Genomic DNA, 98,397 nt, shown 5'->3' with positions numbered 1-98,397 from the left:
CCTCGCCCGCGCCTGGACCCGAGTGATCTACCGCTGCTGGCAGACCCGCACGCCCTACGACCCCACCCTCCACGGAGCCGCCAGAATCATGCAATCCGCGGCCTGAGGTTGACTCAGGAAGTGTCATGTCCCCATCGTGCCGCGCCCGGCTCGGTCGTGCAGGATTCCCGCGATCGCGGTGTCGACGGCGGCCTCGGCGAGCGGCCACTGTTGATCGCCCGGGAGATGGTGGAGCGGTCCGCGGAGCGCCATCTCGGCGAAGCCGTGCACCATCGACCAGCAGGACCAGGTCGCGGACCGTCGGGCCTCCGGACGGAGCAGGCCCGCGTGCACGAGCAGGTCCAGTGACTGCGAGAGGGCCACGTACGGCGGTATGGCCGAGAGGGATTCGGGATCCGGGGCCTCGTCTCCGAAGAAGCAGACCGAGAACCAGCCGGGCTCGGCCAGCGCGAAGGCGATGTAGCCGAGGCCCACTGCCCGCAGGTGATCCCTCGGCCCCTGATCGGGATGGACGGGCATCGCGTCCGCCATGCGCTGTTGGATCGCCGCGCTGACCGCCCGCAGTAGGGCGAGGCGGTCGGGGAAGTGGCGGTAGGCGGCGTTCGGGCTGACCCCCACGCGGCGGGTGACCTCGCGGATGGTCAGGGCCGACGGTCCGCCGGCGCGCGTGACCTCCAGTCCCGCGTCGACGAGCGCCTGCGCGAGGTCGCCGTGGTGGTACGCCATGCTCTTGTGCCCCCTGCCACCCAAGTGTACGGTGTGAACATAGCAGATGTGGACGCTGTGAACATGGAAGGGGTCGCCATGACCACGAGTATTGGACCCGTTCCGGTGCTGCACACCGGCTTCAGCACTCCGGGCGCCGTCGCCACGCCGTGGGCGGATGTCGAGCGGATCCTGGACGACGCCGAGATGTTCTGGCTCAGCACCGTGCGTGCCGACGGAAGCCCGCACGTGTGTCCGCTACCGGCCATGTGGTGGGACGGTGCGCTGTACTTCGTGACCGGTTCCGAGGAGCAGAAGGCCGTCAACCTGGCACGGGACCCACGCTGTGTGCTCACCACCGGGAGCAACGAGTATCTGCGTGGGCATGACGTCACGGTGGAAGGTTCCGCGGAGCGGTGCACCGACCGCGCCGTGCTGGAAACGCTCGCTCGGATGTGGGAGTCCCGGCTCGACTGGCCCTACGACGTGGACGACGCGGGCTTCCGGCATCGGACGGAGGGGCGGGCCCCGAACCCCGACGCCGCCTCGCTCCCCGTCTTCGGGGTTCGGCCCGTCAAGGTCCTGTCGTTCTCCCGCGGTGACGAGTTCGCCCAGACCCGCTACCGCCCCTGACCGTTCGAATGTCCCACCACCGGAGAGGAATCCACCATGACCGCCGTTCCGCCCGTCGTCGACCGTGAGACCTGGCAGCAGCAGATCGACGAGCTGCGCGCTCGAGAGAAGGCCGCCACTCGCGAGCTCGACGCCATCGCCGCACAACGTCGCAGGCTGCCCGCCGTGCGGTTGCCCGAGTACCGGCTGATCGCCGAGGACGGCTCCGAGGTGAGCCTCGCGGATGTCTTCGACGGCAGGAGTCAGCTCATCACCTACCACCACATGTGGACCGACGGCAGTCAGTGGCAATGCCCCGGATGCACCGGCGCGACGGCGAACCTGTCGCGGCTGGATTTCCTGGGCAGCTGGGATGCGCGGATGGTGGTGATCACCAACGGCCCGATGGACGAGGTGCTGGAATACAAGAAGCGCGTCGGGAACACCATGACGTGGTACTCCACCAACGGTTCCGGCTTCGGGGCCGAGGTGGGCGCCGGCCCCGGCGGCGGCTTCGCCTACAACACCTTCGTCCGTGACGGCGACACCGTCTACCACCTGTGGCAGACCTTCGGGCGTGGTGCCGAACAGGTTTCGTACACCTTCGGCCTGCTCGACGTGCTGCCCTACGGTCGGCAGGAGGAGTGGCAGGACGTGCCCGAGGGCTGGCCGCAGGGTCCCACGTACTCGCGGTGGGCGTCGTCGAAGCAGATCGCCGAATGGTACGGCGAGAAGACCTCCTGACCTGCGTTTTCGCTCTCCGGGAAATTCCATTGCCGACGGTGTCGCGCGGGCGTAGCGTCGGAGGCGTCAATCGAAAGGAGGTGGTCCGAGAAATGGTGAATTTCAGGACTGAGGAGGTGGCCGCCGCCTGACGGCGGTCGCCCACCTGGAATGACGGAGCCCCCTCCGGCGCGTGATGTTCACGCCCGGAGGGGGCTTCCGTCTGTGCGGGCCATCAGCCCGCGAGTGGCGTGATCGCGGCCCTCGTCCGCGATCAGCGCCCGCGCCAGATCCGCGTCGTACCGCGCTTGCACGGTGATCCAGTACATCTCGGACAGTCCGAGCACACGGGTGTGGAGTTGGCACGGCGTCGAAGCATTTCGGGTGCGGATGGGCTCCCGCACCCGTTTCACCCGAGTGCACCCGGCGTGCCGGGTGCGACTGCGCGCAATGGGTGCGGATGGCTTCCCGCACCCGTTCTGCCCGCACCCGTTCTGCCCGCACCGGTCCTACCTGCGGCCGGGGTGGGTGGAGCGGCGGAGTCAGCCGGCGTAGCGGGCCAGCTTGGCGCTGAGGCGGGGGATGAGCGCACCGTCGGCATCGATGCGTTCCTCGACGTAGGCGAGGGAACCGCCCTGGTCGACCAGGCCGTACAGGCGCTTGGACGCGCCGGCCAGCGGGGAGGTCTTGGAGCGGATGACCACGTCGGCCTCGAGTTCCCATGCGGTCTGGGAGACGGGCTTGCCGTAGTACAGCTCGACGATGCCGCTGGCGTGCGTGACGACGAATTCGATCTCGTCGTCCTCGCCGATCCGCCAGAAGCCGGCCTCGCGGAGATCGGGCTCGGAGAACTCGCCCTGGTCGTCGAGCTTCCACGACCGCGACTCCCAGGAGAGGAAGTTCTGACCGTCGTGGCTGACGACGATCTGCTGGCCGAAGTGGTAGTCGCCGGACTCGTCGTGGCCCTCGCCCTCGCCGCGCCAGACACCGACGAGCGGCAGGAGGCCCAGGAGGCCCGCGTGCAGGTCGGGGCCTTGCCGCAGGTTGGCCGTGTCATCGGCGAGGGGCAGTCCCGGGAGGTTCGAGATGTTGCGCGACGAGGTGGTCTCGGACCGCTCGATCGCAGCATCCAGTGCCTCTTGGCCGGAACCGGCCGGCGCGCCGGACGTGGGCGTGGCCTCGTCGCTCACGGGCGACTACTGGCCGTCGGTGAGGACGCGGTACAGCACGAACACGGCGAACGCGAAGATCGCGACCGATGCCACCGCCATGAGGATCTCGAAGAAGATGACCATGCCGTCGATACTAGACCCCGCCCGGCGCGCGCTCACAACCGCACGAGTCGCGGTGGTGGAAGGTGGTGGGCAGCCGCTCGACGCGCCGCGGACCGTCGAACCCGTCGATCCGCTCGACGAGCAGGTCGACGGCCCGTCGACCCATCGATTCGACGTCCTGCGCGACGGCGGTGAGCCCCGGCGTGAACAGGTCCGACCACTCGAAATCGTCGTAGCAGACCAGCGCGACGTCCTGCGGGACGCGCAGTTCCAACTCCCGCAGGGCGCGCATCACGCCGACCGTCATGGCGTTGTTGAGCGCGATCAGGGCCGTGGGGCGCGGGCCGCGGCCGCGGAACATGGCGAGCGTCTGCGTGTACGCCTCGTCGACGCTCGAATCGCCGCAGCGCAGGTGCCGCGGGGCGGCGTGCAGTCCGGCGGCGGCCATCGCCGTGACGAACGCCTCGGACCGCTCGACGGAGGATTGGATGCCGCGGCGGCCCGTGATCGCGCCGATCCGCTCGTGGCCCAGCTCGATCAGGTGGGCGGTCAGGCGCGCCACCGGCTCGGAGCCCTCCGACGCCAACTGGTCGACGGGGGCCGAGGACAGGCGGTCGATGAGGACCAGGGGGGTGCCCGCGCTGCGGATCATGGGAATGGTGGCGCGCTCGGCGCGGGGCGCGGGGGCGAGGATCAGGCCGTCCGCGCGCCGATCGAGCAGCGAGCCCACGAGCGCGGCCTCGGTGGTCGGATCGTCGTGCGAGTCGCCCATCATCAAGGCGTAGCCGAGCTCGCCCGCGCGGGATTCGATCGCACGCACGAGCGGCGCGAAGTAGGGGTTTTGCCAGGCCGAGATGCTCAGTGCCAGAACGCCGGAGCGCGAGGTGGCGAGCGCTGCGGCGAGTGCGTTGCGGCGGTAGCCCGTGGTGGCGATGGCCTCGAGCACCGCCTCCCGGGTGCGCGGGTCCACCCGACGCGTCTCGTTGATCACATGGGAGACGGTGCTGATCGACACGCCCGCTTCCGCGGCGACGTCGGCCATGTTCCCCATCGCACCATCATGCCCGGGCCGTTCCGCGGTACGCAAGCGCTTGCGCAAACCCTTGCGCGTATCCCAACTGCGGGTATAGCGTTTTGCCCACCCGGAAACATGTGATTCAGCACACACTCGATCGGAGCCCCCCAATGAGCAATCGGAACACCGTGCGCATCGCCGCGATCTGCTGCGCCCTCACCGTCGGCCTCACCTCGGTGGCCGCCTGCAACCGCGACGGCGGGTCGTCCGGCGGCGTGAAGGTGGGACTCATCACCAAGACGGACACCAACCCGTTCTTCGTGAAGATCCGCGAGGCCGCCAAGAAGGAGGCCGAGGCGAAGGGGGCGAGCCTCGTCGCGCTCGCGGGCAAGTTCGACGGGGACAACGAGGGGCAGGTCGCCGCCATCGAGAACCTGGTCAGCCAGGGCGTCAAGGGCATCCTCATCACCCCCAACTCGTCGAGCGGCATCCTGGCCGCGATCAAGAAGGCGCGCGACGCGGGCGTCGTGGTGATCGCGCTGGACACCGCGACCGATCCGGAGAACGCCGTGGACGCGACCTTCGCCACCGACAACAAGGAGGCCGGGCGCCTGCAGGGCTCCTGGGTCAAGGGCGCGCTCGCCGGGCGGACCCCCAAGCTGCTCATGCTCGACGGGACGCCGGGCGGCACCGTCGACACCTTCCGGCACCAGGGCTTCCTGGAGGGCATCGGGCTCACCGAGACCAGCCCCGAGGTGGCTGGTAAGGAGAACACCAACGGCGACCAGACCAAGGCCCAGACCGCGATGGAGAACCTGCTTCAGCGCGTCCCGGATGCCAACTCGCTCTACACGATCAACGAGCCCGCGGCGGCCGGCGGCTACGAGGCGGCGAAGAAGGCGGGCAAGGCCGGTCAGCTCCTGATCGGTTCCGTCGACGGCAGCTGCACGGGCGTCCGGAACGTCAAGGCGGGCATCATCGGCGCGACGGTGCTGCAGTTCCCCGCGAAGATGGCCGAGCAGGGTGTCGACGCGGTGGTCGCCTTCGCTCAGAACGGCACCAAGCCTTCCGGATTCACCAACACCGGCTCGCAGTTGGTGACCGACAAGCCCGTCGCCGGCGTCCCGTCGAAGGACACCGCGTGGGGCGAGCAGAACTGCTGGGGCTGACGTGTCGGCCGGTGCCCTTCCCTCCGCCTTCCGAGGGCTCGCGCGCGAGCCGCTCGCAGGCCCGCTCGCCGCGCTCATCGTCGCGTGCGTCGTGTTCTTCATCCTCACACCGCAGTTCGCGACGGGCTACAACATCTCGCTGATCCTGCAGCAGACCATGGTGATCGGGATCCTCGCGGTCGCGCAGTCGCTGATCATCCTCACCGCCGGCATCGACCTGTCGATCGGCGCGACGTGCGTGCTCGGCACCGTCGTCCTGGCGAAGGTGGCGGGCACCGACCCGATCCTCGCCATGGTCGTCGCGCTCGGCGTGTGCATGCTCATCGGCGCGATCAACGGCGCCCTGGTGACGGTGCTCAAGCTGCCGCCGTTCATCGTCACGCTCGGCATGTTCACCATCGTCGCGGCGGCCACGCAGCTCTATGCCGGCTCGCAGACCTACCGCGTCGCCGACGGTCCGCTCACGGCGCTCGGTACGGGCTTCAAGTTGTTCGGATTCCCGCTCACGCTGGGCCTGCTCGTGCTGCTGATCGTGTACGCCGTGGCCTGGTACGTGCTCAACCGCACGGCCACCGGCCGGCACGTGTACGCCGTGGGTGGCAACCCCGTGTCGGCGTCGCTGGCGGGCATCAAGACCTCCAAGACGGTGTTCGGCGTGTACCTCGCGTCCGGTGTGATCGCCGCGATCGCGGCGTGGGCGGCCCTCGGGCGCATCCCGACGGCCGACCCCAATGCCTTCCAGACCGCGAACCTCGACACCATCACCGCGGTCGTGATCGGCGGCACCAGCCTCTTCGGCGGCCGCGGCTCGGTGCTGGGCACGCTGGTCGGCGCGCTGATCGTCGGGGTGCTGCGCAACGGGCTCACGCTCGTCGGGATCGACAACCTCTACCAGAACGTCGCGACGGGCGTCCTCGTGATCGCCGCCGTTGCGCTGGACCAGATCTCGCGCAGGAGGCTGCAATGAGCGCGCAGGACGCCGGGCCCGTGCTCGAGGCGAAGGGCCTGGTGAAGAAGTACGGGCAGGTCGAGGCGATCGCGGGTGCCGACTTCGAGCTCCGCGCCGGCGAGGTGCTCGCCGTGATCGGCGACAACGGGGCCGGCAAGTCCAGCCTCATCAAGGCGCTCTCGGGGGCGCTCATCCCGAGCGAGGGCGAGATCCTGCTCGACGGTGCGCCGGTCCACTTCAAGAGCACGCTCGACGCCCGCAACGCCGGGATCGAGACCGTCTACCAGGACCTCGCCGTGATCCCCGCGCTCGACATCGCCGCCAATGTCTACCTGGGCCGGGAGCTCCGCAAACCGGGGATCCTCGGCTCGGTGTTCCGGCAGCTCGACCGCAAGGCGATGCGCGATGCGGCGGCCGGCCACCTCGCGGACCTCAAGATCGGGATCAAGTCCCCGACGCAGGCCGTCGAGACGCTCTCCGGCGGGCAGCGACAGGGCGTCGCGGTGGTGCGGGCGGCCGCCTTCGGGAAGAAGGTGATCATCATGGACGAGCCGACGGCGGCCCTCGGCGTCCGGGAATCGGGCCAGGTCATCGACCTGATCCGGCAGATCCGCGACCGCGGCACGCCCGTGATCCTGATCAGTCACGACATGCCGCACGTCTTCGAGGTGGCCGACCGGATCCACGTGCACCGGCTCGGCCGGCGCGCCGCCGTCGTCGACCCGAAGCAGCGCAGCATGGCCGAGGTCGTCGCGCTCATGACCGGCGCGCTCACGCCGACCGACGAGGAGGCGGCGGGTGGACCGTAGGCCGTCGGGCCTGTTCGTGGGGCTCGCCACCGTCGACGTGATCTCCAGCGTCGAGGAGACGCCCCCGCGCAACGGCAAGGTCACCGCCGTCCGTCAGGACGTCTCCGGCGGTGGTCCCGCGCTCAACGCAGCCGCGGTGTTCGCAGCGCTGGGCGGGCGGGCGGTGCTCGCGGCCCCCGTCGGCGACGGCGCCCTCGCGCGTCTCGTCCGCGACGACCTGGCGGCGTGCGGGGTCGAGCTCCTCGACCTCGCATCGCCGGGCTTCGGGCCGCCCGTCTCCGCGGTCACGGTGCACGCCCCCACGGGGGAGCGGCAGGTCGTCTCGTTCGACGGCACCGGCTACCCCGACCTCGTGCCGCCGATCCACGCGGAGGGCTTCGACGTGCTGCTGCTCGACGGGCACGGCCCCGCCGCGGCCCGCGCGGCGATGCGGAGCGCCGTCGCGGCGTCCGTGCCGATCGTGCTCGACGCCGGCCGCTGGCGTCCCGTCTTCGCCGAGCTCCTGATGTACGCCGCGCACGTCATCCGCTCGGCGGACTTCCGGCCGCCCGACGGTGCCGCCGTCACCGGTCCGCCGGTGGTCGCCGTGACCGACGGCGCCGGGCCGATCCGGTACGAGATCGAAGGGGTCGCGGGCACCCTCGAGGTCCCGGCCGTGCCGGTCGTCGATACGCTCGGCGCGGGCGACGTGCTGCACGGCGCGTACGCGTTCGCGATCGCGCGGGGCGATGCCCCGGTGGACGCGCTGCGGTTCGCGGCGGCGCGCGCCTCCGACAAATGCCGATACCCGGGGGTGAGGGCGTGGCTGGCGACGCTGTGACGGACGAATTGCTGTCCTGCGCACGGGAACTCGTCGCGCGCCCGGGGCGCTCACTGCTCGGGATCGCCGGATCCCCCGGATCGGGGAAGTCCACGCTGGCCGAGCGGCTCGTGGCGGCGCTCGGCGACGACGCCGTGCTCGTCCCCATGGACGGCTTCCACCTCGACGACGCCGTGCTGCGCCGGCACGGCAGCTGGGAACGCAAGGGCGCCATCGACACCTTCGACGACGCGGGCTTCGCGGAACTGCTCCGCCGACTGCGTGCGGGCACGGGCACCGTCTACGCCCCGCGGTTCGACCGCGCGCTCGAGGCCTCCATCGGCGGCTCCATCGAGGTGGCGCCGGACGTTCCGCTCGTGGTCACCGAGGGCAACTACCTGCTCGCCGATGCCGGCGCGTGGCCGCAGGCGCGGGCCGCCCTCGACGAGGTGTGGTTCCTGCGCATCGACCCCGCGCTGCGCCGCGAGCGACTCATCGAGCGGCACATGCGATTCGGGCGCACGCCCGCCGAGGCCCGCGAGCGGGCCGACGGCTCCGACGAGGCGAACGCCCGCCTCATCGAGGCCACGGCGGTCCGAGCCGACCGCATCGTCGACGGGTCGTGACCCCCAGAACGCAATTGAACACCGTTATGGAGAATCCCACCTGCGGGTTCGCTCTCCATAACGGTGTTCAATTGAGGGGGGTGGCTACTTCGAGACGGTGATGTCCTGGTTGTAGACGCCGTTGGCCTCGGGGGAGACCTGGGTGTCGCCGTTGCCCACGGAGGACAGGGCGCGCAGCGTCCAGGTGCCCGGCGCCGCGAAGAAGCGGTAGTCGCCGGTACCGGAGGCCACGACCTCGGCGGTGAACTCACCCGTGCCGTCGAGCAGACGCACGAACGCGCCGGCGACGGGGTTGCCGGCCGCGTCGAGGACCTGTCCGGTCAGGACGGTCTCCTTCTCGACATCGACACCGGCGGGAAGGACCTGGCCCTGCTTGGGAGCTCCACACATGATACGAAATCCTTACTTCTCGATCGGGGCGCCGACGAGGGAGCCGTACTCGACCCACGAGCCGTCGTAGTTCTTGACGTTCTTCTTGCCCAGGATCTCCTGCAGCACGAACCAGGTGTGCGAGCTGCGCTCGCCGATGCGGCAGTACGCGATGGTCTCCTTGGTGTCGTCGAAGCCCTTCTCCGCGTACAGCGCGGCGAGGGCGTCGTCGGACTTGAAGGTGCCGTCCTCGTTGGCGGTGGTCGACCACGGGATGTTGATCGCGCCGGGGACGTGGCCGCGCTGCTGCGCCTGCTCCTGCGGCAGGTGCGCCGGCGCGGAGATCTTGCCGGAGAACTCGTCGGGCGAGCGCACGTCGATGAGGTTCTTCTTGCCGATCGAATCGATCACCTCGTCGCGGAAGGCGCGCAGCGACAGGTCGACGGGCTTGGCGACATAGGTGGTGGCCGGGCGGGTCACCGCGTCGGTCGACAGCGGGCGGCCGTCGAGCTCCCACTTCTTGCGGCCGCCGTCGAGCAGCTTGACGTCCTGGTGGCCGTACAGCTTGAAGTACCAGTAGGCGTAGGCCGCGAACCAGTTGTTGTTGCCGCCGTAGAGGACGACGGTGTCGTCGTTGCCGATGCCGCGCTCGGACAGGAGTGCGGAGAAGCCGTCCTGGTCGAGGAAGTCGCGACGGATCGGATCCTGCAGGTCCTTGCGCCAGTCGAGGCGCACGGCGCCCTTGATGTGGTTGTCGTCGTAGATCGACGTGTCCTCGTCGACCTCGACGAAGACGACACCCGGGGTGTCGAGATTCTGCTCAGCCCAGTCTGCGGAGACCAGGACATCGGAGCGAGCCATGAGGATCCCTTTCGTTGAGTCCATGACGTGCGGAATGAAGGCGCGAACGCTACTTCGAGGGGTGCGCGGAGAGCGCTGGGAGGGCGGAACGGATGCATCGCGATACGCGGTGGAGAGCACCCTGCCCGGGGAGAGAACGGGCCTAGCCCAGACAGCGACAACCGGCCATACGGCACAGGTCGACCGCCAGACGGCGGGTGAGCAGCAGCTCACAGCGGTTGCGCATGGGGCCAAGAATACCCAAGCCGCGCGCGTCCGTCACGGGAGGGTCTGCGGGAGGGGCCGGTGGAAGGCGCCGGGCGTCACGGTGACACCGTCGGCCTCGCCCAGCAGCACCACGTCGGCGTTCTCGCCCCGTGCGCCGGTGGGCCGGATGCCGAAGGGCAGGGCCATCGCGGGCAGGGTGTGCGTGAACCGGGCGAGCACCGTCGGCTCCTCGCCCGGCAGCAGGTCGGCCTTCGCGTGGTCCTCGGGGCCCGTGTAGATCCCCGTGGCCCGTACCGCGATCGCGTCGCCGACGGCCGAGAAGTCCGCCGCCACCGAGATCAGCACCGTCCGCTTCGGGTCCGCGGGGGTCGGCAACGGGACGGTGCCCGTGAGCACGATGCCCTTCGACGCCTTGACGTAGCCGTCGGCGGGGCTGCCCGCGCCGGGCCGCTTCGGGGCGGGGGTGTGCACCTGGAGGTCGACGATGTCCATGTACCGGCCGACCGTCTTCTGGTCGAGCCGGACCCGCGACTCCACGTGAGCGGCCCGGATCGGCGTGTCCGGCGTGAAGGTCGGCAGCAGGCCGCCGGGGATCGTCACATCCGCGAACTCGGCCTCGAGCCGCGCGTTGCGGCCGTCGACCTGCGCCGGCACCGCGATCGAGAGCTTCGGGTGCGTACCGCCCGAGGTCAGGTACGGGAATCCGCCGACGGTGACCTCCGGATCGTCCGCCAGGCCGGCCGCGGCCCGCAGTTCCCGGGAGAGCCGGTACTCGGCGGTCGCGGCGGTGCCGAGCTCGGCGAGGAACGCGAGTGTGAGGAGCATCGCACCGGCGACCAGAATGCGCCGAATCCACACCCGTCCCTGCCCCTGAGCCACGCCCGCTTCCTCTCGTTCGCACCGGTGCCGCTACACACGACGCTCTGACCACCGCTATTGTGGCATCCGTTCAATTCAATCCGACCGCCGCGCACCGGGGAGGGCATATGGATCTCGTCCTGTTCACCTCCGACCGGGAACCGGATACGGTGCTGCCGTCCCTGTCGCTGCTGCCGCACACGGTCCGGCCGCTGCCCGCGGACGTCGCCTCGCTGCTCGAGGTCGGCTCCGCCGATGTCGCGCTCGTCGACGCGCGCTCGGACCTGGTCACCGCCCGCGGCCTCTGCCGCCTGCTCGGCACCACGGGCGGCGGCGCCGTCGCAGTGGTCGCCGTGCTCACGGAGGGCGGGCTCGTCGCCGCCAGCGCCGACTGGGGCCTCGACGACTTCCTGTTGCCCGGCATTGGCCCGGCCGAGATCGACGCCCGGCTCCGGCTCGTCGCCGCGCGGCGCGGTGCGGACGCCGAGGACGAGGTCGCCGACAAGATCACCCTGGGTGAGTTGCTCATCGACGAGGGCACCTACACCGCCCGGCTCCGCGGCAAGCCGCTCGACCTCACCTACAAGGAGTTCGAGCTGCTGAAGTTCTTGGCGCAGAACGTCGGTCGGGTGTTCACGCGGGCGCAGCTGCTGCAGGAGGTGTGGGGCTACGACTTCTTCGGCGGCACCCGCACCGTCGACGTGCACGTCCGGCGCCTGCGCGCCAAACTCGGCGCCGAGCACGAGGGGATGATCGGCACCGTCCGTAACGTGGGGTACAAGGCGGTGCGGCCGGTCCGGGGTAAGGGCGAGCGCCCCGTCGAGGACATGGAACCGACGGACGAGGATCTCGAGGGGGCCTGAGCATGGCGGAGCGGCACGCGGTCGAGGTGGTGCGCGGACCGGTCGACGACGCGTCGGCGGTCGCGACGATCGCCGCCGCCGCGGAGGCAGCCGACGGCATCGGGCCCCTGTCGGAGCAGTTCCGTCTCGGCGTCACCGGCCCCGGCCCGCACGTGCTCGCCCGCGACGGCGAGGGCGGCACGGCCGGCTACGCCGGCGTCGTCGTCCCGCCCGCCGGAGGGCCGGGCTCGGCCGAGGCGGTCGTGGCACCGGCGCAGCGCCGACGGGGCCTGGGCCGCGCCCTGGTGACCGGGGCGCTCGAGCTGGTGGGCGAGGGCGGCACCGTCTGGGCCCACGGCGACCTGCCGCCTGCCCGCGCGCTGGCCGCAGACCTGGGGCTGACGGCCGTGCGGACGCTGCTCAACCTGCGCAGGCCGCTCGCCGGGGTGGCCGCCGCACCGTCGACCCCGCCGGGGGTGACCCTGCGCACCTACGCCGGCCCCGAGGACGACGCCGCGATCCTCGCGGTGAACAACGCGGCCTTCGCCTGGCATCCCGAGCAGGGTGGCTGGACCCAGGAGCAGATCGACGAGCGGACCGGGGCGCAGTGGTTCGACCCCGCGGGCCTGTTCCTCGCCGTGGACGCGCGGGGCGCACTGCTGGGCTTCCACTGGACCAAGGTCGCGGACCCGGCCACCGGGCTCGGGGAGGTCTACGTGGTCGCGGTCGCGCCGGAGGGGCAGGGGCGCGGTCTGGGGCGGCTGCTCACGGCCGCGGGGCTGCAGTACCTGGCCGGACGCGGGCTGTCCGAGGTCGAGCTGTACGTGGAGGGTGACAACACGGCGGCGCTGCGGACGTACGCCGGACTGGGCTTCGCGGAACACGAACGTCACGTCGCGTACGCATTACGGTAATCCACTCGACCGGCCGAGTTTGCCCATCGTTCACCCGGGACACCCGAATCGGACACCCGGCCTCTTTAAGTTGCTGGAAGACACCCGTATCCCGGTGTGCTCAGTCCTGACCCGACCCGGAGGAATCTCGGTGAACTTCAAGCGTGGATCCGTTACGGCCGTTGCCGCCGCGGCAGCCCTGTCCCTGACCCTGTCCGCGTGTGGCAGCGAAGAGGCCGGTGGCGCCGCGAACAACTCCGCAGCCGGCGGCTCGGGCGTGCAGTGCGACGGCAAGCTGCAGCTCAAGGGCAGTGGCTCGACGGCGCAGGCCAACGCCATGACCGTGTTCAAGAACGCCTTCGGCAAGGACTGCGGCGGCAGTGCGAACGTCGACTACACCGGCAGCGGCTCGGGTCAGGGCATCACCGAGTTCACCTCAGGCCTGACCAACTTCGCGGGCTCGGATTCGGCGCTCAAGCCGGAGGAGGCCAAGAAGGCGGAGGAGAAGTGCGGCGCGCCCGCGCTGAACCTGCCGATGGTCTTCGGCCCGATCGCCGTGGCCTACAAGCTGCCGGACAACACGAAGGTCAACCTCTCGGCGCCCACCATCGCCAAGATCTTCTCCGGCAAGATCACCAAGTGGAACGCGCCCGAGATCGAGGCCGAGAACGCGGGCACCAAGCTGCCCGACCTGCCGATCACCGTCGTCTTCCGCTCCGACCCGTCGGGCACCACCGAGAACTTCCAGAAGTACCTCGCCTCGGCCGCGCCCGCCGACTGGAGCGCGGACAAGACCGGCAAGGAGTTCAAGGGCGGCGTCGCCGGAGCGGGCGGCGCCAGCGGCAACTCGCAGGTCGCGGCCACGGTCAACAAGGCCGAGGGCACCGTCACCTACACCGAGTGGAGCTTCGCCAAGGCGCAGAAGCTGCAGGTCGCGAACATCATCACCTCCGCCGGCCCCGAGGCCGTCGCGCTGAGCGCCGAGTCGGTCGCCAAGACGATCGAGGCGGCGAAGTTCACGACCCCGGGCAGCAAGGACCTGGTCATCGACACCGCGGGCTTCTACAAGCCGACGGCCGCCGGCGCCTACCCGATCGTGCTCGCCACCTACGAGATCGTGTGCTCGAAGTACTCCGACGCCGAGGTCGCGAAGGGCCTCAAGAGCTTCCTGAAGGTCGCGGCCAGCAAGACGACCCAGGACCAGCTGGCGGATCAGGGCTACGCCCCGATCCCCGACTCGTTCCGCACCACGCTGAACGCGTCGATCGACTCCATCCAGTAACGACACCTGCTACACCGGAGGTCGTGCCGGAAGGGACAGCTTCGCGTGGCAGAACATCGGGGGAACATGGCGACTGAGGACTCACCCGAACGGAGCGCGCCGTCGGACGGTGTGCCGTCCGCGGTCCGCACGGATGCCGTCGCCGTCGAGAGCGCGTCCTTCGCCGGGTCCGCCGGACGGATGGAGAAGATCTTCAAGTGGGCCGCGCAGGGCGCGGGAATCCTGCTGATCGCCGTCATCGGCCTGATCTTCCTGCAACTCGTGGTGCAGGCCGTCCCGGCGCTGACGAAGAACAATGTCAACTTCCTCACCAGCTCCGAGTGGCAGACCACCCCGTCGAACATGCGGTTCGGCATCGTCGAGCTGCTGAAGATCACCGTGCTGTCGTCGGTGATGGCGCTCGTCCTCGCGGTGCCCGTCGCCGTCGGGATCGCGACCTTCCTCGCGCAGTACGTGCCCCGCCGGATCGCCCGCGCCCTGGGCGCCGTGGTGGATCTGCTGGCCGCAGTCCCGTCGATCATCTACGGCCTGTGGGGAATCCTGGTCCTGGCGCCCTTCCTGGTGCCGCTGCAGCAGTGGCTCAACAGCAATCTCGGCTGGTTCTTCCTGTTCAAGACCGGCAACATGCAGATCTCGCTGGGGTCGACGGTGTTCACCGCGGGCATCGTGCTCGCGATCATGATCCTCCCGATCATCACCTCGATCACGCGCGAGGCGCTGTGGCAGACGCCCGTCTCGCAGCAGGAGGCGGCGCTGGCGCTCGGCGCCACCAAGTGGGAGGTCGTCAGGCTGACGGTGCTCCCGTATGGCCGGTCCGGCATCGTCGCCGGCTCCATGCTGGCCCTGGGGCGCGCGCTCGGCGAGACCATCGCGGTGCTCATCATCCTGTTCGCCGCCACCAAGAACTCCATCTGGTCGCTGTTCGACAGCGGCTACACCTTCGCTTCGAAGATCGCCTCCGCCGCCGCTGAGTTCGACAACGTCGACCAGCGCGGCGCCTACATCGCCGCCGGCCTCGTGCTCTTCGTGCTCACCTTCGTGGTGAACGCGATCGCGCGCTGGATCGGCGGGGGACGGGTGAACGGATGACCGCCGCAGACCTGGACAGCGTCGCCAAGAGCGGCACCGTCTTCCATCGCACCTCGCTCCGGCGGCGGATCACCGACAAGGCCGCCGCGATCGTCTTCGGCGCCTGCTTCCTGTTGGCCGTCGTCCCGCTGGTCTCCCTGCTCTACATGGTGATCGCCAACGGGCTCCCCGCCATCATCCACGCGGATTGGTGGTCGAAGTCGATGCTCCGGGTGGCGCCGGACTCGTACGCGGGCGGCGTCAGCCACGCCATCTACGGCACCCTGGTGCAGGCCGGTATCGCCACCGTCTTCTCGGTGCCGATCGGGATCATGGTGGGCATCTACCTCGTCGAGTACGCCGAGCGCACCCGCCTGGGCAGGGTGACCACGTTCATGGTCGACGTGCTGGCCGGCATCCCGTCGATCGTCGCGACCCTGTTCGTGTTCGGCGTGTGGATCACCACCTTCGGCATGCCGCAGTCGTCGTTCGCCGTCAGCCTCGCGCTGATCCTGCTCATGGTCCCCGTCGTGGTGCGCTCCACGGAGGAGATGCTCAAGTTGGTCCCGAACGAGCTGCGGGAGGCGTCCTACGCCCTGGGCGTGCCCAAGTGGAAGACGATCCTGCGGATCGTGGTGCCGACGGCCGCGTCGGGCATGGTCTCGGGAGTGTTCCTGGCGATCGCGCGCGTGGTCGGCGAGACCGCCCCGGTGCTCCTGCTCGTCGGCATCACCGACCGCCGCAACTACGACGTGTTCAACGGCAACATGGCGTCCCTGCCGCTGTTCATCTACGACCAGTACCGCACCAACCCGGGCGCCGTCGGCGAGTACCGGGCGTGGGGCGCCGCGCTGACCCTGGTGATCCTCGTGGCCATCGCGAGCGGCCTGGCCGCCCTGATGTCCCGGCTGCTCGCCCCCAAGACGAAGTAAGACACGAGGAGGACCGTCATGGCCAAGCGGCTGGACATCAAGGACCTGAACATCTACTACGGCGCGTTCCACGCGGTGCAGGACGTCTCACTCACCGTTCCGCCGAACTCCGTGACCGCCTTCATCGGACCGTCCGGCTGCGGCAAGTCGACCGTGCTGCGGTCGATCAACCGCATGCACGAGGTCACGCCGGGTGCGCGCGTCGACGGGCACATCACCCTCGATGGGGCCGACATCTACGGCTCGGGAGTGGACCCGGTGGGCGTGCGCAAGACCATCGGCATGGTCTTCCAGCGCCCGAATCCCTTCCCCACCATGTCGATCCGCGACAATGTCGTGGCCGGCCTGAAGCTGCAGGGGGTGCGCAGCAAGGCCAAGCTCGACGACATCGCCGAGTCCTCGCTGCGCGGCGCGAATCTCTGGGACGAGGTCAAGGATCGCCTGAACAAGCCCGGCGGCGGACTGTCCGGCGGTCAGCAGCAGCGCCTGTGCATCGCCCGCGCCATCGCCGTGAGCCCCGATGTGCTGCTCATGGACGAGCCCTGCTCGGCGCTCGACCCGATCTCGACCCTCGCGATCGAGGACCTCATCGGAGAACTCAAGCGGCAGTACACGATCGTGATCGTGACGCACAACATGCAGCAGGCCGCGCGCGTGTCCGATCAGACCGCGTTCTTCAACCTCGAGGCCACCGGCAAGCCCGGCAAGCTGATCGAGATCAATCCGACCGAGAAGATGTTCTCCAACCCGGAGCAGCAGGCGACCGAGGATTACATCTCCGGCCGCTTCGGCTGACGGGTCACACACCGGCCGAGGCTTGGGACATCGACGGTATCCTCACTCTGTGACAGCGCAGACCCAGGACGCGCCCGCGGCGGGCGTGCAGTACAGCACCGTGCTCCCCGGCGACCGCGTCGTCGCCCGGGTGCGCGGTGCCGTGCTCGTGGTCGACGCGCCCGCGCTCGGCGCGACGCCCGAGGCCGCGGAGCTCGCCTCGGCGCTCGATGTCGACGGTGACCTCGCCGCGATCCTCCGGGACCGCGGCGGCCCGGCGTTCGCCGTCGTCGAGAGCAGCGCGGGATCGGTCCGCGCACTGCTGCGCGGTGTCGCCGGGGCACCGGAGGAGCGGGCGCTGACCGTCGCGATCTTCCCCTCGGCCGCGGCCGCCAGCCCCGAGCACGTGCTGCACGCCGGCGCCGAGTTCGCCGAGCGCGTGGCGCCCCTGGCTCCGGGCGCGGTGGTGACGGTCACCGTCGGGCCCCCGCCTCCGCCGGCGCCGGTGTGCGGCCCCACGGCCCTGCACCTGCTGCACGGCGCGGTCCCCGGTGCGGGTGCGGTGCTGTGGTCCGACGAATCGCTGGAGACCGCGAGCGAGGGCGACATCTCCACCGATGTCTTCCCCGCCGACGCCCCCACCAACGAGGAGCCGACCGGCGTGAGCCCGTTGTTCGCGGCCACCGAGTACGACGTGGAGGTCCAGGGCCCCGCCGAGCCCGTGGTCACCGGTCCGATGATCGAGGGGCGGCGCTGCGCGTTCGGGCACCTCAACTCCCCGACCGCCGCGTACTGCTCGCGGTGCGGGGCCCTCGTCGACCGCCGGGCGCCGATCGAGACGGGCCCGCGCCCGCCGCTCGGCCTGCTGGTCGCGGACGACGGCACGGCCTTCGTCGTGGACGGCGACATGGTGCTCGGGCGCGACCCGGCCGCCTATGTCGCGCAGCGCGCGGGCCGCTCGTTCGACGGTGCCGGGCGACTGCTGCCGATCGTTCTGCAGGACCGCACGGGGGCGCTCTCGCGGGCGCACCTCGAGATCCGGATCGACGGCTGGCAGCTGCTGGCCGTGGACGTGGGCTCGGCGAACGGCACCTGGGTGCGCCCGCCCGCGTCGCCGCAGCCGCTGCGGCTGCCCCCCGGGCAGCCCGTGCCGCTCACCGTCGGTTCCGACATCCACCTCGGCGGTCGGATCCTGCAGCTGCAGGACGGCGTCGGGGCGTAGGGGCTACTTCGAGACGTCGGCGGTGGGCTCGGGGCTGCCGGTGGCCTGGAAGATCACGCGGCGGCCGATCTCGACGGCGTGGTCGGCGAACCGCTCGTAGTAGCGGCCCAGCAGGGTCACGTCGACGGCCGCGGCCACACCGTGCTTCCACTCGCGGTCCATAAGCACGGTGAACAGGTGGCGGTGCAGATCGTCCATCGCATCGTCCTGCTCCTCGATCTCCGCGGCCCGCTTCGGGTCCTGCGTGAGCAGCACCTCGCGGGCGGAGTTCGCCAGCTCGACCGCGAGGCGGCCCATCTCGGCGAAGTAGCCGTTGACCTCCTCGGGGAGGGTCTTGTTCGGGAAGCGGCGGCGGGTGACCTTCGCGACGTGCAGGGCGAGCGCGCCCATGCGGTCGACGTCGGCGACGATCTGGAACCCCGAGACGACGATCCGCAGGTCGCCGGCGACGGGGGCCTGCAGCGCGAGCAGGGAGAAGGCCTCCTCCTCGGCGCGGCGGCTGAGCCGGACGATCTCGTCGTGCTCGGTGATGACCTCTTCGGCGAGCGCCAGGTCGGCCTGGAGGAGCGAGTTGGTGGCCTTCTCCATGGCGATACCGGACTTGTCGCAGATGTCGCCGAGGATGTCGTTGAAGGCATCCATCTGCTGGATGTACGCGTTACGCATGCGTGCAGTATATCGACGTGTTCGTACGCGACCGCAGCGTTGGGTGAACGCCGGGTGAACGACGATTAACCGCCACTGGTCTCCGCCTCCGCGCCGGGCATCGCCGCGGCGTCGGCCTCCCACGGATCGTCGAGCCAGCCCTCCGGGAGCACCACCTTGCCGGGTGTGCCCTGCCGGCCGCGCGGGCCCTCCGCGTCCTTGGGGAAGGGCACCGTCGGATCCAGGGTGTCGAGCAGCGCGCGCAGGTCGGCCAGGGTCTTGACGGTGGCCAGGCGCGTGCGCAGCTCGCCCCCGGCGGGGAAGCCGCGCAGGTACCAGGCGACGTGCTTGCGGATCTCCCGCATGCCCTTGTCCTCGCCGTGGTGCGCGCCGAGCAGCTCGCCGTGCCGGTACATGATCGCGGTGACCTCGCCGAGGTTCGGCGGCACGGGCATCTCAGTGCCGTTGATCGCGGCGGAGAGCTCGGAGAACAGCCACGGGCGGCCGAGGCAGCCGCGGCCCACGACCACCCCGTCGCAGCCGGTGCGCTCCATCATCGTCACCGCGTCCTCCGCGGCGAAGACGTCGCCGTTGCCCAGGACCGGGATCGTGTCGCCGAAGTGGTGGTGCACGTGCTCCTTGAGCCGGGTGATCTCGTCCCAGTCGGCCTGGCCCGAGTAGCGCTGCGCGGCCGTGCGCGCGTGCAGCGCGACGGCGACCGCGCCCTGCTCCGCGGCGATCCGGCCGGCGTCGAGGTGGGTGTGGTGCTCGTCGTCGATACCGACGCGGAACTTCACCGTCACGGGGATCTCGGGCCCGCCGACGGGCGAGCCGTCGGCGACGCCGCGCACGGCCGCGTCGACGATGCTCGCGAACAGGTTCCGCTTGTACGGCAGGGCCGATCCGCCACCGCGGCGGGTGACCTTGGGGACGGGGCAGCCGAAGTTCATGTCGAGGTGGTCGGCGAGGCCCTCCTCGGCGACCATCCGCGCCGCCTCGTAGGTCCACTTCGCGTCGACGGTGTACAGCTGCAGGCTGCGCGGGTCCTCGTCGGGTGCGAAGGTGGTCATGTGCATCGTCACCGGATGCCGCTCGACGAGCGCGCGAGCCGTGACCATCTCGCACACGTACAGCCCGGCGACGGTGCCGGTGCGCGCCCGCTCGAGCTCGCGGCACAGGCTGCGGAAGGCCACGTTGGTGACGCCGGCCATCGGTGCCAGCACGACGGGGGAGTCGAGCTCGAATCGCCCGATGCGCAGCTTCGGCGCGGTGGTGGCAGTGGTCATCAGAAAGTCTCCCTGGTCATCTCGTTCCATGATCGCTGGCGCCGCAGGGGTACGGCAAACCGCGGGTCCGCGGAACGAGAGGAACCCGCCGTGCCTCGGGGGAGGCGCGACGGGTTCCGGAGGGTCGGTGCTAGACGGCCAGGCCGGCCTTCTCGCGCTTGGCGGCCTCGCGGGCCAGCGAGCGGTCGCGCATCTCCTCGAACTTCACGGCGGCGGCCTCGAGCTCATCGAGGAAGGCCGCGAGCTCCTCGCGGGTGCGCTCGCCCTCGGGGCCGAAGTCCTCGCGCTCGAAGATCTTCCACTTGCGCAGGACGGGCATGACGACCTCGTCCTTGTGCTGGCGCAGATCGTAGATGCCGTGCTTGGCCATGAGCACGCCGTTGCGGCGGAAGTCGGGCATGCCGGCGCCGGGCATCTCGAAGTGCTTGATGGTGTCGGTGATCGAGCGGATCGCCTGGTCCGGGACCAGGTTCAGGCCCGCCGCCGAGATGTTGCGGTAGAAGATCATGTGCAGGTTCTCGTCGGCCGCGATACGCTGGAGCATCTTGTCGGCGATCGGGTCCTTGCAGACCTTGCCGGTGTTGCGGTGGCTGACGCGGGTGGCGAGCTCCTGGAAGGTCACGTACGCCACGGAGTGCAGCATCGTCATCTTCTGCTCGGTGTGCTGCGCCACCTTGCCCTGCGGGTCCCACCCGTTGGTCATGTGGATCATGCGGGCCTGCTCGAGCTTGACCGGGTCCACACCGCGGGTAACCACGAGGTAGTCGCGCATCGCGATGCCGTGGCGGTTCTCCTCCGAGGTCCAGCGGCCCACCCAGTGGCCCCAGGCGTCGTCCATGGAGAAGTTCGCAGCGATCTCGCGGTGGTACGTGGGGAGGTTGTCCTCCGTGAGGAGGTTCGTGATCATCGCGGCCTTGGCGACCTCGTCGAGCTGGGACTCCTCGGGGTCGTAGTCGTGACCACCGAGCGCGGCGTAGTTCTTACCGTCCGACCACGGGATGTACTCGTGCGGGCTCCAGTCCTTCGTCATCGACAGATGGCGGTTGACGTTGTCCTCGGCGACGCCAGAGAGCTCCTGCAGAAGCTCGAGCTGGGTGAGTTGGCGGGTCGACATCAATCCCTCTTTCGACGTTTGGAGCGGTTCCAGATTATCTCGACAGTCTACGCACTTCGGGCGATGGACTCAACGTCCTGCGCTGAAAGTGACGCTTTCGTACAGCGGTTTTGCGGCGCGCGGCCCACCCGTCGGTGGCCGCGCGGCGGCCGCACGCGCGGGTCCCCGCGCCCCCTTCATCGCCACGGATCGCTGCGACGTTACGGGGGGAGCGGGGTGTGAGGACAGTCACAGAATCCAGCCCAGTTCGCGGGCTCGCACCGCCGCCTCGTACCGGTTCGCGACCCCCAGCTTCGCCATCGCGGAGGAGAGGTAGTTGCGGGTCGTACCGGGGCTCAGGTGCGCGCGTCGGGCGATCTCGTCGACGGACGCACCGTCGACGGCGAACTCCAGAACGTCGGCCTCCCGCGCCGTGAGCGGCGAGTCGCCGGCGCTGATCGCGTCGGCCGCCAGCTCGGGGTCGACGTACCGCCCGCCGGCGTGGACGGTGCGGATGACCTGCGCGAGCGTCGCCGCCGGTGCGGTCTTGGGCAGGAAGCCGCGCACGCCCGTGGCGAGGGCGCGCTTGAGGTAGCCGGGGCGGCCGTGGCTCGTCACGATGAGCGTCGCGGCGCCCGGGGTGCTGCGCAGCAGTTCGGCGGCGGTGTCGATGCCGTCGGGGCCGGGCATCTGCAGGTCGATCACCGCGACGGCGGGCGGCAGGCCCTCGGCGGTGCGGCGCGCCCACAGCGCGATCAGCTCGGTGCCGGACGCCGCCTCGGCGGCGACGGTGATGTCCGGCTCCAGGTCGAGCAGCGCGGCCATCGCGGTGCGGATCAGGTGCTCGTCGTCGGCCAGCACCACGTCGATCGTCATGCTTGCTCCCAGGTCGCGGTCAGGACGAACTCCTCGCCCTCGTGTGCCCCGTCGAGGCCCGCGCCCACGGCCCGGAGCCGTCCGCGCAGGCCGTCCAGGCCCGACGGTTCGCCGTCGTCCCGTTCGGGGCGCAGCACCCCGTCGTTGCGCAGGGCCAGGCCCGACGGGCTCAGCGTGAGCACGGCCTGTGCCGCCGCGGAGTGTTTGACGATGTTGGTGGTGCCCTCGCGGACCACCCACGCGGCGGCCTCGTGCAGGTCCGCGGGGATGTCGTCCGGGGTGCCGATGAGCCGGAGCTCGCAGCCCGCGGCGGCCAGCAGTGAGCGGGCGCCCGCGACCTCGGTGCCGAGATCGATGGCGCGGTAGCTGCGGACGAGCGAGCGCGTGTCCTCCATCGACGCCACCGCGAGCGCCTTCACCTCGTCCATCTCCGCGACCGCTCGGTCGACGGCCCCCGCGCGGGCGAGCGTGGCGGCCAGCTCGCTCTTCACCGCGACCGCCGAGAAGGCCCGTCCGACCACGTCGTGCAGGTCGCGGGAGAACCGCAACCGCTCCTCGGCGACCTCCAGTTCCGCGGTCGCCCGCTTGCCCTCCTCCAGCTCGGTGAGGATCTGCAGGCTCCAGACCGTGGTGCGGGAGGTCCACATCAGCAGCACGCCGATGGCGAGCAGCAGCGCGAAGAACACCGGCGCATTCGTGGGGCGCAGGAGCAGGGTGGTGGCCGCCGCGGCGACCACCAGGAGGGCCCAGCGGTGCCGGACGAAGGGCAGCACCGCGCAGGCGGACATCGCGTACGCGACCGAGCTCACGACCCGTGCGCCGGCGGGATCGGCGCCGATGTGCGGTGCGACCTGCGCGCCGACGACGCCGGCCACCCACACCGCTCCGAGGCCGGCGAGGGCGAACCGCCACGCGATGCGACGCTGGCGGTCGGTGGCGCGGATCGACAGGTCGGGCTGCGCCTCGATCCCCGCGATGGACGCGAGGCCTGCGAGGACGATGCCGATCACCGGCCATGCCGTGGTGCCCGATGTGGCCATCACGACCACGAAGGTGATCATCACGACCTGTAGCACCGCGCGGGTGTACAGCCGGAACTTATCGGCGCTCGACTTCGCGTGCCACCAACCGAGGGCGTTCCCCAGGCGGGTGGGCATCAGCCGCGATCGTCCCAGCGGAAGTACCTTCGCGCCAGGAGCACTGCGATCACCGTCCATACCGCCAGTGTCGCAAGCGGGCGGCCGGTCTCGCCGAAGGTGGCGGCGAAGCCGAGCGGCGCGGCATCGTCGGGCATGCCGGGCGCGAGGCCCGCCTGTCCGAGCCGGATGAGGTCGGACACGGCGGCGAAGGGCGTCCAATCGGCCAGCAGCGCGAGCCGGTCGGGGAGGATCTGCCGGATGCTCGCCATGCCGATCATGGACACCACCATCACGGGCATCGAGGTGATCTGCGCCGCCTCCGCGTTCTTGGTCATCGCGCTGGTGGCCAGCGCCAGCAGCGTGAAGATCACCAGGCCGGCGACGAGCGCGAGGATCATGAGCAGCGCGTTCACCGGCGGCGGCCCGCCGGTGCCGTACACCGCGCCGCACACGACGACCGCGCCGATCAGCGTGAGCACGGCTCCCGGCACCGCGGGGGCCGCCAGGATCTGCAGGTCCGAGGACTCGCCCGTCCGCAGCCGCTTGAGCACGCCCTCCGAGCGGCGCGTGGTGACCATGGACAGCACCGAGTAGTACTGCACCATCAGCAGGGCGAGCAGCGCGAACATCTCGAGGGTGATCGCGACTCCCGCCGGCTTCGGTGCCGCGTCGCCGCGGGCGATGAAGAACAGCAGCAGCGGCATCCCGATCGGGAACACCGTGCCCATGAACAGCAGGGTCTTGTTGCGGCGGAACTGCAGGTACTCGGCGTGCGCGAGGGCGCGCAGCGGGTGCCGGCCGTAGCCGACTCCGGGGCGGGTCGGGGTGGTGGCCGTGGTCATGCTCGTGCTCCGATCGGCTCGGGGGCGGCGGTCGCGTCGTCCTCGCTCGCGATGGCGAGGAACACGGACTCGAGGGAGGGGTGACGGGCCTGGAGCCCGGACAGCGCCAGGCCGCGGTCGGCGGCCCAGTCCAGCAGGGTGCGCAGGTCGTCCTGGAGGTGATGGGTGCGCAGGGCGACGCGGCCGCCACCGTCGGGCGCCGTGGTCCAGGCACCGGACACGGCGGGCAGGGGCACGGCCGGATCGTCGATCACGATCTCCGCGGGGTGACCCTCGACGATCTCGCCGAGCGTGCCGAGCCGGGCGACGGTGCCGCGGTGCATGATCGCGATGCGGTCGGCGAGCGCCTCGGCCTCGTCGAGGTAGTGGGTCGTGAGGACCATCGTGACGCCGTCGCGCTTGAGCTCGGCGAGGAGATTCCAGGTGGCGCGGCGGCTCTCCGGGTCGAGGCCGGTGGTCGGCTCGTCGAGGAACAGCAGCCGCGGCTGCCCGATGAGGGCGCAGGCGAGGTCGACGCGCCGCTGCTCGCCGCCGGACAGTGCGCGCACCCGCACGTCCGCGCGGTCGGTGAGCCGCACACGGTCGAGGACGGCGTCGGCGGTGGTCGGGTTGCTGCAGGTGCCGCGCCACATCTCGATGCTCTCGCGGACGGTCAGCTCGCCGGGCAGCCCGCCGGCCTGCAGCATGATCCCGCACAGCGGCCGCACCCGGCGCCGGTCCGCGCGGGGATCCATGCCGAACACGGCGAGCTCGCCGCCGCTGGGTGCGGCGAGGCCCTCGAGCAGGTCCAGCGTGGAGGTCTTGCTGGCGCCGTTGGTCCCGAGGAGGGCGAACACCTCGCCCGCGCGGATGTCGAGGTCGATGCCGCGGACCGCCTCGAAGGCGGCCGCGCCGGAGCCGTAGGTCCGCCGTAGGTCCCTGGCCCGGATCACGGTGTCGACGGTGGCGGTGCTCGCCTCGGGCGCGGTCATGAGCGGCCCCGTGCTCGGGTGCGACGGTGGCCGGTGTGCTGGTCGTCGATGTTCATGACATCAACTTTCGCCCGGTCACGGCCGCGGGAGTAGTGCGCGCAGTCAGCGGTTTCGGGCTGCTCGTCATCGTTCGGCGATGACATCTGTCATGGCGCCATCGGCGCGGCGGCCCCGCGCGATCACGAACTGATCACCAGGACTTTCCGCGATTGTCGTCCGCTGGACGCGAAAATGCCGCACGCTACGGCAGTGACCGCCACGACGGAACGAGTGGAGCCATCACCCAAGAAGGGGCTGGCCGCCAACCTGGTACCCAAGGACAACCTGCTATTCCTGCTGTTCGTGGTGCCGAACCTGGTGTTGCTCGCCGTTTTCACCTATCGCCCGCTGATCGACAACGTGCGGCTGAGCTTCCAGGAGTGGTCGCTCGCCGGCACGGAGCCCGCGAAGTGGATCGGACTGGACAACTACCGCGAGTTCTTCACCAAGGCGGAGAGCTGGCAGGTCGTCACCGTCACGCTGATCTTCACCGTCAGCGCGGTGGTGTTCTCCATGGTGCTGGGCCTCGCGCTGGCGATGCTGCTCGATCAGAACCTCAAGGGTCGTAACCTCGTCCGATCGGCGGTGTTCGCGCCGTTCGTGATCTCGGGTGCCGCGATCGGCGCGGCCTTCTACTTCGTGTTCAACCCGCAGTTCGGCGCGGTGGCATCGATCCTGGGCTGGTTCGGCATCGAGAGCCCGGACTTCTACCAGAATCCCGGCTGGGCGCTGTTCCTGGTGACCTTCACCTACATCTGGAAGAACCTGGGCTACACCTTCGTCATCTACCTCGCCGCGTTGCAGGGGCTCAACAAGGACCTCGACGAGGCCGCGGCGATCGACGGGACGCCGGCCTGGCGCAAGTTCTGGCGGGTTACGCTGCCGCAGCTGCGTCCAGCCACCTATTTCCTGTCGATCACGGTGCTGCTCAACAGTCTCCAGGTGTTCGACATCATCAACATCATGTTCCCGGCGGGCGGCCCGCAGAACGGGACCACGACCATGGTGTTCGACATCTATTGGCAGACCTTCCGCAACCAGCGCGCGGGCTACGGCGCGACCATCGCCACGATCATGTTCCTCGTGCTGTTGATCGTGACCGTGGTGCAGGTGCGGATGATGGACCGGGGGGACGACAAGTGAGCAGTCTGTTGAAGTCGGGTCCCACGGGCAATCCGGGGATGAAGATCGTCGGCTACCTCGGCATGCTGGCGACGCTGCTGCTGGTGGCGGTGCCGGTGTACTTCATCGTCATCACCTCGTTCAAGGCTCGCGGCGACATCTTCGTCTCGCCCGCCACCTGGTGGCCGCCCACGTGGTACCCGAAGAACTACAGCTACGTCACGCAGGAGATCCCGTATTGGCAGTACCTGCGGAACTCCGCGATCATCACGCTGGTCACGGGAACGATCAAGTTCGTGCTGGGCGTGAGCACGGCGTACGCGCTGGTGTTCCTGCGGTTCCCGTTCAAGAAGCTCCTGTTCCTGGTGGTGATCGCGGCGCTCATGGTGCCCAACCAGATCACGGTGATCTCGAACTACGCGCTCATGGCGGACTACCGCAACACCTTCATCGGCATCATCCTGCCTCTGGCGGGCGTGGCCTTCGGCACCTTCCTCATGCGCAACCACTTCCTCTCGTTGCCGAGGGAGATCGTGGAGGCCGCGCGCATGGACGGTGCGGGCCACCTCCGGCTGCTGTTCCGGGTGATCCTGCCCATCTCGATCCCCACGATGGTCGCCTTCGCGGTGATCACGCTGGTCAACGAGTGGAACGAGTACCTCTGGCCCTTCCTCATGTCGGACAACGCGGCCGTGGCGCCGCTGCCCGTCGGCCTGACCCTGCTGCAGAACACCGAGCAGGGCGTGAACTGGGGACCGGTCATGGCCGCCACGCTGCTCACCGCGCTGCCCATGCTCGTCGTCTTCCTGATCCTGCAACGGCAGATGATCAAGGGCCTCACGTCCGGCGCCGTCAAGGGCTGACCGGGACCACCACTGAACACGAAACACCAAGGGAGAAACTCATGGCCGACTTCACCAGGCGCGGCTTCCTCGCGACCGGACTCGCCGCCACCGCCGCTGTCGCCGCGGCGTGTGCGGGGTCCGGTTCCGGGGGAGGCTCATCGGACTCCGGCGGCAGCGGCGGCGACATCACGCTGCGCTTCCTCACCAACCACCCCGGCAGCTCGAAGGCCACCGAGCAGGAGCTGATCGACGCCTTCCAGAAGGCGAATCCCGGCATCAAGGTGGAGATGCTCGACGGCGGTAAGAACTACGAGCAGGTGGCGCAGAAGTTCCAGACCTCGCTGACCGGCGGCACCAAGCCCGACGTGGTGGTGGTCTCCGACGTGACCTGGTTCAACTTCGCGCTCAACAAGCAGATCGCGCCGCTGGACGAGCTGTTCGCCGGTGCCGGCCTCAAGCCCGAGGAGTACGTCGACTCGCTGCTGGCGGACACCAAGTTCGACGGCAAGCACTACGCCGTGCCGTACTCCCGCTCGACGCCGCTGTTCTACTACAACAAGGACGTGTGGAAGAAGGCCGGCCTCGAGGACCGCGGCCCGAAGGACTGGGACGAGTTCGTGCAGTGGGCCCCGCGCATCCAGGAGGCCATCGGCGGCGACAAGAAGGCCCTCGTGCTCGCCGACTCGGAGAACTACATCGACTGGGTCTTCGAGGGGTGGAACTGGTCGAAGGGCGGCGCCTACTCCGACGGCTGGGACCTGAAGTTCACCACCCCCGAGTCGATCGCCGCGGCGAATCAGCTCAAGGAGGTCATCGGCAAGTGGGGCCGGCTGGTCACCACGCCCGAGAACGACTTCGGCGCCGGCCTGGCCGCCGCCACGATGCAGTCAACGGGCTCGCTCAAGACCATCGCCTCGACCGCCAAGTTCGAGGTCGGCACGGCCTTCCTGCCGGGCCCCGCCGGCAAGTCCTGCCCGACCGGCGGTGCCGGCGTCGCGATCACGGAGGGGATCTCGGCCCAGCGCAAGGCCGCCGCCATGAAGTTCATCGAGTTCCTGACCAACGCGGCGAACACGGCGAAGTTCACCCAGGCGACCGGCTACATGCCGGTCCGCAAGGCCGCGGTCGATGAGCCCTCGCTCAAGGAGTTCATCGAGAAGAACCCGAACTTCGGCACCGCGGTCAAGCAGCTCCCGCTGACCCGGGTCCAGGACAACGCGCGCGTGTTCGTGCCGGGCGGCGGCGAGGACATCGGTAAGGCCCTGCAGCAGATCGCGACCGGCGGCGACGCCGCGGCCGTGCTCGGCGCGCTGCAGAAGACCATCCAGGGCAAGATCGACTCGCAGATCAAGCCCAAGCTGCCGAAGTAGATCCGGCGCAGCCGGTTTCGTACGAACTAGGAGTGACAGGAACACCATGGCAACGGTGCGTTTCGACGGTGCGACCGTCCAGTACCCGGGCGCCGAGCGGCCTTCGGTCAGCTCGCTCGACCTGGACATCGCCGACGGCGAGTTCGTCGTTCTCGTCGGCCCGTCGGGCTGCGGCAAGTCCACCAGTCTGCGGGCCCTCGCGGGCCTGGAGGCGGTGACGGACGGCCACATCCTGATCGACGACGTCGACGTGACGGCGGTGTCGCCGAAGAAGCGCGACGTGGCCATGGTGTTCCAGAACTACGCCCTCTACCCGAACATGACGGTGGCGGGAAACATGGGCTTCGCGCTGCGCAACGCCGGTGTGTCCAAGGAGGACACGGCCAAGCGGGTGGCGGAGGCCGCGGCCATGCTGGAGCTGGAGCCGCTGCTCGACCGGAAGCCCGCGCGACTGTCGGGCGGGCAGCGTCAGCGGGTGGCCATGGGGCGGGCCATCGTGCGGCACCCCAAGGTGTTCGCGATGGACGAGCCGCTGTCGAACCTCGATGCGCGCCTGCGCGTCTCGACCCGGTCGCAGATCTCCGCGTTGCAGCGCCGGCTCGGCGTCACCACGCTCTACGTGACGCACGACCAGGTGGAGGCCATGACCATGGGGGATCGCGTCGCGGTGCTCAAAGACGGTCTGCTGCAGCAGGTCGCGCCGCCGCGGGAGCTCTACGACGATCCGGTCAACACCTTCGTGGCGGGTTTCCTCGGCTCGCCCGGCATGAATCTCCTGACGGTGCCCCGCTCCGCTGCCGGCGCCGAGCTCGCCGGCGCGGTCGTGCCGATCCCGCGCACCGTCGAATCGGGGGCGACGGTGACCGTCGGGCTGCGGCCCGAGGGGCTGCAGGTCGTCCCGGCGGAGATCCCCGGTGCCGCGCGCGGCACCGTCGCCCTGGTGGAGGAGCTCGGGGCCGAGGCGCTCGTGTACGTCGGCGTTGACGGTCAGGACAAGCCGGTGGTGGCACGGGTCGACCGCGCGACCACCCTGCGCGCGGGCGAGGAGACGGGGCTGCTCCCCGCCGCGGAGCAGGCGCTGTTCTTCCACGCGGAGTCGGGGGAGCGCCTGCGGTGATCACGGCGGGCGGAACGGGTGCGGATGGCTTCCCGCACCCGATTCACCCGAGCGCACCTGGCATGCCGGGTGCGCTCACGCACTCAGGGTGCGAATGGTTTCCCGCACCCGTTCCGCCCGCGCGGGCGGTCACACGGCGCGCGCGGACCTCCAGGTGCTGGTCCGCCGTACAGATGCCCGCGCGGTACGGACCCCGTCGGGACGCTCGCGCAGGAACCGCCGGCGGTCCGCCGTCGAACGGTGCAGGCTGAGCATCGTGCCGACCGCCCGGTCCCAGGTGTACTGCTCGGCGCACGCCCGCGCGGCCTCGGTGTAGTCGCCCCGCGTGAGCACGGTGCGGACGGCGGCGGCGAAGGCGGCGCCGGTGTCGGCCGCCGGTAGCCCGCAGTCGCCGCGTGCCACCTCGGCCAGTGCGCTGTTGCGGGACACCACGATCGGCGTCCCCGAGGCGAGCGCCTCCATCGCGCTGAGGCCGAAGGTCTCGTGTGGGCCGGGGCAGATCGCGACGTCCGCGCACGCCAGCAGATCCGCCAGGGCATCGCGATCCGCGAGATGCCCGGTGAAGGCGACCGGCAGTCCCCGTGCCTGCCTGCGCAGTTCGTCCGCCATCGCACCGTCGCCGGCGATGACGAGGCGGGCCCGGACACCGTCGGCCCGCAGCGCCCGGAGCACCTCGATCCCGCGCGCGGGATGCTTCTCCATCGAGAGCCGGCAGGACTGCACGAGGAGGACATCGGCACCGTCGGCCCACCTCTCGCGTGCCGAGGGGGTTGCGCGCGTGGGGCGGAAGGTGTCGAGGTCGACTCCGAGCGGCACAGTCCGGACGTTGGGCGCCTGCACCCGCGCGAACTCCTCGCCGGCGAACGCCGTCGTGCAGACGACCGTGTCGTAGCTGCGGGCGGTGCCCAGGTTCGCGATGTCGGACGCCCAGGTGGCGACGGACGACGGTGCCCCCAGCGCGATCATCCGGTCCAGCCGCTCATGGCTGATCATGATCGAGCCGATGCCGTGCGCCTTCGCCCACGGGCCCATGCCGCGCAGGGTGAGCCGGTCCGAGACCTCCAGGCTGTCGGCGCCGAGCTGGGGGAGGAGGCGGCGGATCAGGACCGGGCTCGCCGCGCGATAGCCCTCGACCCTGACGAACTTGCGTCCCGGGACCGTGATCCGACGGACACCCGAGTCGAGGACCTCGTCGGCGTGTCCGCGGCCCGCGACCACGAGGGTCACCGCGTGGCCGCGCGCGACATAGCCGGCGCCCAGCTGGTCGACGGCGGTGCGCAGCCCGCCCGAGCGGGGACCGTAGAAGTTCGCGAGCTGGACGATGTGCATGCCCGCCAGGTTGCCCCCGGGGACGGTCGTGGGGGTGAACGCGCGGAGGCTGTTCGGCGAACTGTCCGAACGTGTCGGTGGGCGGGAGCACAATCGGGGCATGACCGTACGCCTGAACCCCTACATCAGCTTCTCCGACAACGCCCGCCAAGCACTCGAGTTCTACCGCGAGGTCTTCGGTGGTGAGCTCGAGATCTCCACATTCGAGGGCATGCCGCCCGAGATGCTCGCAGACCCGGCCGACGCCACCAAGGTGATGCACGGCTACCTGTCCACGCCGGACGGCTTCTCCCTCATGTGCGCCGATACGCCGACGGGGATGCCGCGGAACGTCGGTGACGATGTGTCCGTGTCGCTGTCCGGCGATGACCTGGACAAGCTCACCGGCTGGTGGGAGAAGCTCTCCGCGAGCGGCTCCGTGACCGTCCCCTTCGTCAAGGCGCCCTGGGGTGATGTCTTCGGCATGTGCGTCGACGGGTTCGGCGTGCACTGGATGGTCAACGCCGCGGGCGCCTAGCGGTTCCGCCGCAGCCCTGCAGTCTCGTGAGGGAACGGCCATCGATCGTTCTTTCGGGAGTTGCAGGGTTTGCACGCGGGCCTGAGATTCGACAGCATGTCCGCACCTCCCCGAGCGATCGGCTTCACATGATCGACGGTTCGAGGCAGCGCCGCGGTGAACGGCTCGTGGCAGATCCAACAGCCCGACCACATCGACATCCGGGACTGCAACTGCTCGGCGCTGAACGGGATCGCAGGCGCACTGCGGAGTCGCGCTGTGCGTCGGTGTCGTTCACGACGTCGTCTGTCGGGCTCGCGGTTGTACCAGGCACGTTTTCGCGCCGCCATCTTCTCGCGCATCCCCGGATCCGACCGATACTGCCTGTGGAGAGCGGCAACGTGTTCCCTGTTTCGCGCGTACCAATCCCGGTAGTACTCGGACTGGGCCGCAGAACGCTCGCGCCGACGACGTTTGAACTCGTCTGTTCTGCTTCGAGCGCGGTCGCGAGCGGCGGATCGTTCGCGATCACGCAGCCGCGACCGCCGCGCGCGCTCGGTCGAGGTGGTGTCCGGATGGATGAGCCGGTAGGCCCGGCTGCGTGCCGTCTGGCATCGCCGGCAGAAGCGATATGGACGCGGTCTGTTCGGCCGCTGGTAGAAGCTCGAGACCGGGAGTTCCTGCAGACAATCGATGCATCGGCGAGTCTCCTCCACAGCGACCTCCGTCTCTCCAGTGCAGGCGGGCGCACTGGTACTCTCGCAACGCGCCCCCCTAGCTCAATTGGCAGAGCATCCGACTTTTAATCGGCTGGTTGTGGGTTCGAGTCCCACGGGGGGCACTCGCACTTGTCGCTCATTCTCGCCACGCACACCGACAAGTTCTTTCGCCGAGGCCGACCGGGCGCACGCGCGCCGCAGGGTTCAGGCGACCGGCTTGCGGGCGACGTAGAAGTAGTTGAACGGGTCCGAGCGGATCTCGTGGACGTCCACCTCGGACAGGCCCGCCTCCTGCAGCATGCGGACGGCGGTCTGCCGGCCCCACACCGTGCCGAGTCCGGCGCCGCCCGGCGTGGCCAGGGAGACCGTCATGCAGTGCAGGAGGCTGATCGTGTAGAGGTAGGTCGCCCACGGCAGGGTCAGATTGTTCTCCACGCCGGACTGCGCCTTGATATCGACCATGAGCAGCGTTCCGCCCGGTCGCAGCGCCGCGGTGATGCCCGCCAGCACGCGGTCCGGGAAGGCCTGGTCGTGAATCGCATCGAACGCGGTGACCACCTCGAAGGCGTCGTTCTCACCGAGCGCCGACACGTCCCGGACCTCGAAGGTCGCGTTCGTCAGGCCCCGGGCCGAGGCCTGCGCCCGGGCGGCGTCGACGGCCTCCGCGCTGATGTCGTAGCCGACGAAACGGCTCGCCGGATAGGCGTCCGCCAGCAGGTTGACGGCGTGCCCGGAACCGCAGCCGATGTCCGCAAGAGCCGCGCCGCGCGTGAGCAGATCGTGCAGGCCCGGCACCGTCGGGACGACCACGGAGAGCAGGCCCGCGTCGTGCGTGGCCGCGGACTGCGCGGCCATCATCGCGTGGAACTGCGGGTAGTGCGCGTAGTCGAGCCCGCCGCCGTGCCGGAAGGGTTCGCGCAGAGCGGGTTCCACGCCCGCGAGCATCGTGATCATCTTCATGGTGCGGGCCAGGTTGACGGGGCCGTCCGCGGCCGAGAGGCAGGCCGCGTGCTCGCGGGGGAGGCGGTAGCGCCCCGTCTCGGGGTCGTACTCGGCGACTCCGCCGGCGACCACACCATCGAGCCACTCGCGCAGGTACCGCTCGTCCACGCCGGCCGCCGCGGCCAGGGTCGCGGTGTCCGCGGGGCCGACGGTGCCGAGCACGTCGAGCAGGCCGAGCTCGTCCCCGATCGAGAGGAGGAGGGCCAGCGCGGCATCGTCGAGCACCCCGACCATGCGCTTCTGGAACGCTCTGGCCGCGTCCTTGTCGAAGGCGGGGCCGGTGGTCGTCGTCTCGTCACCCATGCCGCTGACGCTAGCGGCTCGACCGGTACGACGGTGAGCCGATCGCGAACCCGGGCGGTCGGCTCACCCGGGCGGTGGGACGGATCCGCCTCGACGTCGTGCAGCGGCGGGGATCCGTCGGTGCCGTCATCGACTGTTTCGGCACTGTGACCAGGCGATTTGGGAACTGGGTGGGATGTGCCATAAGCTATCCCAGCTCCCAACGGAACACGGAAGCGGTGCGGAGAGCGGCTTCAGGTCGCCCGAAGCGAGCCCCCTTCGTTTAGTGGCCTAGGACGCCGCCCTTTCAAGGCGGTAGCGCGGGTTCGAATCCCGTAGGGGGTACGTCGCAAGACGAAAAATTGCATATGGCCCTGTGGCGCAGTTGGTTAGCGCGCCGCCCTGTCACGGCGGAGGTCGCGGGTTCGAGTCCCGTCAGGGTCGCCATCCGAGTTCGTCAGAACTCGGCGGTGACGGTTTTACCGGCACGGCCAGGTAGCTCAGTTGGTACGAGCGACCGCCTGAAAAGCGGTAGGTCGCCGGTTCGATCCCGGCTCTGGCCACAAGCAAAACCCCCTGTTCGCAGGGGGTTTTCTTGTGTCCGGACCGGTTACGCCTCCGCTGAGGCGTAACGTCGGAGATCTTATTGCCGAACCGAACTACAGGAGGGCGCCGTCCGGCGCGCGAGAGTGGTTCAGGGGTGGACATGATCAGATCGGCAGGAATCGCGGCGGTCGTCGTCGCGGCGACGGTACTCACCGCGTGCGGCGGAGGCCAGCCGGCGAAGTCGGGCGAGGCACCGTCGCCCGTGACGGACTCCGCGTCCGCCGGGCAGGGCGGCACCGTCGTCGCGCCCGGGACCGGGGGCGCGGGGGCGGACCCGGCCGGCCGCGGATCCGGTGGCGACGGCGCGGGCGGCGGCTCGGCCGCGCCGGTCACGGCGGGCGGGGGAGCGTGCGTGGACCTGTCCTCGCCCGCGGTCGCCAAGGCCGTGGCCGGCCTACCGCGTTTCCGCGGCATCGGCTACCGGGCGACCCGCGGCACGGACGCGAAGCTCGGCTCGTGTCCCTCGTTGCTGTGGGTGCACGCGGATCTCGAGGGCGGCACCGGCAGCTCGCCCGAGTGGGACCTGTTCTTCGACCGGAAGGGCTACCTCGGCACCGCCACGGACAGGTACACGAGCTTCACCGGATTCTTCGGCAGCACCGACACGTCGGTGGCGCTCCAGTACCGCTGGCTCAACCCGGGCGACGCCACGGCCGGACCGTCGGGCGGACCCGTGATCGTCACGTACACGCTGTCCGGGCGCACGGTGACGCCCGACAAGGCGGTACCGCCCCAGGTGTTCGACGGTGGCGCCACGACGACGACCACGTCCACCTCCGCTGCTCCGACGACGGTGCCGCCCGCGCCGGTCTCGCACTGCTCCGAGGCGACGCCGGAGACCTTGCGCACCAACGCCGAGATGAACTGGGGCGCAGAGATCGCGAAGCCCTTCACCGTCGACGCGATCGTGTGCGTCGACGAGTGGGCGACCGCTCGTATCCCCGCCCGTGAGGCGTACGCGCAGAACACCCGGCTGCTGTTCCGCTACACGGGTGGCGGCTGGAGCGGCGTGGCGTTCGGCAGCGGCTTCTCGTGCACCGACAAGGGGGTGCCGGCGGCCACGGCGGCCCGGCTCGGCTGCTGACCGGGCACCGGTCCCGAGTCCGCGGTCAGTCGAACTCGACCTCCAGCTCGTCCGCGAGGGGGAGCGATTGGCAGGCGAGGCGGATGCCGTTGCCCAGCTCGTGATCGTCGAGGGTGTCGTTGACCAGCATGTGCACCTCGCCGCGGCGCAGCGTGAAGGCACAGCCGCCGCAGTTGCCCTCGCGACAGACATAGGGCGCGTCGAGTCCCCGGTCGAGCAGGGTGTCGAGCAGGACCTGCTCGCGCGGCCAGGCGACGGTGGTGGTCGCACCGTTGAGCTCGACGACCACCGTCGCGGCACCGTCCGACGATGCCCCGCCGACCGGCGCGGCGGGCGGCGCGGCGGCCGCCCCGGTGTCGACCGCGAAGGGATCGCCCGTCAGTGAGGAGAAGGCCTCCCGGTGGATGCGGGCACCGTCGACCCCGGCGAGGGCGGCGGCCTCGGCGGCCGCGTCCATGAACCCGGCGGGTCCGCAGAGGTACGCGGACGTCGCGACCGTCGGCTCCGGCAACAGCGCCGTCAGGCCGGCCGCGGTGGGAATGCCTCGTTCGGACTCCAGCCAGTGGGTGACCGTCAGCCGATCGCCGTGCGACTCCTGCAGTTCGGCGAGCGCGGCGGCGAAGATGATCGACGACCGATCGCGGTTGGCGTAGACGAGCGTCACGGGCGTCGTGGACGCCGCCAGCGCGTCCCGCAGGATCGACATCACGGGGGTGATGCCGCTCCCGGCGGCGGCGAGGACGAGGCGATCGGGGTCGTCCCGCACGGTGAACCGCCCGCCGGGAGCCAGGGATTCGAGGATCATTCCCTGTTTCGCGTTGTCGCACAGCCAGTTCGAGGCGTAGCCGCCGGTGGTCCGCTTGACGGTGACCTTGAGGTGATCGTCGAGTCCGGGGGTGCTCGAGAGCGAGTAGCAGCGCGGCGCCCAGCGCGCGCCGTGGCCCGGTGCGCCCGGGACGCGCAGGGTGAGGAACTGCCCGGGGGTGTGTTCCAGGCGTCGCTCGGTGGGGTGCGCGAAGACGAGGGAGACCGCGTCGGAGGTCTCCTCGATCACGTCGATGATCTCGAGCGGATGCGACCGTGCGGCCGTCGATGATTCCACGGTGTCCTGCTCCTTCGTCGGGTTCCCGGACGCTACATCGATAACTGTGCCATTGACAACTGGCGCGATTGCTGATGGTGTGTATGTCATGCGAACAACGACTCCGGCCCCGCCGGTCCCGTCGGCCTCGACGCCGCGGTCCGACGCCGCGGCGTTCCTGACCCGCTACGGGCTGGGCGTCACCAGCGGCCTGATCCCCATGAACGCGGTCGGCATCCGGATCGCACGGGGCCTCGTCGCGTCGATCATGGGGGTGCTCGGCTCCACCCCCGGCGGCACGACGGTGACCGCCGTACGGGGCCCGGTGCGTGGGGAGTGGGTGCTCGGCCCGGGCGTGACCCGCGGCCGACGCGCGGTCTACTACGTGCACGGCAGCGCCTACGCGATCTGCTCGGCGCGCACGCACCGGAGTCTGGCCGCGCGGCTGTCCGAGACCACGGGACTGCCGGTCTTCGTCGTGGACTACCGCCTCGCGCCCGAGCATCGTTTCCCGACCGCCGCGGACGATGTCGCGGCGGGTTTCGCCTGGCTGCTCACTCAGGGATACGCGGCCGAGGACCTCGTCATCGCGGGTGACTCCGCGGGTGGTCACCTGATCGGCGACCTGCTGCTGCACCGCGCGGCCACCGAACAGGCGCAGCCGGCCGCGGCCGTCCTGTTCTCGCCGCTCATCGACCTCACCTTCACGCTCGCGGCCCGGCAGGAGCGCGTCCGACGCGACCCCGCGATCTCCGCGGCCGCGGCGAGGCGCCTCGTCGACCTCTACACGGAGGGAGTGGATCCGGCCCATCCCCGCCTGCGGCTCGACCTCCGGCATGCGGATCGGCTCCCGCCCTTCTTGATCCAGGTCGGCGGCGCCGAGATGCTGTCCGCCGACGCCCGCCACCTCGATGCGGAGCTCCGCGCGCACGGAGCTGCCAGCACGCTGGAGATCTGGCCCGGTCTCATGCACGTCTTCCAGGCGTTGCCCCGGCTCGCGCCCCAGGCCGACGCCGCGCTCCTGCGGGTACGCGACTTCCTCGCGGGGCTCGACAGCGATCCCACCGCCGCTACCGCGGCTCACACCGATTCGGAGGCCTCCTGATGTTGGGCATCGACCGACTGCTGCACCACCTCGTCCGCGACCCGATCACCGCCGATGCCAAGGCCGTCGTCACCGGCGCCGGCAGCGGCATCGGCCGCTCCTTCGCACTCGATCTCGCGCGCCGCGGCGGCGAGATCGTCTGCGCCGACATCGACCCCGCCCGGGCGAAGGAGACCGTCGCCCTCATCGAGGCCCGGGGCGCAACGGCGCACGCCGCCACCGTCGACGTGGCCGACCGGGCAGCCGTCGAGACCCTGGCGGCCTTCGCCCGCACCGTCTTCGACGGTCCGCCGACGCTCGTGATCAACAATGCCGGCGTCGGGATCGGCGGTCGCCCCGTCGGCGAGGTCGGGCTCGACGACTGGGACTGGGCCCTCGGCATCAACCTCTGGGGCGTGGTGCACGGCTGTGAGCTGTTCGCGCCGATGCTCCGCGAGGCGGGCCGCGGCGGCATCATCAACGTCGCCTCCGCAGCCGGCTTCGCGGCCGCGCCATCGATGGGCCCGTACAACGTCTCCAAGGCGGGGGTCATGTCGCTGTCCGAGACGCTCGCCGCCGAGCTCGCCGGAACCGGCGTGAACGTGACGGTGCTGTGCCCGACCTTCGTCAAGACCAATGTCGCCCGCGACGGCCGGATCACCGACGGCAGTAAGAATCTCGCCGGCACCCTCATGAAGTTCACCGGCATCTCGCCCGACGGCGTCGCCGCGCAGACCCTCGATGCGCTCGACCTCGGTCGGCTCTACGTGGTGCCGCAGCTCGACGCGAACGTCATCTGGCACCTCAAGCGTCACTTCCCGACGCCGTACGTCCGTGGGCTCGGGCTGCTCAGCCGCCTCCTGCCCTCGTCCTGACCCCGATCGTCACCCGCCACCGAAAGGAACACCTCATGGCCATGGATCTCGACAACATGCTGCAGATGATCAAGGACCGGCAGTGGGCCCTCGCCGACATCGATTGGGATGCACCGGGCGCCGAGCTCATCGACCCAGAGCTGCACGCCAAGCTCAAGCCCTTCCTGTCCGACCTGATGTGGATCGAGAACGTGGGCGCCCGCGGCTTCGCGGCCATGGCGCGCAAGGCCCCGACCCCGACCCTCAAGAGCATCTACGAGCACTTCCACGCCGAGGAGCAGAAGCACGCCAACGCGGAGCTCGCCCTCATGCGCCGGTGGGGCATGCTCGACGATGACGAGATCCCGTCGCCGAACATCAACGTGCAGCTCGTGATCAACTGGCTCGACCAGCACTCCGACGGCATGTCGCTCTCCTTCCTCGGCACCGTCATCCCGATGCTGGAGGTCGCGCTCGACGGCGCCCTGATCAAGTTCATCACCGACGAGGTGAAGGACCCGATCGCGCAGGAGGTGTTCAAGCGGATCAACGCCGACGAGTCCCGCCACCTGGCTGTCGATTTCGAGGTCATGGACATGCTGGGCCACGCGGACCTGCGCAAGCGGACCATCGACTTCGTCGGCGGCTGGGTCAAGCCGTCGCTGCTCATCGGCTTCCTCAGCTACGTCCCGCTGCTGAACAAGATGCGCGACAACATCGTCGAGATGGGCGTCGACGAGGAGCGGCTGTACGGCGCCATGAAGCGCTACCGCGCCGCCGGCGACCGCAGCGAGTACATCAAGCGGCTGCCCATGTTCCGCGTGGTCGCCTGGCACGGCGGCTGGGTGATCAACCGCACCAACCGGCTCTACCACGTGCCCGCGGACACGCTGGTGAAGGCGACCGCCCTCATCCCCTTCCCGCTGGTGCACCGCACCCCCACCTGGTCGCAGGAACTGACCTACGAGCCCACCGCCTGACGAGGACACCTCCAGCCATGACCATCTCAGTAGCCATCATCGGCGCCGGCTTCGCCGGCATCGGCGCCGCCATCCGACTCCAGGACAAGGGGATCGACGACTACCTCGTCTTCGAGCGTGACACCCGCGTGGGCGGGACCTGGCGGGACAACACCTACCCGGGAGCGGCGTGCGACATCCCCTCGCGCCTGTACTCGTACAGCTTCGCCCCCAATCCCGACTGGTCGCACACCTACTCGGGCAGTGCCGAGATCCTCCAGTACATCGACGGGATGGTCGAATCCTCGGGCGTCGCACCGCACATCCGGTTCGAGCACACCGTGACGGGAGTGGTCTACGACGCCACCGCGGGGGAGTGGACCATCTCCTTCGAGGGCCGGGAGCCCGAACGCGCCCGCGCCGTCATCATCGCCTCCGGCCCCCTCGCCAACTGCTCCTTCCCCGCGATCCGCGGCATCGAGGACTACGAGGGCCACAAGATCCACAGCGCCCGGTGGGACCACGACTACGACTTCACCGGCAAGAAGGTGGCCGTCGTCGGCACCGGTGCCAGCGGCGTCCAGATCGTGCCCGAGCTGGTGCAGCAGGCCGCCTCGGTCAAGGTCTTCCAACGCACCCCCGGCTGGGTGCTGCCCCGGATCAACACCGAGACGGGTGAATTCACCAAGTCGATCTATCGGAGGATCCCCGGCGCCCAGCAGCTCGCGCGCGCCCTCTGGTTCTGGGGGCACGAGTCGGTCGCGCTGGGCGTCGTCTGGAACACCCCGCTGACCCGTGTCGTGGAGGCCGTCAGCAAGCTGCACCTGCGGCTGCAGGTGCGCGATCGGTGGCTGCGTCGTCAGCTCACCCCGGACTTCGCCGCGGGCTGCAAGCGCCTCCTCATGACCAGCGACTACTACCCGGCGCTGCAGCGCGAGAACTGCACGCTGGTCACCTGGCCCATCGCGCGGATCGCCCCGCAGGGGATCCGCACCGTCGAGGGCGTGGAACACCGATTCGACTGCATCGTGTTCGCCACCGGATTCGACGTCTCCAAGACCGGCTCGCCGATCCCCGTCACCGGGCTGGACGGCCGCGTGCTGGCGGACGAGTGGAGCGGCGGCGCCTACGCCTACCGCAGCGTCGCGGTCTCCGGGTATCCGAACCTGTACGTCACCTTCGGCCCCAACTCGGGCCCTGGGCACAGCTCGGCGCTGGTCTACATGGAGGCGCAGATCGACTACATCACCGACGCGATCGCGCAGCTGATCGGCAACGGCTGGAAGGCGCTCGACGTGCGTGCCGAGGTGCAGGAGGAGTACAACCGGGACATCCAGCGCCGGCTCACCTCGACCACCTGGAACTCCGGCTGCAGCAGCTGGTACCTCACCGACGACGGCTTCAACGCCACCATGTACCCCGGCTTCGCCTCGCAGTACGTGGGGCAGCTGCGCACCGTCGACCTGCAGGACTACCGGATACTCGTGCACGAGGAGGCGAGCAGCGCCGCGACGGCCGGATAGCATGCCGAGCATGACCGAGTACCGGATCGACGACCTGGCCCGCGTGTCCGGGACCACGACGCGCAACATCCGGGGTTATCAGGAGCGCGGACTGCTGCCGAAACCTCTGCGCCGCGGCCGGGTCGCGATCTACACCGAGAAGCACGTGCGGAACCTCTTGGCGATCAACAAGTTGCTGGGCAAGGGCTTCACGCTGGGGCACATCGCGACCTTCCTCACCAATCCCGGTGCCCGCATCGGCGACGCACTGGACCTCGCCGAGATCATCGACGAACCGTGGGCCAGCACGCGCCGACCCGTGCTGGACCGCGAGGCCCTGCAGGAGCGGCTCGGTCCGCTCGACGATGCCGCGCTCGCCTCCCTCGTCGACGCGGGCGTGCTCGCCGAGACCGACGAGCCGGGGCGGTACGAGGCGGCCGACGCGCAGATCGTGGGCAACCTCGCACGGCTCGTGGGCAAGGGGATGGACCTGGCGGTGCTCGTCGACGTGCACCGGCGGTTCACCGCGAAGATGGCGGAGGTCGCCGAGATTCTCATCGGCGCCGCGCACGACGAGGTCGACCGGGTGCGCGGTCCGGGGTGGCTGCCCTCGTCGGACGAGGAGATGGCGTGGGCCGTGGGCCTGATCGGCACCATGCGCCGTGCGGGCACCGAGAACGCCCATGCCGCCCTCGACCGGGCGCTGGACGCCGCGCTCGACCAGGCGCTGCAGGAGCACAAGGTGGCCGCGGAGGGCCGGACCTGCGCTGCCGACGACGCCGACGGCCGGGCCTGAATCGCGCGCTCGACGATGCCGTGTCACCCGTCCGGCGGCGGGTGTAGCGTCAGGGACATGGGTCGGATCACGGTGCGTCGGGCGGTGATACGGGCCGCGCTCGGCGCGGAACCGGTACGGCGCATCGATTCGCTCGCCGTCGAGGAACCGCTCGAGATCCGCGTTGCGGGAAGGCCCCTCGTCGTGACCATGCGCACGCCCGGGCACGATGTCGAGCTCGCGGCCGGTTTCCTCGTCTCCGAGGGCGTGATCGGCGCCGCCGAGGACATCCGCTCCGCGATCCACTGCGGTGGTCCCGGCACGGGCGGCGAGATCAACGAGTACAACGTGCTCGACATCGCGCTCGCGGTGGGCGTCGCCCCGCCGGCGCCGGACGTGACTCGCAACTTCTACACCACCAGTTCGTGCGGGATGTGCGGTAAGGCGAGCATCGACGCGGTGCGCACGGTGTCCCGGTTCGACGTTCGGACGGACCCGGTCACCGTCGAACCCGAACAGGTGGTGGCCCTGCCGGACCGACTGCGCGCGGAGCAGGCCGTGTTCGACAAGACGGGCGGCCTGCACGCGGCCGGCCTGTTCGATGTCGCGAGCGGCGAGCTGCTCGTGCTGCGCGAGGACGTGGGCCGGCACAACGCCGTCGACAAGGTGATCGGCTGGGCGCTCCTGCAGGACCGACTGCCGCTGCGGGGAGTGGTCCTCCAGGTGTCGGGGCGCGCCAGCTTCGAGCTGGTCCAGAAGGCCGTCATGGCGGGCGTTCCGGTGCTGTCCGCGGTCTCGGCGCCGTCGTCCCTCGCGGTCGAGCTCGCCGACGAGGCCGGCCTCACCCTCCTCGGGTTCGTCCGCGGCGACCACATGAACATCTACTCCCAGCCCCAGCGAGTACGTCAGGAAGTCAGGACATGACCACGGACAATCAGCCCCAGACTCCGGCCCGCGTGCCGGGCCTCCTGCCCGACGTTCCCCGTCAGGGCGGCTTCGGGCCCGCGACCGACGGTGCCTGGTCCAGCTCGCCGTACCACCACGCGGCCGCGGCCTGGGGCGCCGCGAAGTCCGTGGGCGCCATCCTCTTGAAGCAGCGCGAGCTGATCCGCGGCACCCACTCGATGTTCGTCATGAACCATCCCACCGGGTTCGATTGCCCCGGCTGCGCGTGGCCGGACGACAAGAAGCTCACGCTGGACTTCTGCGAGAACGGCGTCAAACACGTCACCTGGGAGATGACCCCCAAGCGGGTGGGGCGCGAGTTCTTCGCCGCGCACTCCGTGACCGAGCTCGCCGATTGGACCGACTTCGACCTCGAGGACCAGGGGCGCCTGACCGAGCCGATGGTCTACGACGAGGCCACCGACCACTACGTGCCGATCAGCTGGGACGACGCGTTCGCCCTGATCGGCGGGGAGCTGCGGGGCCTGGCGAGCCCGAACGAGGCGTCCTTCTACACCTCCGGGCGGCTGAGCAACGAGGCCACCTTCCTCTATCAGCTGATGGCCCGAGAGTTCGGCACCAACAACCTGCCCGACTGCTCGAACATGTGCCACGAGGCGTCGGGGCGGGCGCTGACGGCGTCGATCGGCACCGGCAAGGGCACCTGCGACCTCGACGACTGGGAGGAGGCGGACGCCCTGTTCGTCATGGGCGTCAACGCGGCGTCCAACGCGCCGCGGATGCTGACCGCCCTGGCCGACGCCACGCGGCGCGGCGCGCAGGTGGTGCACATCAACCCGCTGGTCGAGGCCGGCGCGACGAAGACGATCGTGCCGCACGAGATGATCGACATGGCGCTGTTCAAGGCGACGTCCGTCTCGGACATGAACATTCAGGTGCGCCCCGGCGGCGATCTGGCCCTCATGCGGGGCATGGCGAAGGTCGTCTTCGAGGCGGCCGAGAGCGATCCGACCGTGCTCGATCACGACTTCCTCGCCGATTACACCGCCGAGTTCGAGGCCTACCGCGACCTCGTCGCGGCCACGAGCTGGGACGAGATCACCACGCAGGCGGGGCTTCCCGAGTCGGAGATCCGGCGGGCCGGCCAGGTGTACCTCGACTCGGGCAGGACCATCATCGCGTGGTGCCTCGGCATCACCCAGCACGAGCACGGCGTCGACACGGTCCGCGAGATCACGAACCTGCTTCTGCTGCGGGGCAACATCGGTCGCCCCGGCGCCGGCCCGTCGCCGATCCGCGGACACAGCAACGTGCAGGGAAACCGCACCTGCGGCATCGATCACCGTCCGCCGCCGTGGATCGACAAGCTCGACGAGGTGTGCGGCATCGTCTCCCCGCGCGTCGGCGGGCTCGACACCGTCAAATCCGTGGAGGCGATGAACGACGGCCGGGTGAAGGTCTTCGTCGGGATGGGCGGCAACTTCGTGCTCGCCGCGCCCGACACCGCGTACACCGCGGCCGGCCTCCGCAAGACCGAGCTCACCGTGCAGGTGAGCACCAAGCTCAACCGCAGCCACCTGGTGCACGGGCGGCAGGCGGTGATCCTGCCCTGCCTCGGTCGCACGGAGAAGGACGAGCAGATCGCCGGTTTGCAGGGGCAGACCGTCGAGGACGCGATGAGCATGGTCCACATCTCGCGCGGCAAGCGGCGCCCCGCGTCGCCGAACCTGCGTTCCGAGCCCGCGATCATCGCCGGCATCGCGATGGCGACGCTCCCGGAGAGCCGCACGCCGTGGCAGTCCTATGTCGACGACTACGACCGCATTCGCGACGTGATGGCGAAGGTGCTCCCCGGCTTCGAGGGCTTCAACGAGCTGCTCAAAAACCCGGGTGGGTTCCGCATCCCGCAGCCCGCGCGCCAACGGGACTTCCGCACGCCGTCGGGCCGGGCGAACTTCTCGCTGGCCCCGATGCCGAACGTGATCCCCGCGGACGCGGACGTGCTCATCCTCGGCACCATGCGCTCGCACGATCAGTGGAACACCACGATCTACTCGGCCAACGATCGGTACCGCGGCATCAAGAACCTCCGCGAGCTGATCTTCCTCAACGAGGCCGACATGGCCGCGCGCGGCCTCGCCGAGGGCGACCTCGTGGACATCACCTCCACCTCGCGCGACGGCTCGGAGCGCACGCTGCGCCGGTTCCGGGCACTGCGCTACGACCTGCCCGTGGGATCCGCGGCGGGGTACATGCCGGAGATGAACGCATTGATCGGCATCGCCGACTACAGCACCCAGTCGGACCAGCCGCTGATGAAGAACATCGCGGTGCGGCTGGTCAAGTCGGAGTAGCCGCGGTCCGGCCGACCCGGGTCAGTACCGGGCGGCCGTCTCCACCTCGTCGGCCTCCGCCTCGAGGATCTCGATGTCGACGGGCGCACCGTCGCCCTTCCCCGTGAGCAGGGAGGCGACCGCGCCGAGGAGGCACACCACCGCGGCGAAGCCGAACGCGAGCTCCAGCCCCGAGCGGAAGGGCTCGGAGATCAGGTGCGGGAAGAACTGCAGGCCCGTGAGGTGCTGGGACTGCTCGGCGGTGAGGTGCAGCTGCGACAGGTGCGGGCCGAGGAGCTCCCGGACGGGGTTGTAGCCGAGGAAGGCCGCGAACAGCACCGCCACCGGCGGGAGCGCCGCGATCTCCGAGGCGTACTGGGCGGGAACGCCGTTCGCCTGCAGCCCCGTCGACATGGCGCCCGGAAGGGAGCTCGACAGGCCGGCGATCATCAGCGAGAAGAACAGGCCGATCGAGAGCACCATCGCGGAGTTCTGGAAGGTCGTCATCATTCCCGAGCCCGACCCGCGCGACGTGGCGGGCAGCGAGTTCATCACCACGGCGCGGTTGGGGGATCCGAACATGCCCATGCCGACACCGTTGACGAACAGGATCAGGGCGAACGCCCAGTAGGCGAAGTCGACGGGCAGGGCGATCAGGGCGAGGAAGGTCAGTGCGGTGATGATCAGGCCGGCGGAACTCAGTGCGCGGCCGCCGATCCGATCCGACAGGGCGCCCGAGATCGGTGCGGAGAGCAGGAATCCGACGGTCATCGGCACCATGTAGATGCCCGCCCAGAGTGGGGTCTGCGTGTAGTCGTAGCCGTGCTGCGGCAGCCAGATCCCCTGCAGCCAGATGATGAGCATGAACTGCAGGCCGCCGCGCCCCAGCGAACCGCAGAGGTTCGCGACATTGCCCCACACGAAGGCCCGGTTGCGGAACAGGTGCAGGTCGAACAGCGGCGAGGGCGCCCGCAGCTCGATCAGACAGAACACCGCCAGCACCGCCAGTCCGCCGAGGAGGCAGGACAGCACGAACGGGGAGGTCCAGCCCATCGCGTGCCCGCCGTACGGCTGGATGCCGTAGGTGATGCCGACCAGTACGGCGATGAGGCCGATCGCGAAGGTCAGGTTGCCCCACCAATCCATGGTCGCCGGCACGCGGGCCCCTCGGTCCTCGAGCTTGAGGTACGCCCAGACGGTGCCGAGCACCCCGAAGGGCACCGAGACCAGGAAGATCAGATGCCAGTTCACCGGCGCGAGAACGCCGCCGATGATCAGGCCGAGGAAGGAACCGGCGATCGCGGCGACGCTGTTGATGCCCAGCGCGAGGCCGCGCTGGTCGGGCGGGAAGGCGTCGGTGAGGATCGCCGAGCTGTTCGCCATGAGGAAGGCGCCGCCGATGCCCTGCACGACGCGCCAGCCGATGAGCCACAGTGCCGCGGCGTGCCCGTCGAACCACGTGACCGCCAGGAAGATCGACGACACCGAGAAGATCAGGAAGCCCATGTTGTACATGCGGGCCCGGCCGAACATGTCGCCGAGCCGGCCGAACGCGACCACGAGCACCGCGGTGACCACGAGGAAGCCCATCATCATCCACAGCAGGTAGCTCGTGTTGCCCGGCTCGAGCGGGTTGAGGTGGATACCCTTGAAGATGTCCGGCAGTGCGATGAGGACGATCGAGCTGTTGATCGTGGCGATCAGCATGCCCAACGTGGTGTTGGACAGGGCGATCCACTTGTAGGCCACCGGCGAGATCCTTTGGTTAGAAGAACTTATCTAACCGGAAGTGTAGGCGGGGTCGGTCAGCTCTTCCACTCGATGCGCTCGACCTGCTCCGGCGGCCACGGGGCGGGCGCGTCGAAGGGCGCGCCCGGCAGTGCGATCACCGAGACCGCCGAGGCGGGCTTGGCGGCGGGCGCACCGTCGGAGTCCAGGAGGTGGAGCCACTGCCGGTAGCCCGCCTCGTCGCGGATCGACCGCACCTGCACGCTCGAGCCCAAGGGGATGGGCGCGAGGTACTCGATGACCGCCCGGTGCGGGGCGGCGAACAGCGGGTCGCCGTTCAGGTCGTCCTCGACCAGCTGCAGGTAGGCGGCGTTGTTGAGGTGCTGGTACGGGTCGAAATCCGTGGCCCGCAGCCGCACCGTGTAGTCGGCGGGCGAGGGCTCCGGCGGCGCCGTGGTGTTGAGCGCCTTCCAGCGCAGCCGCGTCTCGGTCACGTGCTGCTGCAGGTACTCCATGCCGCCGTCGGAGATGTGCGTCGGCATGCCGGACTCCGCGCTGAACCGGATCCAGAAGGCCTCCGTCTCGACGTGGCCGCCGGCGCTGCCGCGCACCGTGATCCGCATGTTGCACCACCGCGAGCTGGTCGACTCGCACCAGCGCAGCAGGGTCACGTCCGAGGGCCAGTGCAGCGGCTCGAGCACGTCGATGATCGACCGGCGCACCAGCCAGTACGGGTCGGTCGCGTCGAAACCGCGGTGGAACATCTCGTCGTTCGCCATGTCCTGCAGGTAGCGCGCGATCCCGTCGAGCCGGACCCGCCGCTCGGGGTCCACATCGCCCGTGCGCACCGGCCACGTCCGCTCGAAGGACGGGCCGGGCGGGGCGGCCTGCAGGAATTCGTAGTCCGACGGGGTCGCGGCTGGCTTGATCACGCGCCCGACCCTAGTCCTGCCACACTGATCGTGTGACTGAGGTGACGATCGTCGGTGCGGGTGTGATCGGTCTGTCGTGCGCGGTGCGCCTGCTGGAGGCGGGGCACCGCGTGCGCGTGTACGGGCGGGCGCTCGCGCCGTCGGCGCCGTCGGAGCCGGCGGCGGAGCGAACGGGCGGCGTCGACACGGTGACCTCGGCCGTGGCCGCCGCGGTCTGGTACCCGTACCTCGCCGAGCCCCGCGACCGGGTCGGCGGCTGGTCGGCGACCGCGCTCACCGCGTTCACGGACCTCGCGGCCCGGGGCGTCGACGGCGTCGTCATGACCCCCGGCACGGAGATCTTCCGCGAGCCCGTTCCCGAGCCCTGGTGGACCTCCGCGGTGCCGTCGGTCGAGCGGGTCCTGCGGCCGCGCCCCGGGTACGCAGAGGGCTGGAGCTTCGTCTCGCCGGTGATCGAGATGCCCGTCTACCTGCCGTGGCTCGTGGGGCGCGTGCGGGAGCTGGGCGGCACCGTCGAACAGCGGGACGTGCGGTCCCTCGACGAGCTGGACGGACTCGTCGTCAACGCGACCGGGCTCGGCGCGCGCGAGCTGGTCGGCGACGCGTCGATGGAGCCGGTCCGCGGGCAGGTCGTCTACCTCGAGCAGGTGGGCGTCGACCGCTGGTGGATCGACGACTCCGCCCTGGACCTGGGCGTGACCACGTACGTGGTGCCGCGCTCGCGCGACATCGTGGTCGGCGGCACCGAGGACCACGGCGCGGAGGAGCTCACCGTCGACCCCGCGACGGCGGAGGCGATCCTGGCCCGCGCCCGGGACCTCGTCCCGGAACTGCGCGATGCGCGGGTGCTCGGCCACAACGTCGGGCTGCGGCCCTCCCGCCCGACGGTGCGCCTCGAGCGCGAGGGGGACGTCGTGCACTGCTACGGCCACGGCGGTGCCGGGGTCACGTTGAGCTGGGGCTGTGCGGACGAGGTCGCGGCGCTCGTGTAGCCCCGGCCCGACCGGATCGGAGGGGTTCCGCTCCGGCGGATCCGAACGTAGCGTGGATGCATGTGCCGCAACATCACTGAACTGCGCGGGCTCGAGCCCGCGGCCACCGACGACGAGATCGAGGCCGCCGCACGCCAGTACGTGCGCAAGGTCTCGGGCATCCAGAAGCTGAGCGACGCCAATCGCGAGGCCTTCGAGCTCGCCGTCGCCAAGGTCACCGCCGCCACGGAGGAACTGCTCGACGCGCTGCCCGCGCGCCGGCAGCCGCCCAAGACGGTGCCGCCCCTGCGTCGTCCGGAGGTCCAGGCGCGCATCGCGGCGCGCGCCGCGGCCGCGGGCTGATTCGCGCACACTCCACCCGGGCCTCCACCCGCGGGTGGATCCGTCCACGGTCGCCGCCGGGCAGCGTGGACGACATGCCCACGGCACTCGAACTCCGATCCCTGATCAAGACCTATCCCGCGGCCGACGGCGGTGTCGTGACCGCGGTCGACTCCCTCGACCTGACGATCGAGCCCGGTGAGGTCGTCGCCTTCCTGGGCCCGAACGGCGCCGGCAAGAGCACCACCATCGACATGGTCCTCGGCCTGATCCCGCCCGACGCGGGCGCGGTCACCGTCTTCGGCGGACCGCCCGGGGACGCCGTCGCGCAGGGCCGCGTGGCCGCGGTCCAGCAATCGGGCGGTCTGCTGCCCACCCTGACGGTGCAGGACACCGTCGACCTGGTGGCGGCACTGCATCCCGGCTCGGATCCCCGCGCCGCGATCGCCCGCGCGGGGATCGACGGGATCCGCACGCGCCGGGTCGGACAGTGCTCCGGCGGCCAGCAGCAGGCCCTGCGGTTCGCGCTCGCACTGCTCGCGGAGCCGGACCTGCTGATCCTCGACGAGCCCACCGCGGGCATGGACGTCGACGCCCGCCGCCGCTTCTGGGCGTCGGTCCGCGCGGACGCCGGTCGCGGCGCGACGGTCCTGTTCGCGACGCACTACCTGGAGGAGGCGGACCAGTTCGCCGACCGCGTCGTCATGATCGCGCGCGGCGCGATCGTCGCCGACGGCCCGACCGCGGAGGTCCGGGCCGTCGCCACCGGACGGCAGCTCTCCGCCGTCGTCGGGTCCGACGGTGCCTCCGCCCTCGTCGCCGCCGTTCCCGGCGTCCGGGTCGCCGAGGTGCGGGGCGCGCGCACCGTCTTCGCCGCCGATGCGGAGGCCTCCGACGAGGCCCTGCGCTTCCTGCTCACCCGTACCGACGCGCGCGATGTCGAGGCCACCACGCACGGGCTCGAGGACGCGTTCGTCGCCCTCACCGCGGAGCACGCGTTGGAGAACGCACGATGACCACCACCATCGCGGGACTCACTCCCCGCTTCCTCGCGCTCGACATCCGGCGACAGCTGCGCAACCGCCAGACCCTGATCATCACGACGGTGCTACCGGTGATCCTGTACCTGGCTCTGTTCCGGCAGAGGGGGGTCGACGTGCGGTTCGCCCACGGCGACTTCGCGTCCTGGATGGCGGTGGGGCTCGCGCTCTACGGTGCCGCTTCGGCCGCCACCACGACCGCGGCGCAGGTCGCGGTCGAGAGGTCGACGGGCTGGGTGCGCACGGTGCAGCTGACGCCGCTGCGGCCCGCGGGCTACCTCGCGTCGAAGGTGATCGGGGCTCTCACCGTCGCCGCGGTGCCGGTGATCGTGATCGCGGCGCTGGCGCTCGCGACCGGCGCGCAGGTGGAGACCGGTGCCTTCGCGCTCGCTCTATTCGTCGCCTGGCTGGGCTCCGCCGTGTTCGGCGCCCTCGGGCTGGCGCTGGGCCTCGCGCTGCGGCCCGAGATCGTGATGCACGTGCCGGGATTGTTGCTGACGGTGCTGGCCTTTGCGGGCAATGTCTTCCTCCCGCTCTCGGGCTGGGCGCTGACGGCTGCCCAGTTCACGCCGATGTACGGGGTCGCGACGCTCGCGCGGTACCCGATCACCGGCGGCCTGCAGTTCTCGGGCGTGCAGGTCTCGCCGGTGGTGGCGGTGGTGAACATGATCGTGTGGTTCGCGGTGTTCGCCGGACTCGGCGCACTTGCATACCGGCGTAGCTCCGCCAGGTGAACGATTCCGAGGCGATTGTGAGCTATATCACAACGGCGTATCCTGGGGGTATGTCCACGACTCGAACCACACCGAACCTCATCGAGCGGGTGAAGTACCTCCTCGGCATGCGCCTGCCCGAGTCCATGAACGACTGGGTGATCCGGGACGCCACCGGTCCCGGCCACAACCGCCGCTATTTCACCCGCGGGGCGCTCATGTTCGTGCCCTTCCTCGCCGTCGCGCTGCTCCTGCCCATGCCGCTGTGGGTCAAGATCACGCTCATCGCCATGATGGCGCTGCCGGCCATCGTCTTCATCTGCGGCCTGCGCAGCATCTACTTGCAGGAACTCCTCGCCGACAACGGCATCGACGCGCACACCGAGAGCGGACGGCAGCTCGCGGAGCACCGTCGCCGCACGTCGGTGTACGAGGCGACGTACCGGCACCGGGCGGCGTAGCCTCGCCCGGGTGACGGCAGAACGCTCATGGGCACCGGGGCACGTCCTCGACCTGCACGGCACGGTCGGCGTGCTCCGTCGCGGCGCGGGGGATCCGGCCTACGCCCGCACGTCCGACGGTGCGCTGTGGCGCGCCGTGCACACGCCCGACGGCCCGGGCACGCTCCGGCTGCACCTGTCCGGCGGTGTCGTCACGGCGCAGGCGTGGGGGAGCGGGGCGCCGTGGCTGTTGGAGAACGCGCCCGCGATGACCGGCGCGCACGACGACCCGTCCGCACTGGTGCCGCGCCACGAGGTCCTCGAGCGGGCGGTCGCGGCGTCGCCGGGGCTCCGCCTGACCCGGTCGAACCGTGTGTGGGAGACCCTGGTCCCCACCGTTCTCGAGCAGAAGGTCGTCGGCGCCGAGGCGTTCCGGGCGTGGCGCTACCTGCTTCGGCGACACGGCACCGTCGCCCCGGGGCCGGACGGCCGCCCCGACCTGCGGGTTCCGCCGCCCCGGGAGGGGTGGGCCGCGATCGGCGACTGGGAGTGGCACCGGGCCGGCGTCGAACCGGTGCGGATGCGGACGATCGTCGGTGCGAGCGCCGTCGCGGTCGAGCACCGCCCGGAGCGGCTCGGGGCTCTGCCGGGCATCGGCCCATGGACCGTCGGTGAACTGCTCGGGCGGGCCTGCGGCGACCCCGACGCCGTTCCGGTCGGCGACTACCACCTGCCGCGGATCGTGGGAATAGGCCTGGCGGGCGAGGCGTTGGACGATGCCGGAATGCTCGAGGTCCTCGAGCCCTATCGAGGGCAGCGCGGCCGGGTGATCAGGCTGCTCGTCCGCGCCGGCGTGGACCGCGAACGACGGGGCCCGCGAGTGTCGGTCCGGGACTACCGGGCGTGGTGAGAGCAACGCTTTTGACCATGGTGAGTTCAGCACGGTAAGCTGGGGAGCCGTGCCTGACGAACGTCAGGACGATCTCACGTGTCTGTGCGTAGGCCGGGTGACCGGAACCGCTCACAGGTGCGCGACACGCCCGACCTCGGGGTACGTGCGAGGCGGGTAGCTACTTCCCGGAGACGGGACTGACCAGTGGAAACGGCATGGGCCGCGGAAGCCGGTGGGGCCGCGTTGCGGAAGTCGCCCTCCATCCCCGGATGGATGAGGCGCTTGCCCGGAGCTACAACCGCAGCAACAGGAACAAGCCGGCCGCACGGCCGGCGACAGCCGAAAACGAAGGAAACAGCGCTTCTATGCCGACTATCAACCAGCTGGTCCGTAAGGGCCGCCGGGACAAGGCGTCCAAGACGAAGGTGGCCGCCCTCAAGGGCTCGCCGCAGCGTCGCGGCGTCTGCACCCGCGTCTACACCACGACCCCGAAGAAGCCGAACTCGGCGCTTCGTAAGGTCGCCCGCGTCCGCCTGACCAGCTCGGTCGAGGTCACCGCGTACATCCCCGGTGAGGGCCACAACCTCCAGGAGCACTCGATGGTGCTCGTCCGCGGCGGTCGTGTGAAGGACCTCCCGGGTGTCCGGTACAAGATCATTCGCGGCTCGCTCGACACCCAGGGTGTCAAGAACCGCAAGCAGGCGCGGAGCCGCTACGGCGCGAAGAAGGAGAAGGGCTGATGCCTCGTAAGGGACCGGCGCCCAAGCGCCCCGTCGTCAATGACCCCGTCTACGGCTCGCAGGTCGTGACGCAGCTCGTGAACAAGGTGCTCCTGGACGGCAAGAAGTCCACCGCCGAGCGCATCGTCTACGGCGCCCTCGAGGCGACCCGTGAGAAGACCGGCACCGATCCGGTTCTCACGCTGAAGAAGGCGCTCGACAACGTGCGCCCGTCGCTCGAGGTCAAGAGCCGCCGCGTCGGTGGCGCCACCTACCAGGTGCCGATCGAGGTGAAGGCCGGTCGCGCCAACACCCTCGCGCTGCGCTGGCTGGTGACCTTCACGCGGCAGCGTCGCGAGAAGACCATGATCGAGCGGCTCGCCAACGAGATCCTCGACGCGAGCAACGGCCTGGGCGCTTCGGTGAAGCGTCGCGAGGACACCCACAAGATGGCCGAGGCCAACCGGGCGTTCGCGCACTACCGCTGGTGATCTGATCCCGGGCCGGCCGTCCCACGACGGCCGGCCCGGGTCACCGGAGTTCCAACCATCCTTTAACGAGAACGAGGCTTACCACCGTGGCACAGGAAGTGCTTACCGACCTCACGAAGGTCCGCAACATCGGCATCATGGCGCATATCGATGCCGGTAAGACCACCACCACCGAGCGCATCCTGTTCTACACCGGTGTGAACTACAAGATCGGTGAGACCCACGACGGTGCCTCGACCACCGACTGGATGGAGCAGGAGAAGGAGCGTGGTATCACCATCACCTCCGCCGCCGTGACCTGCTTCTGGAACGGCAACCAGATCAACATCATCGACACCCCCGGACACGTCGACTTCACCGTCGAGGTGGAGCGCTCGCTCCGCGTGCTCGACGGTGCCGTGGCCGTCTTCGACGGCAAGGAGGGCGTCGAGCCCCAGTCGGAGCAGGTCTGGCGCCAGGCCGAGAAGTACGACGTCCCGCGTATCTGCTTCGTCAACAAGATGGACAAGCTGGGTGCCGACTTCTACTTCACCGTGCGCACCATCGAGGAGCGCCTCGGCGCGAAGCCTCTGGTGCTGCAGCTGCCGATCGGCGCCGAGGATGCCTTCGACGGCGTCGTCGACCTGATCGAGCAGAAGGCCATCACCTGGCGCGGCGTCGTCGAGACCGGTGCCGAGCCGACGGTCGAGGAGATCCCGGCCGACCTGGTCGACAAGGCCGCCGAGTACCGCGAGAAGCTGCTCGAGACCGTCGCCGAGTCCGACGAGGCTCTGATGGAGAAGTACTTCGCCGGCGAGGAGCTCTCGATCGAGGAGATCAAGGGCGCCATCCGCAAGCTGACCGTCTCGCGTCAGCTGTACCCGGTGCTGTGCGGTTCGGCGTTCAAGAACAAGGGCGTGCAGCCCATGCTCGACGCCGTGATCGATTACCTCCCCAGCCCGCTCGACGTGCCCTCCATCGAGGGCCACGCCGTGGGCGACGAGGAGAAGATCCTCTCGCGCAAGCCCAGCAAGGACGAGCCCTTCTCGGCCCTGGCGTTCAAGATCGCCGCGCACCCGTTCTTCGGCAAGCTGACCTTCGTCCGCGTGTACTCGGGTCACATCGACTCGGGCACCGGCGTGCTCAACGCCACGAAGGGCAACAAGGAGCGCATCGGCAAGCTCTTCCAGATGCACGCCAACAAGGAGATGCCCGTCGAGGATGCGACCGCTGGTCACATCTACGCGATGATCGGTCTGAAGAACACCACGACCGGTGACACGCTCTGCGATCCGGCGAACCCGATCGTCCTCGAGTCCATGACCTTCCCGGACCCGGTCATCAACGTCTCGATCGAGCCGAAGACCAAGTCCGACCAGGAGAAGCTGGGCGTCGCGATCCAGAAGCTCGCCGAGGAGGACCCCACCTTCTCCGTCGAGCTCGACGATCAGACCGGCCAGACCGTCATCGGCGGCATGGGCGAGCTGCACCTCGACATCCTCGTCGACCGCATGCGTCGCGAGTTCAAGGTCGAGGCCAACGTCGGCAAGCCGCAGGTGGCGTACCGCGAGACGATCCGCAAGTCGGTCGACAAGCACGAGTACACCCACAAGAAGCAGACGGGTGGCTCGGGCCAGTTCGCGCGCGTCATCATCAAGCTGGAGCCGCTGGAGGACGCCGAGGACGGCGTCACCTACGAGTTCGTCAACGCCGTGACCGGTGGCCGCGTCCCGAAGGAGTACATCCCTTCGGTCGACGCCGGCGCGCAGGACGCGATGCAGTACGGCGTGCTCGCGGGCTACCCGATGGTGAACGTCAAGGTCTCGCTGCTCGACGGTGCGTACCACGACGTGGACTCCTCCGAGATGGCGTTCAAGATCGCCGGCGCGCAGGCGTTCAAGGAGGCCGCCCGCAAGGCCGGCCCCGTCATCCTCGAGCCCATCATGGCTGTCGAGGTCACGACCCCCGAGGACTACATGGGTGAAGTGATCGGCGACCTCAACTCCCGCCGTGGCCAGATCCAGGCCATGGAGGAACGCAGTGGTGCCCGCGTCGTCAAGGCGCAGGTCCCGCTGTCGGAGATGTTCGGCTACATCGGCGACCTCCGGTCGAAGACCCAGGGCCGGGCGAACTACTCCATGGTCTTCGATTCGTACGCCGAGGTTCCGGCGAACGTGTCGAAGGAGATCATCGCGAAGGTGAACGGGGAGTAATTCTCCCCGCTCTCCGGAGCGTGGCGCTTCCCGGCTCCCGCCGCGGCGTCAGACTCACGGCCCCGGCCGTGGCGTCGAGAACAACTGAAGTAATCACACTCGCTTGCTGGGCACCCGGCCTTGCAAGCACCTACGTCCAGGAGGACATCAAGTGGCGAAGGCGAAGTTCGAGCGGACGAAGCCGCACGTGAACATCGGCACCATCGGTCACGTCGACCACGGCAAGACCACCCTGACGGCTGCCATCACCAAGGTTCTGGCCGAGAAGTACCCGGACCTGAACGAGGCCTCGGCCTTCGATCAGATCGACAAGGCGCCGGAGGAGAAGGCTCGTGGTATCACGATCAACATCTCCCACGTCGAGTACCAGACGGAGAAGCGTCACTACGCTCACGTCGACGCGCCGGGTCACGCCGACTACATCAAGAACATGATCACCGGTGCCGCCCAGATGGACGGCGCGATCCTGGTCGTGGCCGCCACCGACGGCCCGATGCCCCAGACGCGTGAGCACGTGCTGCTCGCCCGCCAGGTCGGCGTGCCCTACATCCTCGTCGCCCTGAACAAGTGCGACATGGTCGACGACGAGGAGATCCTCGAGCTCGTCGAGATGGAGGTCCGCGAGCTGCTCGGGTCGCAGGAGTTCGACGAGGACGCCCCCGTCGTCCGCGTGTCGGGCTACCAGGCCCTGCAGGGCGATCCCAAGTGGACCGAGTCGATCCTCGAGCTCATGAACGCCGTCGACACCGCGATCCCGGATCCCGAGCGCGAGACCGACAAGCCCTTCCTGATGCCGGTCGAGGATGTCTTCACGATCACCGGTCGTGGCACCGTCGTCACCGGTCGCGTCGAGCGCGGCATCATCAACGTCAACGAGGAGGTGGAGATCGTCGGCATCCGTGAGAAGTCGACCAAGACCACCGTCACGGGCATCGAGATGTTCCGCAAGCTGCTCGACTCGGGCCAGGCGGGCGACAACGTCGGCCTCCTCGTTCGTGGCCTCAAGCGTGAGGACGTCGAGCGCGGCCAGGTCGTCGTGAAGCCGGGCACCACCACTCCCCACACGGAGTTCGAGGGCCAGGCGTACATCCTGTCGAAGGACGAGGGCGGCCGCCACACCCCGTTCTTCAACAACTACCGTCCGCAGTTCTACTTCCGTACCACGGACGTGACCGGCGTCGTGACCCTCCCCGAGGGCACCGAGATGGTCATGCCCGGCGACAACACCGAGATGAGCGTCAAGCTCATCCAGCCGGTCGCCATGGACGAGGGCCTGCGCTTCGCGATCCGCGAGGGTGGCCGCACCGTCGGTGCCGGCCGCGTCACCAAGATCATCGCCTGATCTTCGGTCGCAGCTGAAACGGCGCCTCTCCCTTCGGGGAGGGGCGCCGTTTCGCATGTCCGGGCCTCGGTTCGCGCGATCAGAGCGCGTCGACGGCCTCCAGGATCGCCGACGGATCGGTGCGGGTCGTGTAGTCGGCGTGCACGTCGATCCAGCGGATGGTGCCGCCGGCGTCGACGACGAGCACCGTCGGGTACGGGAGCCGGGTGGTGCCGTCGGCGTTCACCGCGGCCACGTCGAGGCCGAGCCCGAGCTGCGCCTCGCGCGCACCGTCGGAGGGCGCGGTGACGATGCCGAGGGCGTCGGCGATGGCGAGGCCCGGGTCGGAGAGGACCGCGAAGGTGAGCTCGTTCTTCTCGGTGACGGACAGCGAACCGTCGGGCTGCTGCGGACTGATCGCGACGAGCTCGACGCCTCGCGCGGCGAGGACGGGCGCGAGCTCGGCCTGGTAGGTGTGCAGGGTGAGGTTGCAGTAGGGGCACCACGCGCCGCGGTAGAAGACGATCACGGCGGGGCGGCCGCCGAGCACCGCACGCAAGGTGGTCGGGGATCCGTGCGGATCGAGGACGGCACCGTCGGGCAGCGGGGTGCCGGGGCGCGCGACGCCGGTGGGCGGGCCGGCCTCCGCGAGGGAGCGCTGCTCCGCGGCGAAGGCCTCCATCGGGCCGCCCGCGGCGGCTGCCTGCGAGCGGAGGGCGGACAGGGCGTCGTCGAATCCGGTCATGGCCTCACGATAGGCAGCCCGACGGTGCCCGTGCCCGCCCCGCGGCCGGGACGTCAGCGAATCGTCACGCGGACGACGTCGATCAGCGATAATCGTCGGCACGTGGGGCGCGGTCCCACCCCGACGGAGATGAGCGGACGATGTCGAAGCTGATGAGGGCGATGGCTGCGGGGATCGCGGCGCTGGGGGCGGCGACTCTGGTCCAGGCCCCGGCCCACGCGGATGGACGGCTCGATCAGGGCCGGTTCCTGGTGGTCACGAGCAACATGCACGACTTCGTCAAGCCCTTCGGCAATCGCACCACCGATGCGCAGATGCTCCGGTTCGGGTATCAGGCCTGCGCGGCCCTGGACCGCAACCCCGCGAGCACCGTCGCGGCGACGCAGGCGCTGTACCGCCAGGCCGGCAACCCGGAGTGGGAGCGCCAGCAGGTGGTGTTCTACGCCGCGCAGTACCTGTGCAACCGGCACTGGGACCGGTACAAGACCTACCCGTGACGTCGGTTCAGCGGGCGAGGTAGCGCGCGAAGGTCCACGCGTACACCGCGGACTCCACATCGTGGTACGCCGCGGAGAGCGTGGCCTCGACGAGTGCGCGTTCGAGGAGACGGTCGCGGAGCGCGGCACCGTCCGGCGGCTCGCCCCCGGCCGTGAGCACGCGCGGCGACGTGCGGGTGAGGCTGAGCGCGTCGGCGAGGGCGTCCTGGTCGAGGAGCAACTGAGCGAGGACCTCCTGGGGCACGGGGTGCCCGCCGAACAGGTACCGCCGGGCCTCGGCGCGCGCCTCGTCGAGACCGATCGCGTGCGCGGGGTCGACGGTGACCCCCTCCAGGTCGCGCAGGAGCGCGCGGGTCTGCCGGGCGGCCTCCTCGGGGCCCATCGACCGGATCCGCTCGACGCGAGCGGGGGAGGCGACGACCTCGAACCGGGTCGCGCGCCGCGGTAGGACGGGCCCGGGGTGGCGCTGTCCGACGAGCTTCCAGGGCCCGTTCGGGATGTGGTACGCCCGGCTGGGGTGCGTGGTGGCGACGGCGCGGATCGTGTAGTCGCCGCCCTCGGCGAACTCGATCAGCTGGCGCACGGGATCGTCGACGGTGGCCCACGCCGCCGCGGTGGGGACGTTCCAGAGGACCCGCACGTCGGCCGGTACGACGGTGCCGCGCGGCAGCCAACCCGCGTCGGTGGTGGTGGCCACGAGGAGCGGCTCGGCGCCGCGGGTGAGGTAGGCGACGGCCCAGTTCAGCCCCGACTCGGGAAGGTACGGGCCACTGCGCAACGAACCGAGGATCGATGCGATGACGGCCCGGACCTGTTGGATCTCAGGGCTTTCCGGCGCGGGGGCGCCGGGTGCCTGCGGGCGGCCGAAGGGAATGGGGACGAGCAACGGAAGGTCGATGAACGCCTCCTCGCGCGACCTGGATGTGCAATGGCAATCCTATCCGATGGTCCCGACGGCCGCCGCGGGCGCTCGTTGCTATCCGCTCTTGCGGCGGAACTGCTGCTGGTGGCTCTCGGAGCCGTGGGGCGCCTGACCCTTCGCGGAGCCGTCCAGATGGGCGGCCCCCTTGCGGTTGGCGGCGTTCTTCTTCTCCAGCGCTTCCTTGAACTTGTCGGCGACACCGTCCGCAGTCATACCGTCTCCTCTCGTCGGGTGCCACCACCCTAATCCGGACGAATCGATGGGGCATCCGGATTATCGGCCGATGCGGCGCTACCGTGGGCGTATGGGAACGTACGTTGTCACCGGTTCGGCATCCGGAATCGGCGCAGCCACCGCGGACCGCCTGCACGCCGCGGGGCACGGGGTGGTCGGCGTCGACCGGGCGGGCGCGGACGTCGAGGCGGACCTCGGGTCGCCGGGCGGACGGTTCGAGGCGGTCGCACGGATCGGCGAGCTGGTGGGCAGCGGGGCGGTCGACGGTTTCGCCGCCTTCGCCGGGCTCGGGCCCTCGGCCGGCCGCGCCGGGTCGTCGCTCGTCGCGGTGAACTACTTCGGCGCCGTCGATCTGCTGGTCGGGCTGCGACCGCTGCTGGCCCGGTCCGCATCGGCATCCGCCGTTCTGGTCAGCTCCAACTCGACCACCACACAACCCGGCTGGCCGATCGACCTGGCCGAGACCTGCCTGCGGGGCGACGAGCACCAGGCCTGCGACCTGGCCGACTCGTACGGTGAATACGGTTCGGTGCTCGCCTATCCCGCGACCAAGGCCGCGCTCGCCTACTTCGTGCGCACGCACGCCGCCGAGTACATCGCCGACGGGATCCGGCTCAACGCCATCGCCCCCGGCATGATCGACACCCCCATGACCCGGGACGCGGACCCCGACATCGCCGCCGCGATGAAGGCCTTCCTCGAACTGGTCCCCGCCCGCCGCGCGGGGCGCCCGGAGGAGATCGCCGCGCTCACCGACTTCCTGCTCGGGCCGGACTCGCGCTACATCGTCGGCTCGGTGATCTTCGCCGACGGTGGCCTCGACGCCCAGCAGCGACCGCTGGACTGGCCCCGGCCGGCGTCACCGCCGGAGGAATGATAGGCCCGCAATCTCGTTCAGATTCGGACAGCTCGGAATTTCTGCGCCGATGCTTGCACGAGCTGGCTCGGATGACGGCAGGAATGGCGAACCGACCTTGTGCCCGGGACCATCCCCGCTCGCGCGGGGAGCATCCCGGGTACGTAGCAGTAGCGGGATCATCCCAGGGGCGGGAGGCTGAGCATGGCTAATGATGAACGTTCATGGTTGATATGTCGAGCGCCGGGCCGCGCCTCGCTGGGGTGTCGTCGTTCTGCGTGAGGTCGGAACCGGATCACTTGGCGGACGCCGGCACTGTCGGCGAGCGGGTCGGTCGTCGTTGGTCCGCATCCGGTCGGCGTCTTGCCTCAATATTCTTGAACAGAATCGGACAGTATTATACTTTATCGATCTATCATTGAATGGATTGCTCCTGCGTTCAATGTTAGGTGCAGATGGCTGAATGGGTCGAGCGCTACTGGGAGCCGGATCCGAACGCCGGCACGAGTCGGCGCACGCGTCGGGGAGGCCGGTACAGGGCGTACGTACCCGACCCGCTGAGCGGCCGTCCGATGTCCATTCCGCAGGACCTCGCGGGCCGGGCGGCCGAGGTGGAGCGGTCGATTCGTGGTCTCGGCGAGCTCGCGGGCGCGGGTGGACTGTCGGCGATCTCACGGTTATTGACAAGGTCGGAGGCGATCTCGAGCTCGATGATCGAGGGGGTCGCACCGTCGTCGCAGCAGGTCGCGATCGCAGAACTCGCTCTGCGCGAGAACGTTCGCGGCGTGAGCGAGCAGGCACAGTTGGTCGCGAACAACATCGTGATCCTGGGGCGCGCGTCCCGTGACCTCGTGGCCTGCGACAGTGTGTGCGTCGCCGACATCGAGGCCATGCACGCCGCGCTGCTGCCTGACGAGCGGTACCAGGGCCTCCGCACCGTCCAGAACTGGATCGGTGGATCGAACTGGAATCCGCTGGATGCGGACTTCGTTCCGCCCCCGCCTGAGCTCGTTCGAGGGCTGGTGGACGATCTGGTCGGCTACGTCAGCGGTGCGGGGAACGGCGTTCTTATCCAGGCGGGATTGGTGCACGCGCAGTTCGAGACGATCCATCCGTTCACGGACGGTAACGGCCGGGTCGGCCGAGCCTTGATCCATACCGTGTTGGCACGGGGCGGTCTGTCTCCGGAGGCGGTGCTCCCGATCAGCCTGGTGCTGGCCACCTTCCGGGATCGCTATGTGTCGGGGTTGACGAGCTACCGGTACGACGGTCCGCCCACTGCGGAGAAAGCTGTTGCGGGGCAGATCACCTGGCTCGAATTGTTCGTCGAGGTGGCGGGCCTCGCCGTCGAGCAGGCGACTCGGATCGCGCACGAGGTCGCGGAACTCGACGCGGACTGGCGCACCCGCGTGGTCGAGCACCGCACTGCCCAGGGGATCCGCGGAGAGCCGCGGGCGAACTCCGCGGTCGCCCGTATTCTCGCGCTGCTGCCGGAGACGCCGGTGCTCACCGGGCGTGCCGTGGAACGTGCGCTGGGTATCACCTTCGCGGCGGCTCGGCCGGCGTTGGAGGAGCTCGCCGACGCGGGTGTTCTCCGCCGCGAGAGCCTCGATCGCGGAACCACCGGCTACCTTGCCCGCGACATCCTCGACCTCGTCACCACCGCCGAGCGTCGCCTGGCCAGTACGAAGTTCGACACCCGCGTTTCTCCGCCGAACCGGCCGGTGCCGAAGCCGCCACCTGGCGCATAGGTCAGAACCGGATCACCTGGCGGACGGCGGCACCGTCGGCCAGGGAGTCCATGCCCTCGTTGATCTGCTCCAGGGTGATGACGCCGCTGATGAGCTTCTCCACCGGGAGCTTGCCGGCGCGCCACAGCTCGACGTACCGCGGGATGTCGCGCTGCGGCACGGCGGACCCGAGGTAACTGCCGATGATCGTGCGGGCCTCCGCGGTCAGCACGAGGGGGCTGATCTCGGACCGCGCAGCGGGATTGGGCAGCCCGACGGTGACCGTTCGCCCGCCGACCGCCGTCGCGGCGACGGCGGATTCGAAGGCCCTCGGGTGTCCGGCGGCCTCGATGACGACCGGAGCGCGTACGCCCGCGGCGGCCAATTCCTCAGGGGCGTAGGCGAGATCGGCTCCGAGGGCGCGCACCGCGTCGAGCTTGGCGGGCTGCGCGTCGACGCCGATCACGCGGCCGACGGCACCGTCGGACTTCAGGGACAGCGCGGTGAGGACGGCGGCCATCCCGACCCCGCCCAGGCCGATCACGATGACATCGGCACCGCCCGTGGGCATTCCGGCATTGAGGACCGCGCCGCCGCCGGTGAGCACGGCGCAGCCGAGGACCGCGGCGATCTCCGGCGGGACATCGGCGTCCACGCGGGTCACGGAGCGCGCGTCGACCACGGCGTGCGTGGCGAAGCCGGAGACGCCCAGGTGGTGGTGGACCTCGGCGCCCTCGCGGGACAGGCGCCGGCCACCGCCCAGCAGCTCGCCGGCATTGTTGGCGACACTGCCCGGTGTGCACGGGAGTTGGCCGTCGGTACGGCAATTGGCGCACTCGCCGCAGCGGGGGAGGAAGGCCATCACGACGCGGTCGCCCACGGCGAGGCCCTCGGGCGCGGCTCCGGGGCCGAGGGATTCGACGATCCCCGCCGCCTCGTGGCCCAGCAGCATCGGCACGGGCCGGACGCGGTTGCCGTCGACCACCGATAGATCGGAGTGGCACAGCCCCGCGGCCTCGATGCGCACCAGCAGCTCACCCGGACCGGGCGGCGCGAGCTCCAGCTCGCCGACCGAGATCGGCGTCGACTCGGCGTACGGACGCGCGCGCCCGATCTCCTCCAGCACGGCTCCGCGGATGCGCATCAGTACTCGACCTCCAACTCGGGCGACGTGGGCTTCGCCTGGCACCCCAGAATGTAGCCGTCCTCCGCGTCGTCGGGGTCCAGTCCATCGGTCACCGCCATGGCGACGGTGCCCTTGGTCAGCTTGCACAGGCAGGTCGCGCACTCGCCCGATTGGCACGAGTAGGGCACGTCGTGGCCGTTGCTGATGAGCACGTCGACCAGCGACTCGCCCTCCGGCCACGGCACGGTGAAGGTCGCGCCCAGATTGTGGACGGTGACCTGGGGGGAATCCGCCGTGGCCGCCACCTCGTGGGGCACGATGTCGGCGAAGGCGTCACCGGTGAGGGAGGCGTAGATCTCCTGGTGCACCTGCCCGCGCGGGGTACCGATGACCCGGCACGCCTCCTTGCACGCGGCCATGAACTCGTCGCGACCGCACAGATAGGTGTTGCGCGAGTGGTACGGCGTGAGCAGCGCGGCCAGCATGTCGGCATCGGGGATCCCGCGCTCGGACTCCATCCACCAGATGACGGTGAGCCGTTCGTGCTCGGCCTCGAGGCGGGCGATCTCGGCGCGGAAGATCGTGGCCGCCGGGTCGGCGTTGGCGTACAGCAGCGTGATCGGCTGCGTCCCGGCGGTCAGTGCGGCGGACAGGATCGACATGATCGGGGTGATGCCGCTGCCCGCGGCGAGCAGCAGGAGGGGAACGTCGAGGCTCTCGGGCACGAACACGCCCGACGGTGGCAGGACCTCCAGCTCGGAGCCCACGGTCAGGTTGTCGCACAGCCAGTTCGAGGCGTACCCGTCGACGGTGCGCTTGACCGTTACGCCGGGCCGGCCGGCATCGAACGGGGAGGTGTACAGCGAGTAGGACCGGGCGACGGACCCCGTCCGCTCCGACGGGACGCGGACCGTCACGAACTGCCCCGGCCGGTAGTCCCACTCGGTGTCGAAGACGAAGGACTTCGCGAGCGCGGTCTCGTCGATCACCTCGGCGACGGTGACGATCTGACTTCGCGTCGATCGGGGGGTCAGGCTCATCGCTCCAGATTACCGGCCGAGCCGACGAGCCCCGTCCTACACCGGTGTAGATTCGGGGGACGGCGACGTCGCGCCATCGGAAGGACACGGGCATGGCACACGAGGTGATCATCGTCGGGGCGGGCTTCGGCGGCATGGGCGCGGCGATCGAGCTGGTCCGTCGCGGAACCCGGGACATCGTGATCCTCGAGCGCGAAACCGACCTCGGCGGAACGTGGCACGTCAACCACTACCCGGGACTGGCCGTGGACATCGCCTCGGTCACCTACTCGTACTCCTTCGAGCCGAATCCGAACTGGTCGCGGCTGTACGCCCCCGGCGGGGAGCTGAAGGCGTACGCGAACCACGTGGCCGACAAGTACGGACTGCGCGAGTTGATGCGCTTCGGCGTCGACGTGCGCGGCGCCCGATGGGACGAGGACGCGGCGCTGTGGGAGGTCACCGTGGTCCGCGACGGCGGACTGGAGGAGAAGCTCCGTGCGCGTGTCCTGATCACGGCGACGGGCTTCCTCAGCCAGCCCAAGCTGCCCGAGATCGACGGGATCGAGGACTTCGCGGGAACGATCGTGCACAGCGCGCAATGGGACGACGATCTCTCGCTCGACGGACGCCGGATCGGGGTGATCGGCACCGGCGCGACCGGCGTGCAGTTGGTGCCCGAGCTCGCGAAGGTCGCGGGACACCTGACCGTGTTCCAACGCACGCCGATCTGGGTGGTGCCGAAGGTCGACTTCCCGGTCCCCGGCCCCGTCAAGACGCTGTTCCGGCGGCTTCCGCTCACGCAACGTGCTGCGCGCCTGGCGAACTCGACGGCGCTGGAGGCGCTCAACACCGTCGGCGTCCTCAACTACCGGTACGGCCACCGGTTCAACGACGTCGCTGCGATGCTGGCCAAGGCGCACATGTTCGTTCAGGTCCGCAACGCGGCGACCCGCGCGGCGCTCACCCCGTCGTACTCCTTCGGCTGCAAGCGGCCCACCTTCTCCAACACGTACTTCCCGACCTTCTCCCGGCGGAACGTCACGCTCGAGGCCTCGTCGATTGCACGGGTGCTGCCGCACGGCATCGAGATGGCCGACGGTACCGTCCACGAGCTGGATGTGCTGGTGCTGGCCACCGGGTTCTCATTGTGGGAGAAGAACTTCCCCGCGATCGACGTGACGGGCCGCGACGGTCGCAACCTCGGTGAGTTCTGGCGCGAGGGACGGTTCCAGGCCTACGAGGGCATGGCGGTGCCGAAGTTCCCGAACTTCTTCAGCTTGCACAGCCCCTACTCGTACACCGGGTTGAGCTACTTCTGGACCATCGAATCGCAGATGGTCCACCTGCGGCGCGTGCTGGACGAGTTCGAGCGCCGAGGCGCGCGCACCGTCGAGATCAGCGAAGCGGCCAATGACCGCTTCCTGGAGACGATGTCGGCGCGCCTTCGGCGCTCGGTGTTCCAACTCGGATCCTGCGAGGGGAGCCGGAGTTACTACTTCGACCCGCACGGCGAGGCGACGCTCCTGCGCCCCAGTTCGGTGATCGGTGCCCGACGGGACGCGCGGAGCTTCCCGCTCGCCGACTACGCCTTCGCCTGAGCGAACTGCGGGACCACCTCGTCGATGAAGCGGCGCAGGGAATCCCGCTTGGCCTCGTGCGTCATGCTGTTGTCGATCCAGAAGCTGAACTCGTCGATGCCCAGCGCCTCGTACTCGCGCAGCCGCGCGATCACCTCGGCCGGAGTGCCGATCATCGCGGTGCGGTGCAGCGAATCGAGTGCGAACTCGGGGCGCTCGGCGAACTTCGACTCGGGGCTGGGATCCAGGAAGCCGTTGACGGGCGTGGTCTTGTTGCCGAACCAGGCGTCGAACGTGCGGTAGAACTTCGAGATGGCCTCTGCGGCGGGACGCCAGCCCTCGGGATCGTCGGCATCGTGCACGTGGGTGTGGCGTAGCACCATGATCTCGGGGCGGGTGGTGATCTCCGGGTGATTGCTCACCGCGGTATCGAACTTGCGCTTGAGGTCGACGACCTCTTCGTCGCCCTTCATCAACGGGGTGACCATCACGTTGCAGCCCTGCTCCACGGCGAAGTCGTGCGACGCGGGGTCGCGAGCGGCGACCCACATCGGCGGCGTCGGCTGCTGGACCGGCTTGGGAACGCTCGTGGAGGTGGGGAAGCGCCAGATCTCACCGTCGTGCGCGTAGTCGCCCTGCCAGAGCTTGCGGACGGCCGGCACGAGCTCCCGCAGGTGCTTGCCGCCGTCGGTGGCCTGCAGCCCGGGAACGAGCCGGTCGAACTCGATCTGGTAGGCGCCCCGCGCGAGCCCGACCTCCATGCGGCCGTTGGAGATCACGTCGAGCAGCGCGGTCTCGCCTGCGGCCCGGATCGGATTCCAGAACGGCGCGACCAGCGTCCCGGCACCCAAGCGGATCGTGCTGGTCTTGGCCGCGAGGTAGGCCAGCACCGGCAGCGGGCTCGGCGAGATGGTGTACTCCATGGCGTGGTGCTCGCCCACCCACACCGTGCCGAAGCCACCGGCCTCGGCCATCAGCGTCAGCTCCGCAAGGTTCTCGAACTGCTCGCGGTGGGTGGTGGATTCGTCCCAGCGTTCCATGTGGACGAAGAGGGAGAACCTCATGACTGCTCCTTCGGTGTGTCGTGCGGGCGGCGCGGCGCCGTCCGGTGTCGGGTGATGTGCCGGCGTCAGCCGCGCATCACGAACGGGTCCGGGACGGGCCCCTCGTCGGTATTGATCCAGACGCTCTTGAGGCGCGTGTACTCCTTGATGGTCTCCGTGCCGTGCTCCACGCCCACGCCGCTGCTCTTGAAGCCCTGCCGCGGCGACATCGGGGACATCGCGCGATAGGTGTTCACCCACACCGTGCCCGCCTCGAGCCGGCTCGCCATGCGATGCGCGCGTGCGAGGTTCGTGGTCCACACGCCGGCGGCGAGGCCGTAGTCGGTGTCGTTGGCCAGCGCCAGCACCTCGTCCTCGGTGTCGAAGGCCATGATGGCGGCGACGGGACCGAAGATCTCCTCGCGCACCACCCGCATGTCGTTGTTGACGTCCACCAGCACGGTCGGCTCGTAGAAGTAGCCGCCGAGGCCACCGTCGGATGCCTGCCCGCCGACCAGGACCCGGGCCCCCTCGCTGCGGCCGAGATCGACGTACGAGGCCACCTTGTCGCGCTGGGCCTCGAAGGCGAGGGGACCGATCTCGGTGTCGTCGGCGAGGGGATCGCCCATCCGAATGCTGCGTGCGCGCTCGCTCACGCGCTCGAGCAGCTCGTCGTAGACGCCCCGCTGCGCGAACACGCGGCTACCGGCGATGCACGTCTGGCCGGCGGCGGCGAAGATTCCGGCGACCACCCCCGTGGCGGCGTTGGCCACGTCGGCGTCGTCGAAGACGATGTTGGGCGACTTGCCGCCGAGTTCCAGTGTGGAGCCGATGAATCGGCCCGCCGCTGCGGCCGCGATGCGTGAGCCCGTGGCGGTGCTCCCGGTGAACGAGATCTTCGCCAGGTCGCGGTGATCGACGAGGGCCTGCCCCGCCTCGCCGCCGAATCCGGTGACCACGTTCACCGCACCTGCGGGGAACCCGGCCTCGATCACGAGCTCCGCGAGGCGCAGCACGGTGGCCGAGGTGTGCTCGGAGGGCTTGATCACCACGGTGTTTCCGGCGCACAACGCCGGCGCGAGCTTGCTGGTGGTCAGCGTCAGCGGCGAGTTCCACGGGGTGATCGCTCCGACCACGCCGAGCGGTTCGCGCATGGTGTAGTTGAGCACGCGAGTATCGGAGGCCGGTACCACCGCGCCTTCGATCTTGTCGGCGAGGCCGGCGTAATAGTAGTAGTACTCGGGCAGCGTCGTGAGCTGGCCGCGCATCTCGCGCAACAGCTTGCCGTTGTCCAGGCTCTCCGAGCGGGCGAGCTCCTCGGCGTTCTCGGCGACCAGATCGCCGAGTCGGCGGAGCAGGTGCCCGCGCCGGGTACGGCTCAACGAGCGCCACCGCGGGTCCTCGAATGCGGTGCGGGCCGAACGCACGGCCGCGTCCACGTCTCCAGCGTCACCGCGCGCCGCCTCATACAGGGCGGCACCGGTGGCGGGGTTGGTGCTGGTGAAATACGCGCCCGACTGCGGGGCCAGGTACTCGCCACCGATGAAGTGGTCGAGCCGGCGGAGCTCAGACATGGAAGTTCCTTCCGAGAAAGTCGGTCAAGGCGCCGACGAGGGCCGTGGGATTCTGCACCGGCAGCATGTGGCGTGCGCCCGGAACGACCACCGGGCTGCAGCCGGGGATGGCTTCGGCGAGACGGTAGGTCATCTCCGGCGTGGAGCCGGGATCGAGTTCGCCGGTGATGGCGAGCGCCGGGACGGCGATCTCGCCGAGCAGCGGACCGACATCGGCGTCGCCGGTCGCGAACACCCGGTAACAGCGCACGAAGCTCACCGGGTCGTTGTTCTCGAGGACGTTTCGCGTCGCCTCGATCAGGCTCTGCGGCACGTCGGTGCCCCGGTACCAACGCTCGAGCGAGGCCGCCGTGCCGGCGGTCGGGTCCGATTCCGCGGTGGCGAGCCGGCCGAGTACCGCCGCGCGCTCGCCCTCGGTGCGCCGGCACACCGAACTCACCGAGGTCAACGACGCCACCAGGGGACGACGGCGCACGGCGAGGTACTGGGCGATCAACGCGCCCAGCGAGAATCCCACGACGTGCGAGCCGGGAGGAACCCGCGCGGCGACGGTCTCCGCCAGATCCGCCAGGGTGACACCCTCCGGCACCGTGGCACCGTCGCCGTGCCCCGGCAGATCCGGCGCGACGATGCGGAAGCGATCGCCCAGCAGTGCTATCACCGGCTCCCACACGGTGTGATCGAGCCCCACACCGTGGAGGAGCACGAGCGTCGGCGTCGCCACCGGACTACTGCTCGGTGCTCAGCGGGGCGAGTCGCTGCTGCGGCCGCCCCTGGGCGGCGGCGGCGAGCGCGATGACGATCTCGTCCGGGTGCGGCGCGTCGGCGATCCGCACCTCAAGGCTCTGATGATGCGAACGGATCGTCGCATCGGTGATGTGCTTGAGCGGGATGTCGAAGACGACGCCCGCAGGCGCTCGCTTCTCGACGGCGGGCAGCAGCGTGGTCGCGTTCGCCGCGACTCGGAAGTGGTCGCCGAACGCAAGGGTGTGGATCAGCGCCGAGCCGTGCTCGATCTCGCCGGCCAGGCCCACGATCGCGGCTTTGCCGTACGCCTCGGCGGGGGCGTCCAGCGCTGCGAGTACCCGCGGCGCCAGCAGGGCGCCCAGATCCGAGGCGTTCGCCGCGATTCCCGGCGCCAGGTCCTCAACGAAGCTCATTTTCGCCCAGGGGTTCTCGATGACGGCTGCCACGACGGCGACACGGGCGGCGGGCTCGACGGTGCGCCCGCCTTCCGTGCGGATCTCCTCGACGACGGTGACGATCTTGCGAAGCTTCATGACGAGATGCTCTCCTGATTCTGGGCGGTGACAGTGGGATCGGTGGCGCGGTCGCCGATTCGCGGATGGGGTCGTGGCCCGGTCGATGCGGCCGCGATCACCACGATCTCATCGGGGCCCGGTGCATCGGCCACGCGGGCGGTGACGGACTGGTAGTGGCTCCGCGTGGCGGCGTGCAGCTTGTGCCACAGGGGTACCGACACGGTGGTTCCGGCATCGGCGCGGGCATCGGTGAAGCAGATGATCGACTCACCCGCGACGAACTCTCGCAACAGATTTCCGAAGTACGGTGTGTGGATCAGCGCGCTGCCGTGCTCGAGTTCGCCGTTGTGGCCGATGATCGCGGCTTTGCCGAACGCCTCGATCGCCTCGACCGATCCCAACGCCGCGATGAGTCGATCGCTGACCAGTCGTGCCACCTTCGGGGCGATCCGCTGAACCTCGGCCGAGAGGTCCTGTGCCGGCCCCGTGCCGATCCACGGATTGGCCAGCACCACTGCGACGCTGGCCTGGTGGGCGGGGCGCGCCGGAGCGGCTCCTGCTTCGGTGATCACCTCTTCGCGGTAGGTCACGACCTTGCGCAGGCCGATGTCAGCCGGCGAGTCTCTTTCTTGCATGCAACAGACGCTAGTGCCTCGACGCTGCGCGGTCAAGGGTGTGTGGAATAGGAGCGGTCGTGGCTCATGGCGCGCCGGCCGATTCGCGCCGCATGATCGCCTGGAATATGCAGGACAGCGAGGGTGTGCGAGATTTTGGGAAGCGGTCGCACGGGGAGAGGTGGTGTGCGCGCGAAAGATTGACCGTTGACATGCGGTGTGACCGGGGTTACGTTCTGTTGCATGCAAGAGAGTCAGCGCGTGGCATCCCCGGCCACAGAAACCCCCGACCTGCAGTACCGCGACAAGATCGCAGCGGTGGAGCCCTACGGCATCGACGAGATACCCGCGGCCGAACGCCACGGAAGACCTGTTTCACAGTTCTTCGTGTGGTTCGCCGCGGGGATGAACTTCCCGATCATGGTGCTCGGCTTCGCGGCGACGGGCTTCGGCTTGTCGCTCACCTCGGCGGTCACCGCGATCCTGTGCGGCTCGCTCGTGGGCGCGGTGGTGATGGGTGTTCTGTCCCGGATGGGCGGTCGGCTCGGGGTCCCGCAGCAGATTCAAGCGCGCGGCCCGCTCGGCTTCTTCGGGAACTTCATTCCGGTGGCCTACATCAATGTGTTCGCCGGAATCGGCTGGGCCGCAGTCACGGTGATCCTCGGCGGGCATGCCCTCCAGAAACTCGTGCCGGGAATCCCCTACTGGCTCGGCACCCTGGTGATCGTCAGCCTGCAGCTGGTGGTCGCGGTGTTCGGGTACAACATGATCCACTTCCTCGAACGCATCCTCGCCGTGGTGTTGTTCTTCGGCTTCCTGATGATCACCATCGTGTCGGTGAGCCGGGGATGGACCGGGGGATTCGCCACCAACACGCAGGCCTCGGGATGGATCGGCGGGTGGGGCGGCTGGATCACGTTCGCCGGCTTCTTCCTCTCGTTCCTGATCGCGTGGTGGCCCTTCGCATCGGACTACTCGCGGTACCTGCCCGACGAGGACTCGGTCAACCGGGCCACCGGGATGTGGACCTTCGCGGGCAATTTCATCGCCCTGTCCTGGCTGGGCATCGCGGGCGCCCTGCTCGGAAGCTCCGCGGCGACCGGTGAGTCTCCGATCGAGGCTCTCGATCGCCTGACCGGCCCGTTCCATGTGCCGGCGCTGCTGATCGTGCTGATCTCGTCGTTCTCGCAGAACTTCCTCAACGTGTACGGCGGCGCCATCTCGATTCAGACGCTGCGCATCCCGATCAGCCGCCGCTCCGCCGTCGTGCTGATCTGCATCGCGGCCTACCTGGTCAACCTGTGGGCGGACGAGAACTTCGAGGCGAAGTTCAAGACCTTCCTCTTCATCAGCGCCTACCTGATCGCTCCGTTCGGCGCCGTGCTCCTGCTCGACTACGTGCTGAACAAGCGCCACAGCCGCGCCGGGGTCGCCGCGCTCTTCGACTCGCGCCGCATCCTCGAATGGGGCTTCGTGGCGTGGCTGGTCGGCGCGGCGGTCTCGTCGGTGTTCTGGAACCTCTCCTTCTACGTGGGACCGGTGGCGAAGGCGCACCCCGGATGGGGAGACCTGAGCTACTTCGTGGGCTTCATCGTTGCGGGCATCGTCTTCCTGGCGACCTATCGGCTTGCGCCCCTGTGGCACCGCACAGCGGACGGAGCGCCGGCGGCCATCGCCGCGGTGGAGACCCGGCCCGCCGGCACCACGGCCGAGCCGCCGGCAGAGGAACGCATCCGGCGGGCGTGGGAGGCGGCGTGGGATCGCGGCGAGGTCGACGCACTCGACGATCTGCTCAGCGACGACTACCGGCGCATCGAGAGCGGCGGCGAGGTCCGCAGTCGCGACGAGTTCAAGGCATCGATCGTCGCCACTCGCACCGCCTTCCCGGACCTCGAGACGGTCATCGACGAGATCATCGTCGAGGGATCGAGCGCCGCGATCCGGTGGCACAGCACCGGCGCGCACACCGAGCCCTTCCTCGGCATTCCCGCCACGCGCAGGGCGGTGGCCGTCAACGGTGCGACCTTCGCCCGGTTCGATGACGGACGGATCGTCGAGGAATCGGTCACCTGGGATCCGCGCGCGCTGCTCACCGCGCTCGGAGTGATCACGGTAGGGCAGGACTGATGAGCACAACGACGACACCGAGGAGCACCGCAGTGCACACGCCCGACCTGGACATGATGAAGCAGGTGAACCGCCGATTCATCAGCGGCGTCACCGTCGTGACGGCCATCGACGACGGAGTACCGCGCGGCCTCGCCGTGAACGCGTTCTCCAGCATCTCCCTCGACCCGCCCACCGTGATGGTCGCCGTGCAGCACACCTCCTCGACGCACGATTGCCTCTTCCGCACCGACCACCTGGCGATCAACATCCTCTCGACCGCTCAGCTCGACGTGGTCACCCGGTTCGCGACGAAGTCCGACGACAAGTTCGCCGGCGTCGATTGGGAGCCGGGCCCGCACGGCAGCCCGCTGCTCGCCCGCAGCGCGGCGCAGATGGAGACGCGGATCCGGGAACGCCTGCACGCCAGCACGCACACGATTTTCATCTGCCGCGTCGTGCACGCGACGGTCACCGACATCGCTCCCATGGTCTATAGCGCAGGTATGTTCTTCGACGGGAGCGCGCTCGAATCCCTCGCACAGTGACGCTGTGCGTCGGCGGCGCGCAGGTGGACGAGGCAGGAGCAGCGCTGTGGCGGAGAAGAACGGATCGGGGTCGATTCAGGGACGACTGATCACCGAGGTTCGCCGGCGGATCATCGACGGTGAGGTCGCACCCGGCGTCAACCTGTCCGAGATCGCTCTCGCCGAGGAGTTCGGCGTCTCGCGCACACCGGTGCGAGAGACCTTCAAACAGTTGCAGACCGAAGGTCTCGTCGAGATCCGGCCCAGGGTGGGAACTTTCGTCACCGCCCCGTCGCGCCGCGAGATCACGGAGCTGTTCGTGATGAAGGAGCTGTTGGAGGGCGCCGCCGCCAGACTCATGGCGCAGCGGGGCCGGGTCCCGGAACTGGACCGGCTCGAGGAGAACCTGCGGCAGGCGGATCTCGCGGTGGCGAGCGATGATCGCGAGCGCTACGCCGAGCTGGTCGAGGAGTTCCACGACCTCATCATCGTGGGAGCGGACAACCGCAAGCTGGAGGCGCACTACCGCACCCTGATGAACCAGCTGGCCTACTCGCGGTTGGTGACCACGTCACTGAGCCAGCCGGGCCGGCCGCACCAGTCCGGACGCGAGCATCACCATGTGCTCGAGCTGATCACCGCGAAGGACGGGGACAGCGCGGAGCACGTGATGCGCGAGCACGTTCGCGCCAGTCGGCGCGCGCTGCTCGCCGGGCTCGACACCTGATAACGAAACGGAAGACCACGTGATCCCCCTGTCCACACCGCAATCCGCGCACCCCGGCGAGGACGCCGACGATGACGCGGCGCGCGCCGCCTTCGCCGCGGGCGCCTTCGTGATCCTGGTCGACGACGAGGGCGCCGTGCTCGCGCTGCCCGCGGCCGCCGCCTCCGGGGCAACGGTCGCCTTCGCCGTGCGCCACTCGTCCGGGATGCTGCATGCGGCGGCACCCTCAGCGCTCCTGGACGCCTTGCGGATTCCCGACCAGTGCGTCCTGGCATCGGAGAACAGCGGACTGCCCTTCACCGTCGCGGTCGACGCGGTCGGGGTGGGGACGGGGATCTCCGCCCGGGATCGGGCGCGCACCATGCGCGTGCTGGCCGACCCGCGCACCGTCGCCGACGATCTCGTGCGACCCGGCCACGTGATTCCGGTTCGGTGCAGCGACGGCGGATACGAGGCGCAACAACGGGTCTGGGAACGCGCCGTGGACCTGGCTAGGGCGGCGGGCAGCGCACCGGTCGTCATGATGTGCCGCCTGGTAGACGCGAACGGCGATGTGCGCGACGGCGATTCCGCAGCTGCGTTCGCCGCCGCGCACGCCCTTCCCGTGGTCCGCGTGCTGCGGCGGGTGCCGGTGCTACAGGGCGTCGAGTAGCGCGATCACCGCGTCGGCGGCCCGCGCCGGGGCGCCGGACTTCGCGGGCGCCAGGTCGTGCGCCGCAGCGACTTCCACGATCGTGGTCGGACCGGTGATGAGCTCCGCGGCTTCGGCCAGCTCCGCCGGAGAGGCGAAGGGATCGCGCTTGCCGTGCACGAGCACCGTCGGGATCTCGATGCCCGGTAGGTGCGCAGTGCGCGCCTTCTCCGGGCGGCCCGGCGGGTGCAGCGGATAGGACAGCAGCACCAGGCCGTCGGGGAGTTCGGCACCGTCGGCGGGCTCGCCGACGGCCATCGACGCCATCCGCCCGCCGTAGCTGTGCCCGCCCCAGAGCAGCGGACCGTCGACGTCGAGGAGCCGTACGGTCTCCGCGAAGGAGGCGCGGTCCGCCGCCTGGCCCGACGGTGACGGCGGCCCCTTCGGGCGCTGCCTGCGGAACGGGAGGTCGATGCGGACCGTGCGGACGCCGCGCTGCGCGAGCTCCACGCCGAGCAGCCGCAGCATGGCCTGATCGCGGTTGCCGCCGGCCCCGTGGGCGAGGACGAGGGTCGCGCGCGCAGCGGCGCCGGGGCCTTCGGGATCGTCAATCGAGAGCCAGGTCACCCGCTCAGGATACGGGCAAGTTAACGTGCATTCATGACTGATACGAAGCAGGGCCCGCTCGCCGGGCTGAAGGTGGTCGAGTTCGCCGGTCTCGGGCCCGCCCCGCACGCGGCGATGCTTCTCGCGGACCAGGGCGCCGACGTGGTGTCCGTGCAGCGTCCGGGAGTCGGCGTGACCGGCATCAGCGGCAAGCCCTCGGGCGTCAAGCGCGGTCGCACCATCGTCGAGGCCGACCTGAAGAACCCGGCCGATATCGCCACCATCCTCGAGCTCATCGACCGCGCCGATGTCATCGTCGAGGGCTTCCGCCCCGGCGTCATGGAGCGCCTCGGGCTCGGGCCCGACGTGGTGCTCGAGCGCAACCCCCGCATCGTCTTCGCCCGGATGACCGGCTGGGGCCAGGACGGCCCCTTCGCGCAGCGGGCCGGCCACGACATGAACTACCTGTCGCTGACGGGGATCCTGCACGCGATCGGCCGCCGGGGCGAGCGGCCGGTGCCGCCGCTCAACCTCGTCGGCGACTTCGCCGGCGGGTCGATGTTCCTGGTCTTCGGCGTGCTCGCCGCGCTGTACGAGCGGCAGACCTCGGGCAAGGGGCAGGTCATCGACGTCGCCATGGTCGACGGTGCCTCCCTCATCGGGCAGATGCAGTGGGACTTCCGGGGCCAGGGCATCTGGAGCGACGAGCGCGGCGTGAACACCCTCGACGGCGGCGCGCCCTTCTACGACACCTACGAGACCTCCGACGGCAAGTACGTCTCCGTCGGCGCGATCGAACCGCAGTTCTTCGCCGAGCTGCTGGACAAGCTGGGCCTGAAGCAGGACGACCTGCCCTTCCAGCTCGATCAGAACCGCTGGCCCGAGCTGCGCGCCGCGATCGGCGCCGCGCTGAAGACCCGCACCCGTGACGAATGGGCCGAGGTCTTCTTCGACTCCGATGCCTGCGTCGCGCCGATCCTCACCTTCGAGGAGGCGCCGAAGCACCCGCACATGGCGGCGCGCGGCAACCTGCAGGAGGTCGGGGGAGCGATGGCGCCGATGCCCGCTCCGCGGTTCTCCCGCACGCCGGCCGGCATCCCCGCGGCGCCGTCGGCCGAGACCACCGATCCGGCCACGCTCTGGCGCGACTGAATCCGGCGGAATCCGCGGTCGCCGGTTAGCCCCGCGGCTACCCGACGACGAGCGACGTGCCGCTCGCGCGGAGCGCGGAGCCCAGGTCGTAGAAGAGCGAACCGTTGCGGCGCAGCGGACCGTCGAACGTGGCGGCGCGACTGGCGATGCCGAGGGCGGCGTTGTCGGAGGTGCGGATCAGCGGCCCGCCGCTGTCGCCCACCTGCACGGGGATCGTCGTGGCGATGTAGCCGCCGTCGACGCTCACCACGGAACCGCAGCGCCAGCCGGACGAGATGCCCTGGCTGCAGACCTGGTCTCCGGCCCGCGCGGTACCGACCGTGCTCGGGCGGATCCGGCCGCCGGGCGCGGCCTTCGCCAGCTTCGGGTCGAGGGCGAAGACGCCCCAATCGGGGGCGTCCGGCACGACGAACAGATCGGTCTTGGTCAGGCTGGGCGCCGACGAGGCGGTGTTCACGCCGACGATGCGACCGTCGACCACGACCTGCTGGCCCTGGTCGCCGCAGTGGCCGGCGTAGATGCCCACCCGCGAACCGTCGGGGCGCTGCCCGATGAACCCGACGGTGCAGCCGCGACCGTCGGCCACGTTCCCGACGAGCTTCGACACCGTGAGCACGGAGCTGCCGGGCACGATGGTCGTCACCGGCTCGGCCTGCGCGGCGCCGGGCGCGAGCACGGCGACGGTGCCCAGGACGGCCGTTGTCGCGGCCGCCCTGCGGGCGACGGACGCGACCGCGGAGCGGGGCGTGGTCACGGTGGTGCGGCGCATGATTCTCCTCGGGCCGGGCGCAGGACTGTGCGACGGTAGCGTGCCACACACCGCACCGCCTGTAAACCGAGTGAACCTTGTTAACTCACGTTGCTACTGGTGTGTGAGTTGCAGAAATCGGTCAGTTCGAGGGCTTGGGTGTGACCCAGGTCGTGATCCGGGCGTGCACCACCTCGGTGCCCTTCTTGTCGCGGACCGCGATCTCGACGGCCACATCGCGCCCGGCGGTGATCGCGTCCCAATCGATCTCCTCGGCCAGTGTCGCGGTCGCGACCAGTGAGGACTCAGCCTTGGCGAGGTAGTCCACCGTCATCGACTTCGGCAGCCAGCGGTGGGTGCCCGGCGTGGAGGCCTCCATGACCATGCCCATGCCGACCTCGGCCAGGTTGCACGCCGCAATGGCGTGGAAGGTGCCGATGTGGTTCTGGACGAACCACCACTTGGGGCCGTGGACGACCGCGCGGCCGTACTCGATCTCGGAGATGTACGGGGTGACCGACGCGAAGTAGGGCGCCTTGAGTGAGGCGGCGGCCGAGAAGGCCAGCTTGCCGAGCGGCTTGTCGCTCAGCGTGCGCCACATCTTCAACGTGTTGGTGTTCGTCATGTCGGCTATCTTACCGCGCAGTAAGTTCGCGGGCGGGACGCGGCCGAGCCGCCCGGAGGTAGCGTGATCGCATCATCATCGAAGGGGAGAGATCAATGACCGCGAACGACCCGTACGGCCAGAATCCGCAGGGCCCGCAGCAGCCGCAGGGGCCGCAGCAGAACGGCGGGCTGCCCGAGTATCCGCAGCAGCCCTACGGCCAGCCGGACTACTCGCAGCAGCAGCCCTACGGCCAACCCGGCTACGCGCAGCAGTCGTACGGCCAGCCCGGCTACCCGCAGCAGCCGTACGGCCAGCCCGGCTACCCGCAGCAGGGCTTCGGCCAGCCCGGGTTCGGCGGCGCGCCCACGACGCGTCCGGGCACGGTGCTCGCCGCGGCGATCGTGCTCATCGTGATGGGCGCGGGGATCCTGCTGCTCCAGCTGGCGGGCCTGGTCGTCTCGTCGGGCTCGGTGAGCGCCCTGGACCGCACGGGGGTCATGGCGGGCTACGTGGTCGGGATCATCCTGGCGATCGTGCTCGCCGTCGCGGCCATCGCCAGCGGCGTCCTGCTGCTCCTGAAGCGGCAGAAGGCTGTGCCGATCGTGGCGACGGTGATCGCGGCGCTTCTTCTCATCACCTGCTGGGGCATCGTCGCCACCATTGCGGTCCCGATCCTGCTGTGGGCGCCGGAGTCCTCGCGCCGCTGGTTCACCGCCTGACCGAAGCCGGCGGATCAGCGGGGCGGGTTCGCGGCGAGGGCGTCGAAGCCCCCGTTCGCGAGCCGCACGATCGTCTCCTGGATCCGCGGCCAGTACGGCGACCGGACGTTGACGGGGGAGCCGTGGTTGGCACCGTCGAGCTCGACCAGCAGCGAGGGCGCGCCGAGGGCCTGCGCCGCGGCGACGAAGGACACGGACTCCTCGGCCGGGACGACGGTGTCCTTGGTCCCGTGGATCGCGACGGAGGGCATCGTCGGGTCGATCCGCTGGATCGGATTGGCCAGGGCGTACCGCTCCGGCACCCGGTCCGGCATCCCGCCGAGCGCGTTGCGCACGTGATCGTTGAGGCGTGAGCTGGTGCGCATGTCGAGCACGCCGGCCATGGACACGAACGCGCGCGGGGTCACCGTCGGACCGCCGCCCACCGGCCAGGTCACGCCGGGCGACCCCGGCGGCAGGATGCGCCGCGAGGCCGCCCACGCCGCGAGCTGCCCGCCGGCGCTGTGCCCCACGAGGATCACGTTCGTCGGGTCCAGCGCGGGCGCGGATTCGGCCAGGGCGGGCACGTGGTCGACGGCGTAGCCCACGTCGGTGAAGGTGGTGGGCCAGCCGCCGCCGGATCCCACGCGCCGGTACTCGATGTTCCAGACCGCGAGGCCGGCGGCCTGCAGCGCCCGAGCGACATCGGACATGTACCCCGCGCCGGAGCGGTTCCGCCAGCCGCCGCCGTGGATCAGCACCACCACGGGGAGCGTGTGCGGGGCTTGCGCGCCCCGCGGCAGGTAGAGATTGCCGTAGTTCTGGCGCGGATCCGCCTTCGGCGCGGGATAGGTGTACCGGACGGCGTCGTCGCGCACCGTGGCGGCGGGACGCGGGATCATCCGCGTCTTCGATGCGGCGGCGGAGGTAGACGGTCCGCCCGGCCGGGACCCCGGTTCGACGGTGCAGCCGACGAGCCCGGCGGCCAGGGACCCCACCAAGATCAGCGCGCCCAGCTTCGGCGCGACGCGCTGCTCGGTCATGGCCCACATTCTTCCAGAGCGCACGGGCCGCGGGGTGTGACGCGAATCGCACCGACCGGATCGATCGGTTCGATTTGAAGAAGCGGCCCGAGCAGTGCATACTGGTCGGGTTGCCTTGTCGGGCGGCGCGGTCCCGTGTGACGTTTCCTCGTCACGGGGGCGGACCGCCACTCGATGACGGTATCGACCCGGCCCCCCTCGAGGGAGCCACCGGAACACACGGCGGAGCATGAGCGCCAGCGCGACACGCCCGACCGCGTGGACCGGAGCAAATTGATACATGAACAGCGTCGATCGACTTCAAGCGGGACACGTTCCCGCAGGTGATTCAGCTGTCCGTGTGTCTAGCAATACGTTTGAACACTTGACGGAAGAGGACACAGCGTGGCGGGACAGAAGATCCGCATCAGGCTCAAGGCCTATGACCATGAGGCGATCGACGCGTCTGCTCGGAAGATCGTCGAGACCGTGACCCGCACCGGCGCCCGCGTGGTCGGTCCCGTGCCGCTGCCGACGGAGAAGAACGTGTACTGCGTCATCCGTTCGCCGCACAAGTACAAGGACTCGCGCGAGCACTTCGAGATGCGTACGCACAAGCGGCTGATCGACATCCTGGACCCGACGCCGAAGACGGTCGACGCGCTCATGCGCATCGACCTGCCGGCCAGCGTCGACGTGAACATCCAGTAAGCGGCTGCGGAGAAATCGATATGACTGAGAACAAGATCAAGGGAATCCTGGGCACCAAGCTCGGCATGACCCAGGTCTTCGACGAGAACAACCGGGTCGTCCCGGTCACCGTCGTCAAGGCCGGGCCGAACGTGGTCACCCAGATCCGTACCCAGGCCGCTGACGGCTACGACGCCGTGCAGCTCGCCTTCGGCGCGATCGACCCCCGCAAGGTGAACAAGCCCGTCTCGGGCCAGTTCTCCAAGGCCGGTGTCACCCCGCGTCGCCACATCGCCGAGCTGCGGCTCGCCGACGCCGGTGCCGCCGCCGACTACGAGGTGGGCCAGGAGCTGGGCGCCGACGTGTTCGAGGCGGGCAATTTCGTCGACGTCACCGGCATCAGCAAGGGCAAGGGCTACGCCGGCGTCATGAAGCGCCACGGCTTCGCCGGTCTCGGCGCCAGCCACGGCGCACAGGCCGTGCACCGCGCCCCCGGTTCCATCGGTGGCTGCGCCACGCCGGGCCGCGTCTTCAAGGGCGTGCGCATGGCCGGCCGCATGGGCTCCGACAAGGTGACCACGCAGAACCTGTCCGTGTTCAAGGTGGACGCCGACGCCGGCGTCCTGCTGATCAAGGGCGCCATCCCCGGCCGCAAGGGCGGCCTCGTGATGGTCCGTACCGCTGTGAAGGGTGGTGCTCGCGCATGAGCAAGCTGACTCTTGATGTCAAGACCGCCGACGGCAAGGTCGACGGTACCGTCGACCTCCCCGCCGAGATCTTCGACGTCGAGCCCAACATCGCGCTGATGCACCAGGTGGTCGTCGCGCAGCTCGCCGCTGCGCGCGCCGGCACCCACTCGACCAAGACCCGCGGCGAGGTCCGCGGCGGTGGTCGTAAGCCGTACCGCCAGAAGGGCACCGGCCGCGCCCGTCAGGGCTCGACCCGCGCGCCGCAGTTCAACGGCGGTGGCACCGTCCACGGCCCGCAGCCGCGCGACTACAGCCAGCGCACCCCGAAGAAGATGAAGGCCGCCGCCCTGCGCGGTGCCCTCACCGACCGGGTTCGCGAGGACCGTATCCACGTCGTCACCGAGCTGGTGGCCGGCCAGGAGGCGTCGACCAAGACCGCCCGCCTGTTCCTGGCCGCGCTGTCGGAGCGCAAGAAGTTCCTCGTGGTCGTCGGCCGCGAGGACCTGACCGCGCAGCGCAGCGTCCAGAACCTGCCGAACGCGAAGTGGATCTACGCCGACCAGCTCAACACCTACGACGTCCTCGACGCCGATGACCTGGTGTTCAGCCGTGAGGCTCTGGGTTCGTTCATCGCGAGCGCCACGAAGACCGAGGAGGCGAACGCCTGATGGCAACCGCAACCATCCCCGCCGACCCGCGGGACATCCTGCTCGCGCCGGTGATCTCCGAGAAGGCCTACGGCCTGATCGAGGAGAACACGTACACCTTCGTGGTGCACCCGGATGCGAACAAGACGCAGATCAAGATCGCCGTGGAGAAGGTCTTCGGCGTCAAGGTCGACAGCGTCAACACCTTGAACCGCCAGGGCAAGCGCAAGCGCACCCGTGCCGGTTACGGTCAGCGCAAGAGCACCAAGCGCGCCATCGTGACCCTGAGCGCCGATAGCAAGCCCATCGACATCTTCGGAGGCGCGAGCTAAATGGCTATCCGCAAGTACAAGCCGACCACTCCGGGTCGTCGTGGCTCGTCGGGCTCGACCTTCGACGAGATCACGCGTTCGACCCCGGAGAAGTCGCTGATCCGTCCGCTGCACGGCCACGGTGGCCGTAACGCGCACGGCCGCATCACCACCCGGCACAAGGGTGGCGGCCACAAGCGCGCCTACCGTCTGATCGACTTCCGTCGTCACGACAAGGACGGCATCAACGCCAAGGTCGCGCACATCGAGTACGACCCGAACCGCACCTCGCGGATCGCACTGCTGCACTACTTGGACGGCGAGAAGCGCTACATCCTCGCTCCCAAGGACCTCAAGCAGGGCGACATCGTCGAGTCGGGCCCCAACGCCGACATCAAGCCGGGCAACTGCCTGCCGCTGCGGAACATCCCCGCCGGCACGGTGATCCACAACGTGGAGCTGCGTCCCGGTGGCGGTGCCAAGATGGCCCGCTCGGCCGGTGCCAGCATCCAGCTGCTGGGCAAGGAGGGCGCCTACGCGACCCTGCGCATGCCCTCCGGTGAGATCCGTCGCGTCGACGTGCGCTGCCGCGCCACCGTCGGCGAGGTGGGCAACGCCGAGCAGAGCAACATCAACTGGGGCAAGGCCGGCCGTATGCGGTGGAAGGGCAAGCGCCCGACCGTCCGTGGTGTCGTCATGAACCCGGTCGATCACCCGCACGGCGGTGGTGAGGGTAAGACCTCCGGTGGTCGCCACCCGGTGAGCCCGTGGGGCAAGCCCGAGGGCCGCACCCGCAAGAACAAGGCGAGCGACAAGCTGATCGTGCGTCGCCGCAAGTCCGGTAAGAACAAGCGCTAGGAGGGAGTTAGAGAATGCCACGCAGCCTCAAGAAGGGCCCGTTCGTCGACGACCACCTCCTCGCGAAGGTCGACGTCCAGAACGACAAGGGCACCAAGCAGGTCATCAAGACCTGGTCGCGCCGCTCCACCATCATCCCCGACTTCATCGGTCACACCTTCGCCGTCCATGACGGTCGCAAGCACGTGCCGGTGTTCGTCTCGGAGAACATGGTGGGTCACAAGCTGGGCGAGTTCGCCCCGACGCGGACGTTCAAGGGCCACATCAAGGACGACCGGAAGGCGAAGCGCCGCTAATGAGCAACGACACCGAAGTCCAGAACCAGACGGCGTCGGCCACCGCGCGCTTCGTCCGGGTCACCCCGATGAAGGCACGGCGGGTCATCGACCTGGTCCGTGGCAAGGACGCCGAGCAGGCGCTCGCCATCCTGCGGTTCGCGCCGCAGGCCGCGAGTGAGCCCGTCGCCAAGGTCCTCGCCTCGGCCATCGCCAACGCGCAGAACAACCTGGGGCTCGACCCGCGCACCCTGGTCGTCTCGGAGGCGTACGCCAACGAGGGCCCGACCATGAAGCGCATCCAGCCGCGGGCCCAGGGCCGCGCGTACCGGATCCGCAAGCGCACCAGCCACATCACCGTCGTGGTGGAGTCGCTGGACGCGAAGAAGCCCGCCGCCAGCCGCAACAGCCGGAAGGGAGCGTAAGCATGGGACAGAAGATCAATCCCCACGGCTTCCGCCTCGGCATCACCACGGACTGGAAGTCCCGCTGGTACGCCGATAAGCAGTACTCGGAGTACGTCAAGGAAGACGTCCAGATCCGTAAGCGTCTGACCGACAGCCTCGAGCGTGCCGGCATCAGCAAGATCGAGATCGAGCGCACCCGCGATCGCGTGCGGGTGGACATCCACACCGCGCGTCCGGGCATCGTCATCGGCCGCCGCGGCGCCGAGGCCGACCGCATCCGCTCGGAGCTGGAGAAGCTCACCAAGAAGCAGGTGCAGCTGAACATCCTCGAGGTCAAGAACCCCGAGGCCGACGCCCAGCTGGTCGCGCAGGGCATCGCGGAGCAGCTGAGCAACCGCGTGGCGTTCCGCCGCGCGATGCGCAAGGCGATCCAGTCGGCGATGCGTCAGCCGAACGTCAAGGGCATCCGGGTCCAGTGCTCGGGTCGCCTGGGCGGCGCGGAGATGAGCCGCAGCGAGTTCTACCGCGAGGGCCGCGTGCCCCTGCACACGCTGCGTGCCGACATCGACTACGGCCTGCACGAGGCGAAGACCACCTTCGGGCGGATCGGCGTCAAGGTGTGGATCTACAAGGGCGACGTCGTGGGCGGCCGGCGCGAGCTGGCGGCACCGTCGAACGACGACCGTCGCGGCCCGCGTCGTGAGCGCCCCCAGCGCCCGCGTCGCAGCGGCGCGTCGGGCACGACCGCCACCAGCACCGAGGCCGGTCGCGCCGCAACGGAGGACACTCCGGTGGCGGCGGCTCCGGCCGCAACGAACCAGGAGGGCTGACACCATGTTGATCCCCCGTCGCGTCAAGCACCGCAAGCAGCACCACCCGGGTCGCTCCGGCCAGTCCAAGGGCGGCAACAAGGTGACCTTCGGTGACTACGGCATCCAGGCTCTCGAGCCCGCCTACATCACCAACCGTCAGATCGAGTCCGCTCGTATCGCCATCAACCGCCACATCAAGCGTGGCGGCAAGGTCTGGATCAACATCTTCCCGGACCGCCCGCTGACCAAGAAGCCGGCCGAGACCCGCATGGGTTCCGGTAAGGGTTCCGTCGAGTGGTGGGTCGCGAACGTCAAGCCCGGTCGGGTGCTGTTCGAGATGTCCTACCCCAATGAGGAGACCGCTCGCGAGGCCCTGCGCCGCGCACAGCACAAGCTCCCCTGCAAGACCCGCATCGTGACCCGAGAGGAGCAGTTCTGATGTCGAACACCGTCGCCGCTGATCTCCGCGGTCTCACCGCGGACGAGTTGGTGGAGAAGCTGCGCGAGGCCAAGGAGGAGCTGTTCAACCTGCGGTTCCAGATGGCCACCGGACAGATGAGCAACAACCGTCGCCTGCGCACCGTGCGTACCGACATCGCCCGGATCTACACGATCCTGCGCGAGCGGGAGCTCGGCCTGGCCTCGGGCCCGGAGGGTGACGCCGCATGAGCGAGAACGGAAGCAATGTGACCACCGAGGAGCGGAACAGCCGCAAGGTCCGCATCGGGTACGTCGTGTCCGACAAGATGGAGAAGACCATCGTCGTCGAGCTCGAGGACCGCGTGAAGCACTCCCTGTACGGCAAGATCATCCGCACCACCTCCAAGGTGAAGGCGCATGACGAAGAGGGCGTCGCCGGTGTCGGCGACCGCGTCCGGATCATGGAGACCCGTCCGCTGAGCGCCAGCAAGCACTGGCGCCTGGTGGAGGTGCTGGAGAAGGCCAAGTAGGCCGCTCCGCACCACCGAACGAACAGCCCCCGGCACCTCCGCGAGGAGGAGCCGGGGGCTTCGTCGCGCTCGGGGTCAGAGCGTGCGGCAGAGGGTGATGACGGCGTTCGTCGCGTCGGTCACCCGCTTGTACGCGGGGTTGCTCTTGGCCCAGGTGGCCTCGCCGCTCGCGCGCGCCCCGCGGTCGACGCTGAGTGCGGCGTTGTACTCGGTCAGCCGCCCCTGGTAGGCGCGCAGGGCGTTCGCCAGCCGCTGGTTCGTGCCCGCGCGGGCGACGGTGCCGGGGAGGGTGCCGAGTTCGACGCGGATCGCGTTCTGCTCGGCGTCGAGCCCGGGGCCGATGCCCGTCCAGGTCCAGTCGGGGTTCTTGGTGAAGTCGACGGTGGCCCGGCTCGCCCGCAGCCGCGGCGCCCGGTTGTTCGCCCACTGGTCGCAGGTCGCCTGGACGGCGCTGTTCGACGGTGCCGTCGGCGCGGGTGGGGGTGTGGGAGCCGGGGTGGGAGTCGCGAGTGCCGGCATCGGGGCGGCGATCGCGGCGGCGAGGACGCCCGCGGACAGGGTCCGGACGGTCCATTGGTGAATACTCATGCTGCACCTCTAGTTCAGTATCAAGAACAGGACATGCATAAGGTATCGCGAATCACGAAATTGTGGAAACTAAATCGAGTAGTGCGGCGGGCCGCCGACTCAGGACGACGGGCACGCCTTCTTCACGGCCGTCGCGGCGGTACCCAGCGCGTCGAACGCCGGGTTGCTCTTGGCCCACGTGGCGTCACCCGACGCGCGGGCGGACTGGTCGACGCGCAGTGCGGCGCCGTAGGCGTCCAGCTTGGCCTTGTAGTCGGTGATCGCCGTGAGGACCGATGCCGCGGGCTGTGCCGTCGCGATGACGCCGGGCAGCTTGCCCGACTCCGTGTCGATCGCCGCGAGCTCGGCGTTGAGCAGGGTGGTGATGCCGTCCCAGGTCCACTTCGGATCCTTGGTGAAGGCGACGGTGGCGCGGCTGGCGACGATGCGGATGTCGTATCCGGCCTGCCACGAGGCGCAGGCCGACTTGCCGGCCGCGGCCGCCGCGGCGGCGCGCGAGGCGGCGATCGTGCTCTGGTAGGCGGCCACGTCCTGCGGATCGGCGGAGCCGGTGCCGGGCACGGATGCGCAGCCGGCCAGGGCGAGCAGCGCAGCACCGGTGGCGAGCGCCGCTCCGGCGCGTCCGCGGAAGGGACGGGTCGTACGTGCGGTCATGTTCCTGCCTCCCCCGGCGCGCGTCGACGTGCACGCCTCCACTGCATTGTCGCGCATGAAGCCCCTCCGTGTCGCACCAGGGGTGCCGCCGCGAGGACTGTGAGCATCGGCACTTCCCCCTCGAGTATGCACGCTCGTGCGAACAGGCTTGCTATGCTGGAGAACATGCGGGACGTCCGTCGTTCCGCGCCGTCGTAGGGCTCCCGGGCCCCTGTCTCGCCGAGCACGGCTCGAGACCACCTCCCGGTTCTTTTCTTGCGGCGAACGGATGCGGCCACCGCCGCCTTCGCCACCCACCAGTGTTAGGTAACACCTGTCGTGAGCACCCCTGTGTCCACTCGTTCCTTCGCCGATCTCGGCGTCCCGTCGAACCTCATCGCCGCCCTCCATGACATGGACCGCAGCACCCCCTTCCCCATCCAGGCCGACACGCTGCCCGACACCCTGGCCGGCCGCGACGTCCTCGGTCGCGGCAAGACCGGCTCGGGCAAGACCCTGGCCTTCGCGATCCCGCTGGTCGCGCGCATCGCCGGCCATCGCGCCCCCGCGGGCCGGCCGTCCGGCCTCGTGCTCGCTCCGACGCGTGAGCTCGCCACCCAGATCACCGCCACCGTCGAGCCGCTGGCCCGGGCGGCCGGACTGCGCGTGACCACGATCTTCGGCGGCGTCAAGCAGGGCCGCCAGGAGCAGGCGCTGAGCAACGGCGTCGACATCGTGGTGGCCTGCCCCGGCCGCCTCGAGGACCTGATGCGCCAGCGCATCGTCGATCTGTCGCGCGTCGAGGTCACCGTGCTCGACGAGGCGGATCACATGGCCGACCTGGGCTTCCTCCCGGTCGTCACCCGGATCCTCGCCGCCACCCCGGCGGGCGGCCAGCGCATGCTGTTCTCGGCCACGCTGGACAACGGCGTCGACAAGCTGGTTCGCAAGTTCCTGACCGATCCGGTCTCGCACTCGGTCGATCCCGAGAACTCGCCGGTGGTCGACATGACCCACCACGTCTTCGAGGTGAGCGGCAAGGACGACAAGGGTGAGCTGGTCCGCGTCCTCGCGTCGGGGACCGGGCGCCGGATCCTGTTCACCCGCACCAAGCACCAGGCGAAGAAGCTGGCCAAGCAGCTCACGGCGCAGGGCATTCCCGCGGTGGACCTGCACGGCAACCTGAGCCAGCCGCAGCGCGACCGCAACCTCGAGGCGTTCAGCGCGGGCACCGCGCGGGTGCTCGTCGCGACCGACATCGCCGCCCGCGGCGTGCACGTCGACGACGTGCAGCTGGTCGTCCACGTCGATCCGCCCGCCGAGCACAAGGCCTACCTGCACCGCAGCGGCCGCACCGCCCGCGCGGGCAGCTCGGGCACCGTCGTCACCGTGATGACGCCGGAGCAGCGCAAGGACACCCAGGTCCTGCTCAAGAAGGCCGCGATCTCCGCGCGCCCGACGTCGGTCACCGCGACCTCGCCGGTCGTCGTCGACCTGGTCGGCGAGACCGCCCCGTACGTCGAGCCGGCGCCCGTCGCGCCGCCGCAGCAGCAGCGTCGTGCCGGTGGCGGACACGCCCCGGGCCGTGGTCGCGCGGGGCGCGGCAAGGGCACGGGAGCGCGGTCCGACGGTGCCGGCCAGGGCGCGGCCCGCGGTCAGGGCGCCGGACGCGGCCAGGGCGGTCAGCAGCGTTCCACTCGCGGCCAGGGCGCCGGGCGGGGCCAGGGCTCCGGACGGGGCCAGGCACCGTCGGGCCAGGGACGCCCGCAGGGGCAGGGGCGCACCCAGCAGCCCCGCCGCCGCGCCACCCGCCCCGCGGGCTGATCACCGCCGCCGCAGCGGCATTCCGGGTGTGAGGCCGGTGCTGGCCGGGCGTTTCGGGTGTAAGACCGCGGCCGGCCAGGTATTTCGGGTGTAACGCCCTGGGTACACCTGATTTGCGCAGTCACACCCTGCATGCCGGGTGTGTACGCGCGGATCGGGTGTGGCGGCCGTCGTGGGCTGGCACAACGGGTGTGAGGACTGCCGCGCCGGGCACAACGGGTGTGGGCACCGAGACGGCCGGGCGCCCGACGCCGACTACGCCATGCGGGTGCCGCGGCCGACCAGCAGGTAGGCCGCGGGCAGCACGCCCGCGGAGTTGACCACGCCGAGGCCGAGGGCCCACAGCTTCTTGGGGCCGCGGACCTCGGCGTCGGCGCGTCCGGCCAGGTCGGCGAGGGCCCAGGCCCGGAGCCCGGCGTCGACGGCCGCCGTCGCGACGATGGCGGTCCTGGCGCGGGGCGGAAGCTCGCTCCAGCTGATCTTCTTCGGGCTCACGGTGTGCTCCTTCGTGCGATAGCGAGGACATCGTCCTCGGTGGGCGGGCTGGCGGCGTGGTGGCTCAGGCACATCGGGGCGTGCAGGCGCACCGTCGACGCTCCGGACCCGAGGTAGAAGTCGCCCGGGCCGAGCCCACCGATCCCGTCGATGCGACCCCCGCGGGCGGTGGCCAGGTCCTTGGCGGCCTGGATCTGCACCGGCGCGTTGAGCTTGCCGTAGAAGTGCGTGGCGCTGTTGCCGACGATCTTGTCGTGCAGGCCCTTCGGTGCCTGCGTGGCGAACACCAGCCCGAGACCGTACTTGCGGGCCTGCGAGGCCAGCAGCAGCGTCGACTCCGTGGACGGCTTCACCGACCCCGACGGGGCGATCTGCTGGGCCTCGTCCATCACCAGCAGGGCGCCGAGCGGCCGGTCGCCGGCCGGGTGCCGCTTGATCCACGAGAACAGCGCCAGCTGCAGCTGCGCGACGAAGGTCTGCCGCTGCGTTTCGTCGGGCAGGCCGATGAGGCTGATCACCGAGATCCGTGCGCGCTTGCCCGCCGAAGGCGTCAGGAGCGTCACCGGGTCCACCGCCTCGCCGCGGCCGCCGAGCAGCGGATTGTTGATGAGCGCCGCCTGCAGGTTCTCCGCGAGCTCCGGGGCCAGCCGGTCGGCGCTGCCGAGGCTGCTGCGCGTCGAATCCCACTCCCGCAGGAAGTCGGCGAAGCCGCGCACGTCCGAACGGTCCACCTGCCGGCCGTACGCGTCGAGCGCCTCGCGCAGGATCGCGCGCTGCTGCTCGCGCCGCATGCCGCCGACCCCCACGTGCTGCTCCAGCGCGCTCGCACACGCCTCCACCGCCATCGCGAAGCCCTCGCGGGCCTCCTGCGCGTCCGTGTCGTCCGGGTCGCCGGATCCGTCCATGCCCGCGCGCAGCGCCGCGAAGTCCGGTATCGGTTGCAGCACCAGCGGTCTCGCCGACTCGCGGTTCGGCGTCCAGACGATCACCTCGGTGTCCGTGAGGTAGCGCTCGGCCCGCTCGGCGTCGCCCTCCCACCAGCCCGACGGCGGCTGCGGCCACGCCTCGCCCAGGCGGGAGAGGTCGTTGTTGGGATCCAGCACGATCGCGGAGACCCCGCGCAGCGCGCACTCCTCGATGAGGCGACGGATCAGCACCGTCTTCCCCGAGCCGGAGCCCGCGAAGATCGCGGTGTGCTTGCGCAGCTCGGCGAGGTCGATGAGCACAGGCGATCGGTCCGGGGTGGTGCCCACGGGAATGCTCTCGGAGTCCGACGGTGCCGCCGGCTCGGCGGCGGCCGGTGCCTCGGGCGCGTGCGCGGGTTCCGGACGCGGGGCGGGCGGGCCGCCGAACATGACGTCCGCGACGGCGCTCGACAGGCCACCGACCCGGCCCACCGCGTCGCCGGGGATGAGGCTGCCCGTCCGGCCCGAACCCGCCCCGCGGCGGTACGCGGGCGCGGGGCGCTCGCCGGTCGGTGCCGTGCGCGCGAGGCCCGCGAACATCCGCAGCCCGTGCGCGGGACGGCGGGCGATGAGCCATTCGTCCAGTCCCTCAGGGGAGTTGGCGATGATCCGGCTCAGCGCGTCGAGGGTCGCGAGATCGCCCTCGTCGAGGGGGAGGAGCTCGGCGCCGCGGTCCACGGCGTCGGCGACCACGGCCGACGCCTTCGGGCTCGTCGGCCACGGCGTGGACCGCAGCAGGAACAGCTTGCGCCGGTCCATGCCCGCGGCGACGCCGGCCGCGGTGGCGGCGCTCTGCACCCGGTTCGTGGTGGCGACGGCGTTCGGCGCGGGGATCGCGCGGAACGCCCAGTGCTGCTCGTCCTCGACGCGGCCGGGAAGCCGGCGCCGGAGCCGGCCGTCGAGCTGCTTGTTGCCGCGCTCGATCTGGAAACCCTCGCCGCCGTCCTCGCGGGTCCAGGCCCGCAGGCCCGCCTCGAGCAGTGCGCTCATGCGCTTGTCCGCGGCCGCCTGATCCGTCGCCACGTCGCCGACGCGGGCCCGGATCCGCAGCGCCTCGAACTGCTCGTCGATGCGGGCCAGGGCCTCCTCGGGCGAGGACCTCGGCGGTTCGGGCCGGGGCGCGGGCTCCGGCGCCGGACCGGGCACCGTCGGCGCCGGGGCGACGCGCGGCGCACCGTCGTCGAAGGAGGCGAGCTCGAAGTCCGAACGGGTGGACACGCACGCGCGGATGTGGGAGTCGACCTTGGTGAGCAGGTCGCGCGGGGTGTGGTGCACCGCGGAGGCGAAGGCCTCCGGCGCGACGGGCCAGGTGGGGTGCGGTGGCGCGAAATCCTTCGCCCGGTAGGCGGCCGTCAGTCGCCGCTCGACGATGGCGCGGGCGATGGCCCCGTCGGGCAGCGACTTGAGCGGGCCCACCACCCGGAACCGGGCGGCGACGGAGGCCGTCGCGCGGCTGGAGAGCGTCTCCCAGGCCGTCGGCAGCATGCACGCGACGGTGACGGTGCGGTACAGGCCCTGCCGCAGCGACATCAGGCCGTGCCCGACCTGCTCGATCACCTCGTACTCCGCGGCATCGGGGGAGGTCAGCGTGGCCGCGGACTGGGCCAGCAGGGTATCGATCTGGTCCACCGCGAAGACGGTCGCGGCGGTCTCGGCCATGAACGCGGAGATCGCGCGCACCGTCTCGACCGCCGAGAAGCCGTGCGCGGGCAGGCCCCAGTGCAGCCGCTCGGCCGCGGTCTCCTCGACCTCGATGTCGTCGAGGAACGCGGAGCCGAGGTCGGCGAGGCGGGTGTCCGGGGAGGCCAGCAGGACCAGCGCGCGCAGCACGCCGTGGTACTGGCGCACCTGCGGGCGCCGCTTGCTCATGGCCGCGACCAGCGCGTCGAGGCCCTCGGGGCTGGGGATCGCGTCCCCGGAGAACTCCCGACGGTGCGAACGGGACAGACCGGCCTCGTCGGAGAGCAGCCACAGCAGCTGCGCGAGCTGCGTCTCGTGGTCGCGGGCCGGGCGCAGCAGCGAGCTGCGCAGCGAGGTCAGGGCGGCGCGCCAGAAGTCCGAGGCGTCGAGCAGCTCCAGCAGGACGAAGTAGTGCCCCGCCGACTGCACCTCGGCGCGGAACCGGGTGAGCAGGTGGGTCTTTCCGGTGCCCGCGTTGCCGGTGATCACCAGTCCGGTGGGGGAGGCACCGGTGGACGCGACCGCGTCGCCGAGCGCGTCCTCGAGGTCCTCCCACACGTCGGTGTGCAGGCCGTCGACGTGCATGTCCTCCGTCGCCGTGTCCCACACCTCCTCGTAGGTGGGGGCCCAGCTCAGACGGACGGAACGCAGCGCGGCGCGCTGGTGATCGGACAGAGTCATCGGGTGATCCGTATCGCGTGCAGGGGCCGGCCGCCGAGGTGCAGCGCGGCGGCGCGGTCCTCGGCGGTGAGGGCTTTGAGATTGTCCTCCGCGACGATGTGCACACCGGGTTCGGGGTACAGATCGCGCAGGGCGTCGTCGAGCTCCGCGCGCGGCAGATCCGGCAGCGCGGTCCGCAGCCGGTGCAGCGCGACCCACGCGCCGGGGGCCGCGATCCGCAGGTACGCCGCGCGCACCCGCTCGACGGTGCCTGCGGGCTCGGGTACGGGCGGACCGTCGGGCCGCGGTGCCGGCCGGGGCATCATGACCTCGCCGAGCGCCAGCGACTCGCGGCGCAGGTAGCGGCCGATGCCGGCGGCGAAGGTGAGCATCGCGCGCAGTTGGGGGGTCGCGCGCGGCGGGGGCGGGGACTCGAGCAGGTCGGCGGCGGCGGCCCAGCCCTTGTCGGTGAGGGACAGCACCAGCGCGCGCCGCGCCCCGGTCCCGACCTCGAGTAACCCGCGATCGACGAGCCGGCGGCGCGACGGCGCCTCGAGCGCCGGTCCGAGCAGCTTCAGGTCGGGATTGCGGACCGGTTCGACCGCGGCGGCCAGGACCAGCAGCACCGTCGTCTCCGTACCGGTGAGCCCGGCGATGGACTCGCTCATCACAACCCTCCCGGTTCCGCTCGGCCGCCGGCGGGATCCCGACGCGGCCGATCACCCGCCTGATACGACCAATCTACGGATGATCGTCGGCGGTTCCGCGACAGCACCCGGGATCCGTGCGTTGGCCGGCCCCGGTGCCGGAACCGGCCGGCGCGATCAGGGCTGTGCGCGCACGATCTCGAAGACGGGGAAGACGCGGTCGGTCATCGCCTGGTGATCGGCGTACCAGGGGGATTCGACGAGCAATTGCGCGAAGACCTCGTCGTAGCGGCCGTCGCGGAGTTCCACGGCCAGGGCGTCGAAGACCTCCCTGCCCAGCTCGACGGTGATCTCCTTCCGGGCGCGCACGTTGTGCACCCAGCCCGGGTCGGTCGGCAGGCCGCGGTGCGAGGCGCACACGTAGACATGGCCGTCGATCGTGTTGTAGCCCAGCGGATTGACCCGCGGCTCTCCGGACTTCCTCCCGATGGACGTGAGCAGCAGCAGGTCGCGGCCCTCGAACGGGCCGCCGACCGAGCCCGATCTCTCGCGGAACTCCGTGGCGACGGCGGCGTTGATCTGCCGCACCCTCGCGTTGTCCAGGCTCGCGCCCTGGCCTCCGTGATCATGGAGCTCGTCGAGCTTCAACTCCTCGTGCGACATGCCATCTGTCATGATTTCTGTATACACTTCTGGCGGCGACGGGGGGCGCGATCGACGCACGCCCCGACGCGCCTGCGGTCATCGCGTTCCCGACTGCACCAGTGCGCGGATGACGGTCATCGACTCGGCGAGGTCGCCCAGGATCCGGGCGTTCGTCAGCCGCAGCACGTGGAACCCGGCGAGCAGGAGGTCGGCGTCGCGGCGGCGGTCGGCCTCGTACTTCTCGATCGAACGGTGGTCCGGGCCGTCGATCTCGACCACCAGCCGGGGCTGCGGGAACAGCAGGTCCACGCGCACCGGCGGGTGCAGCGGTCCGAGGTCCACGGCGTAGTTCCAGTGTCGCGCGGCCGCCCACTCCACGCGCGCGAGCCCCTGCTCCAGGTACATCTCCGCCGCGCTCGCCGGATGCGGCTTGCCCGCGACCGGCGGATAGAGCGGCGCGGGCTCGAGGCCCACGGTGTGCTCCGTCGGCCAGATCTCCTCCTCGTCGGGGACGGGCGGACCGTCGGCCAGGGGGAACCGGTCCAGCGGCGCCGAGCCGGGCCCCAGCAGCCAGACCGCGCAGCCGCCGCGCGCGAGCCACTGCGCGCCGACGGACAGGGCGTCGGCCTGATGCGGGGCGATGAGCCGGTCGACCACCAGTGCCAGCGCGGCGCGCCGGGCGCCGTAGCTGCGGGTCAGTGCGTACTCGACCGCGCTGCGACGGTCCGCCGCCGGCAACCGGGTGAAGGCGGCGATCGATTCGGGGCGCAGCGCCGCCGTCGCGAGGGCGCCGAGGGCCGTGCCGAGCCCGGCGGCACCGTCGTGCCGGTGACTGAGCGAGCGGGCCGCGAACCGGTCCAGGATGCCGTCCGATTCGACGGCACCGTCCGCGCCGGGCAGCCACGCGGGGAACAGCTCGAACGCGACCGCGGCGGTCCGGGCGAGCACGTCCTCGATGATCGCGCTGGGCGAGGACCCCACCGGCTGCGTGAGCCCCGGGAACACCACGATCGGATCCTCCGGTCCGCGGCGCTCCGCAGCGGCCGCCAGCGCGAGCGGGGACGTGGCCTGCAGGCGCGTCACCCCGCCCGACGGGAGGTCGGCGAGCTGCACGTTCTGAAAGTTACGGCATACCTGTCGCCCCGCACAGCAGGGTCGTCCGGTTGAACGACGGAGTTCGTCGGCGCAGCGCGGAGGAGTTCTATATAGTCACATATATAGAACGGGAGGTGGGGACCATGGCAGTCACCAGCGTCGATCTCGATCCGCGACTCATCGAACGGGCCCGCGAGCTCACCGGTGAGCGGTCGAACCGGTCGGTCATCGATCTCGCCCTGCGCAGGCTGATCGCCTCGAAGCAGAAGGGCGCGATGGTCGACGGCATCGCCGGGCTCTCCGGTCTTGCTGAGGGCCTCGATGCGCCCGTGGTCAGCCCGGCCGAAGCGCCGTGACGGACTATCTCGTGGACAACTCGGTCTGGGCGCGACTCGCGACCGGGGATGAGGCGATCACGGCACGTCTGCGGCGGATCGTGCGATCGCCGTCCGACCTTTTCGTGACCTGTCCACCGCAGGTGCTCGAGTTCTGTCACAGTGCGCGGACGCCCGACGAGCACGGGCGGTACCGCGAGGAGATCTCCCGGGGATTTCCGCTGGAGAACGCACCGGAGGAGGGGCTCGTCCTCGACATTCAGGCCGCCATGTGGTCGTCCGGGCTTGTTCGTGCCGCAGGTCCTGCCGACATCCTGATCGCCGCGTACGCCATCGTCAACGACGCGACCGTGCTCGCCGCCGACCACGACTTCGACCACATCGCCCGCGTGAGCGAACTGCAACACGAGTACGTCGCGCCGGCGGTATGACGGGCGCGTGCCCGGTGCGAGTTGTGGGCGGGACCCGGCGCGACCGCGTGTGGTGGGCGGGCCGCGCACCGTCGGGCCGGGCAACCGGCGGGCGACGGCCGGACCGGGCGCGATTCGACAGCGACCTGCGGTTTCCTCTATCATGGACCGGTTGCCTGCGGCCTTGCGCCACAGGTGACGGACCGCGCGTGTTCGGGTCGGTAATCCGGCGCGCATGAAAATCCAGGTCTGAGGAGATCAGCTAGTGATTCAGCAGGAATCGCGAGTGCGGGTCGCCGACAACACGGGTGCTAAGGAAATCCTCTGCATCCGCGTGCTCGGTGGAAGCTCGCGCCGCTATGCCGGCATCGGTGACATCATCGTCGCCACCGTCAAGGACGCCATCCCCGGCGGCAACGTCAAGCGTGGCGAGGTCGTCAAGGCCGTGATCGTGCGCACCTCCAAGGAGCGCCGCCGTCCGGACGGCTCGTACATCAAGTTCGACGAGAACGCCGCTGTCATCATCAAGAACGACAACGACCCTCGTGGCACCCGCATCTTCGGCCCGGTCGGCCGCGAGCTGCGCGACAAGAAGTTCATGAAGATCGTTTCGCTGGCTCCGGAGGTGCTCTGACATGAAGGTGCACAAGGGCGACACCGTCATCGTGATCTCGGGACCCGACAAGGGCGCCAAGGGCAAGGTCATCGAGGCCTTCCCCAAGGCTGACAAGGTCCTCGTCGAGGGCGTGAACCGGATCAAGAAGCACACCAGCACGTCCGCCACCGCGCAGGGCGGGATCGAGGTCCGCGAGGCCCCGATCCAGGTCTCGAACGTGATGGTCGTCGACTCGGACGGCAACCCCACCCGCGTGGGCTACCGGACCGACGAGGAGACCGGCAAGCGCGTGCGGATCTCCCGCAAGAACGGGAAGGACATCTGAGATGACCACCTCTGAGAAGACCCAGCCGCGCCTGAAGGCGCGCTACCGCGCCGAGATCAAGGACGCGCTCAACAGCGAGTTCGACTACGCCAACGTGATGCAGATCCCCGGCGTCGTCAAGGTGGTCGTGAACATGGGCGTCGGCGACGCCGCCCGCGACGCCAAGCTCATCAACGGCGCCGTCAAGGACCTCGAGCTCATCACCGGCCAGAAGCCGGAGATCCGCAAGGCCCGCAAGTCCATCGCGCAGTTCAAGCTGCGTGAGGGCATGCCCATCGGCGCGCGCGTCACCCTCCGTGGCGACCGCATGTGGGAGTTCCTCGATCGCCTCACCTCGATCGCGCTGCCCCGTATCCGCGACTTCCGCGGCCTCAACGGCAACCAGTTCGACGGCAACGGCAACTACACGTTCGGCCTGAACGAGCAGTCGATGTTCCACGAGATCGACGTGGACTCCATCGACCGCCCGCGCGGTATGGACATCACCGTCGTCACCACTGCCACCAACAATGAGGAAGGCCGCGCACTGCTCAAGCACCTCGGCTTCCCCTTCAAGGAGAACTGAGCCATGGCAAAGAAGGCGCTGGTCAACAAGGCCAACAAGAAGCCGAAGTTCGCCGTCCGCGCGTACACCCGGTGCAACAAGTGCGGCCGGCCGCACTCGGTGTTCCGCAAGTTCGGCCTGTGCCGTGTGTGCCTGCGCGAGATGGCGCACGCCGGCGAGCTCCCCGGTGTGCACAAGAGCAGCTGGTGAGTGATTCCCGGGCCCGACCCGGGACATCCGTCCGGGTCTGACCCGGACACGGACACGACGGACGCGCATCCCCTCGGGGTTGCGCGTCCGTTGTCGTTTTCGGGCGTCTTCGGCCACGAAACGGCATATGGATTCACAGAGTTACCCGTCTGTTAACTATGCTGTCATCTCATGTTGGTGCGTGCAGACTTCGCGCTCCCGCGGGGTCCACGCGGGGAGCACCCCGGCCGCCGCGGCTGGGGGGCGGGGCAATGGGCCTGGGCGGTGCTCGGCGTCGTGGCATTCGTCCTGGTGATCCAGGCCGCGGCGATGTACTACGGGCTCCGCGGGCCCGTGCACGGTCTCGTCTCCGATTTCGTGGGCCGTCCCGTGACCGGGGAGGTGAAGGTCGCGGCCCTCGCGCTGGCCCTGATGTGCATGCCCGCGCGGTTGCGGCTGCCCTTCGTCGGCGTCGTGGCCGGTGTCGAGGTGCTGTTCAACGCCGAGCGTCTCCTGGCCGGGTCGCCGCTGCACTTCGGCAACGGCGTGATGTGGGGGCTCCTCGCGCTCACCGTGTACGCGGGCACCCACCTGACCGGGCCCGAGCGGTCGGCCGCGCTTAAGGCCGCCGGCGTTGCCGGGATCCTCATCGCGGCGAACGCCGTCTCCGCCGTTTGGCTGGGGCTGACGATGCAGGCGCTGCCCGATGTCGCCGATCACTTCGTGGAGGTCGCCGACCGCGCGCTCGGCAGCCCCTCGTGGGTGATGGGCCGGTTCGTGCACGACCACGGTTGGTACCTCGCGCTGATCACGAAGGTCTACACCTACCTGCCCGTCGGGGCAGCGGTGGTCGCCTACTTCCAGCTGCGGCGCAGCTCCACCGAGGGCTTCCCGCGGCACCACATCGTCAAATCCTTCATCGTGATCGGCGCCATCGGCCCGATCGTCTACTTCCTGTTCCCCGTCGTCGGCCCCGCGTACGCGTTCGGCAACGAGGTCGCCGGCGCCGGCTGGATGAACGTCTGGCCGCACGTGGTGCCCACCTCGCTCGAGCCGGTCTCGGCGTACTTCAGCCAGCAGGCGCCCCGCAACTGCATGCCCAGCCTGCACACCGCTTGGGCGACCGCGATCCTCGTGCACGCCCTGCGCGGGCCGCGCCTGCTCAAGCTGTTCGGCGTCATCTGGTGGGTGTGCACGATCTCGGCCACCCTGGGCCTCGGCGCGCACTACGGGGTCGACCTCGTGGCCGGCCTCGTCTTCGCCCTCACCCTCGAGGCCGCGATGATCCGCCCCGAGGACGGCTGGCACGCGCGCCGCATCGTCACCGTCGCGGGCGGGGCGGTGGCCTTCGCGGCGATCCTGCTCGCCATCCGCTACCTCAGCGTGCCCATGGCGCAGAGCGGCCATCTCGCCGCCGTCGCGCTGCTGGGCGTCGTGGGCGTCATGGTGGTCGCCTACGCGCGGATCGCGCGGCCCTCGTCGCCCGACGATGCCGTCACCGCACCGCCCGTGGGGCAGCGGGAGCTCGCGGCCTGACGGCTACGCTGTCCGATGTGGGTGATTCCGATGCGTAGCGCGGTCGCGGTGGCGCTCGGCGTCGCGGCCGTCGGTCTGATCGCCACGCGATTCGTCGGGCCGATCGGGATGCTGTTCCTGGCCGGCGGCCTGATCGTCGCGATGGTGGTGCTCCTCGCCGGTCCCGGCGACGCGGCGGCGGTGCGGCGGCCCGATCCGCTGCGGTTCGTCGACGCCCCTTCGCCCGAGCGGCCGCGCGCGCGACCGAAGGCGACCCCGGCACCGTCGGGCAGGGCGCTGTGGGAGCGTGCGGTGGGCCGGCACGACGAGGTGCTCTCCGAGTACGCGGCCTACGAGCTCGACCCGGAGATGCTGCTGCGTTTCCCCGCGATGTGGGACCTCAGCTCGCCGAAGGTGATCGCCTTCCACGACGCGCTCGAGCACGCGGGCGCGCTGCGCACCGACGACTACCCCGGCGAGGAGTCCGCCGCGGAGTACGCCGACGCCGTCACCGACCTGCGCACCGGCTGGTACGCCGCCGACCGGCACGCCCGCAGCACCGGCACCGCCGGGCTGCCCGCCGAGGACGCGCGCGACCTCGATCGCGGCCTCAAGCTCTACCGGCACGCCTCGTCCAGCACCGCCGCCGAGCGGGCGGCCTACCTGAACCAGGTCGTGAGCACCGTCGACCGGCTGGTCGACCGCGGTGTCCTGCCCGCGCCGCCGCGGTTCCGCGCCGAGCTGGAGGCCGAGGCCCGCAAGGCCATCGAGGGCTGATCGGAACCGATCGCCGCGCGAAACGGGTGCGGGAAGCCATCCGCACCCGAAGCGCGCCAGCGCACCCGGCACGCAGGGTGCGGCCGCGCGAAACGGGTGCGGGAAGCCATCCGCACCCGAAATGCCCGTTGATTCCCCGGCGGCCCGCGCCGCGCGTACTGCAAGGTCGGCGCGCTTGTAGGGCACCAGCCGGCCCGCCATGAGGAAGTAGTCCTCCCGCTCCCCCGCGGGCCCGGTACTGAATCGGGTCACGTCGACGGGCGGATGGACGACCTCGGCCTCGCGGCCCCACCACTGTTCGATCCGGCGGGCCACCACACTCGAGTTCGCCACGATCCGGGTGAAGCTCGGCGCCGCGGCTCTCTCGACGGCGCGGGCCTGCTTCGCCAGCAGGGCCAGCGCCAGGCGGCCGGCCGGCGAATTCGCCTCACCCGCCCGGAGGGTCGAGTCCCAGGCCCAGCGCGCGGGCGAGTGCACATAGCCGACGGTCGGCACGCCCACCGTCGGCGCGGCGGCTGCTGCCAAGGCGAAGTGACTGATCACCACGGCATCGACATCGCCGACGTCGACCCCGCGAAGAGCAGCGGGGGCCAGGGGCATCAGCGGCGCGTGCGAGCGGAGGCCGCCGGCCCGGTACGCCCGGTACAACCGATCGAGCCGCG

Annotated in this window: 107 protein-coding genes, 4 tRNA genes and 1 pseudogene; 71 read left to right on the top strand and 41 right to left on the bottom strand. The window is 70.0% G+C overall.

The features are described 5' to 3' along the window. Positions 1-123: 123 nt before the first annotated feature. Positions 124-726 (bottom strand): TetR/AcrR family transcriptional regulator, encoded by a 603-nt coding sequence (locus HF999_RS13765; protein WP_168546417.1) that lies wholly within the window; start codon positions 724-726, stop codon positions 124-126. A 78-nt stretch (positions 727-804) separates the two neighbouring features. On the opposite strand from HF999_RS13765, the gene HF999_RS13760 reads away from it, so the two are divergent. Both HF999_RS13760 and HF999_RS13755 read left to right on the top strand, forming a co-directional pair. Then, entirely contained in the window at positions 805-1,338 is a 534-nt protein-coding gene (locus HF999_RS13760; protein WP_168546416.1) for a pyridoxamine 5'-phosphate oxidase family protein, read from the top strand. Between the two features lie 36 nt (positions 1,339-1,374). After that, positions 1,375-2,061: a DUF899 family protein gene (locus HF999_RS13755; protein ID WP_168546415.1), complete on the top strand. Its 687-nt coding sequence runs from the start codon at positions 1,375-1,377 to the stop codon at positions 2,059-2,061. A 521-nt stretch (positions 2,062-2,582) separates the two neighbouring features. Here the strand turns inward: HF999_RS13755 and HF999_RS13750 are convergent. Together HF999_RS13750 and HF999_RS13745 are read right to left on the bottom strand one after the other, a co-directional pair. Then, on the bottom strand, positions 2,583-3,230 hold the full coding sequence (locus HF999_RS13750; protein WP_168546414.1) for a heme-binding beta-barrel domain-containing protein: 648 nt from the start codon (positions 3,228-3,230) through the stop codon (positions 2,583-2,585). 115 nt (positions 3,231-3,345) lie between these two features. Then, positions 3,346-4,365: a LacI family DNA-binding transcriptional regulator gene (locus tag HF999_RS13745; RefSeq protein WP_168546413.1), complete on the bottom strand. Its 1,020-nt coding sequence runs from the start codon at positions 4,363-4,365 to the stop codon at positions 3,346-3,348. 134 nt (positions 4,366-4,499) lie between these two features. Here HF999_RS13745 and HF999_RS13740 point away from each other — a divergent pair, with 134 nt between their 5' ends. The 5 genes from HF999_RS13740 to HF999_RS13720 are packed head-to-tail and all read left to right on the top strand — an operon-like array spanning position 4,500 to position 8,681. Then, positions 4,500-5,498, top strand: a complete 999-nt coding sequence (locus HF999_RS13740) for a substrate-binding domain-containing protein (protein ID WP_168546412.1) — start codon at positions 4,500-4,502, stop codon at positions 5,496-5,498. 1 nt (position 5,499) lies between these two features. Beyond that, entirely contained in the window at positions 5,500-6,465 is a 966-nt protein-coding gene (locus HF999_RS13735) for an ABC transporter permease (RefSeq protein WP_168546411.1), read from the top strand. Next, the gene (locus HF999_RS13730) at positions 6,462-7,256 is read left to right on the top strand and encodes an ATP-binding cassette domain-containing protein (protein ID WP_168546410.1); all 795 of its coding nucleotides are present in this window, start codon (positions 6,462-6,464) and stop codon (positions 7,254-7,256) included. The genes HF999_RS13735 and HF999_RS13730 overlap by 4 nt, the downstream gene beginning before the upstream one ends. After that, positions 7,246-8,076: a PfkB family carbohydrate kinase gene (locus tag HF999_RS13725; protein WP_210733797.1), complete on the top strand. Its 831-nt coding sequence runs from the start codon at positions 7,246-7,248 to the stop codon at positions 8,074-8,076. Before HF999_RS13730 ends, HF999_RS13725 begins: the two co-directional genes overlap by 11 nt. Beyond that, positions 8,058-8,681, top strand: coding sequence for a nucleoside/nucleotide kinase family protein (locus tag HF999_RS13720; RefSeq protein ID WP_376766494.1), 624 nt, complete (start codon positions 8,058-8,060; stop codon positions 8,679-8,681). Before HF999_RS13725 ends, HF999_RS13720 begins: the two co-directional genes overlap by 19 nt. Positions 8,682-8,765: 84 nt before the next feature. On the opposite strand, the gene HF999_RS13715 is transcribed toward HF999_RS13720, so the two are convergent. From HF999_RS13715 to HF999_RS13705, 3 genes are all read right to left on the bottom strand, one after another. Then, positions 8,766-9,071 carry a DUF1416 domain-containing protein gene (locus HF999_RS13715; protein WP_068573081.1) on the bottom strand — a complete coding sequence of 102 codons (306 nt, stop codon included), beginning with the start codon at positions 9,069-9,071 and terminating at the stop codon, positions 8,766-8,768. A 12-nt stretch (positions 9,072-9,083) separates the two neighbouring features. Continuing rightward, complete coding sequence (locus tag HF999_RS13710; RefSeq protein WP_168546408.1) at positions 9,084-9,911, bottom strand: sulfurtransferase; 828 nt, start codon at positions 9,909-9,911, stop codon at positions 9,084-9,086. 258 nt (positions 9,912-10,169) lie between these two features. Further along, positions 10,170-10,997, bottom strand: a complete 828-nt coding sequence (locus tag HF999_RS13705) for an LmeA family phospholipid-binding protein (protein WP_168546407.1) — start codon at positions 10,995-10,997, stop codon at positions 10,170-10,172. A 107-nt stretch (positions 10,998-11,104) separates the two neighbouring features. On the opposite strand from HF999_RS13705, the gene HF999_RS13700 reads away from it, so the two are divergent. The 7 genes from HF999_RS13700 (at position 11,105) to HF999_RS23010 (ending at position 17,989) form a co-directional block, all read left to right on the top strand. Then, on the top strand, positions 11,105-11,839 hold the full coding sequence (locus HF999_RS13700; protein ID WP_168546406.1) for a winged helix-turn-helix domain-containing protein: 735 nt from the start codon (positions 11,105-11,107) through the stop codon (positions 11,837-11,839). A gap of 2 nt (positions 11,840-11,841) precedes the next feature. After that, positions 11,842-12,732 (top strand): mycothiol synthase, encoded by an 891-nt coding sequence (mshD, locus tag HF999_RS13695; RefSeq protein ID WP_168546405.1) that lies wholly within the window; start codon positions 11,842-11,844, stop codon positions 12,730-12,732. Between the two features lie 130 nt (positions 12,733-12,862). Further along, on the top strand, positions 12,863-13,993 hold the full coding sequence (pstS, locus tag HF999_RS13690) for a phosphate ABC transporter substrate-binding protein PstS (RefSeq protein ID WP_376766493.1): 1,131 nt from the start codon (positions 12,863-12,865) through the stop codon (positions 13,991-13,993). Between the two features lie 66 nt (positions 13,994-14,059). Beyond that, on the top strand, positions 14,060-15,082 hold the full coding sequence (pstC, locus tag HF999_RS13685; protein WP_168546404.1) for a phosphate ABC transporter permease subunit PstC: 1,023 nt from the start codon (positions 14,060-14,062) through the stop codon (positions 15,080-15,082). Next, a complete protein-coding gene (pstA, locus tag HF999_RS13680; protein WP_168546403.1) occupies positions 15,079-15,993 on the top strand; it encodes a phosphate ABC transporter permease PstA in 915 nt (304 codons plus the stop codon). The genes pstC and pstA overlap by 4 nt, the downstream gene beginning before the upstream one ends. An 18-nt stretch (positions 15,994-16,011) precedes the next feature. Next, positions 16,012-16,788, top strand: coding sequence for a phosphate ABC transporter ATP-binding protein PstB (gene pstB / locus HF999_RS13675; protein WP_168546402.1), 777 nt, complete (start codon positions 16,012-16,014; stop codon positions 16,786-16,788). Positions 16,789-16,837: 49 nt separating this feature from the next. Continuing rightward, positions 16,838-17,989 carry an FHA domain-containing protein gene (locus HF999_RS23010; RefSeq protein WP_168546401.1) on the top strand — a complete coding sequence of 384 codons (1,152 nt, stop codon included), beginning with the start codon at positions 16,838-16,840 and terminating at the stop codon, positions 17,987-17,989. Positions 17,990-17,992: 3 nt separating this feature from the next. Here the strand turns inward: HF999_RS23010 and phoU are convergent, their stop codons facing one another. The 7 genes from phoU to HF999_RS13635 form a co-directional block, all read right to left on the bottom strand. Continuing rightward, positions 17,993-18,655: a phosphate signaling complex protein PhoU gene (gene phoU / locus HF999_RS13665; RefSeq protein WP_168546400.1), complete on the bottom strand. Its 663-nt coding sequence runs from the start codon at positions 18,653-18,655 to the stop codon at positions 17,993-17,995. A gap of 65 nt (positions 18,656-18,720) precedes the next feature. Next, the gene (gene dusB, locus HF999_RS13660) at positions 18,721-19,920 is read right to left on the bottom strand and encodes a tRNA dihydrouridine synthase DusB (RefSeq protein WP_168546399.1); all 1,200 of its coding nucleotides are present in this window, start codon (positions 19,918-19,920) and stop codon (positions 18,721-18,723) included. A gap of 130 nt (positions 19,921-20,050) precedes the next feature. After that, positions 20,051-21,034, bottom strand: a complete 984-nt coding sequence (locus HF999_RS13655; RefSeq protein ID WP_168546398.1) for an acyl-ACP desaturase — start codon at positions 21,032-21,034, stop codon at positions 20,051-20,053. A 228-nt stretch (positions 21,035-21,262) separates the two neighbouring features. After that, complete coding sequence (locus HF999_RS13650) at positions 21,263-21,889, bottom strand: response regulator transcription factor (protein ID WP_168546397.1); 627 nt, start codon at positions 21,887-21,889, stop codon at positions 21,263-21,265. Further along, complete coding sequence (locus HF999_RS13645) at positions 21,886-23,046, bottom strand: sensor histidine kinase (protein ID WP_168546396.1); 1,161 nt, start codon at positions 23,044-23,046, stop codon at positions 21,886-21,888. The genes HF999_RS13650 and HF999_RS13645 overlap by 4 nt, the downstream gene beginning before the upstream one ends. Continuing rightward, entirely contained in the window at positions 23,046-23,870 is an 825-nt protein-coding gene (locus HF999_RS13640; RefSeq protein ID WP_168546395.1) for an ABC transporter permease, read from the bottom strand. The genes HF999_RS13645 and HF999_RS13640 overlap by 1 nt, the downstream gene beginning before the upstream one ends. After that, complete coding sequence (locus tag HF999_RS13635; RefSeq protein ID WP_168546394.1) at positions 23,867-24,841, bottom strand: ABC transporter ATP-binding protein; 975 nt, start codon at positions 24,839-24,841, stop codon at positions 23,867-23,869. The genes HF999_RS13640 and HF999_RS13635 overlap by 4 nt, the downstream gene beginning before the upstream one ends. 249 nt (positions 24,842-25,090) lie before the next feature. Here HF999_RS13635 and HF999_RS13630 point away from each other — a divergent pair, with 249 nt between their 5' ends. Genes HF999_RS13630 through HF999_RS13615 form a run of 4 tightly spaced genes read left to right on the top strand, consistent with a single transcriptional unit; the run spans position 25,091 to position 29,334 of the window. Further along, the gene (locus HF999_RS13630; protein WP_312854143.1) at positions 25,091-26,023 is read left to right on the top strand and encodes a carbohydrate ABC transporter permease; all 933 of its coding nucleotides are present in this window, start codon (positions 25,091-25,093) and stop codon (positions 26,021-26,023) included. 38 nt (positions 26,024-26,061) lie between these two features. Next, the gene (locus HF999_RS13625; RefSeq protein ID WP_246207812.1) at positions 26,062-26,865 is read left to right on the top strand and encodes a carbohydrate ABC transporter permease; all 804 of its coding nucleotides are present in this window, start codon (positions 26,062-26,064) and stop codon (positions 26,863-26,865) included. A 41-nt stretch (positions 26,866-26,906) separates the two neighbouring features. Beyond that, positions 26,907-28,217: an ABC transporter substrate-binding protein gene (locus HF999_RS13620; RefSeq protein ID WP_168546392.1), complete on the top strand. Its 1,311-nt coding sequence runs from the start codon at positions 26,907-26,909 to the stop codon at positions 28,215-28,217. Between the two features lie 46 nt (positions 28,218-28,263). After that, positions 28,264-29,334, top strand: a complete 1,071-nt coding sequence (locus HF999_RS13615; protein ID WP_168546391.1) for an ABC transporter ATP-binding protein — start codon at positions 28,264-28,266, stop codon at positions 29,332-29,334. 129 nt (positions 29,335-29,463) lie between these two features. On the opposite strand, the gene HF999_RS13610 is transcribed toward HF999_RS13615, so the two are convergent. After that, entirely contained in the window at positions 29,464-30,663 is a 1,200-nt protein-coding gene (locus tag HF999_RS13610; protein ID WP_168546390.1) for a glycosyltransferase, read from the bottom strand. 100 nt (positions 30,664-30,763) lie between these two features. Here HF999_RS13610 and HF999_RS13605 point away from each other — a divergent pair, with 100 nt between their 5' ends. Further along, on the top strand, positions 30,764-31,180 hold the full coding sequence (locus HF999_RS13605) for a VOC family protein (protein ID WP_168546389.1): 417 nt from the start codon (positions 30,764-30,766) through the stop codon (positions 31,178-31,180). Here HF999_RS13605 and HF999_RS22560 read toward each other — a convergent pair. Continuing rightward, entirely contained in the window at positions 31,177-31,374 is a 198-nt protein-coding gene (locus tag HF999_RS22560; protein ID WP_246207809.1) for an HNH endonuclease, read from the bottom strand. The two genes, HF999_RS13605 and HF999_RS22560, sit on opposite strands and share 4 nt — an antisense overlap. A 553-nt stretch (positions 31,375-31,927) precedes the next feature. Between HF999_RS22560 and HF999_RS13595 the strand changes: the two genes are divergently transcribed. After that, positions 31,928-32,000: transfer RNA gene (locus tag HF999_RS13595), tRNA-Lys, on the top strand. Between the two features lie 82 nt (positions 32,001-32,082). Here the strand turns inward: HF999_RS13595 and HF999_RS13590 are convergent. Next, positions 32,083-33,183 (bottom strand): class I SAM-dependent methyltransferase, encoded by a 1,101-nt coding sequence (locus HF999_RS13590; RefSeq protein ID WP_168546387.1) that lies wholly within the window; start codon positions 33,181-33,183, stop codon positions 32,083-32,085. 251 nt (positions 33,184-33,434) lie between these two features. On the opposite strand from HF999_RS13590, the gene HF999_RS13585 reads away from it, so the two are divergent. From HF999_RS13585 to HF999_RS13570, 4 genes are all read left to right on the top strand, one after another. After that, positions 33,435-33,507 (top strand) — tRNA-Glu (locus HF999_RS13585). A 25-nt stretch (positions 33,508-33,532) separates the two neighbouring features. Next, a tRNA-Asp gene (locus HF999_RS13580) sits at positions 33,533-33,609 on the top strand. A gap of 42 nt (positions 33,610-33,651) precedes the next feature. Further along, positions 33,652-33,725, top strand: a tRNA-Phe gene (locus tag HF999_RS13575). 143 nt (positions 33,726-33,868) lie between these two features. Then, entirely contained in the window at positions 33,869-34,852 is a 984-nt protein-coding gene (locus HF999_RS13570; protein ID WP_168546386.1) for an LppP/LprE family lipoprotein, read from the top strand. Between the two features lie 25 nt (positions 34,853-34,877). On the opposite strand, the gene HF999_RS13565 is transcribed toward HF999_RS13570, so the two are convergent. After that, positions 34,878-35,954: a 2Fe-2S iron-sulfur cluster-binding protein gene (locus tag HF999_RS13565; RefSeq protein ID WP_312854142.1), complete on the bottom strand. Its 1,077-nt coding sequence runs from the start codon at positions 35,952-35,954 to the stop codon at positions 34,878-34,880. 88 nt (positions 35,955-36,042) lie between these two features. On the opposite strand from HF999_RS13565, the gene HF999_RS13560 reads away from it, so the two are divergent. From HF999_RS13560 to HF999_RS13530, 7 genes are read left to right on the top strand one after another with little or no spacing between them, the layout of a single operon-like run. Then, positions 36,043-37,038, top strand: coding sequence for an alpha/beta hydrolase (locus tag HF999_RS13560; RefSeq protein WP_168546384.1), 996 nt, complete (start codon positions 36,043-36,045; stop codon positions 37,036-37,038). Further along, the gene (locus HF999_RS13555; RefSeq protein ID WP_210733796.1) at positions 37,038-37,892 is read left to right on the top strand and encodes an SDR family NAD(P)-dependent oxidoreductase; all 855 of its coding nucleotides are present in this window, start codon (positions 37,038-37,040) and stop codon (positions 37,890-37,892) included. The genes HF999_RS13560 and HF999_RS13555 overlap by 1 nt, the downstream gene beginning before the upstream one ends. A gap of 35 nt (positions 37,893-37,927) precedes the next feature. Continuing rightward, positions 37,928-38,851 carry a ferritin family protein gene (locus tag HF999_RS13550; RefSeq protein WP_168546383.1) on the top strand — a complete coding sequence of 308 codons (924 nt, stop codon included), beginning with the start codon at positions 37,928-37,930 and terminating at the stop codon, positions 38,849-38,851. Positions 38,852-38,868: 17 nt separating this feature from the next. Continuing rightward, on the top strand, positions 38,869-40,353 hold the full coding sequence (locus tag HF999_RS13545; RefSeq protein ID WP_168546382.1) for a flavin-containing monooxygenase: 1,485 nt from the start codon (positions 38,869-38,871) through the stop codon (positions 40,351-40,353). Positions 40,354-40,363: 10 nt separating this feature from the next. Next, a complete protein-coding gene (locus HF999_RS13540; RefSeq protein ID WP_168546381.1) occupies positions 40,364-41,128 on the top strand; it encodes a MerR family transcriptional regulator in 765 nt (254 codons plus the stop codon). A gap of 57 nt (positions 41,129-41,185) precedes the next feature. Then, positions 41,186-42,031 carry a formate dehydrogenase accessory sulfurtransferase FdhD gene (gene fdhD, locus HF999_RS13535; protein WP_168546380.1) on the top strand — a complete coding sequence of 282 codons (846 nt, stop codon included), beginning with the start codon at positions 41,186-41,188 and terminating at the stop codon, positions 42,029-42,031. Further along, positions 42,028-44,367 (top strand): FdhF/YdeP family oxidoreductase, encoded by a 2,340-nt coding sequence (locus HF999_RS13530; protein ID WP_168546379.1) that lies wholly within the window; start codon positions 42,028-42,030, stop codon positions 44,365-44,367. The genes fdhD and HF999_RS13530 overlap by 4 nt, the downstream gene beginning before the upstream one ends. Before the next feature lie 21 nt (positions 44,368-44,388). Here HF999_RS13530 and HF999_RS13525 read toward each other — a convergent pair whose 3' ends face one another. Next, the gene (locus HF999_RS13525; protein WP_246207806.1) at positions 44,389-46,053 is read right to left on the bottom strand and encodes an MFS transporter; all 1,665 of its coding nucleotides are present in this window, start codon (positions 46,051-46,053) and stop codon (positions 44,389-44,391) included. A gap of 98 nt (positions 46,054-46,151) precedes the next feature. Next, positions 46,152-47,006 carry an acyl-[acyl-carrier-protein] thioesterase gene (locus HF999_RS13520; protein WP_168546378.1) on the bottom strand — a complete coding sequence of 285 codons (855 nt, stop codon included), beginning with the start codon at positions 47,004-47,006 and terminating at the stop codon, positions 46,152-46,154. A 32-nt stretch (positions 47,007-47,038) separates the two neighbouring features. Between HF999_RS13520 and HF999_RS13515 the strand changes: the two genes are divergently transcribed. The 10 genes from HF999_RS13515 (at position 47,039) to tuf (ending at position 56,148) form a co-directional block, all read left to right on the top strand. Then, complete coding sequence (locus tag HF999_RS13515; protein WP_168546377.1) at positions 47,039-47,998, top strand: FAD-dependent oxidoreductase; 960 nt, start codon at positions 47,039-47,041, stop codon at positions 47,996-47,998. A gap of 60 nt (positions 47,999-48,058) precedes the next feature. Next, the gene (locus tag HF999_RS13510; protein ID WP_168546376.1) at positions 48,059-48,340 is read left to right on the top strand and encodes a DUF2277 domain-containing protein; all 282 of its coding nucleotides are present in this window, start codon (positions 48,059-48,061) and stop codon (positions 48,338-48,340) included. A gap of 74 nt (positions 48,341-48,414) precedes the next feature. Then, the gene (locus HF999_RS13505; RefSeq protein ID WP_168546375.1) at positions 48,415-49,335 is read left to right on the top strand and encodes an ABC transporter ATP-binding protein; all 921 of its coding nucleotides are present in this window, start codon (positions 48,415-48,417) and stop codon (positions 49,333-49,335) included. Next, positions 49,332-50,093: an ABC transporter permease gene (locus HF999_RS13500; protein WP_168546374.1), complete on the top strand. Its 762-nt coding sequence runs from the start codon at positions 49,332-49,334 to the stop codon at positions 50,091-50,093. Before HF999_RS13505 ends, HF999_RS13500 begins: the two co-directional genes overlap by 4 nt. A gap of 50 nt (positions 50,094-50,143) precedes the next feature. Continuing rightward, the gene (locus HF999_RS13495; protein WP_168546373.1) at positions 50,144-50,533 is read left to right on the top strand and encodes a DUF5313 family protein; all 390 of its coding nucleotides are present in this window, start codon (positions 50,144-50,146) and stop codon (positions 50,531-50,533) included. A gap of 10 nt (positions 50,534-50,543) precedes the next feature. Further along, the gene (locus HF999_RS13490) at positions 50,544-51,422 is read left to right on the top strand and encodes a DNA-3-methyladenine glycosylase family protein (protein WP_168546372.1); all 879 of its coding nucleotides are present in this window, start codon (positions 50,544-50,546) and stop codon (positions 51,420-51,422) included. 347 nt (positions 51,423-51,769) lie between these two features. Then, positions 51,770-52,144, top strand: coding sequence for a 30S ribosomal protein S12 (rpsL, locus tag HF999_RS13485; protein WP_068522692.1), 375 nt, complete (start codon positions 51,770-51,772; stop codon positions 52,142-52,144). Next, on the top strand, positions 52,144-52,614 hold the full coding sequence (gene rpsG / locus HF999_RS13480) for a 30S ribosomal protein S7 (protein WP_168546371.1): 471 nt from the start codon (positions 52,144-52,146) through the stop codon (positions 52,612-52,614). Before rpsL ends, rpsG begins: the two co-directional genes overlap by 1 nt. 86 nt (positions 52,615-52,700) lie before the next feature. Next, on the top strand, positions 52,701-54,806 hold the full coding sequence (gene fusA / locus HF999_RS13475) for an elongation factor G (RefSeq protein ID WP_168546370.1): 2,106 nt from the start codon (positions 52,701-52,703) through the stop codon (positions 54,804-54,806). 151 nt (positions 54,807-54,957) lie between these two features. Next, entirely contained in the window at positions 54,958-56,148 is a 1,191-nt protein-coding gene (tuf, locus tag HF999_RS13470; RefSeq protein WP_168546369.1) for an elongation factor Tu, read from the top strand. A gap of 79 nt (positions 56,149-56,227) precedes the next feature. Here tuf and HF999_RS13465 read toward each other — a convergent pair whose 3' ends face one another. Continuing rightward, entirely contained in the window at positions 56,228-56,872 is a 645-nt protein-coding gene (locus HF999_RS13465) for a peroxiredoxin-like family protein (protein ID WP_168546368.1), read from the bottom strand. Between the two features lie 140 nt (positions 56,873-57,012). Here HF999_RS13465 and HF999_RS13460 point away from each other — a divergent pair, with 140 nt between their 5' ends. Next, positions 57,013-57,369, top strand: a complete 357-nt coding sequence (locus HF999_RS13460; RefSeq protein WP_168546367.1) for a DUF732 domain-containing protein — start codon at positions 57,013-57,015, stop codon at positions 57,367-57,369. A gap of 7 nt (positions 57,370-57,376) precedes the next feature. Here HF999_RS13460 and HF999_RS13455 read toward each other — a convergent pair whose 3' ends face one another. Continuing rightward, positions 57,377-58,255 carry a PIN domain-containing protein gene (locus HF999_RS13455; RefSeq protein ID WP_168546366.1) on the bottom strand — a complete coding sequence of 293 codons (879 nt, stop codon included), beginning with the start codon at positions 58,253-58,255 and terminating at the stop codon, positions 57,377-57,379. 90 nt (positions 58,256-58,345) lie between these two features. Continuing rightward, entirely contained in the window at positions 58,346-58,504 is a 159-nt protein-coding gene (locus HF999_RS13450) for a DUF5302 domain-containing protein (RefSeq protein WP_168546365.1), read from the bottom strand. 91 nt (positions 58,505-58,595) lie between these two features. Between HF999_RS13450 and HF999_RS13445 the strand changes: the two genes are divergently transcribed. Further along, complete coding sequence (locus HF999_RS13445; protein WP_168546364.1) at positions 58,596-59,402, top strand: SDR family oxidoreductase; 807 nt, start codon at positions 58,596-58,598, stop codon at positions 59,400-59,402. A 551-nt stretch (positions 59,403-59,953) separates the two neighbouring features. Beyond that, positions 59,954-61,132: a Fic family protein gene (locus HF999_RS13440; protein WP_246207794.1), complete on the top strand. Its 1,179-nt coding sequence runs from the start codon at positions 59,954-59,956 to the stop codon at positions 61,130-61,132. A 1-nt stretch (position 61,133) separates the two neighbouring features. Here the strand turns inward: HF999_RS13440 and HF999_RS13435 are convergent, their stop codons facing one another. Further along, complete coding sequence (locus HF999_RS13435) at positions 61,134-62,255, bottom strand: alcohol dehydrogenase catalytic domain-containing protein (RefSeq protein ID WP_168546362.1); 1,122 nt, start codon at positions 62,253-62,255, stop codon at positions 61,134-61,136. Continuing rightward, a complete protein-coding gene (locus HF999_RS13430; RefSeq protein ID WP_168546361.1) occupies positions 62,255-63,277 on the bottom strand; it encodes a ferredoxin--NADP reductase in 1,023 nt (340 codons plus the stop codon). The genes HF999_RS13435 and HF999_RS13430 overlap by 1 nt, the downstream gene beginning before the upstream one ends. A 92-nt stretch (positions 63,278-63,369) precedes the next feature. Here HF999_RS13430 and HF999_RS13425 point away from each other — a divergent pair, with 92 nt between their 5' ends. Then, entirely contained in the window at positions 63,370-64,857 is a 1,488-nt protein-coding gene (locus tag HF999_RS13425; protein ID WP_168546360.1) for a flavin-containing monooxygenase, read from the top strand. On the opposite strand, the gene HF999_RS13420 is transcribed toward HF999_RS13425, so the two are convergent. From HF999_RS13420 to HF999_RS13400, 5 genes are all read right to left on the bottom strand, one after another. Beyond that, positions 64,842-65,900, bottom strand: coding sequence for an LLM class flavin-dependent oxidoreductase (locus HF999_RS13420; RefSeq protein ID WP_168546359.1), 1,059 nt, complete (start codon positions 65,898-65,900; stop codon positions 64,842-64,844). The two genes, HF999_RS13425 and HF999_RS13420, sit on opposite strands and share 16 nt — an antisense overlap. Positions 65,901-65,965: 65 nt before the next feature. Further along, on the bottom strand, positions 65,966-67,453 hold the full coding sequence (locus tag HF999_RS13415) for an aldehyde dehydrogenase (RefSeq protein ID WP_168546358.1): 1,488 nt from the start codon (positions 67,451-67,453) through the stop codon (positions 65,966-65,968). Further along, entirely contained in the window at positions 67,446-68,177 is a 732-nt protein-coding gene (locus HF999_RS13410; RefSeq protein WP_168546357.1) for an alpha/beta fold hydrolase, read from the bottom strand. Before HF999_RS13410 ends, HF999_RS13415 begins: the two co-directional genes overlap by 8 nt. Before the next feature lie 4 nt (positions 68,178-68,181). After that, positions 68,182-68,733, bottom strand: a complete 552-nt coding sequence (locus HF999_RS13405) for an amino acid synthesis family protein (protein ID WP_168546356.1) — start codon at positions 68,731-68,733, stop codon at positions 68,182-68,184. Further along, complete coding sequence (locus HF999_RS13400) at positions 68,730-69,386, bottom strand: amino acid synthesis family protein (protein WP_246207791.1); 657 nt, start codon at positions 69,384-69,386, stop codon at positions 68,730-68,732. The genes HF999_RS13405 and HF999_RS13400 overlap by 4 nt, the downstream gene beginning before the upstream one ends. 204 nt (positions 69,387-69,590) lie before the next feature. Here HF999_RS13400 and HF999_RS13395 point away from each other — a divergent pair, with 204 nt between their 5' ends. Genes HF999_RS13395 through HF999_RS13375 form a run of 4 tightly spaced genes read left to right on the top strand, consistent with a single transcriptional unit; the run spans position 69,591 to position 73,341 of the window. After that, a complete protein-coding gene (locus tag HF999_RS13395) occupies positions 69,591-71,456 on the top strand; it encodes a cytosine permease (protein ID WP_312854141.1) in 1,866 nt (621 codons plus the stop codon). Positions 71,457-71,488: 32 nt separating this feature from the next. Then, positions 71,489-71,983, top strand: coding sequence for a flavin reductase family protein (locus tag HF999_RS13385; RefSeq protein WP_312854140.1), 495 nt, complete (start codon positions 71,489-71,491; stop codon positions 71,981-71,983). Positions 71,984-72,029: 46 nt separating this feature from the next. Beyond that, positions 72,030-72,689 (top strand): GntR family transcriptional regulator, encoded by a 660-nt coding sequence (locus tag HF999_RS13380; protein ID WP_168546354.1) that lies wholly within the window; start codon positions 72,030-72,032, stop codon positions 72,687-72,689. Positions 72,690-72,708: 19 nt separating this feature from the next. Further along, positions 72,709-73,341, top strand: coding sequence for a 3,4-dihydroxy-2-butanone-4-phosphate synthase (locus tag HF999_RS13375; RefSeq protein WP_312854139.1), 633 nt, complete (start codon positions 72,709-72,711; stop codon positions 73,339-73,341). Here HF999_RS13375 and HF999_RS13370 read toward each other — a convergent pair. Then, complete coding sequence (locus tag HF999_RS13370) at positions 73,324-73,947, bottom strand: alpha/beta hydrolase family protein (RefSeq protein WP_168546353.1); 624 nt, start codon at positions 73,945-73,947, stop codon at positions 73,324-73,326. The genes HF999_RS13375 and HF999_RS13370 overlap by 18 nt on opposite strands. A gap of 33 nt (positions 73,948-73,980) precedes the next feature. On the opposite strand from HF999_RS13370, the gene HF999_RS13365 reads away from it, so the two are divergent. Then, a complete protein-coding gene (locus HF999_RS13365; protein ID WP_168546352.1) occupies positions 73,981-75,078 on the top strand; it encodes a CaiB/BaiF CoA transferase family protein in 1,098 nt (365 codons plus the stop codon). A gap of 37 nt (positions 75,079-75,115) precedes the next feature. Here the strand turns inward: HF999_RS13365 and HF999_RS13360 are convergent, their stop codons facing one another. Further along, entirely contained in the window at positions 75,116-75,847 is a 732-nt protein-coding gene (locus HF999_RS13360) for a chymotrypsin family serine protease (protein WP_168546351.1), read from the bottom strand. Between the two features lie 121 nt (positions 75,848-75,968). After that, on the bottom strand, positions 75,969-76,451 hold the full coding sequence (locus HF999_RS13355) for a hotdog fold domain-containing protein (protein WP_168546350.1): 483 nt from the start codon (positions 76,449-76,451) through the stop codon (positions 75,969-75,971). Positions 76,452-76,546: 95 nt separating this feature from the next. Here HF999_RS13355 and HF999_RS22225 point away from each other — a divergent pair, with 95 nt between their 5' ends. Beyond that, the gene (locus HF999_RS22225) at positions 76,547-77,152 is read left to right on the top strand and encodes a hypothetical protein (RefSeq protein WP_210733795.1); all 606 of its coding nucleotides are present in this window, start codon (positions 76,547-76,549) and stop codon (positions 77,150-77,152) included. Between the two features lie 14 nt (positions 77,153-77,166). Here HF999_RS22225 and HF999_RS13345 read toward each other — a convergent pair whose 3' ends face one another. After that, positions 77,167-78,174: an alpha/beta hydrolase family protein gene (locus HF999_RS13345; protein WP_168546349.1), complete on the bottom strand. Its 1,008-nt coding sequence runs from the start codon at positions 78,172-78,174 to the stop codon at positions 77,167-77,169. A 384-nt stretch (positions 78,175-78,558) separates the two neighbouring features. Between HF999_RS13345 and rpsJ the strand changes: the two genes are divergently transcribed. Genes rpsJ through rpsQ form a run of 11 tightly spaced genes read left to right on the top strand, consistent with a single transcriptional unit; the run spans position 78,559 to position 83,792 of the window. Next, positions 78,559-78,864, top strand: coding sequence for a 30S ribosomal protein S10 (gene rpsJ, locus HF999_RS13340; RefSeq protein ID WP_003938093.1), 306 nt, complete (start codon positions 78,559-78,561; stop codon positions 78,862-78,864). Between the two features lie 20 nt (positions 78,865-78,884). Further along, positions 78,885-79,550 carry a 50S ribosomal protein L3 gene (rplC, locus tag HF999_RS13335; protein WP_168546348.1) on the top strand — a complete coding sequence of 222 codons (666 nt, stop codon included), beginning with the start codon at positions 78,885-78,887 and terminating at the stop codon, positions 79,548-79,550. After that, positions 79,547-80,200, top strand: coding sequence for a 50S ribosomal protein L4 (rplD, locus tag HF999_RS13330; RefSeq protein WP_168546347.1), 654 nt, complete (start codon positions 79,547-79,549; stop codon positions 80,198-80,200). The genes rplC and rplD overlap by 4 nt, the downstream gene beginning before the upstream one ends. Beyond that, positions 80,200-80,511, top strand: a complete 312-nt coding sequence (rplW, locus tag HF999_RS13325; RefSeq protein WP_068522672.1) for a 50S ribosomal protein L23 — start codon at positions 80,200-80,202, stop codon at positions 80,509-80,511. The genes rplD and rplW overlap by 1 nt, the downstream gene beginning before the upstream one ends. Continuing rightward, positions 80,512-81,348 carry a 50S ribosomal protein L2 gene (gene rplB / locus HF999_RS13320; RefSeq protein WP_168546345.1) on the top strand — a complete coding sequence of 279 codons (837 nt, stop codon included), beginning with the start codon at positions 80,512-80,514 and terminating at the stop codon, positions 81,346-81,348. Positions 81,349-81,362: 14 nt separating this feature from the next. After that, positions 81,363-81,644, top strand: a complete 282-nt coding sequence (rpsS, locus tag HF999_RS13315) for a 30S ribosomal protein S19 (protein ID WP_068573204.1) — start codon at positions 81,363-81,365, stop codon at positions 81,642-81,644. Then, positions 81,644-82,048 carry a 50S ribosomal protein L22 gene (gene rplV, locus HF999_RS13310; protein ID WP_168546344.1) on the top strand — a complete coding sequence of 135 codons (405 nt, stop codon included), beginning with the start codon at positions 81,644-81,646 and terminating at the stop codon, positions 82,046-82,048. The genes rpsS and rplV overlap by 1 nt, the downstream gene beginning before the upstream one ends. Before the next feature lie 2 nt (positions 82,049-82,050). Beyond that, positions 82,051-82,860: a 30S ribosomal protein S3 gene (rpsC, locus tag HF999_RS13305; RefSeq protein ID WP_068573207.1), complete on the top strand. Its 810-nt coding sequence runs from the start codon at positions 82,051-82,053 to the stop codon at positions 82,858-82,860. A gap of 4 nt (positions 82,861-82,864) precedes the next feature. Beyond that, complete coding sequence (gene rplP / locus HF999_RS13300; RefSeq protein ID WP_068573209.1) at positions 82,865-83,281, top strand: 50S ribosomal protein L16; 417 nt, start codon at positions 82,865-82,867, stop codon at positions 83,279-83,281. Further along, positions 83,281-83,511: a 50S ribosomal protein L29 gene (gene rpmC / locus HF999_RS13295; RefSeq protein ID WP_013128010.1), complete on the top strand. Its 231-nt coding sequence runs from the start codon at positions 83,281-83,283 to the stop codon at positions 83,509-83,511. The genes rplP and rpmC overlap by 1 nt, the downstream gene beginning before the upstream one ends. Continuing rightward, positions 83,508-83,792: a 30S ribosomal protein S17 gene (gene rpsQ, locus HF999_RS13290; protein ID WP_068573211.1), complete on the top strand. Its 285-nt coding sequence runs from the start codon at positions 83,508-83,510 to the stop codon at positions 83,790-83,792. The genes rpmC and rpsQ overlap by 4 nt, the downstream gene beginning before the upstream one ends. A 75-nt stretch (positions 83,793-83,867) precedes the next feature. Here rpsQ and HF999_RS13285 read toward each other — a convergent pair whose 3' ends face one another. Next, positions 83,868-84,380 carry a hypothetical protein gene (locus tag HF999_RS13285; RefSeq protein ID WP_168546331.1) on the bottom strand — a complete coding sequence of 171 codons (513 nt, stop codon included), beginning with the start codon at positions 84,378-84,380 and terminating at the stop codon, positions 83,868-83,870. A gap of 99 nt (positions 84,381-84,479) precedes the next feature. Next, the gene (locus HF999_RS13280; RefSeq protein ID WP_168546343.1) at positions 84,480-85,034 is read right to left on the bottom strand and encodes a hypothetical protein; all 555 of its coding nucleotides are present in this window, start codon (positions 85,032-85,034) and stop codon (positions 84,480-84,482) included. Positions 85,035-85,427: 393 nt separating this feature from the next. Between HF999_RS13280 and HF999_RS13275 the strand changes: the two genes are divergently transcribed. Beyond that, positions 85,428-86,837 carry a DEAD/DEAH box helicase gene (locus HF999_RS13275; protein WP_168546420.1) on the top strand — a complete coding sequence of 470 codons (1,410 nt, stop codon included), beginning with the start codon at positions 85,428-85,430 and terminating at the stop codon, positions 86,835-86,837. Positions 86,838-87,092: 255 nt separating this feature from the next. Here the strand turns inward: HF999_RS13275 and HF999_RS13270 are convergent, their stop codons facing one another. From HF999_RS13270 to HF999_RS23005, 5 genes are all read right to left on the bottom strand, one after another. After that, on the bottom strand, positions 87,093-87,332 hold the full coding sequence (locus tag HF999_RS13270) for a hypothetical protein (protein ID WP_168546341.1): 240 nt from the start codon (positions 87,330-87,332) through the stop codon (positions 87,093-87,095). Next, positions 87,329-90,658, bottom strand: a complete 3,330-nt coding sequence (locus HF999_RS13265; RefSeq protein WP_246207786.1) for a helicase HerA domain-containing protein — start codon at positions 90,656-90,658, stop codon at positions 87,329-87,331. The genes HF999_RS13270 and HF999_RS13265 overlap by 4 nt, the downstream gene beginning before the upstream one ends. After that, positions 90,655-91,305, bottom strand: coding sequence for a hypothetical protein (locus HF999_RS13260; protein WP_168546340.1), 651 nt, complete (start codon positions 91,303-91,305; stop codon positions 90,655-90,657). The genes HF999_RS13265 and HF999_RS13260 overlap by 4 nt, the downstream gene beginning before the upstream one ends. Before the next feature lie 156 nt (positions 91,306-91,461). Continuing rightward, positions 91,462-91,959: a nitroreductase/quinone reductase family protein gene (locus HF999_RS13255; protein WP_168546339.1), complete on the bottom strand. Its 498-nt coding sequence runs from the start codon at positions 91,957-91,959 to the stop codon at positions 91,462-91,464. A 66-nt stretch (positions 91,960-92,025) separates the two neighbouring features. After that, on the bottom strand, positions 92,026-93,042 hold the full coding sequence (locus tag HF999_RS23005; RefSeq protein WP_168546338.1) for an endonuclease domain-containing protein: 1,017 nt from the start codon (positions 93,040-93,042) through the stop codon (positions 92,026-92,028). A gap of 125 nt (positions 93,043-93,167) precedes the next feature. Between HF999_RS23005 and HF999_RS13245 the strand changes: the two genes are divergently transcribed. The 8 genes from HF999_RS13245 (at position 93,168) to HF999_RS13210 (ending at position 97,735) form a co-directional block, all read left to right on the top strand. Beyond that, entirely contained in the window at positions 93,168-93,380 is a 213-nt protein-coding gene (locus HF999_RS13245; protein WP_168546336.1) for a type II toxin-antitoxin system VapB family antitoxin, read from the top strand. After that, on the top strand, positions 93,377-93,790 hold the full coding sequence (locus tag HF999_RS13240; protein WP_168546334.1) for a PIN domain-containing protein: 414 nt from the start codon (positions 93,377-93,379) through the stop codon (positions 93,788-93,790). The genes HF999_RS13245 and HF999_RS13240 overlap by 4 nt, the downstream gene beginning before the upstream one ends. Positions 93,791-94,034: 244 nt before the next feature. Then, positions 94,035-94,403, top strand: a complete 369-nt coding sequence (gene rplN / locus HF999_RS13235; protein WP_068573225.1) for a 50S ribosomal protein L14 — start codon at positions 94,035-94,037, stop codon at positions 94,401-94,403. A gap of 1 nt (position 94,404) precedes the next feature. Further along, positions 94,405-94,710: a 50S ribosomal protein L24 gene (gene rplX, locus HF999_RS13230; protein WP_168546333.1), complete on the top strand. Its 306-nt coding sequence runs from the start codon at positions 94,405-94,407 to the stop codon at positions 94,708-94,710. A gap of 1 nt (position 94,711) precedes the next feature. Then, positions 94,712-95,275 carry a 50S ribosomal protein L5 gene (gene rplE / locus HF999_RS13225; RefSeq protein WP_013128002.1) on the top strand — a complete coding sequence of 188 codons (564 nt, stop codon included), beginning with the start codon at positions 94,712-94,714 and terminating at the stop codon, positions 95,273-95,275. A gap of 3 nt (positions 95,276-95,278) precedes the next feature. Then, positions 95,279-95,464: a type Z 30S ribosomal protein S14 gene (locus HF999_RS13220; protein ID WP_068522657.1), complete on the top strand. Its 186-nt coding sequence runs from the start codon at positions 95,279-95,281 to the stop codon at positions 95,462-95,464. A 171-nt stretch (positions 95,465-95,635) separates the two neighbouring features. Then, entirely contained in the window at positions 95,636-96,979 is a 1,344-nt protein-coding gene (locus tag HF999_RS13215; RefSeq protein WP_168546332.1) for a phosphatase PAP2 family protein, read from the top strand. Positions 96,980-97,009: 30 nt separating this feature from the next. Then, positions 97,010-97,735 (top strand): hypothetical protein, encoded by a 726-nt coding sequence (locus HF999_RS13210; RefSeq protein ID WP_246207783.1) that lies wholly within the window; start codon positions 97,010-97,012, stop codon positions 97,733-97,735. A 255-nt stretch (positions 97,736-97,990) separates the two neighbouring features. Here the strand turns inward: HF999_RS13210 and HF999_RS22550 are convergent. Continuing rightward, a pseudogene (locus HF999_RS22550) lies at positions 97,991-98,335 on the bottom strand (glycosyltransferase); the annotation flags it as partial. Positions 98,336-98,397 lie beyond the last annotated feature (62 nt).

It is taken from the genome of Tsukamurella spumae (assembly GCF_012396015.1).
Taxonomy (GTDB): domain Bacteria; phylum Actinomycetota; class Actinomycetes; order Mycobacteriales; family Mycobacteriaceae; genus Tsukamurella; species Tsukamurella spumae.
This window is presented reverse-complemented; position numbering and strand designations above follow the sequence as displayed.

What these genes read in the sequence shown, in the direction of transcription:
- HF999_RS13460 (WP_168546367.1), top strand. Translation starts at nt 57,013, where the DNA reads ATGTCGAAGCTGATGAGGGCGATGGCTGCGGGGATCGCGGCGCTGGGG.
- HF999_RS13405 (WP_168546356.1), bottom strand. Translation starts at nt 68,733, where the DNA reads ATGAAGCTTCGCAAGATCGTCACCGTCGTCGAGGAGATCCGCACGGAA.
- HF999_RS13215 (WP_168546332.1), top strand. Translation starts at nt 95,636, where the DNA reads ATGTTGGTGCGTGCAGACTTCGCGCTCCCGCGGGGTCCACGCGGGGAG.
- HF999_RS13610 (WP_168546390.1), bottom strand. Translation starts at nt 30,663, where the DNA reads ATGCACATCGTCCAGCTCGCGAACTTCTACGGTCCCCGCTCGGGCGGG.
- HF999_RS13365 (WP_168546352.1), top strand. Translation starts at nt 73,981, where the DNA reads ATGACTGATACGAAGCAGGGCCCGCTCGCCGGGCTGAAGGTGGTCGAG.
- HF999_RS13755 (WP_168546415.1), top strand. Translation starts at nt 1,375, where the DNA reads ATGACCGCCGTTCCGCCCGTCGTCGACCGTGAGACCTGGCAGCAGCAG.
- HF999_RS13280 (WP_168546343.1), bottom strand. Translation starts at nt 85,034, where the DNA reads ATGACCGCACGTACGACCCGTCCCTTCCGCGGACGCGCCGGAGCGGCG.
- pstC (WP_168546404.1), top strand. Translation starts at nt 14,060, where the DNA reads ATGGCGACTGAGGACTCACCCGAACGGAGCGCGCCGTCGGACGGTGTG.
- HF999_RS13500 (WP_168546374.1), top strand. Translation starts at nt 49,332, where the DNA reads ATGACCACCACCATCGCGGGACTCACTCCCCGCTTCCTCGCGCTCGAC.
- HF999_RS13745 (WP_168546413.1), bottom strand. Translation starts at nt 4,365, where the DNA reads ATGGGGAACATGGCCGACGTCGCCGCGGAAGCGGGCGTGTCGATCAGC.
- HF999_RS13220 (WP_068522657.1), top strand. Translation starts at nt 95,279, where the DNA reads ATGGCAAAGAAGGCGCTGGTCAACAAGGCCAACAAGAAGCCGAAGTTC.
- HF999_RS22225 (WP_210733795.1), top strand. Translation starts at nt 76,547, where the DNA reads ATGACCGCGAACGACCCGTACGGCCAGAATCCGCAGGGCCCGCAGCAG.
- HF999_RS13615 (WP_168546391.1), top strand. Translation starts at nt 28,264, where the DNA reads ATGGCAACGGTGCGTTTCGACGGTGCGACCGTCCAGTACCCGGGCGCC.
- rpsG (WP_168546371.1), top strand. Translation starts at nt 52,144, where the DNA reads ATGCCTCGTAAGGGACCGGCGCCCAAGCGCCCCGTCGTCAATGACCCC.
- HF999_RS13550 (WP_168546383.1), top strand. Translation starts at nt 37,928, where the DNA reads ATGGCCATGGATCTCGACAACATGCTGCAGATGATCAAGGACCGGCAG.
- HF999_RS13625 (WP_246207812.1), top strand. Translation starts at nt 26,062, where the DNA reads ATGAAGATCGTCGGCTACCTCGGCATGCTGGCGACGCTGCTGCTGGTG.
- HF999_RS13605 (WP_168546389.1), top strand. Translation starts at nt 30,764, where the DNA reads ATGACCGTACGCCTGAACCCCTACATCAGCTTCTCCGACAACGCCCGC.
- HF999_RS13700 (WP_168546406.1), top strand. Translation starts at nt 11,105, where the DNA reads ATGGATCTCGTCCTGTTCACCTCCGACCGGGAACCGGATACGGTGCTG.
- HF999_RS22560 (WP_246207809.1), bottom strand. Translation starts at nt 31,374, where the DNA reads ATGTGGTCGGGCTGTTGGATCTGCCACGAGCCGTTCACCGCGGCGCTG.
- HF999_RS13415 (WP_168546358.1), bottom strand. Translation starts at nt 67,453, where the DNA reads ATGTCTGAGCTCCGCCGGCTCGACCACTTCATCGGTGGCGAGTACCTG.
- HF999_RS13590 (WP_168546387.1), bottom strand. Translation starts at nt 33,183, where the DNA reads ATGGGTGACGAGACGACGACCACCGGCCCCGCCTTCGACAAGGACGCG.
- rplC (WP_168546348.1), top strand. Translation starts at nt 78,885, where the DNA reads ATGACTGAGAACAAGATCAAGGGAATCCTGGGCACCAAGCTCGGCATG.
- HF999_RS13525 (WP_246207806.1), bottom strand. Translation starts at nt 46,053, where the DNA reads ATGCTGATCGCCACGATCAACAGCTCGATCGTCCTCATCGCACTGCCG.
- HF999_RS13765 (WP_168546417.1), bottom strand. Translation starts at nt 726, where the DNA reads ATGGCGTACCACCACGGCGACCTCGCGCAGGCGCTCGTCGACGCGGGA.
- HF999_RS13530 (WP_168546379.1), top strand. Translation starts at nt 42,028, where the DNA reads ATGACCACGGACAATCAGCCCCAGACTCCGGCCCGCGTGCCGGGCCTC.
- HF999_RS13360 (WP_168546351.1), bottom strand. Translation starts at nt 75,847, where the DNA reads ATGCGCCGCACCACCGTGACCACGCCCCGCTCCGCGGTCGCGTCCGTC.
- HF999_RS13465 (WP_168546368.1), bottom strand. Translation starts at nt 56,872, where the DNA reads ATGACCGGATTCGACGACGCCCTGTCCGCCCTCCGCTCGCAGGCAGCC.
- HF999_RS13655 (WP_168546398.1), bottom strand. Translation starts at nt 21,034, where the DNA reads ATGTCGACCCGCCAACTCACCCAGCTCGAGCTTCTGCAGGAGCTCTCT.
- HF999_RS13420 (WP_168546359.1), bottom strand. Translation starts at nt 65,900, where the DNA reads ATGAGGTTCTCCCTCTTCGTCCACATGGAACGCTGGGACGAATCCACC.
- HF999_RS13285 (WP_168546331.1), bottom strand. Translation starts at nt 84,380, where the DNA reads ATGAGTATTCACCAATGGACCGTCCGGACCCTGTCCGCGGGCGTCCTC.
- HF999_RS13715 (WP_068573081.1), bottom strand. Translation starts at nt 9,071, where the DNA reads ATGTGTGGAGCTCCCAAGCAGGGCCAGGTCCTTCCCGCCGGTGTCGAT.
- rpmC (WP_013128010.1), top strand. Translation starts at nt 83,281, where the DNA reads ATGTCGAACACCGTCGCCGCTGATCTCCGCGGTCTCACCGCGGACGAG.
- HF999_RS13275 (WP_168546420.1), top strand. Translation starts at nt 85,428, where the DNA reads ATGGACCGCAGCACCCCCTTCCCCATCCAGGCCGACACGCTGCCCGAC.
- HF999_RS13635 (WP_168546394.1), bottom strand. Translation starts at nt 24,841, where the DNA reads ATGACCGCGCCCGAGGCGAGCACCGCCACCGTCGACACCGTGATCCGG.
- rplV (WP_168546344.1), top strand. Translation starts at nt 81,644, where the DNA reads ATGAGCAACGACACCGAAGTCCAGAACCAGACGGCGTCGGCCACCGCG.
- rpsC (WP_068573207.1), top strand. Translation starts at nt 82,051, where the DNA reads ATGGGACAGAAGATCAATCCCCACGGCTTCCGCCTCGGCATCACCACG.
- dusB (WP_168546399.1), bottom strand. Translation starts at nt 19,920, where the DNA reads ATGACCACTGCCACCACCGCGCCGAAGCTGCGCATCGGGCGATTCGAG.
- rplB (WP_168546345.1), top strand. Translation starts at nt 80,512, where the DNA reads ATGGCTATCCGCAAGTACAAGCCGACCACTCCGGGTCGTCGTGGCTCG.
- HF999_RS13260 (WP_168546340.1), bottom strand. Translation starts at nt 91,305, where the DNA reads ATGAGCGAGTCCATCGCCGGGCTCACCGGTACGGAGACGACGGTGCTG.
- HF999_RS13645 (WP_168546396.1), bottom strand. Translation starts at nt 23,046, where the DNA reads ATGCCCACCCGCCTGGGGAACGCCCTCGGTTGGTGGCACGCGAAGTCG.
- HF999_RS13540 (WP_168546381.1), top strand. Translation starts at nt 40,364, where the DNA reads ATGACCGAGTACCGGATCGACGACCTGGCCCGCGTGTCCGGGACCACG.
- HF999_RS13710 (WP_168546408.1), bottom strand. Translation starts at nt 9,911, where the DNA reads ATGGCTCGCTCCGATGTCCTGGTCTCCGCAGACTGGGCTGAGCAGAAT.
- HF999_RS13650 (WP_168546397.1), bottom strand. Translation starts at nt 21,889, where the DNA reads ATGACGATCGACGTGGTGCTGGCCGACGACGAGCACCTGATCCGCACC.
- HF999_RS13435 (WP_168546362.1), bottom strand. Translation starts at nt 62,255, where the DNA reads ATGCGCATCCGCGGAGCCGTGCTGGAGGAGATCGGGCGCGCGCGTCCG.
- HF999_RS13265 (WP_246207786.1), bottom strand. Translation starts at nt 90,658, where the DNA reads ATGACTCTGTCCGATCACCAGCGCGCCGCGCTGCGTTCCGTCCGTCTG.
- HF999_RS13450 (WP_168546365.1), bottom strand. Translation starts at nt 58,504, where the DNA reads ATGACTGCGGACGGTGTCGCCGACAAGTTCAAGGAAGCGCTGGAGAAG.
- HF999_RS13730 (WP_168546410.1), top strand. Translation starts at nt 6,462, where the DNA reads ATGAGCGCGCAGGACGCCGGGCCCGTGCTCGAGGCGAAGGGCCTGGTG.
- HF999_RS13495 (WP_168546373.1), top strand. Translation starts at nt 50,144, where the DNA reads ATGTCCACGACTCGAACCACACCGAACCTCATCGAGCGGGTGAAGTAC.
- pstB (WP_168546402.1), top strand. Translation starts at nt 16,012, where the DNA reads ATGGCCAAGCGGCTGGACATCAAGGACCTGAACATCTACTACGGCGCG.
- HF999_RS13345 (WP_168546349.1), bottom strand. Translation starts at nt 78,174, where the DNA reads ATGACCGAGCAGCGCGTCGCGCCGAAGCTGGGCGCGCTGATCTTGGTG.
- HF999_RS13570 (WP_168546386.1), top strand. Translation starts at nt 33,869, where the DNA reads ATGATCAGATCGGCAGGAATCGCGGCGGTCGTCGTCGCGGCGACGGTA.
- rpsQ (WP_068573211.1), top strand. Translation starts at nt 83,508, where the DNA reads ATGAGCGAGAACGGAAGCAATGTGACCACCGAGGAGCGGAACAGCCGC.
- HF999_RS13210 (WP_246207783.1), top strand. Translation starts at nt 97,010, where the DNA reads ATGCGTAGCGCGGTCGCGGTGGCGCTCGGCGTCGCGGCCGTCGGTCTG.
- HF999_RS13620 (WP_168546392.1), top strand. Translation starts at nt 26,907, where the DNA reads ATGGCCGACTTCACCAGGCGCGGCTTCCTCGCGACCGGACTCGCCGCC.
- HF999_RS13505 (WP_168546375.1), top strand. Translation starts at nt 48,415, where the DNA reads ATGCCCACGGCACTCGAACTCCGATCCCTGATCAAGACCTATCCCGCG.
- mshD (WP_168546405.1), top strand. Translation starts at nt 11,842, where the DNA reads ATGGCGGAGCGGCACGCGGTCGAGGTGGTGCGCGGACCGGTCGACGAC.
- HF999_RS13255 (WP_168546339.1), bottom strand. Translation starts at nt 91,959, where the DNA reads ATGACAGATGGCATGTCGCACGAGGAGTTGAAGCTCGACGAGCTCCAT.
- rplW (WP_068522672.1), top strand. Translation starts at nt 80,200, where the DNA reads ATGGCAACCGCAACCATCCCCGCCGACCCGCGGGACATCCTGCTCGCG.
- rplE (WP_013128002.1), top strand. Translation starts at nt 94,712, where the DNA reads ATGACCACCTCTGAGAAGACCCAGCCGCGCCTGAAGGCGCGCTACCGC.
- rpsS (WP_068573204.1), top strand. Translation starts at nt 81,363, where the DNA reads ATGCCACGCAGCCTCAAGAAGGGCCCGTTCGTCGACGACCACCTCCTC.
- rplX (WP_168546333.1), top strand. Translation starts at nt 94,405, where the DNA reads ATGAAGGTGCACAAGGGCGACACCGTCATCGTGATCTCGGGACCCGAC.
- HF999_RS13355 (WP_168546350.1), bottom strand. Translation starts at nt 76,451, where the DNA reads ATGACGAACACCAACACGTTGAAGATGTGGCGCACGCTGAGCGACAAG.
- HF999_RS13440 (WP_246207794.1), top strand. Translation starts at nt 59,954, where the DNA reads ATGTCCATTCCGCAGGACCTCGCGGGCCGGGCGGCCGAGGTGGAGCGG.
- HF999_RS13545 (WP_168546382.1), top strand. Translation starts at nt 38,869, where the DNA reads ATGACCATCTCAGTAGCCATCATCGGCGCCGGCTTCGCCGGCATCGGC.
- HF999_RS13430 (WP_168546361.1), bottom strand. Translation starts at nt 63,277, where the DNA reads ATGAGCCTGACCCCCCGATCGACGCGAAGTCAGATCGTCACCGTCGCC.
- HF999_RS13445 (WP_168546364.1), top strand. Translation starts at nt 58,596, where the DNA reads ATGGGAACGTACGTTGTCACCGGTTCGGCATCCGGAATCGGCGCAGCC.
- pstA (WP_168546403.1), top strand. Translation starts at nt 15,079, where the DNA reads ATGACCGCCGCAGACCTGGACAGCGTCGCCAAGAGCGGCACCGTCTTC.
- fdhD (WP_168546380.1), top strand. Translation starts at nt 41,186, where the DNA reads ATGGGTCGGATCACGGTGCGTCGGGCGGTGATACGGGCCGCGCTCGGC.
- HF999_RS13640 (WP_168546395.1), bottom strand. Translation starts at nt 23,870, where the DNA reads ATGACCACGGCCACCACCCCGACCCGCCCCGGAGTCGGCTACGGCCGG.
- rplD (WP_168546347.1), top strand. Translation starts at nt 79,547, where the DNA reads ATGAGCAAGCTGACTCTTGATGTCAAGACCGCCGACGGCAAGGTCGAC.
- HF999_RS13740 (WP_168546412.1), top strand. Translation starts at nt 4,500, where the DNA reads ATGAGCAATCGGAACACCGTGCGCATCGCCGCGATCTGCTGCGCCCTC.
- HF999_RS13245 (WP_168546336.1), top strand. Translation starts at nt 93,168, where the DNA reads ATGGCAGTCACCAGCGTCGATCTCGATCCGCGACTCATCGAACGGGCC.
- rplP (WP_068573209.1), top strand. Translation starts at nt 82,865, where the DNA reads ATGTTGATCCCCCGTCGCGTCAAGCACCGCAAGCAGCACCACCCGGGT.
- phoU (WP_168546400.1), bottom strand. Translation starts at nt 18,655, where the DNA reads ATGCGTAACGCGTACATCCAGCAGATGGATGCCTTCAACGACATCCTC.
- HF999_RS13510 (WP_168546376.1), top strand. Translation starts at nt 48,059, where the DNA reads ATGTGCCGCAACATCACTGAACTGCGCGGGCTCGAGCCCGCGGCCACC.
- HF999_RS13425 (WP_168546360.1), top strand. Translation starts at nt 63,370, where the DNA reads ATGGCACACGAGGTGATCATCGTCGGGGCGGGCTTCGGCGGCATGGGC.
- rpsL (WP_068522692.1), top strand. Translation starts at nt 51,770, where the DNA reads ATGCCGACTATCAACCAGCTGGTCCGTAAGGGCCGCCGGGACAAGGCG.
- HF999_RS13560 (WP_168546384.1), top strand. Translation starts at nt 36,043, where the DNA reads ATGCGAACAACGACTCCGGCCCCGCCGGTCCCGTCGGCCTCGACGCCG.
- HF999_RS13555 (WP_210733796.1), top strand. Translation starts at nt 37,038, where the DNA reads ATGTTGGGCATCGACCGACTGCTGCACCACCTCGTCCGCGACCCGATC.
- HF999_RS13760 (WP_168546416.1), top strand. Translation starts at nt 805, where the DNA reads ATGACCACGAGTATTGGACCCGTTCCGGTGCTGCACACCGGCTTCAGC.